This window comes from Halorubrum salipaludis, assembly GCF_002286985.1.
In the GTDB taxonomy this organism is placed as follows: domain Archaea; phylum Halobacteriota; class Halobacteria; order Halobacteriales; family Haloferacaceae; genus Halorubrum; species Halorubrum salipaludis.
In genome coordinates, this window is the sequence record NZ_NSKC01000009.1 from 55,788 (window position 1) to 166,532 (window position 110,745).

A 110,745-nucleotide genomic window follows, 5' to 3' on the forward strand; every position below is an offset into this window, starting at 1 on the left:
GCCGTGTTGATCTCGCTGGCGAGCGTCCGGATCCGGTCGAGTTCGGCGGCGCGCTGGCCCGTCCGGTACTGCTCGACCGCGTTCGCGATCCGGTTCGCGAGGACGGCGTACTGGCCGGTTCCGCTCTCCTTCTGGAGGTAGTCAGTGACGCCGGACGCGATCGCGTCGCTCGCGACCTCTTCGCTGCCCTTGCCCGTGTAGAGGATAAAGGGGAGCTCCGGTCGATCCTCGCGGACGGCCTCGAGGAACTCGATCCCGTTGTTCCCGGGCATGTCGTAGTCGGAGACCACGCAGTCGACGTCGCCGTCGCCGACGCGGTCCAGTCCCTCGCTCGCGTTCGTCGCGGTCTCGACGTCGATCCGGTCGTCCTCGCGTTCGAGGTACGTCGCGGCCAGCTCCGCGAGCTGCGGGTCGTCGTCGACGTGGAGGACGCGGATCGCGTCTGGGGACCGGCTCATGAGACGGGTGTGATCGGAGCGTGGAGAGCCACGATAAATAAGATAGGGGGCGAGCGCGTGCGCGTAGCCGACCTCGAGTCTCGCGGTCGACAGCGGGGGAGCGGCGAGTGTGGGATTCGGCGTCGAGCGTGGGATTCGGCGGCGCTCGGTGTCCCGCCGGCGATCGCCGACTCAGTCGTCCAGCGACGCGACCACCGACTCAGTCGTCCAGCGACGCGACCGCGGTGCGCTCGGCCCCGATCCGCCGGTCGAGGAAGTCGTCGAGCAGCTCCAGCGACCGGATCTTCTGGTCGATGTCGCCGGAGCCGTGGCCCTCCTCGCCGAGCTCCTCGTACTCGTAGTCGACGCCCTCCTCGAAGCCGGCGTCGTCGAGGGCGTCGCGGAGGATCCTGGCCTGCGAGACGGGCACCCGCGGGTCGTTGACGCCGTGGACGATCAGGAGCGGCGCGTCGATGTTTTCGACGTAGTTCACGGGGCTGCGCTCGCGGTAGATCGCCTCGTTCTCGTCGGGCTCCCCGAGGTTCTTCACCATGAGCTCCGTCCGGAAGTGGGGCATCGTGTTCTCGTACATGTCGAAGAGGTCGCTCACGCCGACCCACGTGATCCCGGCGGCGTACAGGTCGGGGTACTGGACCAGCTGCCAGTTCGCGGAGTACCCCCCGTAGGAGCCGCCGTACACGACGACGCGGTCCTCGTCGAGCCAGTCGTACGCGTCGAGGACGCGTTCGGCGCCGACCGCCACGTCGCCCTGCTCGGCGCCGCCCCAGTCGTCGTACAGCTCCTCGACGAACTCGCGGCCGCGCCCCGTGGAGCCGCGGTAGTTCGCCTGCAGCACGGAGTACCCGCGCGAGAGCAGGAACTGCACGCGGTAGCTGAAGCGCCTGCTGTCGTGGTGCCGCGGGCCCCCGTGGGGGTTGACGATCAGCGGCGAGGGCCGTCGCCCGGAGTCGAACAGCAGCCCCTCGATCTCGAACGTCTCGTAGGGGTCGTGGTCGACCGCGCGCGCCGGGGTCTCGGGAACCCCGTCCGACTCGAACGTCACGACCTCGGGCTCGACGAAGTCGTCCGGATCGAAGGGGCCGTACTCCGCGTCGAGCACCGTCTCCGTCGCGTCGCTCGCGAGGTCGTACGCGACCAGCTCCGGCCGCTCGCTCGACGTGGTCCGGTAGGCAAGCAGGCGGTCGTCGGACAGCCGCCCCTCCGTCACGCTGGCGACGCCGGCCGGGAAGTCGAGCTCGCGCGCCTCCCCCGTCTCGGCGTCGTAGACAATCGGGACCGTCACGGCGCCGCGCGTCCGGCTCGCGACGAAGCGGTCGCCGCCTTCGAGGAAGTGGCTCGGCGACTCCTCGAACTCGTCGCCGCCGAACCAGGTCACGTCGACCGCAGCGTCGTCGCCCGTCTCGCCGTCGACCCCCCCGGAGAGGTCGACGATCCCGCTCCGCCCGAGGTCGGTGGTGTTGTCGCTCACGAGCAGTCGGTCGCCGTCCGGGCCCCAGTCGACGGGGCGCGCCTCGGCGCCCCTCTCGCCGATCTCGAGGTTCCGGGCGTTCGAACCGTCGATGTCGGCGACGTAGACGTCGCTGTTCTCGTACGCGTCGGTCTCGTTCGTCGAGTACGCGACCCGGTCGCCCGCCGGCGAGAGGTGGCCCGACCCGGCGGCGCGCTCGTGGTCGGTGAGCTTCGTCGTCTCGCCGCTCGGCAGGTCGTGCCGGTAGAGGTTCATCTGCCCGTCGCGGTTCGAGCAGAACAGCAGCGTCTCGCCGGCCTCGCCCACGTCGAGCAGGTAGATCTGGCCGTCCATCTCGACGACCGGCTCGGTCTCGCCGTCGAGCGACATCGCCCACACGTCGTGCTGCTCGTCGCCGTCCTCGTCGCGGTGATAAAAGAGGCGGTCGCCGGCGGGGTCCCACTCGAACCCGGCGCGCACCGAACGCGGGACCTCGCCGTCGCTCAGCTGCTCGACGGACCCGTCCGCGGGATCGAGGAGGTGAAGCTCGTTGCGGCCGGTCACGTCGTAGTAGAGGGCGATCGTCTCGCCGTCCGGGGACGCCCGCGGGCTCGCGATCGTCGGGAGGGAGGCGAGCTCGCGGAGCACGTCGGCGTCGTCAGTGTCGGACATCCGATCGAAACGACGGGCGTATCGACTTCAACGTTTCCCGGCCATAGGAACGTATTTACGCTTGTGTGTAGTATTGTAACGTATGAACCAGAACGTCGGTTCGACGGACAAGCGCGTCAGGACGGCCCTCGGAGCGGTCCTCGGGATCGCCTCGCTCGCGACGCTCGGCGGGGCGGTCCCGCTGCCCGCGCTCGCCGCGCCCGTGCTCGGGATCGCCGCCCTTCTCATGCTCGGCACCGCCGCGACCGGAACCTGCGGACTCTACGCGCTGCTCGGCGTGGACACGTGTCCGGCGTCGGCGGGGGATTCGCGGTAACAGTACCGAACGGACGTCACCGATCCGTCGGGGGGAGGTCACCGATCCGTCGGGCACACCCGTCGGGGTGGGCTACAGCGCACGTGTTCCGGGGCCTCTGATCGCCGGCGGCGGCAGCGTCAAGTGCGGGTAACCGTACCGTTTCACATGAGGCGCCGAACCCACCCGAACAGCAGCGTACGGGCTCGTGACAACCGTTCCTCCGGGCTTCGATCCCTCGGGTTTCGGTCCGCCGGTCTCCGAGGTGATCGCCGGTGAGCGACGAGCCCACCGTGCTCGTGATCGGCGGCGGGGCGACCGGGGCCGGCGTTACCCGTGATCTCGCGCTCCGCGGCGTCGACGTGATCCTCGTCGATCGGGGCGGGCTCGCGGGCGGGACCTCCGGTCGCTCGCACGGGCTGCTTCACAGCGGAGCCCGATACGCCGAGAGCGACGCGGCGGGCGCCGAGGAGTGCCTGAGAGAGAACCGAACGCTCCGATCCATCGCCGGCGAGTGCGTGCGCGAGACGGGCGGGCTGTTCGTCCGGCTGTCCGACGACGATCCCGACTACTTCGAGGAAAAGTTGGCGGCCTGTGAGTCGATCGGCATCGATACCGAGCGGCTCGACGGCGGTGCGGCCCGCGAGTTAGTCCCCGGCCTCGCAGACGACGTCGCCGAGGCGTTCCGGGTGCCCGACGGCGTGATCTACCCGTCCAGGCTCGTCGCCGCGAACGCGGCCGACGCCGAGCGACACGGTGCCGCCGTGCACCCGCACGCGCCGGTCGAATCGATCGAGGTCGGTGACGGCGAGAGTCCCGGTGGCGTGACCCGCGTCCGCGTCGGCGGCGACCTCGACGCGACGCTCGAACCGGAGCACGTCGTCAACGCGACCGGGGCGTGGGCCGACCGGATCGCCGACATGGCCGGGGTCGAAGTCGGCATGGCGCCGAGCCGCGGCGTGATGGTCTCCGTCGAACACGAGGGGCTCGGCCCGGTGTTGAACCGGTGTCGCGACCCCGACGACGGCGACATCGTCGTCCCCCACGACGGCGAGGTCGTGCTCGGCACGACGAGCGTCCCCGTCGACGATCCGGACGAGTACGAGACCGCCGACTGGGAGGTCGAACGCTCGGTCGCGGAGTGCGCGGCGATGCTCCCGGCCGTCGCCGAGGCCCCGGAGGTCAGGCGGTGGTGGGGAGTCCGTCCGCTGTACGCCCCGGACGAGGCGGGGTCGGACCGGCGCGGGATCTCGCGCGGCTTCACCCTGATCGACCACGCGGACGACGGCGTCTCGAACCTCTTCAGCGTGGTCGGCGGGAAGCTCACCACCTACCGCGAGATGGCCGAGGTGACGGCCGACCGCGTCTGCGAGCGCCTCGGCGTCGACGAGCCCTGCGAGACCGCCGACGAACGGCTACCGGGAGCCGACGATCCGACGGAACTCGACGGCTTCGTCGAGCGGTACGGCGGGACGAATCCGACCGACAGCGATGTGGTCGGCGTCGGCCGATAGGGACCGGTCGCGGCCGCCGCGTTTGAGGCGCCGCGAGACGCTCTTACGCTCGTTTCTAAGAAAACTGCCCCACGATCCTCGAGCCCTATTCGTCGTCGATCAGGCCGCCGAACACGGAGGTCGCGGTGTCGGGCACGTCGAAGTCGTGGTAGTGCTCGCCCTTCTCGTTCGAGAGGATGTTGAGGGCCGCGGCGGCGCCGTCGCCGGCCGAGATGACCGCCTGCCACTCCTCGGCGCGGACCATCGCGCCGGTCGCGTAGGCGCCCTCGACGCTCGTCTCCATCGAGACGCCGACGTCGACGAGGTCGCCGTCGAACTCGCAGCCGAGCGACTCGGCGAGGTCGCGGCTCGCGCCGGTCGCCAGCACCACGTAGTCGGCCTCGTACTCGCCGGCCTCGGTGGTCACGACGAACCCGTCGCCGGACGCCTCGACCGCGGTGACCTCCTCGCCCTGCTTCCGGTCGACGCCGAAGTCGTCCGCCTGCTGGCGGGCGGTCGCGAGGAACTCGCTGCCGCCGACCGAGCCGATCCCGGGGTAGTTGAACAGGTGCGCCTTATGCATCCAGGTCTTGTCGGTGTCGAACAGGACGGCGTCGAGCCCGTTCTTGCCCGCGAACAGTCCCGCGCTGAGCCCTGCCGGTCCGCCGCCGACGATTGCTACGTCTGCCATACGCGTGTATAATAAGCGCACGTTCATAAGAGCTGGCGAAAGCGGGGATCGGCGCGTCGGCCGAGGAGTCGCGGGCACCACTCCGCCGACGTGCCCTCTCCGGCGCCCTCCGCCGGCAACTCTCCTCGGCGCCCTTTCCGGCCCTCTCCGCCGGCAACTCTCCTCGGCGCCCTTTCCGGCCCTCTCCGCCGGCCCTCTCCGCCGGCAACCCTCCGGCGGCGCTCTCTGCCGGCGTCCATCCGGCCGAAGGTATTTGCGCTCGCCGCCGGTGGTGTAGGTATGACCGCCGCCCGCGCGTCGGCCTCCCCCGGGACCGACGCGGCCAGCGCCGCCCGTGCCGTCCGCGTCCCCCGGTTCGTCCGGGCGCTCCGCCCGTGCTGTGTCGCCGTCGGCGTCCTCGTTTTCTCCCTGGCCCTCGTCGCCGCGCTGTCCGGAGTCGCCGTCGCGGCCGACGGAGGGGCCGCGGGGGCGGCTGCGGGTGCGGGAACCCACGACGCCGCGGCCGCGACGACCCCTCTCGACGACGCCAACGGAACGACTCAGGTGATCGTCCGGTTCACCCCGGTCGAGGACCCGGACGCGCTCGGCGAGCCGGACGGGAACGTCTCCGCCGCGGTCGCGGACCTCCGCGAGCACGCCGCCGCCGAGCAGGCGGCGTTCGAGGCGTTCGCCGACTCGCGCGCGGGCGTGACCGTCGAACGGGAGTTCTGGCTGGCGAACGCGATGCTCGTGACCGTCGACGCCGACGAGGTGACGGCGGCGTCGCTGCTGTCGGTCGCGAACGTCACCGACGTGCACCGGAACGTCGCGGTCGAACCGCTCCGCGCGTCGGCTCGGTCGAGCAGAACGCCGGGACCGCGGACGCCGCCGTCGCAGAACCACCGACCGCAGACGCCGCGACTCCAGATCGACGCGGAGCCGTCCGGGTCGTACACCGCCGGCCTGCGGCTCGTCGGCGCCCCGACCGCGTGGGAGCGGTTCGACACCCGTGGGGCGGGCGCCACCGTCGCGGTGATCGACACCGGCATCGACCCGGGCCACCGCGACGTCGACCTCTCGGGATGGGCCTCGTTCGACGACAACGGGACCGTCGTGAGCGACGACCTCGAGGACGCAAGCGACCCCGACGGCCACGGCACGCACGTCGCCGGAACGGTGGCCGGCGGGGACGCCTCGGGGACCCACATCGGCGTCGCGCCCGAGGCCGACCTGGTCGGACTCGACGCGTTCGGCGAGAACGACACCGCGACGTTCGCGGCCGTGATCGGCGCGATGGAGTACGCGACGACCGAGAGCGACGCCGACGTGCTCCAGCTGAGCCTCGGCTCCTCCGGGACCTTCCGCGGGTTCATCCGTCCAGTGCGCAATGCCCGCGCGACGGGTGCGGTCGTCGTCGCCGCCGCCGGCAACGAGGGCGCGAACACCTCGTCGGGACCGGCCAACGTGTACGACGCGCTCGCGGTCGGCGCGGTCGACGAGGATCGCGCCGTCGCCGCGTTCTCCAGCGGCCAGCCGATCAACGCCTCCGCGGCGTTCGAGACCTACCCGGAGGAGTGGCCGGAGCGCTACGTGGTCCCCGACGTGGCCGCGCCCGGCGTCGGCGTCGTCAGCGCCGAGGCGGGAACGAGGAACGGCTACGTCCGCAGGCAGGGGACCAGCATGGCCGCACCGCACGTGAGCGGGATCGCGGCGCTCGCTGTCGCGGCGACCGACGGCCGGGTCGACGACGCCGACCTCCAGGCCGCGATCGTCGACACCGCGGTCCATCCGACGAACGCCACGGAACCGGACGACCGGTACGGGCACGGCGTGGTCGACGCGCCGGCCGCGGTCGGGGCGGCGGTGGAAGCGACCCCGCCCGAGGCGGACTCGACGAACGAGGGGGAGACGAACGGGAGTGCCGATAGGGAGACCGGATCCGAGGACGGCGCGCCCGGCTTCGGCGGCGTCGCGGCCGTCGTCGCGATCGTCGCCGTCGCGGGACTGGCGACGCGGCGCGGCGGGCGAAGGTAAGAGGCGTCGGCGCCGAACTACGGCGTCACTCCGAAAAGTCGGACAGCGAGCCGTGACGCTCGGATTCGGAGCCGTCGCGCTCGGCGTCCGAATCGCTCTCCTGCTCGGAGTCGTCGCCGTCTCCGGAGGCGTCGCGCTCGTCGTCCGACCCCCCGTCGCCGTCCGGGCCGCCGTCGTCCCACGGATTCTCGGGGTCCACCGGCTCGACGGCGCGGTCGAGCTCCTCGGCCGAGTAGTCCGTCTCGTCGTCGAGGAGCATCGCGAGGCGCTGCCAGCGCGCGCTCTGGTCGTTCTCACCCTCCGGGCCGACGCGGGCGCCGTGGGTCTTGAAGAAGCGCGTCCCGCGGTCCCGCCGCGCGCCCTCGCCGGTGTGGCCGTCGAAGACCGCGTCGAACGGCCCCTCCGGTTCGAGGTCGCCGACGGGGAAGTCGTGGGCGGGCTCCTCGCCGCGCTCGCGGGCCTCGGCCCGGACCTCGGCGACGGCGGAGAAGTAGGCGTCGGCGTTCGAGGCCTCGCGGGTCGAGCGGGCGCGGGCGGCGGCCAGCGCGGCGTGGATCGCGCAGATCCGCCCCTTCCACTCGGCGGGCTCCCAGCGCTCGGTGGCGAGCTCCTCGTACCGCTCGATCGTGAGGGCCACGTCGCTGCCCGCGCGGAGGTCCTCGACGACGTAGAGGTTGAGTCGGTCCCAGAGGTTCCACGCGTAGCCGGAGCGGGCCAGCTCCCACGCGGCCCACGCGGCGACCTCCTCGTCGGAGCGGCGCACCGCCTTCTGGAGGAGGCTGGAGACGACGTACCGGCTGTATCCGCCGTCGGTCTCGTTGGCCTCCTTCTCCTCGCCGAAGTCGTTCTCGCCGGTCGCGTCCGGCGTCGTGTCGGTCTCCAAGCTCCCGTCCGACCCGAACGTCGCCTGTCGGTCGTCGCCGTCGCTCATACCCGTCGCTCCTGCGCCGAGCGACATAAACGCCCCGCGCCGTCGACGGCGGCGGCCGCGTCCCGAGCGCCGACACGGGCCTGCGGTACTCGGGATCACACCGCTGCTGAAAGGGAACCCTTAAGTCCGATCCAGCGGCTACGTTTCGGTAACCGCCCTTAGCTCAGCCTGGTAGAGCAGTCGACTGTAGATCGACTTGTCCCCCGTTCAATTCGGGGAGGGCGGACTGGTTTTCTCGTTGAATCGCAGTCGACCGTAGATCGACTTGTTCCTCGTCCTCGTGAGGGGAGCGAACGGTGGCTCGGAAGACGCAGCGCCGAGCGACGCGAGGCGATCGGCTTCCGGCGTTCAATTCGGGGAGTGCGGACTGGTTCTTCACACCCGCGAGCGACAGGCGTTGACCGGAGGGCGCCATTGCGATACATCACGTCTCCGTGTGGCATTAGCCACGTTCAGCTCACCTCGATCCGGTCCCACTGCCGGACACGTATCGCGGACTTCGGGCGTATCGGTCTGCAGGTCGCTCTCGATGACGCGATCGAGCGCGCGGCGCCGTACCCGACGACGCTCGATCAGGTGTGGAAGCGAGACATCCCTTCGGCCGTTAGGCAGATAGAGTTGAGGGAAAATCGCTAGGACAAGCGGCCACGTTGTCAATAATTCCTATTCCGGCTGTTGCATCTCGTGTACGTCCCAGCTGTAGTGTTCGGATTGGTGATGATCCGACCAGTCATCGACTGAATCAAATTCGTCTCCGCACTCCGGACAGGTATGCGTCTCTTGTTTCTCCTCCTTCTTTTGATCTCCCCGTTTGCGTTCCGTGCTGGAAGTTGAACTCGCGTTTAGCAAGTCCCGATTGTTCAGATAATCCGTGATTAAGGCCGGTGAAACGCCCGCTTCTTCTGCTATCTCCTCGGCGCTCCAACCCTTTTCAACATGGTATTTGCGGAGAACCCTCTTGCTGCGCCAGTTAGATATTTCGCCCATATGTCGGCCATCTCATCAATCCTTTTCAGAGTTATGTATCAGATCCGGAACCATGATCCGGCAAAGCGGGCTAGGTAAACTGACCGGTCGTATCTATCTCTCCCCCGATTCTCGCGGTGCCTCGGCCGCTCTGCGATCAGGAAAGTCGCACGATCCGTGCCGCTCACCCCTACCGCTCCGTCCACGCCGCGGCCGCCCGCAGCTCCGCGGCGACCGCCTCGATCCCGTCCGCGTCGAGCGCCCCCCGCTCAGTGACGACCTCGTCGACGAGGTCCGCCGGCGTCACGTCGAACGTCGGGTTCCGCACCTCGATCGGTGTGTCGTCGTCGTACACCGCCGACTGGTCGCCGGTCTCCGAGACGGCGCGATCGCGCGTCGCCACCTTGTCGGTCGCCGCCACGACGGTGACGGGGATCCCCTCGCGTTCCGCGGCGAGCGCCGCCGTCCGGGTCCCCGTCTTGTTCACGACGGCTCCGGTGGGCAGGACCGTGTCCGCGCCGACCACGACCCGGTCGACCGGCTCCGTGGCGAGCACGTGTGCCACGGCCGCGTCGGTGTGGACGACCACCGGGCAGTCGACCGCGTCGTCCGCGGCCAGCGACTCCGCGACGGCGACTCCCTCGCGGGCCGGCCGCGACTCGGCGACGAACACCCGGGAGGGGTCGCCGTCTCGGATCGCCGCCCCGACTGTGCCGGACCGCGAGAGCGTCAGCATCGGTCCCGAGATCCGATCGGCCGCCGAGGCGGCGGCCGCGGCGTCGGCCGCGAGCGCGCGGTCGATCGCGTCGGCGGCGGCGTCCCGAAGGGTCGGCGCGTCGACCGGCGCTCCCCCGGCCTCGTCGAGGGCGGCCGTCATCGTCCGGTTCACGCGGTTCCGGAGGACCGCCATCGACGGCCGCGCAGCGAGCAGCCGCCGGGCGAGCGCGGCGAGGGCCTCGAACTCCTCGTCGGGGGACGCGGCGGTCGACCCGCCGCCCTCGCGTTCCGCGGCGAGCGCCGCCGCCCGGTCGCGGAGGGCTTCGAGCGCCCGGACCGAGAGGTGCGAGGCGCCGTGTTCCGTGTCGGCGGCGATCTCCTCCGCAGGTGACGCCGCGGCGGAGCCCCCGTCGGAGCGGTCGGTCATCGCAACGGCCGGTCACCCCGAGGCGGGCACGGAGACGACCGCCGCCGGCGCGTCGCGGGGGACGCGTTCGGTCGTGCCGCCGAGAGGTCGGCGGCCGCGAGCGACGCCTCGCTGCCGCCCGCGGGGATCGGGGTCGTGCCGTACATGTACGCGACGATACGGCGGCGAGTTCAAAGAATCTGGGGCCGAACCGCCGAATTCGGGCGGATCCGGCGCCCCGATTCTCAGATCGAGCACTCGCACCGACAGCGTATTTACGCCCCGCCTGCTACGTCTCCGACATGACTCTCGTCGTGGTGCCGGTCCGGTTCCCGCCGTCGTCGCACTCCGAGGCGACACTGCGAGAGGCCGTCCGCGTCGCCGAGGAGCGGGACGCCGACCTCACCGTCTTCCACGTCGACCTCTATCAGAACTCGGGCGGCGTCTCCCGCAGCGACCTGAAACGCGCCGTCGAGCAGCGGATCGGCCGGCTGGACCGCGCGCGGTACGTCGTCCGCCGGGGGTTCCTCGTCGAGGAGACCATCCTCGAGGAGATCGTCGCCGAGGGGGCGGACGTGGTCGTCATCGGCTCGAAGCAGGCCGGCCGCTGGCGGCGGATGGTCCAGAAGCTCCTCTCCGATCCGGACATCGACGCGTATCTCCGCGACGAGCTCGACTGCACCGTGATCACGGTCGAGGCCGACGGCGAGACCACGACCAACGAGGCCGGCGAGGACGCCGGCGACACCGCGCCCCTACCGGAGGACAGCGCGGGCGACTGACTCGGCACGTCGAACTCTCGGCGTTCGGCGCCCGATTCCTCCCCGCTCACTCCTCGCCGGCCACCTCGTACCGACGCTCGTACTCGATGACGGTCGCGACGCGGTCGGCGATCTCCTCGCCGAACTCGCGCTGGACGAGGTAGAGGGCGAGGTCGATCCCGGAGGTCACCCCGCCCGCGGTGAGTAGGTCGCCGTCGTCGACGACCCGCGCGTCCACGACCGTCGCGCCCGACTGGCGGAGCTCGTCGATCGCGGAGGCGTGGGTGACCGCGCGCCGCCCGTCGGTGACGCCCGCCTCCGCGAGGAGCATCGCCCCGGTACACACCGCGGCGGTCCGGACGCCGGCGGCGTGGTACTCGCCGAGCGCGCGCGGCACATCCCCCTTCTGCGCCTCGGCCCACGCGCTCGCGTCCTCGTCGCGCGCGGTCCAGCCGCCGCCGGGAACGACGAGCAGGTCGGGCGCTCCCCCTCCGTTCGGGTCCGGAAGCACGCCGTCGATCCCGACGCGGGTCCCGTGGCTCGCGGTCACCCGCTCGCGCTCGTCGAGCGTGACGTACCGGACGCGGCCCGGTCGGTCGGCAGGATCGGCGTCGCCCGATTCATCCTTCTCGTCTTCCGCGGCGTAGCCGAGCGCGTAGTCGAACACCTCGTACGGCCCGATCCCGTCGAGCTCGTCGAACCCGTCGTACAGCAGAATATCGACGTTCACTGTCGGGACCGTACGCGCCAGGGCGGCATGTGCGTTTCCCCGGTGTGCTTTCCCGGAGACTCGCCCTCGACTCGCCTCCGACGTATCTCCCCGGCTCACTCCCCGGCGAACGCCTCGACGACCGTCTCGATATCGCCGGCGACGCGGTCGCGGTCGATCCGTTCGCCTCGGTAGGCTCGCTCGACGACGCCGTCCGGGTTGACGAGCAGGGTGACGACGACGTGCGTGAAGTCGTACCCCTGCAGCCGGTCGCTCTCGGTCGTGCGCTCGAACCCGATTCCGAGTCGGTCCCCCACGACGGCTTTCGCTCGCTCCCGGGTCTCCGGCCGGAGGTAGTGCCAGTTGCCCGCGTCGAGGTCGACGCCGGTCGACTCGGCGTTGTCCCGAAGCGCCGCCTCGTCGTCGCGCTCGGGGTCGAACGTGATCGGGAGGAAAAGCGTCTCATCGGTCAGCCCCGCGTCGGCGACGCGCCGCTGCACCCCGACGAGCCGCCGGAGGAGGATCCCGCACTCCGCGGGACAGGAGGTGAAGACACCGGTCACGATCGCGGTCCGCTCGACGGCCTCGCTGTCGACGGCGATCCCGGCGATCGGGTCCCGCAGTTCGAACGCCGGGAGCGGCTCGCCGTACGCGGGGTACGCGAGGTCCCCGCTGTCCGCGATCTGGTCCTCCTGCGGACCGAGCACGACGCCCTCCGGGCCGCCGCCGAACGCGGAGGTACACCCGGCAGTCGCGCCCGTCGTCGCCGCGGCGATCCCGCCGAGAAACGCTCGCCGTTGCATGCCGAAACCGACGGCTTGCGGGCGCATAACCGGTCTGGTGCGGGCGTCGAACGACTCGCCCAGCGATCCGGAGTGGACGGGTGTTTATAAGGGCGAGTAGTACGGGATCGGCGGGTGCGGCAGCGGGACCCCGAGCGTCGCGAGGCCGTGCTGGAGCGGGACGTATCCGAGTGCGACGAAGGCGACGCCCAGCGCGCGGTGGAGGCGCATCCGGGTGTCGACGCTCACGGACCCGAACACGGTCCCGAAGAGGAACAGCGCCGGCACGGTGCCGAGCCCGAGCGCGGCGAGTGCGGCGGCGCCGCCGAGCGCGTTCCCCTGCACGAATGCGTACAGGAACGCCGGGTACAACAGGGGACACGGTAAGAGCCCGTGCGCGGCGCCGAGCCCGACGATCCGCCAGTCACCGACCCACGCGTCGACGCGCGGGACGATCCGCCGGGTGACGACCCCCGAGGCGGCCTCGATCCCGGGAACCGGAATACGCCGGAGCTCCAGTCGGAGTGCGTACCGCACGCCGATCGCGATGACGACCGCACCGACGACGATGCCCGTGAGCGCGCGGACGTCGTCGGCGACCGTTGTCACCGTCCGCGCGGTGACGAACGCGAGGCTCCCCGCGAGGCCGAACAGTCCGCCGAGCGCGGCGTAACTCGCCGTTCGCCCGAAGTTGAACAGCGCGTGTTGGCGCACCTGTCGCACGGTGAGATCGTCTCGACCGCCGGCCCGCGCGGCCCGCCCTCGGCCGCCGTCACCGCCCGCGGCGTCGGCCCGCATCCGGTCGGCGTACGTCGAGACCAGTGGCCCGCACATCCCGAGGCAGTGGGCGCCCCCGAGGAGCCCGACGAGCAGGAACACGCCGAGGCTCAGCGGTTCGACGGAGTGGATCGTCCCGGTCGGCTCGCACGTCGCCGCCGGGACGGATGTCTGACGGGCCAGCGAGTCGAGGCCGCCCCCGAGTGCGCGCATGATCGATCGGTGTCCGGGGGCGACCCTAACGGATCTGGTGCGATCGACGAATGCGGCGGCGAGAAGGAGTGTCGACGACCGACGGCGACTCGGTCACTCGAACAGGCTGTCGACGGTCCGAACGAACCGGTCGACGATCCGGTCCGGGAGCGACGCCGACACCTCGTCGAGGAGCGCCGCGGTCCGCTCGGGGCGCGCGAGCGAGAGGCGCATGGGCCGCTCATCGGACTTCTCGACGATTTCGCTTTCGACCAGGTTCGAGACGTGCCACGAGACGGTGCTGCGCGCGAGGTCGAGCTCGTCCGCGAGCGCCTTCGGTCGGGTCGGTCCGTCGGCGTGCAGTCGGACGAGGATCGCCCGGGCGGTCTCTCGCCGGAGGAAGGCGAGCGCCCGCCGCTCCCACGGACCGAAGGTCGGGTCGAAGTAGTGGGCTCGCCCGCCGATCCGCTCGACAGCGACCTCACCGTCCCGGACGAGCCGGCGGAGGTGATACTGCGCCTGTCCGGTCGCGATGTCGAGGTCGCGGCTCACCCGGTTGAAGTGAACGCCCGGCGTGTCGCGGACGTGTCGGCGGACCCGGGCTCTGGTGTCCGGCATGGGTGCTCGCTGTCGGCTACCGGAGCGGCGGTTAAAACCTCCGCGCGCGTTCCCTCCGAGCGGGAGCGGTCCGGGAGTGTATTCTTGTCGCGCGCCGCACTACGACCCGACAACGTGATTCCGACTCCCGCGAGCGCGACCGTCGGCGGGTGGGGCGTAGAGGGGTCGCTACCGCTGCTCGCCGTCGTGTTCGTCGCCGGCGCCGGGACCGGGCTCCTCTTCGTGGTGAGCCTCGTCGCGTACCGCCGCCGCCGGAGCGCGCAGTACGCGCTTATCAGCGTCGCCGTCGGCGCCCTCCTCGCCCGCTCGGTCGTGGGCGCGGGCACCGTCCTCGGCGTCGTGCCGATGCCGGTCCATCACTACCTCGAACACAGCCTCGACTTCCTGATCGCCGCGCTCGTCCTCTACGCTGTGTACGCGCACGCACCGGGGTCCGTGGGCGGCGACGCGCGGTCGGAGTGACCGACGAGCGGGCGGTTCCCGCCGCCTCAGTCGGCGAGCCCGCTTCGAACGCGCTCGATCGCCGCGTCGACGCGGCGCCCGTACGCCAGCGTCGCGCCCGCGGCGAGCGCGCCGAGGAGCGTCCAGCCGACGAGCGACCCGACCGCGCGGCCCGTCGAGACGAAGCCGCCCTCCGGGGCGAAGGCGACGCCGATCACGTGTTCGAAGGTGAGCCCGCGGAACGCCCCGTTCGGCGTCAGCGCGAGCGACCCCGGGATCGACGCCGGCGACGCCCCCGCTCCGAGCGAGCGGAGCAGGAGCAGGTCGCCGCCGAGCACGCCCGCGACCAGCGCGAGGACGCCGAGCGCGACCGCGCTCCGGCGGCTCGCGGCGACCGCCGAGACCGCGGCCGCGAGCGACACGTACGCCGCGCCGAGGAGGAGGACGAACGCGAGGAACCGGAGGTACAGCAGCGGCGAGTCGATCCCGGCGTGGGTCGCGAAGATCCCCGTGTCCGGCGCGGCGGTCAGCCAGACCCCGACGCCGACCGCGGCGTACGGAACGCCGACGACGCCGACGAGCGCGACCGTCCGCGCCAGTAACACCCCCGCGACGTACTCGCCGACGCGGACCGGATACGTCCGGATCACCGCGAGCTCCCCGCTCGCGCCGTCGGCGAGCAGCGCGCGGTAGCCCAACACCACCGCGGCGAGCGGGACGAGCGCCTCCGTCGGGAGGAGCAGGTCGACAACCGCCGGCACGAACCCGGTCGCGCCCCCGCCGCCCGCCGCGAGGAGGCCGCCGACGGCGACGAGCAGTCCGGCCGCCAGCACGGCGTAGCCGGGGGTCCGGACCACCGTCGCGAGCTCGCGCCGAAACACGGTCGCGACGCCGACGAGCGGCCCCGTCATCGGTCCGACACCCCCGTGACGTGGACGTTCGGCTCCGCGTCGTCGCCCTCACCGTCTCCCTCTCCGCCGCGCTCGTCTCCGTCGCCGGGGGGCTCGTCCTCGTCTCCTGCACGCGTCCCCGGTTCCCCAGCCACGACGCGGTACAACTCCCTCGCGTCGGCGGCGTCGTGGTCGTCGAGCAGCCGGTCCAGCGGTCCCGCGGCGGCGACGCCCCCGCGACGGAGAACCGCGACGCGGTCGGCGTGCTCGTCGACGAGGTCGAGCGCGTGCGAAGCGATCACCACGGCGGTGTCGCCGTCGGCCCGCTCGGCCGCCGCGCGGAAGGCGCGCTCTCGCATCCCCGGATCGAGACCGCTCGCCGGCTCGTCGAGGGCGACGAGAGCGGGGTCGCCGAGGACCGCCTGTGCGATGCCGAGCAGGCGCCGCATGCCGCCCGAGAGCGCCTCGACGCGACGGTCGCCGGCGTCGCCGAGCCCGACCCGCTCAAGCGCCGCGTCCGGGTCGTCGCCGACGAGCCGCCCGTAGAACGCGAGCGTCTCGCGGGCGGTGAACCCCGGGCGGAACGGCACCCGCTGCGGGAGGTAGCCGATCGACTTCCCTCCGGGCCCGCCGGGCTGTCGGACCTCGCCCGCGGTCGGCTCCGTCGCGCCGACGAGCACCCGGATCAGGGTCGACTTCCCGGACCCGTTCGGGCCGACCACGGCGGTGACGCCGGGCTCGACCGCGAGCGAGACGGCGTCGAGCACCGGCACGCCGCCGTACGTCCGGGTGGCGTCCGAGAGGGCCGCGACGGGCTCGTCAGGCACCGCCGGCGCCCCCCGTCGTCGCCCTCGCCGAAGTGACGGTCGGCTCGGCGTCGACTCGCCGCGTTTCTCGCCCGATACCCCCGCTCGTCGCGTCGCGATCGCGTGCGTTCATGGCTGCGTTCTCGTCTGTGCTCCCGTCCCGCTCGTCCGGTTCCGCGCGCCAGTCGGCGTGGACCGGGCCCGCGTTCGGGGCGAGCGCGGCGTCTATCCGTTCCGGCGAGTACGGCGCGGCCGCCGGCGCCGGGTCGGTGATGCTCCCCGAGCGCGCCCCGGGCACGGTCCCCCGGAGCCGGTCGAGGAGGGCGACCGCCGGCGATTCGCGCACGGCGACGGCGGCGACGTGTCGGTGCAGGGCGCCGTCGACCGGCGAGGTCGGCCGGTACGCTCGCTCGCCGGGCTCGTGGGTCCCGAGGTTCGCCCCCTCCCAGTAGTTGCCCCGGTCGCCGTCGGCCCAGATCCGGAGCGCGCCCGCGCCGGCGGTCGCGTGTTCGGCGTTGCCGACGAAGTCGTTCGCGACGACCCGGCTCGACGGGACGACCGTGGTCGCGCGGACTCCGACCTCGTTGTTCGCGGCCACGTTGCGCTCGTACAGCGACCCCCGCGAGCTGGTCGAGAAGCCGAGCCCGTTGCCGACGAGGGTGTTGTACCCGATGTACGTCCGGGTGCCCGACGCCTGAATTCCCGCGCTGGAGTTCCGTACGTCGTTTCCGACGATCGCGTTGCCCGACGGCCGCGTCATCACCGTGATGCCGGCGAACAGCTCGTTTTCGAACGCGTTGTCGGCGAGCAGCGCGTCGCCCGTGTACATGAGGTGTGCCCCGTAGCGGTTGTCGGTGAACGTCGAGTTCCGGACGACCGAGCCGTCGGCGCGGTGGAGGTAGATCCCGTCGCGCCCGCCCTCGAACCTGCTGTCCGTCACCGTCACCCGCGACCGCATCCCCGTGATCCCCATGAAGCCGTCCTGCCACTCGTCGGCCCCGTCGACGCGGAGATCCCGAACCACCGCGTGGGAGCCCTCCCGAAGCAGCAGCCCGCTCGCGTTCGCCTCGACCGCCACGTCGTCGACGACGAGCCCCGGTGCGTCGATCGCGCGGATCCCCGCGTCACCGTGGCCGTAGCCGAGCTGGATGTTGGTGTCCCACGCCCCTCCGTCGGCCGGCCCGCCGCCCTCGCGGCCCTCGCGCGCTGCGTCCGGGTCGCGCGTCTGCCCACCGCTCCCGTCCACGGTGACCCCGGTGATCGCCACGTCCGGGGCCCGCACCGTGATCACCGACCCGTTGCCGTCGCCGCGAATCAGCGCGTCGTCGCCGGCGACCGTGACCGACTCGTTCACCGTCAGGGTCTCCTCGTACGTTCCCGGCGGGACGACCACGGTCGTGTTCGGCGGCGCGGCCGCGACCGCCGCCTCGACCGTCGGCTCGTCCTCCCCGACGACGACCGACACCGGCCTGTCGGCGCGGCGCTCGGCGGCCGCGATCCGGTCGTCGGCCGCGGCCCACCGCTCGGGGGCCATCGCGCGCACCGTCGCTGCCGAGTCCGTGTCGAACGACCGCCCTCGAACGGTCTCCCAGTCGACGACCCGTCCGCCGTGGTCGGCGACGAACGCCTCGGCGGCGCCGCGCTCGCGGAACGGGACGACCGTCTCGCCGGCCGGGCTCCGGGCCTCGCTACCGACGACGTACACCGCCTCGTCCGCCGGCGTCCACTCCCCGAGCCGCTCCGACTCGAACAGCCCGGCCCCGGTCGTCCCCGGCCGAGCGTCGTCGAACGTCTCGACGTAGGCGGCGATCGGATAGCCGAACTGGCGTTCCGTCCGGCCGTCGTCGAGCGTCGCCGCGAACGACTCGACGCCGTTGTACCCGACGACGTACTGGAGCTGCGAGTAGAAGACCTGCGTCCGCGGCACCCTCGCTGACCCGGCCATCAGCGCGTCCGTCTCGGAGGAGAGCCCGAGCTCGACGACGTCGTCGTAGGCGACCGGCGAGGGCGCGGCTGCCTCGGGGTCGGCGGCGAACGCCCCGGCCGTCGCGACGACGGCGGCGAGGAGGAGCGCGGCGAGCGCGATCCGGAGCGTGCGAGACGGATCCGCGTAGGGGTCGAAAACCGCCACGGATGGCGTTCGCTCGGCGGGGGCTTATCCGATCTGGTTCGTTCCTCGAACGACGAGATGAATCGGTCCCGAGGGCCTAAGACGGTCGTTTCGAAATGATAAGGCATGACCGAACACCAGCGGCTGTCGGCGTCACGTCGGCGCCTGCTCGCCGGGGTCGGCGCGGGACTCTCGCTCGCCGCTGCCGGCTGTCTGGGCGACGAGAGCGCGTCGATCACTCCCGTCTCGCTCGACGGCGAGCGGGCCTGCGACCAGTGCGGCATGATCATCGAGGACCATCCCGGGCCGGTCGGACAGATCCACTTCGAGGACGACGAGCCCGAGGGCGGGCGTCCGGGGCAGTTCTGCAGCAGCACCTGCACCTACACCTACCGGTTCGACGCGGAGGACGCGGAACGGACCCCGCTGGCGACGTTCCTCACCGACTACTCGCTCGTCGACCAGGAGGTGTTCGAGGAGGGCTCCGACACGATGTTCTCCTCGCACGTCGAGCGCGAGGCGTTCTCGCGGACGACCGACCTCACCGTCGTCGCGCGCAGCGAGGTCGTCGGCGCGATGGGGCCGGAGCTGATCCCGTTCAGTGAGGAAGACGACGTCGACGCGTTCGTCGACGAATACGGCGGCGAACCGATGGCTGCGGGGGACGTGGATCGGGGAACGCTGGAAGCCCTATAAGTACCCAAGCGCCGGCCGCGTATCGCTTATAAACGGATCGCCGCGAGCTCGAAGGCGTTTATAAACGGTGTCCGAGAGCGAGAGCGTGGGTCCGCGGTCTACTCCGCGGCGCCCCACTGCTCGACGCGCTTCGGCCGGTCGGAGACCGCCATCACGTCGATGTCGTCGCCGGCGTGGTCGATCGCCTCCAGGGCGGCCTTCGCGGAGGCGTGCGTCGAGAAGTAGGTGATCTCCTCCTCGACGGCGACCTCCAGCAGCTCGCGCTGGCGCGAGACGATGAGGTCGATCTCGCCGCGCCGCGCGGCCTCGATCAGGTCGGTCGCCTCGCTCAGCTCGAAGTGCTCGGCGTACCCCGCGACGAGGGCCTCGCCGGCCTCGGTGTCCGGGTCCGGGAACTCGTCGGCCGAGAGGTCGACGACGGCGGTGCCGGACTCCGGGATCGGCTTGCCGGTCGCGTCCTGCGCCTTGTCGTACGCCTTGCCGAACGAGCGGGCCGTCCCCATCACTTCGCCGGTCGACTTCATCTCCGGGCCGAGCCGCGGGTCGGAGCCCGGCAGGCGGTCGAACGGGAGGACGACCTCCTTCACGCTGCGGTGCTCCGGGATCTGCTCGTCGACGTCGAGGTCGTCGAGCGTCAGGTCGTCGGTCATCACCTTCGCCGCGAGCTTCGCGATGGGGACGCCGGTCGCCTTCGAGACGAACGGGACCGTCCGGGAGGAGCGCGGATTCGCCTCCAGCACGTACACCTCCGACTCCTCGTCGTCGCCCACGCCCGTCACCGCGAGCTGGACGTTGAGCAGGCCGACCGTGTCGAGCGCGCGGGCGATGTCCTCGGTGACCTCGCGGACCCGACCGAGCGTCTCCTCGTCGAGCGAGCGCGGTGGGATCATGCACGCGGAGTCGCCCGAGTGGACGCCCGCGCTCTCGACGTGCTCCATCACGCCGCCGAGGAGCACGTCCTCGCCGTCGGCGACGGCGTCCACGTCCAGTTCGACCGCGTCGTCGAGGAACTGGTCGACTAAGATCGGCTTGTCCGGCGACACGCGGACCGCCTCCTCGATGTACTCCTCGAGCTCCGCGTCGTTCTCGACGACGCGCATCGCGCGGCCCCCGAGGACGTAGGAGGGACGCACGAGGACGGGATAGCCGATCTCGTGGGCGAGCTCGAGCGCCTCCGCCTCGCTCGTCGCGGTGCCGCCCTCGGGCTGGGCGACGCCCATCTCGTCCATTAAGACGTTGAACCGGTCGCGGTCCTCCGCGAGATCCATCGCCTCGACGCTCGTCCCCATGATCTCGCAGTCGAGCCCGCGCCGCTGGAGCTCGGCTTCGAGCGGTTCGCCGATGTTCACTGAGGTCTGTCCCCCGAACTGGACCATCACGCCGTCGGCGCCGGTCGCCTCGGCCACGTCCGCGACCTCCTCGGCGGTTATCGGGTCGAAGAAGAGCCCGTCAGAGGTGTCGTAGTCCGTCGAGACCGTCTCCGGGTTGTTGTTGACGACGTGCGCCTCGATGCCCAGCTCGCGGAGCGCCTGGATGGCGTGGACCGAACAGTAGTCGAACTCGACCCCCTGGCCGATCCGGATCGGCCCGCCGCCGACGACGACCACGCTGTCGACGCTCTTGTCGACGACCAGCTCGCCGGCCGCGGCGTCGCCCTTCAGCGGTCCGCGCTCGAACTCCGACTGGCGGGCGGAGTAGTAGTACGGGGTCTGTGCCGCGAACTCGCCGGCGCAGGTGTCGACCTGTTTGTACGTCCGACCGGGCACGTCCGTCTCGACCGCGTCGACGTCCGTCCCGCCCCCGGCGAGCGCCGCGATCTCGGCGTTCGTGTGACCCGCGGTGGCCGCCTGCGCGAACTCGCCGTTCTGGGCGGCCTGCGCGGACTCGCTGACGCGTTCGAACCGCTCGAGGTACCACGGCTTGATGCCGGTCAGGTCCTCGATGTCCGCGACCGTGTAGCCGCGGTCGAACGCCTCGAAGATCGCGTACGGGCGATCGGGCGTGGGGCGCTCGAGGTACTCGGTCTCGAGCGTCTCGTCGTCCACGTCGACCCAGTCGACCGCCGGGTCGTACTCGGAGGAGCGAAGCGACTTCAACAGGCTCTCCTCGAAGTTCCGACCGATCGCCATCGCCTCGCCGGTCGACTTCATCGCCGTGCCGAGCTCGAAGTCCACGTCGTCGAACTTGTCGATGGGCCACCGCGGCACCTTCGTCACCACGTAGTCGATGGCGGGCTCGAAGGCGGCGGTGGTCTCGCCGGTGATCTCGTTGTCGATCTCGTGGAGCCGCTTGCCCAGGGCGACCTTCGCGGTCACGCGGGCGATCGGGTAACCGGTCGCCTTCGAGGCGAGCGCGGAGGAGCGCGAGACGCGCGGGTTCACCTCCACCACGCGGTACTCGCCGCCGGGCGTCCCGTCGTCGTGCCACGCGAACTGGATGTTACAGCCGCCTTCGATGCCCAGGTCCCGAATCACTTCGAGCGCCGCGTCGCGCATCTCCTGGTGCCCGTCGTCGGGGATCACCTGCGAGGGGGTGACAACCGTCGACTCGCCGGTGTGGATCCCCATCGGGTCGATGTTCTCCATGTTACAGATGATGATACAGGAGTCGTCGGCGTCCCGCATCACCTCGTACTCCAGCTCAACCCAGCCGGAGATCGACTCCGTGATCAGCACCTCGCTGTTCCGCGAGAGGCGGAGCCCCTTGCGGACCCGCTCGACGAGCTCCTCGAAGTCGTCGACGACGCCGGAGCCGGAGCCGCCGAGGGTGTACGTCGTCCGGGCGATGACCGGGAGGCCGCCGACCGCGTCGACCGCCTCCTGTACGCGCTCGCGGAAGTACTCCTCGTCGAAGTCGGTGACCGACTCGTCCTCGTCGAGCGAGATGGTCGTCGACTTCGGCACGGGCTGACCCAGGTCCTCCATCCGCTGGCGGAACAGGTCGCGGTCCTCCGTGGCGTAGATCGTGTCGAGGGGCGTTCCCATCACCTCGACGTCGTACTCCTCTAAGATACCCTCCTCGGCGAGCTCGGCGGTGACGTTGAGCCCCGTCTGACCCCCGAGCCCGGCGATGACGCCGTCGGGCTCCTCGATCCGGATGACCTCCGAGATCGCCTCGGGCGTGATCGGCTCGATGTACACACGGTCCGCGGTCTCCGGGTCGGTCATGATCGTCGCCGGGTTCGAGTTCACTAAGACGACGCGGGCGCCCTCCTCCTGGAGGGCGCGACACGCCTGCGCGCCGGAGTAGTCGAACTCGGCCGCCTGTCCGATCTGGATCGGTCCGCTGCCGATGAGTAGTATCGTCCGGTCCTCGCTCATTACGCGGACGGAATACGCTCATCGTAATAAGGTCGGCGATAGAATACGAATCTCGCAGCGAGTTTGCGATTTTCGCAAGGTATGTCGTCTCATGGCAGATGAGATAAGATATCACACGATCGGCCGGTTTATCGGAATGCCGGATACAGTCCACGTGCATGGATTTCGTGACGCCCCCGCCGCTCCGCGACGACCAAGCGCTCGCGATCGTGGCTCCCTCCCGACCTTCGGACGCGACGACGCTCCGGATCGGCCGTGAGCGACTCGCCTCGCTCGGCGTCGAAACGCGAGTGTTCCCGACGGCGGATCCCGACCGCGACGAGCCGGCGTCGCCCGCGGCGCGCGCGGCTGACATCGAGGACGCGTTTACCGATTCCGAGATCGGTGCCGTGATGGCGTACACCGGCGGCGACGATCAGCTCCGAGTCTTACGACACCTCGACGGCGGCGCGCTCGCGTCGAACCCGACCCGCTTTTTCGGCTACAGCGACAACGACAACCTCCGGCTGTTCCTCTGGAACCGCGGGGTCGTCAGCTACGGGCTCGGCCTCCACCCCGACCTTGTCTGCGACGCCGAGCTTCACTCGTACACCGAGCGATACCTCCGACGCGCGCTGTTCGAGGAATCGCTCGGCCGGGTCGCGCCCGCCGACGAGTGGACCGACGACTGGTTCGACTTCGAGACGCGCGAGCCTCGCGACTGGCGCGACAACCCCGGCCCGACGACGTGGGTCGGGCCCGACGCCGACCCCGACGAGCCGGTCCGCGGCCGAACGTGGGGCGGCTCCTTCGGGATCGTGAAGTGGCACCTCCAGGCGGATCGGTTCCTCCCGGACCCCGAGCGGCTCGACGGGGCCGTCCTCGCGCTGGAGACCTCGGAGGACGTGCCGCCGCCGCGCGAGGTCGGCTACACGCTCCGCGCGATGGGCGAACGCGGACTGTTGGAGCGGTTCGACGGCGTCGTTTTCGGGCGCCCGCGGACCAACGCGCCGCCGCTGGAGTGGGACCCGGATCCCGACGAGTATCCCGCCGAGCTGAAGGACATCGTCACTCGCGAGCTCGAACGGTACGCACCCGACAGCGTCGCCGGCTTCGGCTACGATTTCGGTCACACCGAACCGTCGTTTCCGCTCCCGCTCGGTGGGGTCGCGACGCTCGACCCGGCCGACGGCGCACTCCGATTCGGGTCGGAGTGAGCGCGCTCCCCCTCCGGGGGCCGCTGCGATCAGGTCTCCAGCCGGTACCGGTAGGGCCGGTCGTCGATGACCTCGACCTCGCCGCGATCCGCCCATCGGCCCAACACCGTGGCGACGCGGTGCGGGCTGTCGATCTCCTCGCACTCGCCCGCGAGCGCGAGGATCTCGCGCGCCGTCAGCGGCTCGTCGGCCTCGGCGAGCACACCGCGGATCCGGTCGTACCGGTCGTATTTCCCGGCGCTCATACGTCTTACGTACGGTCGCCGAATATATAGGGTTCAGTGAGACACGAGTCAGACAACCGTCTGACAGACGCTCCGAAGCGGTCGTTTTCGGCGGTTTGAGCCGCCGATCGAGTTGTGGTTTATAAGCGTTCGAACGCCGCGATTAGGCGTACGGGTCCTCCGCCTCCAGGTCGCGCTCGGCGCGGTACTGGTCGACGAACTCGGCCACGTCGAACTCGACCATCTCTTCTTCGAACGCCGAGAGCGCCTCGTCGTCGTCGGCGTGGCTCACGGCGTGTTCCATCAGCTCGACGACGAGCTCGACGACGACCTCGTGGAGCCGGCGGGAGTCGAAGTCGGTCACCCACGCCATCGCGTACCCCACGTCGGCGTTCTCGCTGGCGTCGTACGCGACGACGGCCTCCGGGAACTCCTCTAACACGACGCCGAGCAGGTGCGGGGTGTCGAACTCCGGCATCTCCTCGCTGGTGGTCTCGATCGCCTCGCGCAGCACCTCGACGAGGAAGTCCGGCAGGAACCGCTCCGGGGGATGCACGTCCATCACGACCGCGTGGGTCTCGCCGCAGTCGCACTCGAACTCGCGCATCCCCAGGTCCAGCTCGCCGGACGCGATCGTCTGCCCGCACGGCAGCTCCAGCGTGTTCTCGTCGCCGCCGGGGACGCGCGGCTGGGACATACCCGCCGTTGGTCGCTGTCGGGGTTAAAAGGCGCGGAACGGGACGGGAGAGCGGACGGTCGGCTAGGGCTCGCTCGCCTACTGGAACCCGATCCGGCCGCCGGTGTCGCGGAGCGACTCGCCGCCGCCGCCCTTGAACTGCTGTTCGACGTCCTCGTAGTACGCGAGGATGTCGTCGGTGATCGTGGGGCGCACCGACTCCATCGCGCGCCGGAAGTGCTTCATCTCCACCTCCTCGGCGTCGTCGTCGTCGCGCAGCGCCTCGATGGCGGCCTCGCGGGCGATCCCCTCCAAGTCGGAGCCGACGTAGCCGTCCGTGATCTCCGCGACCTCCTTGAGGCTCACGTCCGGGGCCAGCGGCGTGTCCTGCGTGTGGATGTCGAGGATCTGCTCGCGGCCCTCCTGGTCCGGCTGACCGATCATCACGAGCCGGTCGAACCGCCCGGAGCGCAGCAGCGCGGGGTCGATCATGTCCGGCCGGTTGGTGGCGCCGATCACCATCACGTCGCCCATGTCCTCGAGCCCGTCGAGCTCGGTGAGCAGCTGGTTGACGACGCGTTCGGAGACGTTGTTCCCCATCTCCTGGCCGCGCGAGGGCGCGAGGCTGTCGAGCTCGTCGAAGAAGATGATCGTCGGGCTCACCTGCCGGGCCTTCCGGAAGGTCTGCCGGATCGCCTTCTCCGACTCGCCGACCCACTTCGAGAGCAGCTGCGGCCCCCTGACCGAGATGAAGTTCGCGTTCGTCTCGTTGGCGACCGCCTTCGCCATCAGCGTCTTCCCGGTGCCGGGCGGGCCGTACAGCAGCACCCCCTTCGGCGCGTCGACGCCCATTCTGTCGAACTTCTCCGGCGAGGTGAGTGGCCACTCCACGGACTCTTGGACCTGCTGTTTGGCCCCCTCCAGCCCGCCGACGCTGTCCCACGAGATCTTCGGGAGCTCGACGAGCACCTCGCGCATCGCCGACGGCTCCACCTCGTTCAGCGCGCCCGAGAAGTCGTCGCGCTTGACGATCATCCGATCGATCAGGCTCGGCGGGACCTCCTCCTCGTCTAAGTCGATCTCGGGGAGGTACCGGCGGAGCGCCTTCATCGCGGCCTCCTTGGTGAGGCTCTCGATGTCGGCGCCGACGAACCCGTGCGTCTCGTCGGCGAGGTGGTCTAAGCTCACGTCGTCAGAGAGCGGCATCCCGCGGGTGTGGATCTGGAGGATCTCCTTGCGGCCCACCTCGTCGGGGACGCCGATCTCGATCTCGCGGTCGAACCGCCCCGGCCGGCGGAGCGCGGGGTCGACGCTGTCGACGCGGTTCGTCGCGCCGATGACGATCACCTGCCCGCGCGTCTCCAGCCCGTCCATCATCGTCAGCAGCTGGGCGACGACGCGGCGCTCGACCTCGCCGGTCACGTCCTCGCGCTTCGGCGCGATCGAGTCCAGCTCGTCGATGAAGATGATCGAGGGCGACTCCTCTTTCGCGTCCTCGAAGATCTCGCGGAGCTGCTGTTCGGACTCGCCGTAGTACTTCGAGATGATCTCGGGGCCGGCGATCGAGAAGAACGACGCCGAGGTCTCGTTGGCGACCGCCTTCGCGAGCAGGGTCTTCCCCGTGCCCGGCGGGCCGTGCAGGAGGACCCCCTGCGGCGGCTCGATCCCGAGCTTCGAGAAGATCTGCGGGTGTTTCATCGGCAGCTCGACCATCTCCCGGACGCGCTGGATCTCCGACTGGAGGCCGCCGATGTCCTCGTAGGTGATCCCGCCGCCGGTCTTCTCGAACCCGGAGATCGGCTCCTCGCGCAGCTCGACCTCGGTGTCCTCCGTGATCAGGCAGACGCCGTCGGGCTCGGTCTCGACCGCGATCAGCGGGATCGCCTGTCCGGGCGACCGCATGAACGGGTGGTTCGTCGACGACATCACGGGGACGATGTCGCGCTCGACGACCGGCCGCTTGAGGATCTGGCGTTTCACCATGCCGGCGGCGTCGGAGCCGAACTGGACCGACGCCTCCTCGGGCGGGGCCAGCACGAGCTTGTCGGCCTTCTCGGCCTCCGCCTTCCGGATCGTCACGCGCTCGCCGATGCCCACGTCGGCGTTCTGGCGGGTGAACCCGTCCACCCGCACGGTGTCCGTGTTCCAGTCCTGGCGGTCCGCGCGCCAGACCTTCGCGGCGGTGGTCTCCGCGCCCTCGATCTCGATGATGTCGCCGGGCGAGAGCTTGAGGTGCAACAGCGTGTCGGGGTCGAGTCGGGCGATGCCGCGGCCCGAGTCGTTCGGGTACGCCTTCGCCACTTCGAGTTGGACTTCGTTCATGATTCCTCGCGGGGGTTGTGCGTAACTGCACCCGGTTCGGGAATAAGCCTGTTGCCCCTGTCGGCGGCGCCGGTTCCCCCGGGAGATCCGGGCGGCGCGGCGATCTGTGTCATCATGTGGCACGGTACGGCGCCCGTATTTAAAACGCCGTCGCATGGGCGGGTTTTCGCCGTCTCCGCGGAGCGGATCTGACCGCGGACCGGCGCCCCTCAGACGATCTTCATCATCCGCGTCTCGAACTTGCCGACGCGGACGCGGACCCATCCCGCGAGCGCCGCGTCGAGGTCGGGGTCGTCGGTGTCGACCCGGAGGGCGCGCACGTCGTCGAGCTTCGCGCGCGAGGCGACGATCCGCAGGTCGCAGCGCCGGATCACCGCCGGGGACAGCTGCGGGTTCCCGCGGCCGAAGACGAACCCCTGTCCGCCGATCGGCGAGACGACGATGACGTTCTCCTCGCCCAGCGCGTCGAGGATCTCTCGCTCGGTGCCGTCCCGGACGACCACCTCCCCGTCGCGCCACACGTCGACCCCGATCGGCGACGGCTCGAAGCCCAGGGCCTCCTTGATGGCGCCGACGGTCGACCCCGGGCCGAGCACGTACGTGACGCCCTCCCCCTCGCGCTCGCAGATGTCGTCCGCGACCCCCTCGGCGAGCGACTCGACGGTCCCGCTCGCGGTCTGTTTCGACGACTGGAGGTCGTCCGCGACCGGGACGCGCGCGACCGCGCGGAGCTCCGGGTTGACCTCGCCCTCTCGGTAGGCGTCCTCGTCGATGTCCATCACCTCGCGGCGCTCGGTGCGGGAGAAGGAGGCGGCGACCTCCGCGGCGTCCTCGGGCGAGACCGCGAACACCGAGGAGTACACCTTCACGCCGGCGGGGACGCCGAGCATCGGGACCTCGGAGCCGGTCCGTTCGAGCGCCGTCGCCACGTCGGTCGCCGTGCCGTCGCCGCCGACGAACAGGACGAGGTCCACGGGCCCCGCGGCGTCGTCTCCCGCGGCGAACGCCTCGACGACCCGCGCGGTGTGCTCCGCGGTCGTCTCCGTGGGGGCGGGTGGGTCGGAACCGTCGCCCCGATCGTCGGCGGGCGGGTCGGCCTCCTCGTCCCGATCGTCGCCGAACGGGTCGACCACGCGGACCGGTTCGAAGCCCGCCTCGCGGACCAGCCGCTCGCCCATGGGGTCGGCGGCGGTCGAGACGCGCGTCTCCGGCGCGACCGCGGCGAGCCGTTCCAGCGCCCGCCGCGCTCGGTCCGGCGCCCGCGGCTCCGCGCCCCGCGCGACCGCCTCGGCCACCTTCCCGTCGGTGCCCTTGAGCCCGACGCGGCCGCCCATCCCGGCGACCGGGTTCACCGCGAATCCGACGTGCATGTCCGCTCTTTCGGCGGCCGGCCCTTAAGCGGGCCGCGTCTCGCCGCGGGAAGATCAATACTTAAGACGCCCCCAGAACAACCGCGAACCATGATCCTCGAAGCCGCCCCGACCGAGCCGCTCCCGATCGACGCGACCGCGACCGCCGTGCTCGTCGCGAGCCTCGTGGTCACCGCGGTGTGGCTCGCGTATCTTTACCGCTGATACCGCTACCGCTGATACCGCTACTCCTCCGACTCGACCAGCACCGACCGCTCCCGCACCCAGTCGGCGGCGCGCTCCGCCTCGTCGGCGGTCGCCGCCGTGATCTTCACCCGCACGCTCTCGCCGGGGTACGACCCGACGCTCACGTCAAACGCCTCCTGGAGCTCCGTGAACCGCTCTAACAGCGCGCTCTCCGGCTCGTCGACGTCGACGACGACGGTGTGGGTCGGGGTCCCCTCGAACTCCTCGGCGACCGACTCGAACATCGCCTCCATCTCCGCCGGGACGCCCGGCAGGACGTACGCCGACTCGACGACGGCGCCGGGCGCGACCCCCTCCTCGTTGGGGAGCGGCCGACAGCCGACCGGGAGGTGCGTCGTCTCGGCGACCAGGTCGTCCGCGCTGTACCCCCGCTCCGCGAGCCACGCCGCGGCCTCGTCGTTGGCGGCGAGGTCGCGCCCGAACGCGGCCGCGACCGCCTCCATCGTCACGTCGTCGTGGGTCGGCCCGAGCCCGCCGGTGACGATCACGGCGTCGTACTCGGCGTGGTACTCGTTGACGACGCGCGCGATCTCGGCGACCTCGTCCGGGACGACGGTCACCCGCCGGACCGTCACGCCGCGGTCGGCGAGCCGGCCGCAGAGCCACGTCGCGTTCGTGTTCTCGGTGTCACCGACGAGGAGCTCGTCCCCGACGGTGACGATTGCGGCGTCCATACCCGCACAAGGCGTCGCGCACTGAAAAAGGGCCCCAGTCCGGGAGGAGGGGGTCGCGGCGACCGCCGACTACTCCTCGTCGTCCTCGTACACGCCGAGCCCCAGCTGCCGGCGCCGCTCCCGGAGCTCCTCCAGCTGCCGCCGGAAGTACATCGTCCCGACGACCGCGGCGACCGCGGCGATCGCGAGGATCACCCCGAAGACGAGCAGGTCGGTCTCGCGGTACGACTGGACCACGACCGACCCGCTGGTGACCGAGTCCCACGTGATCCGGTCGCGGCCGTCGACCGTCTCGATCTCGTGGTCGCGCGGCGACACGTGCCCGACGATCGGCACGTCGGTGCTGAACCCGGGCGGGAGCGTCACCGCGTACGACCCCTCGACGTAGGTGAGCGTGGTGAACCGGCGGGGCGATCCGGACGCCGAGAGGGCCATCCGTCCGCCCTCCATGTCGTCGCCGAACCGGACCCACGTCTCGTCGGGGGTGCGCTCGATCTCTCCGCCGCGGGCGCGGAACTCGCTCCCGTCGATCACCTCGCCGTCGGGGTACTGGTACCGGAACGCGTCGAACTCGAAGGGCTGGTCGCCCGCGTAGGGGGTCTGCCGGTAGAAGCGTATCTCGTCGACGCCGGAGACGTTGTACACCACGGTGTACCGCGTCCCCGTCGAGAGGTTGACCTCGGCGTCGCGGTCGGTCGCGAAGTCGTACGCGTGGGGCGGCTCGGCGTCGAGCGTCTCGTTCGCGACCTCGCCTCCGTCGTTGACGTAGGTGAGACAGCCGGCGCTGACGGCGAGCAGCGCGACGACGGCGATCGCGAGGGCGAAACGTCGGTTCACGGGTTCAGACGACGCAGCGCATCTCGGCCGGGAGGTACGAGCCGATCGCGGCCAGCAGCCCCGGCGGGTCGGTGTCCTCGGTGCAGACGACGGACTGCTCCAACAGGCCCAGCCGCTCGACGGTGACGATGTCCTGCGCGTGGCCGGCGCGATTCACGGTCGCCCGGACCTCGCCGCGGGTCGCCGAGTTGACGTTGAGCCGGCCGTCGCCGCGCTGCCAGTCGTAGAGGCGGTCGCGCTCGGCGTCCGCCAGCCGGCTCGGCTCCGAATCGGGGTCGCCCACGTCGCCGCCGTAGACGAACCGCACGGGGAGGTGCTGGACCAGCCCGAACCGCTCGACGACCTGCTCCGGCGACCCCCTGCCGAGGCCGATCTCGTCGGCCGGAATCCGCACGTCGACGCCGGCGTCGAGGACGAAGCCGTCGTCGTCCCACGATTCGAGGGTCCCGACGTACTCCTTGCCGGCCGTCAGCCCCTCGTCGTGGGCGACGATCTCGCCCCACGTCTCCGCGAGGACGTTGCGGGCGACCGCGGCGTCCTCGCCGCTCACGTCCACCTGCACGAAGTCGTCGTCGCGGACGCCGACGTGCCAGTCGACGTCGAGCTCGCCGATGTCGTTGGCGACGAGCGAGTTCATGCCGTCGAGCGCGCGGTCGCGGGCGTCGCCCTCGACGTAGCACTTGGTTGCGAGGACGACCATTAGCCCGTCACGTCCGCGTTGAGCTCGTCACGGAGCTCCTCGACGCGCTGGCCCATCGCCTCGCGGAGCCGGTCGTTGTCCATCGACTCCAGCGGGGACCCGCACTCCGGGCACTCGAAGCCGAAGTCCATCGCCTCGCCGAACTCGAAGCGGATCGAACACACCTCACAGAGGTAGAACTCGTGGGTGCGCTCGTACTCCTCGCGCTCCTCTAACGCGTCGAGCAGGCGATACATCTCCTCTTCGAGGTTCTCCGGGATGTTGTCGTAGTGGAACGTCCAGAGGTACGTGAGCCACCCCGAGTCCTCGTCGCGCACCCGGCGGTAGGTGGCGAGGTCGTTCTCGTACAGGATGAACAGCGCGCGTCGGACGTCGTTGAGCTCCAGTCCGAGCTCCTCCGCCAGCTCCTCGTCGGTGACCTCACCGTCGGGCGGCGCGGCCGCGACCGGCATCCCCGTCGGCCCCACCAGCTCGTGGAGGTACTTCTGGATGACGGGGTCGTTCAGTAGATCCTCAAAAGCCATTACGTGAAACTGGTGGTGGAACCGGGTTAAAAGCTCCGGAAGGAGCGGTCACCGCCGTCCGCGGTCGACGCCGCCTGCGGTCGCAGACGGACGCGCCGACTCCCGACCGCGACCGCCGACCCCGATGGCCTCCGGCAAAGCTTTACCCGACGTGTGACACCACACGGTCGTATGGCACCGACCGGCAACACCGGAGCGGAAATCGACGAGTCGGCGGGGGAGGCCGCGTCGGAGGGGGAAGTCGGGCCGGACCGGTCAGTTGCGGTTGATAGGTCGGCCGCGTCCGAGCGGCCTGTCCCGTCCAGCTCTCCCGGGATCGGCGTGCGCGTCCGCCGGGCCGTCGGCGCGCTCGCGCTGCTCTCCGTCCCCGTCCTGCTCGCCGCCCTCCCGCTGGTCCCCGCCGCCGCGCTCCTCGGACCCGCCGGCCTCGACCTCGCCGGTCCGGGGGCGATCGGGGGACTCCTCGCCGCCGTCGCCGTCGGCCTCGGCGGCTCCGCCCTCCTCGGTCCGATCGTCGTCGACCGCCGGATCGCGCGGCTCCCCGAGGCCGACCTCGACGACCGCCCCGCCGACTTCGTCGCGGACCGGGTCGCGACCCTCGCGGACGAGGTGGGCGTCGACGCCCCGGCGGTGACGGTCGTGCGCGCCGACGCCGCCAACGTCGCGGTCGCGGACGGGTACCGCGGCGCCCGGCTCGTCGTCTCGACCCGCCTGCTCTCGCTGCCGAAGGCCGACCGCGACGCCGCCCTCCGGCACGCGCTCGTCCGGCTCCGGACCCGGGAGGCGCTCGTCGCGACCGCGCTGCTCCCGGCGCTCGCGGCGGTCGAGACGGTCGCGCTCCTCGCGACCCTGCTCGTCGGGCGCCGCGGCGAGCGCACGGCGGCGGACCGCCGCGTCAACCGGATCCACGGGTACGAGCCGGAGCGCGACCGGATCCCGTCGTGGGCGTACGCGGTCGCGGGCGTCGCGCTCTGGGTCCTGCTCCTGCCGGCGTGGCTCCCGACCGCCGTCGGCGACCGGCTCTACGTCGCCGGCGGGCGCCGCGACGCGGACGGGGCGGTCGCGCGGCTCGGGACGGCCGAGCGCGACGGGCTCGGCAACGCGGTCGCGTTCGCCAGCGACGCCGCGGGCGCCGCCGACTGGCCGCCCCTCCTCGACCGGCTCTCGCTCGTCTCGATGGCGGACGCCGAGACGGGCCGCGTCCGGGGGACGAGCCGACAGGAGGCGCGGACGCGGCTCGCGCGGCTCCGGTCGAAGCGGGCGCTCTGATCGCGGCGCTCCCGACCGTCGCGGTTAGGGCTGTGCCGGGACGGATATCCGGAGGACGGTTCCGCCCGTCTCGGACGAATCCACCGAGAACTCCCCGCCCGCCTTGCTCACGACCCAGTACATCAGCCAGATCCCGAGCCGGTCCGCGTGCTTCAGCGACGTCTCTCCCCGTTCGAGCACGTGGGTCTCGTGTTCCGGGATCCCCGGCCCGTCGTCTTCGATCTCGATCTCGATCCAGCCTTCCGCTCCGCGCTCGGCCCGTATCCAGACCGTCGGCTCCGGAGCGTCGTTGTGCTTGACCGCGTTCTCCACGCCCTCCTCGATCGCCGTCTGGAGGCCGACGACGCTCACTTCGAGCGGGTCGTCGTCCGGGAGCGACAGGTGGAACGCCGCGTCCGGGTACTGGTCGGTCATCTGGCTCAGCAGCTCGGACAGCCGGTCGCGGAGGCTGACCCCGGCGTCGTCCGACTCCGGGCTCGAAAGCGTGTGGTCGATCTTCCGCACCGCCTCCGCGATCCGCATCAGGTCGTCGGTCGTCTCGCCGATCACGTCGAGCGCCTTCCGCCGCTGCTCCTCGGCGGGGTCGCTCCGAAGCAGCTCGGTGTACCCCTCGATGAGGTTCATCTTGTTCCGGAGGTTGTGGTTGAGCACCCGCCCCATCACCTCCAGCCGCCGCTCGCGGATCTTCCGGTCCGTGATGTCCGTCTGGAAGCCGACGAACCGGATCACGTCGCCGTTCTCGTCCCGGATCGGCGCGACGGTGAGCCGGTTCCAGAACTTCTGGCCGCTCGCGCGGTAGTTCAGGACGTCGACGGAGACCGGTCGCTCGTCGTCGATCGCCTCGCGAATCGCCGCGGTCGTCTCCGGGTCCGTGTCCTCCCCCTGGAGGAAGCGACAGTCCTTCCCCAGGATCTCCGGTCCGTACCCGGTGAGCCGCTCGAACTCTTCGTTGACGTAGGTCAGCGGGTTGTTCCCCGTCCCCGGCTCCGCGAGCGAGATCCCGACCGGGGCCTCGTCCATCGCGCGCTCCTTCTGTCGGAGCTCCTCGACCGTGGCCGCCAGCCGCCGCTCGCGGTCGGCGAGCCTGAGGGAGGTGCGCCGCCGATCGACGAGGTTCCCGATCCGGGCTCGGAGCGCCCGCTTGCGCACCGGGAGCTCGACGACGTCGTCGACGCGGTCCCACGCGCCCTCCGTCGCCTTTCGGGCGTCACCGCCCGCGAGGAGCACGAACGGGAGGAAGGCGGGGGCCGCGCGCTCCCGGCGCGGCCCGATCGCGCTCCCGACGCGCTCGAACGCCTCGGCGTCGAGGACGCAGCAGTCGAACGCCGAGTCGAACGCCGCCGCGTCGGTCGTCGAATCGACCCGAAAGCGGTCGCCGAGCGCCTCGGCCACCAAATCGCGGTCGCGCCCCGGCCGCATGAACAGCAGGACGCGGGGGTCCTCGTCCGTGTCCGGCGGTTCGCCGGACGGGGCGTCGGAAGAGATGCCCGCGGGGCCTAGGGCCATGTCTCCTAGAAGGAGACCGCGCGGTTACTAAGAGCTACCCATTCATTAACTACCCCGGAGTCGGAAGGGACCGTATGTCAACGCCACTCACCGATCGCGCCTCGACCGGTGTCGCGGGCCTCGACGAGATCCTCTCGGGGGGGCTCGTCCCGGAGCGGAGCTACATGGTCCGCGGTCAGGCCGGCAGCGGGAAGACGATCCTGAGCTTCCACTTCCTCCAGCGGGGCGTCGACGAGGGGGAGACGGCGCTTTTCATCAACCTCGAGGAGGACGCCCGCGACCTGAAGGCGAACGCGGCGGCGCTCGGCTTCGACACCGACGCCATCGAGTTCCTCGATCTGAGCCCGAGCGCGGACGTGTTCGTCGAGGACGACTCCTACGAGGTGTTCGAGCCTTCCGAGGTCGAGCGGGAGCCGCTGACCGAGAAGATCATCGAGGGCGTGACCGCCGTCGACCCCGACCGGGTCGTCGTCGACCCGCTGACGCAGCTCCGGTTCCTGCTGTCGGACGACTACCAGTTCCGGAAGCAGGTGGTCGGGTTCATGCGCTTCCTGAAGGACCGGGAGGCGACGGTGCTTTTCACCGTTCAGAACACCGAGTCGCTGCCGACGGACGACCTCGAGTTCATCACGGACGGGACGATCCGGCTTGCCACCGCGGAGTACGGCAAGACGATCGACGTGCCGAAGTTCCGCGGGTCGGCGACCCAGGGCGGCGAGCACGCCTATCGGATCACCGCCGAGGGAATGGAGGTGTACCCGGCGTTACAGCCCGGCGCTCACGCGAGGGACGCCACGTTCGAACAGGCCTCCTCCGGCGTCCCGGAGATCGACGACCTGCTGAACGGCGGGATCGAACGGGGAACGGTCAGCATCGTGAGCGGGCCCACCGGCGTGGGGAAGACGACGCTCAGCACCCAGTTCATGAAGGCGGCGGCCGATCGCGGCGAGCGCTCCGTCATCTACCTGTTCGAGGAGAGCGAGGAGACGTTCCGCACGCGGGCGCGGTCGGTGAACATCTCGGTCGACGAGATGATCGAAGCGGGGACGCTCCGCGTCGAGGAGGTCGAGGCGTTAGAGCGGTCGCCACAGGAGTTCGCGCGGATGGTCCGGACGGAGGTCGAAGAGCGCGGCGCCGACATCGTCATGGTCGACGGGATCGCGGGCTACCGGCTGACCCTCCACGGGGAGCGCGATCAGGTGCTCCAGCAGCTCCACGCGCTCGGCCGCTACCTCAAGAACATGGGCGTGACGACGATATTCGTCGACGAGACGCGCGACATCACGGGCGAGTTCCGGGCGACGATGGAGAACGTGAGCTACCTCGCCGACAACATCGTCTTCCTGCGACACCTGGAGGTGGACGGCGAGCTCCGGAAGGCGATCGGCGTGCTGAAAAAGCGCATGAGCGACTACGAGCGGACGATCCGCGAGTTCCGGATCACCGCCGACGGGATCGCCGTCGGCGAGCCGCTGTCGGGGATGCGAGGCGTCCTCAGCGGGACGCCGGAGATGGTCGATCCGGACCGCAACCGACCGTCGGGCGGGTGGCTCGACGACGGGGAGTCGTAGCGGGGATCAGTCGGGTCGGGACGCCTCGTCGCCGTCGGCACCGTGTCCCCCGTCCCCGTCGACACCGCCTCCCTCCTCGCCGTCGTCCGCGTCGATGACCGTCTTCCCGGTCGCCTCGGGGACGACGCGGCGGTCGGCGTCCTCCCACTCGCGGTCCAGCTCCGCCCCCTCGAACAGCCGGTCGAGGAACACGGCGAGCCCGGCGACCTCGGAGTGCGGCTGGTTCGTCACGCCCACGTTGAAGTCGGCGCGCTCGTACAGCGCCCACGGCACCTTCTCGCCGCCGACGACGATCAGGAGGTCGTCGCCGCCGCGGACCGACTCGCGGACGTCTCCCTCCACGTCTTGAACGCGCTCGCCGTACATGGTGAGGTGGACGACGGTCCCCTCCCAGTTCCGGACGATCGCCTTCTGGTCGTCGCGGAGCTCGACCGCGAACGGGCCGCCGAACCGGTCGGTGATGTCCCGCACCGTCTCCGCGGACTGGCCGGCGTTGTCGGGGAATATCACCCGGTCGGCGCCGAGCGCTCGGGCCGTGAGCCCGACGTGCGTCGTCATGCGGTCGTCGCGTCCCGGCCGGTGACCGTACCGGAGGACGACGACCTCGCGCGCATCGTGCATACCGGCGATGCGCCCGCGAGCGGCGTGGTCCTTTCGATGCAGAGTCGTCGATCGCGTCCGGCTCCGGCCGCAGCCGACTCCGACCGGGCCCGGTCCTGGCCGCAACCGACTCCAACAATGACCGACCCCGACCGCGCCGACGAGTGTACTCACGACCGTGGATCGTTCTTATCAAAACCGGATCGAGGTGACCACGTAAGTGAAAGATTCATGGGGAAGGCGGTCGCCGGGTGAGGTATGACGAGCGTCAAGGAGTTCCGCGTCGACGCGCCCGCGACCGCCGACTCGCTCGGCCGCGGCCGGTTCGTCTTCACCGACGCCTACTCGGTGTTCGACTGGGGACAGATGCCGGACGCGATCCCGCGCAAGGGCGCGAGCCTCTGTGCGATGGGCGCGTTCAACTTCGAACTGCTGGAAGACGAGGGGATCCCGACCCACTACCGCGGCGTCGCGGATCCCGACACGAGTGAGATCGTCCCCCTCGCCGACGCGACCGCCCCGCCGACCGAGATGGCCATCGACCTGACGCAGGTCCCCGACCTCCCGTACGAGGGCCCCGAGGCGGGCTACGACTACGACGCCTTCCACGCCGCGGGCGGCGAGAACTACCTCGTGCCCCTCGAAGTCGTCTTCCGCAACCGCGTGCCGATCGGGTCCAGCCTCCGGCGCCGCACCGACCCCGCCGACTTCGGGCTTGACGACATCGCGGGCGCCGACGGCGACTGGCCCGACGAGCCGGTCGACCTCCCCGAGCCGGTCGTGGAGTTCTCGACGAAGTACGAGCAGCAGGACCGCTACCTGACCCGTGCGGAGGCCGACCGGATCGCGGGCGTCGCCGCGATCGACGCCCTCGAATCGCTCGCGCGCGACGTGAACCGCGTCGTCACCGAGCGCGCCGAGACGGCGGGGTTCGTCCACGAGGACGGGAAGATCGAGTGCCTGTACGTCGACGGCGAACTGCGGGTCGCCGACGTGGTCGGCACCTTCGACGAGAACCGGTTCTCCTACGGCGGGCGGGGGATCTCGAAGGAGGTCGTCCGGCAGTGGTACAAGGCGAACGACCCGGGGTGGGTCGAGGCCGTGAAAGAGGCGAAGGCGGCCGTCGCCGAGCGCGATATCGACGACTGGCGCGAGCTCTGCGAGCGCGACCCCGACCCCCTCCCCGACGAGGTCGTCGACGCGGTCTCGGAGCTGTACGCGGCCGGGACGAACGCCTACACCGACCGCGAGTGGTTCGACGTGCCCGACATCGAGGCGGCGCTGGACGCGGTCGACGACTTATAAGAGAACGCGACCGCTGACGGCGGGGAGAACCGCTTATAAGTGGTTGACTCTGGATCGACCGTGAACGCTTCCAAAGACCCAGCCGCTCGCTTATAAATACTCGACCACGAACCGGCGGTGAACACCTCCAAAGCCCCAGCCGCTCGCTTATAAGTGGTTGACTCTAGATCGACGGCGAGGACCTCCAAAGCCCCAGCCGCGAGGCGGGCAGACGCTCGCTGCGCTCCTCACTCGGTCGCTCACTCCGTTCGCTCCCTCGTTGTGGTGCTTACGTCGCCTCTGCCCGCCTCGCGGCTGCCCCTTTGAGTCCCACCCACCCGCAACCGCACAGCACCTCACGCCTCCCCAGCCTCGCGGCTCCCTTCGGTCGCCGCGTCCCTCGCGCGTGCTCCTCGCGGCCGAGGGCCGCTCGGAGGCACGCGCCGCCGCACTAGTTTATAAACGATCTGCGCTATCGCTCACCAGTGTGAACGAATCGGGCGGATACCCGCGTCACCGCCGCGCCCAGTCGAGCAGCCGCGCGTAGAAGGGGTCCGAGCCGAGCGCGTCGGCGTCGCCGACCAGCGTCAGCTGCTTTTTCGCCCGGGTGAGCGCGACGTTCATCCGGCGGTGGTCCTCGAAGATCGGACCGTCGAGGTCGCCGGTCGCCACGAGCGAGACGACGATCACCTCCTTCGAGGAGCCCTGGAAGCGGTCGACCGTGTCGACGGTGACGGGGGTCCTGCGGCCGATCTCGGCGACCTGCGCGCGGAACGGCGCGATCACGCCGATGTCGTCCGGGTCGACGCCGGCCGCGACGTAGGCGTCGACGACCTCCGCGACGCGCGCGGCCTCCCGGACGTTGCGGTTGCCGTCGCGGCTCCCGTCCGGGTCGACGAAGCTCACCCCGCCCGCGAGCCCCGCGGGGAGCTCGGCGGGGTCGACGCCGAGGTCGCGGAGCGTCTGTCCCGCCACCTCAGGGGTCGCCGGGCGGAGCGCGCCGTCGTAGAACTCCGCGGAGGCGAACGCCTGGATGCGCTGGCTCATCCGGTACTGGCGGTCGAGCATGACGCTCGCGTCGGGGTACGCCTCGATGAGCCGCTGGAACAGCGAGGTCTGTAAGTCGTTTTCGGCGCGGACGACCGGCGGGAGCTGCTCGTGGTCGCCCACGAGCACGAACCGGTCCGCGCGGTTGATCGCGGCGTGGGTGCCCGGCTCAGTGAGCTGCGAGGCCTCGTCGACCAGCGCCACGTCGAACTCGCACTCGCGGAGGACGCGGGAGCCGCAGGCCGCGGTGGTGGCGGCGACGACCGGCGCGTCCCGCAACTCGGCGGCCTTCGCGTTCGGGTCGCCGCGCTGGACGAGCCGCACGTCCTGCATGTCGCCGCGGACGCCGGTCTCGCTGCCGACGCGGAGCACGTCGTCGAAGCCCTGATCCCGGAGGGCCTCGAGGGCGTTGTCGACCGCCCGGTTCGTGAACGCCGAGAGCAACACCCGGTTCCCCTCGGCGACCAGCGCGCGGATCGTCCGGGCGATGGTGTACGTCTTCCCGGTGCCCGGCGGGCCGTGGATCAGCGCGCAGTCCTCGGCGTCGACGGCGAGCTCCACGGCCTCGTTCTGCGCCTCGTTGTTGCCGATGTAGGCGTCCGGGGCGTCCGGGTCGTCGCTCCCCGGCGCTCCCGCGGGGCGTTCGCTCTCCGCCCGGAACTCGGGCTCCCGACGCCCGAACAGCACGTCCTTGCGCCGTTCGCTCCCCTTCAGGATCGCGTCGTGGAGCGCGGTGAGCGAGCGGTCGACGGAGATCTCCGAGGGGTACACGTCGAGTCGCCGGAGCTCGACCGGCTCGTCGGTCTCGACGACGACCTCGTCGCCGTCGAGCGCGGTGATGCGACCGAGCTCGCCGTGACCGGTGACGGGTTCGCCGTCGCTCGCGAGCGCCACGTCGCCCTCGCGGAGCTTGGAGACGGCGTCGTCCGGCTTGCGCGCCCGGAGCTCCCACCGGGCGTCGCCGATCTCGGTCTGCGAGACGGGTTCGAGGTCGATGAGCGCGCGGTCGTCCGCGGCGCGCTCCTCGGGGGTCTGCTCCCACAGCTTCCGGTACTCGGCGTGGGTCTCGCGGCGCTCCTCCTCTAAGGCGACGTAGAACCGGTCGAAGTAGTCGCGCTCCTCGTCGGGGACCGGCGTGCCGACCGACCCCGCCTTCGACTCCTGGTCGAGGCGGCCGGAGACGACCATGCAGGTGTCCTGCTCGAAGCAGTACTCGCACTTGGCGTCGGCCTCGTACCCCGTCGGGACGGTCGGGCGCTCCCCGGAGCCGTCGAGCGCGCGCCACTCCATCGCGGCGAGGGCGTTGCGCTCGCGGACGACGAACTCCAGTAACCCCCGGCCCACGGAGAACTCCTTGGCCGGCGCGAGGTCGCCGGACTCCTCGTTGCGGTCCAGGGCGGTGTTCTTCGTGTACAGCAGGGTTCCGATGTCGGGGTCGACGCCGCGCTCCTCTAACATGAGCGCGTAGCAGGCCGCCTGGATCTTGTCGTGGAAGCGCGGCTCCCGCTTCGTGTTCTTCCCGGTCTTCAGCTCGACGGGGGTCCCGCGCCGGAGGGCGTCGGCCCGGCCCTTCAGGCCGAACGTCGGCGAGATGAGGGTGAACTCCGACCGCCACGTGTCCTCGTCGGTCAGGGTCCCCTGCGAGAGCCACCCCTCGATCGCGGCCGCGTTCCGGCGCACCTCGTCGGCGACCTCCTCGGGCTCGTACCCGAGCAGGCCGAGTTCGAGGCCCGCCTCTTCGACGCGGTCAGCGACCGACGCCTCCAGCTCCATCCCGCGGAGCAGGTCGCCGAACACCTCGTGGACGACGGTCCCCTTGACGACGGGGTAGTTGAGCGGGATCCCGGAGAGCTTGTTCAGGTAGTACATCCGCGGGCACTGCACCCACGACCGGATCCCGGTCACGTCGACGAGGAAGTCGGGCTCGAGCACGACCCACGAGTCGCCGGTGGTGGCGTACCCCGTCTCGCCGCCGAACTCGTCCTCCTCGGCGTCGGTGACCAGCAGCTCCATCCCCGGCTCGGCGTGCTCGGCGGTCTCGGTCCACTTCCCCCACAGCGTCACGTCGACCGCGTCGCCCGCGCCGCGGTCGGGCCGGATCCGGATCTCGCGGAGCTCGCGGTCCCCGTACGACGTCGACACCGTCCGCGCCTCCCCGACGGAGAGGATCGGCCCCCGAACGTTCACGGCCGTCATCGGCGGCGGTCTCGAAAAACGCTGTCGGTGGGAGCGGTCGCGGGCCGCGTCGGGGCTCCGCGCGCCCGGCCGCTTCGCGCTCGGCCCCCGTGAGGTCGGTCCCCCGCGGTCCCCGCGCGGTCCGCCGCCACCGACACGCTCATGCGGTCGCCTCCGCTACCTACGACCGACATGCGCGTGCGAGACTGGGACGACATCCTCGCCGACGTCGCGAGCGACTCGACCGACCCCGACGGGTGGCGCGCGGTCGCCGGGTCCAGGCGCGAGGGCCTCGGCGAGGACCTCTACTTCGGCCACCCGAGCGTCGGCGTCTACCACCTCAAGACGTACGCGAAGAACCCCCGCGACCTCCGCGGCGTAGGCGCGAAGATCGCCCGCAGCGTCGACGACGAGCTCGACCCCCTGCTCCCGGACGAGGAATCGGCCGGCCGGTTCGCGGTGCAGTCGGCGCCGGAGGACGAGGACGAGGCGGAGGACATGGCGACCCGGCTCCGAGAGACCTTGAAGGTCCACGCGGAGGCGCCGACCGACCCCGACCACCTCTTCGAAGACGTGATGGAGGCGGTCGACTCGCCCGCGTTCGGCCCGATGGACTACGAGTTCGACGGGCGCCCGGACGAGCTCGACGATCTCTCGGACACCTTCGAGGAGGCCGAGGAGCTCCTCTCCGCCGAGCTCGAGGACCTGATCGACGACGACGACGTGGACCGCGGCTTCCACTGATCCCGTCTGCCGGCTCCGTCGGTCGTTTTGCAGACGCGGGACAGGAATCAGCGGACCGCGAAACGCGTCTCCGTGATCGATAGCGGGAGTGAGTGTTGCAGATCGGTAGCGGCGAGACGGTATTTAAACAGCCAAGAGCGACGACGATCGCTTATAAATGACGACGCGGTGGCGCGCGCCTCCGAACGGCCGCCACCGGTGGCCGTGAGGAGCGCGTGCGAGGGAGTCGCTGGCGCCTTATAAGGCGCCAGCGACGAGGCTGGGGAGGCGTGAGGCTGCGGTCGGGTGGGACTCAAAGGGGCAGTCGCGAGGGCGAAGCACGGCGACGGAAGCACCGCAGGAACGAGCAACGCGAGTGACGAGGAGCGCAGCGAGCGTAAGCTCCCCTCGCGGCTGGGGCTTTGGAGGTCTTCACCGCAGACACATCGATCACTTATAAACACTCGTCAGCACCACCACAATCCGACTTATAAACAACCGAACAGCCAGTTTGCGAGACTTACTCCCGATCTCAATCAGGGATCGCGGTGGCGAGCCGTTTCGGGCGCGTTCTCGTCCGGAAAAATCGGATCGCACGAGGGCGGAAAAACGGGGTGTCGTCCGGTCGGACTGCCGTCGAGTCGCGTCGTTAGCTCCGCGTGAAGCGGTACTCGACCGTGCCCAGGCCGGGGAGACTGACGCGACCGACCGCCTCGCGGTCGACGTGCCGAGCGAGCGAGCGCGCGAGGACCGCGAGCGCGACGACGCCCGTCAGAAGGGCGAGCGAGACGAGGGGGAAGGCGGCCACGAAGACCGCGAGACCGATGAGCGCGAGGAACGCGAACGAGGCGCGAACGCTGCCGTCGGGCGAAACGTTGGGCCCCGGCGACCGACCGCCGGCCGAGAGTCCGTGTTTCATTGGTTGCATATCGATCCGTACGATACCGGGGCGTAAAAACCTTTCATATTGCAAATATGTTTTGAGAAGAGTTCACACGGGACATTCCAATAGACGGTCTAAAACGGTTGTTAATGCGGTGTAACTGTTACCATGTTATTCGTTCGTACACCCATCACATATCTAGCAACTACCGCCGAATTCGGCGTGACGCCCCGAACGGTGCGACTGCCGCCGACGCGGGGGCCGATCCTCCCGGTCGACGCCCGCACCCGTACTTTTATTCCGACACGAACCGTTGTGCAGATACGAACAGCCCATGTCAACGATAGACGAGACCCCGTCCGCACGAACGGAGACGGTCGCGACGGCGGAGCGCCGCCGCGTCGTCGCCGGACTCGCCGACGGAACGGTCGAGACGGTCGCTGACCTACAGGTCCGCGGCCGTGCCGACGAGATCGCCGCCGAGCTCCGCGAGAGCCACCTCCCGGCCCTCGAGGAGGCCGGGTACATCGAGTGGGACCGGGAGGAGGGGACGATCGAGCCCGGGCCGAACTTCGAGGAGGCGGCCGAACACGTCGCCGACCTCCCGGACCCGGACGAGGGAGTCGCCGACGACTGAGTCCGGCAGCGCCCGGACCGGCCTCCGAGCCTCGTGGAGCGCGCCCGAGACGTTTATACGCCGCGGCGGGCGAGCCCAGACATCGCATGGCCGAGCCGATACTGAAGTGGGCCGGCGGGAAGCGGCAGCTCCTCGACGAGCTGTACGCCCGGTTTCCGTCGGCGTACGGCCGCTACCACGAGCCGTTCCTCGGCGGCGGCGCCGTGTTCTTCGACCTCGAACCGCCGGACGCGACGGTGAACGACGCGAACCCGCGGCTGGTGAACTTCTACGAGCGGGTCCGCGACGACCCCGAGGCGCTGATCGAGCGGCTGGAGTCGTTCGACGACCCCGGCGCCGACCCGGACCCGGACCTCCCGTACGCCGAGGAGACGGCCCGCGGTCGCGCCGTGGAGAGCTACTACTACCAGCAGCGCGCGCGGTTCAACAGGCGCCCGTACGAGGGGGAGTTCGACCCGCTGGAGGAGGCCGCGCTCCTCCTGTACCTCAACCGCACCTGCTACAACGGGCTCTACCGCGAGAATGCCGACGGCGGGTTCAACGTCCCCGTCGGCCGGTACGCGAACCCGGACTGGGTCCAGTGCGACCGGATCCGGCGGGCGAGCGACGCGCTCGCGGACGCGACGGTCCGGAACGGCGACTTCGGGTACGTCCTCGACGCCGCGGAGCCGGGGGATCTGGTCTACTTTGATCCCCCCTACGAGCCGATGAGCGCGACCGCGAGCTTCAACGAGTACAGCGCCGAGGGGTTCGACCGCGAGGACCAGCGCCGGCTGCTCGACGTCGCCGCCGAGCTCGACGAGGCGGGCGCGTGGGTCGTCCTCTCGAACAGCGGCGTGATGTACGAGCCGTACGCGGACGCGGGGTTCCGCGTCGAACTCGAGGGCGCGACCCGTGCGATCAACAGCGACGCGGGGAACCGCGACGAGGTCGACGAGATCGTCGCGACCAACGTCCCGCCGGCGGAGCGCCGCGAGGCCGGACAACGCGACCTCGCGGAGTTCTGAGGCGGGGAATTTCCGCACCGGCGACGCGGCTCGGGACCGACCGCAGAGGGCGGGCTTTTTGCCCTCCCCCGCCGACGACTCCGGTATGACCGATCTCGACATCGACCTCGTCCTCGTGTCTGTGGACGGCAGCGAGGAGTCCCACGAGGCGGTCGACTACGCGATCGCGCTCGCCGCCGAGTACGGCGCGAGCGTCCACGCCCTGTACGTGCTCGACGAGGACGTGGTCCGCGCGATCGACCACGGCGTGGTCGACGAGAGCGACGTGGCCGACGACACCGAGGCGTTCACCGACTCCGTGGCCCGGCGCGCGGAGGCCGCGGGCGTCCCCCACAGCAACTCCATCGCCTACGGGTTCTCCACGAAAGTGAAGACGGTTCATCCGGGCAGCGTCGTCCTCGACACCGCGGAGGAGCTCGACTCGGACTTCGTCGTCGTCCCGCGCGAGCCCGTCTCCGGCGACCCCGGCGAGGTGCTCGGGAAGGCCGCCGAGTACGTCCTCCTGTACGCCAGCCAGCCCGTGCTGTCCGTCTGATGGCCGGCGGCCTCCCCTTCCTCCCGGCGGGAACGACGATCCCCCCGGCCCCGTACCTCGTCGGCGTCCTCCTCGCGGCCGGGGCCGTCGCGGTCGCGCTCCGCCGGCGGCGCCCGCGGGTCACCGGCCGGCGCGTCCTCGCGCTCGCCCCGTGGATGGCGCTCGGCTCGGCGGTGCACGTCCTCTACGTCGTCGACGCGCTCCCGCCCCTGCTCTCCCCGCTCGCCGGCTCGCCGACCGTCTACCTCACGGTGGGGACGCTGGCGGGCGCGGCGTGGCTCGCCGCCGACGCCGTCCGCCCGGACCGGGTGTCGGAGAGCCTCGCGCTCGCCGGCGCGCTCTGCCTCGCCCCGGTGGTCGCGGTCGCGGTATCGACCGGACTCTCGTCAGAGGGCGCCCGCTGGTCGACGATCGCGCTCGCGCTCACGGTCCCGATTACGGGCGCCGTCTGGGTCGCCCTGACGCGGCTCCGGCCCGAGGCCGCGGTCACCGGCGGCGTCGGCGCCCTCGCCGTCTTCGGCCACGCGCTCGACGGCGTCTCGACCGCGGTGGGGACGGCCCAGCTCGGCTTCGGCGAGCGCACGCCCGTCTCCCGGATCCTGCTGGAGCTCGGCGGCCTCCCGTCGCTCCCGGTCCTCGGCGAAGGGTGGCTGTTCCTGCTCGTGAAGCTCGCGGTCGCGAGCGCCGTCGTCTGGCTGTTCGCCGAGTACGTCCGCGAGACGCCCGCGGAGGGCTACCTCCTGCTCGGGTTCGTGGCCGCCGTCGGGCTCGGTCCCGCGGCCCACAACCTGCTGCTGTTCGCGATCGCCGGGTGACAGCCGACGAGTCACAGAACCGCGAGCGCAAACGCGGCGGTGACGCCAGCCAGTATGACCGCCTGTACGACCGAGCTGGCGAGGGCACCGATCACCGCGTAGATCGACTGTCGGACGGCATCGCGCGGCTCGCCGGCGTTCTCGTAGAGCCCCGCGAGAAAGACGGTGCCGCCCAGGCCGACGACGAAACCGATCGGACCGATCACGAACAGCAACCCGATCCCCGCCAGCGTCCCGACGACGACGGTCCGCGTCGAGGCGCCGCCGAGTTTCCCGGAGACGAGTCCAGACAACAGCTCCGCCGCGGAGGCCAAAAGCGAGGCGAGAACGAGCGCGAGTAGGACCGCGAGGCCCGGCTCGGTGAAGCCGGTGGTGTACGCGTAGCCGAGGACGGTCAGCGCCGCGAGGCCGCCGCTCGGCACGAAGGGGACGAACGAGCTGGCCGTCCACACGACCAGCAACACGATCGCTATTCCGGCGGCGGAGACGGCCATGCCGGGGGTTCGTCACGCGAGTTCAAAACGGTTCACTCCGGACGAGTCCGTCATCGGTCGCCGTGGCCGTTCACGGCCGGCGGTCTCAGTCCTCTTCCTCGACGACTTCCGGGTCTTCGATGGCCGACTGCAGCGAGTCGAGCCCGTTGACCCACTCGGAGACGAGCCCGTACTCTAAGTCCTCGACGAGGTCGATGTCGAGGGCCTCGCCGTCGATGATCCGGGTGCCGGCCTGCACGACGTAGCCGAGCGCCGCGTCGAGGTCGTCCTCGGCCTCGGCGTCGGCGGCCGCGCGCACGAACTCGCTCACGTCGCCGTCGACGACGCCGCCCACGACGTACTCCTCGGCCGCGTAGAAGACGGGGACGAGCGAGGTCTGGACGCCGTCGATCAGCATGACCTTGTCCTCGTCGTCGAACGCCACGTCGGCGAGCACGATGTCGCGCACGGTGTGGATCTCCTCGACCGCGCGGTCCTCGTCGATGCGCCCGTCGTCGAGCGCCGCGAGCACCTTCACGATCGCGATCGCGGCGTCGTCCTGCAGGTTTAAGAGGAGCCGCGCGGAGTCCTCGTTTTCGGGGTCTAAATCCTCCTCTTCGAGCCTGTCGAGCCAGTTCTGCCACCGTTCGTCGGTATAGAACGTCTCCACGGCGTCGTCGTCGGTCATGTCCCGTACGTCGCCCGGACTACTCAAATGCCTTTCCTATCGATCGTCGCGAGAGAGGGCGTCTCACCCGCTCGACGGCGGGATTCGGGCGTCGCGTTCAGGCGTCGCGCTCAGGGCACACTCGGGTCGCGCTCAGGCGTCCCGATCCAGCGTCGCCTCGGTGTCGATCCCGTAGACCGCGCGGGGGGTCTCGACGTGAGCGGTGCGGACCGCGTCGTCGTATCCCTTCTCCAGCAGCCAGCGGACGCGGCGGGGGACCGTCTTCGGGCCGAGCACCATCCCCGGCTTCTCGGGGTCGTCGACGAAGTCGGTCTCCATCAGGAACGGCTCCCCCGCCTCCGCCGCGCGCTCCAGCCGGTCCTTCTCGCTCATCACGCTCGGGGTCGGCCCCGCGAGCCGCCCCTCGGCGTAGTGTTTCACGACGTTCGCCGGATCGAGCCCGGACTCCTCGGCGACCGCCGCGAGGTCGGTCAGGTCCTCGCTCGCCTCGGTGTGCAGCTGGACGGCGCACTCCAAGGCGGCGCCCAGCTCGAACGCGCGCCGCGTCACGGCGTTCGAGGCGTCCCAGACCGCGTCGCTCACGTCGTAGTGCGGGCGCCCCGACTTCAGCGCGAGCGCGTCGCCGTCGGCGACGAACTCGCTCGCGACCTCGAGGCCTCCCTGCATCAGGTCGCGGGCGTCCGCCGGCGCGAAGTCGCGCTCGTCGACGAGCCGACTGATAAGGCCGGGATGGACGCCGAGCACCGGCCACGCGCGCCCCGGAAGGATCTCGTTCGCGGCCGCGACCGCGTCGAGCGTCTCCTCGAAGACGGGCCGGAAGTCGGCCGGCTCCTCGGGCTCGACGCCGAGGTGCCACGACGGCTTGTTCACCACGAGCAGGTGGGTGCCGCCGAGCCGGACGAAGTCCTCGACCGCGTCGATCCCGCGGCCGTGACGCGGATCGAGGTGGAGGTGGTTGTCGAGCACCGGCGTGTCGAGGTCGTCGGTCATGGCTGAGCGAGGGGCCGGGCGACGCTTATAAACAACGACTGCGGGCGTCGCCACCGCCGTCAGCGTTCAGCCGCCGTCGGGCGCGCGGTACAGGAGGTCGTACTGGTGTGCGACGTAGGTGAGCTCCCGGTCGCGCAGCTGCCCGCGCCGGGACGCGAGCCAGTCGTCGCCGCGGTCGACGTCGGCGTCTGCGATCGCGTCGGCGACGAAATCGAGGATCCGTTCGAGGAAGTACGACTCGTCGGCGGGGTAGTCGCCGCCCCGGGGGCGGACGACCCAGTCGGAGCTCGCCATCGCGAGGAGCGTCCCCGCCCGCCGCCGACACAGGTCAGCGAGGTGCCGCCCGGCGCGAACGTCCCGGCCGGGTCGGGCGTCGATGGCCGCGTGGTACGCGCGTTCGACCGCGCGGTCGGCCGGATGGTCCGGCTGAAAGATGCTCCCGCCGTCGAAGGTTATCGGGAGGTACGCGAGCCCGCCGGGCCGGAGCGCCGACTCGGCGGCGTCGATCAGCGCCTCGGGATCAACGAGGTCGGCGAACGCCTGCGCGACGACGAGGTCCGCCCCCGACTCAGCGCGGAGCGCCGCGACCGCGTCGCCCGTCTCGAAGGCGGCGGTCAGGTCGCTCGCGGAGACCGTTCCGTCGGCGGCTCGCGCGTCGTACCCCCGGCGACGCAGTTCTCGGGGCCGCACGGTCCGGGCGAACGCGACGACGCCGGGGTCGCTATCGACGCCGCGGTACGTCGCGGCGTCGACGCCCCACGCGAGCAGCGTCGGAACGGTGACGCCGGTCCCGCAGCCCGCCTCGACGACGCGCGGCGCCTCGGGAAGCGCGGCGAGCAGCCGGTCGCGCACCCGCGGCGAGCGGGCGCGCTCGTCGACCGACCGCTTGGCCTCCAGGTACCGCGTCGCCGCGTGGTTCATCCGTCGAGCGCGCGCCGGTGGCCGGCCCACGCAACATCGTCCTCCCAGATGCGGACGACCAGGGTCTCCGGGTTCGGCTCGGGTATCGCGTCGGCGACCCGATCGCCGAACAGCCTCGCGAAGTGCTCGACGCTCGGGTTGAGCCCCTCGAACTCCGGGAGGTCGTTCAACAGCGCGTCGCGATACCGCCCCTCCAGATCGTCTAAGATCGACTCGACGGCGTCGATGTCCACGAGATAGCCGTACTCGTCGAGCTCCGGCCCCCCGAAACGGAGTTCCGCGGTGAACCGGTGGCTGTGGACCTCCCCCTCGGGCGGTTCCGGATCCGGAACCGTGAGGTAGTGCTGTGCGACGAACGCTCGGGTGACGGTCAGTCGGTACGGATGCTGGAAGTCTGTCATTGTGGGTGTGTCCCGGCTCGCGGCCGGGAGCGGTCTCGGTTCGATGCCGGTCAGTCGTAGGTGAGCAGCACCTGCAGGGGGTCGCCGGTCCGCTCGTGGAGCAGTCGGTAGGCCGACTCGGCCTCGTCGAAGGGGACGCGGTGAGTCACGAGCGAGTCGAGGTCGAGGTCGGCGAGCCGCGACAGCGCGGTGTCCATCCGGCGGTCCTTCGTCCACCGGCCGCGGGTCTCCGGGGCCAGCGTGCTGACCTGGCTCGATTCGACGGCGATGCGGCCGCGGTGGAAGTGCGTTCCCAGGCCGACCGTCGCCTCCTTCTCGCCGTACCACGACCCGACGACGACGCGCCCGTCGTACCCCGCGGTACCGATCGCCGCATCGAGCGTCGACGGGCGTCCGGAGAGCTCGTACACGAGGTCCGCCCCGCCGGGATCGGGCCAGTCGGTGACGAGGTCGTCGACCTCGTCCGGCCCGACCGCGCGGTCCGCGCCAAGGTCGACGGCGCGCTCGCGGCGCGCGCCGACGGGGTCGACGGCGACGAGCCGGTCCAGCGGGAACGACGACAGGACCCCGACGGTGCAGAGCCCGATGACGCCGGCGCCGAAGACGACGACGCGCTCGCCGATCCGCGGGCGGCCGTCGAGGACGAGCGAGGTCGCCGTCTCGACCGAGGGGGCCATGGCCATCGCCTCGGAGCTCACCTCGTTCGGAACGGGAACGAGCGCGTCCGTCGCCGTCGCGAACCGCGACTCGTGGGGGTTGAACGCGAAGACGGTGCGGTCGAGCCACTCGTCGCCGACGGCGTCCCCGGCGGCGATCACGTCGCCGACGGCCGCGTACCCGTACTTTACCGGATACGAGAGGTCGCTGTCGAGCGCGTCGAGCGTCTCGTCGGCCGGGACGTCGGTCGGTGCCTCGCCGCGGTAGATGAGCAGTTCGGTGCCCGAACTGATCGCCGAGACCCGCGTCTCCACGACGACCTCGTCGGCCGACGGTTCGACGGGCTCCCGGCGTCGGTCCACGGTCTGCGGCCCGGTGAAGTACAGCGACGTTCGGTTCATCAGTCGTCGGCGCTCACCCCGTCGGGCCCCTGGACGCGCGTCCCCGTCTCTCGGCAGCGTTCCAGGGCCTCCTTGGCGCGGTGACCCGCCTCGTGGGCCGTTTCCCCCCGACCGACCCCGACCTGCAACTCGATCCCGGCCGCCTCGCGGACCCGCGAGACGGCGCGGTCGAAGGCGGTCGCGTCCAGGTCGGGACAGACGGCGATCACGTTGTCGCCGCCGACGAAGTGAGCGACGCTGTCGTGCGCGTCGCGCAGGTGGGTCGCGAGCTCCAGCGTCGCCCGCCGGACCGCGAGCGTCGCGTCGACGGCGTTCTCGCGGTCCGTGAGCGACCCGGTCGCGTCGATCACGTCGAAGTGCGCCACGGTCACCCCCTCGCCGGCGTCCGCGACGGCGGCCGCCTCGCCCGTCGCGAACGCCTCGCGCCGGTCGGCCGACTGCGCGCTCCCGGCCGCCTGGAGCCGATCGCTCGCGATGCCGAGCGCCGCGACCGGGGTGGTCGCGCGCCCCACGGCGACGCTGACCGTCACCGGATACCGGTTCCGGACGCGCCGCTGGAACCGGCGGTGGCTCCCCGCGTCGCGTCCGTTCGTCACGGCGATCATGTTGTCGAAGCGGTTGTAGAACGCGTAGCCGTCCCGCTCGCCGACGAACGAGGCGAAGTCGGCGTACAGGTCGGCCTGAAGCGACTGGAGGTCGGTCTCCCGGCGAACGCTCGGCGTGACCGTCCACGGGCCGTACTCGTCGATCTGGACGAGCGCCATTTGTATCGCGTCTGTCACTGAATACGTTTCATGAGGGTTACTGCCACATTACTGTTCGGGCCGTTCGCGCGGGACTCACCCGCCGTCGTCTCCCGCCGACAGGCGGCCCGAGACGACGAGGTAGTCGCGCGCGAACACCGCGAGCGACGGGGCGAGGACGACGGCCGCGAGCGCCCGCACGGTCGCGACCGGCAGGACCGGCGCGAGGGCGACCGAGATGAACGCCATCTGGACGCCCGCCAGCGGGCGGCGGACCGCGCTCGACGGGAGGTCGTACACCGGCCGTCCGCGGGCGCGACGGTAGCCGCGTCCGGCCTTGAACAGGTAGCGAGCGGCCGACAGCGACAGGTACCAGACCGGGAGGCGGCCCCAGACGACGGCGACGACCGGCGCGACCAGGAACCCGAGCGTGTCGACGGCCATGTCGAGCTTCGCCCCGAGGACCGTCGTGCGGCCGCGCCGCCGCGCGATGGCGCCGTCCGCGAGGTCCAACAGGCAACCGGTCCCGTAACAGAGGGCGGGCAGCCAAACCACCCGGCCCGCCGGCTCGACGGCCGCGAACCCCGCGACCGCCGCGAACAGCCCGCCGCGGGCGACCGTCACGGCGTTCGCGAGGCCGAGCGTGGCGTACCTCCGCGGCCGTTCGCCCTCGGTCCCCGACCCTTCCTCGCTCGTCCCCGACCCTTCCTCGCTCGTCCCCGACCCCTCCTCGCTTGCCCTCGACCCCTCCTCGCTCGTCCCCGTCGTCGGGTCGCGACGGTTCGCGTCGAGGTGGCGCCGGCAGAACCAGACGACGAACCCGCCGGCCGCGGCGGTCGGGACCGCCCACTGGACCGCGGCGCTGCCGGGGAGTCCGGGCAGCCGCGGCAGGGCGGGGGACGCGTCGAGGGCGACGCCGAGGGCGGTCAGCGCCGCCGCCAGCGCGAGGGCGCCGCCGCGCCACTGTCGGCGGAGCCGCGGCGACCGCGCGCCGGTCATCGCTCGAAGTCGGGGTCGGCCAGCGTCGCGACGCGCTCGCGGTCCACCGCCGAGAGCTCGACCCGCGCCGCCCCCAAGTTCTCGACGATGTGCTCGGGGTCGTTGCTCGACGGGATCGGGACGACCCCGCGCTCGACCTGCCAGGCGAGCGCGACCTGCGCCGGGGCGGCGTCGCGGTCGGCGGCGATCTCGCGCAGGACCGGTTCGTCGAGGAGTCCCGGCGCCGAGAGCGGGGAGTGCGCCACGACGCGGATCCCCCGCTCGTGACACCACTCGACGAGCTCCCGCCGGGGCAGGTACGGGTGCGACTCGACCTGGACGACCGCCGGGAGGACGTCGGCCGTCGCCGCGATGCGTTCGAGCCGGTCGACGCCGACGTTGCAGACGCCGATCGTCCGCGCGAGGCCGCGCTCGTAGACGCGCTCCAGCCGCGCCCACGTCTCCGTCAGGGACGCGTCGACCGTCGCCGGCTCGCCGTCGTCGCCCGTGGGGAACGTCAGCGCCTCCTGCTCCGCCGGCGGTCGGTCGGCCAGGTCCCGCAGCGGCCCTTGGTACTCCCAGGCCGTCGGCCAGTGGAGCATGTAGCAGTCGAGGGCGTCGACGCCGAGGGCCTCGAGGGTCCCCTCGCAGGCCTCCGCCACGTGTTCGTGGTTCGTGTTCCAGACCTTGCTCACGAGGAACAGCCCCTCGCGGTCCGGGCTTCCGGGCGCGTCGAGCAGGTCGCCGATGCGCCCCTCGTTGCCGTACAGCTCGGCGGCGTCCAGCAGTCGGTACCCCGCGTCCAGCGCGGTCGCGATCGAGTCGACGCGGTCGACGTACTCGCCGTCGCGATACCGGGAGCAACCGAACCCCACGGGCGGGAGCCTGACCGCCGCCCCGCGGGACGCGCCGTCTCCCGCCCCGCCGGCGGTCCCTCCGCGACCGGTCTTCCGCCCGTCGCGGTGGGGTCGGACCGGCGGCGGAGACAGGTCGGGCGCGGGGACCCCGTGCGCGTCGACGGCCACGGGGGCGCCGTCCGCGGCCGCCGACTCGACGGCGTTGCAGACGGCGACGACGTGCGCCGACCGCCGCGCGCTCTCGACCGGCCGGCGGCCGGACGCCACGGCGGCCGCGACGCGCGCCGGTCCGTCGACGTACCGCCGCTCCCGCCGCGGGGCCGGGTGCGGCGCGTCGACGTAGTCGCGGCCGTTACCTCCCACTCTCACGGTGTCGGCGTCGGCCGCGAGCGCGCCGCTGTCCGCGAGGTAGATCGACCCGTCGTCGCCGTGGAGTTCGAGGCTGTTGAACTCGCGGCTCCGGTGGGGCGCGTACAGGCTCGCTGTGAGGCGGACCGTCGGCCCGCTCCGGAATTCCAGCGTGGCTTCGACGTGGCTGTCCCGTTCGGGCGTCTCGGTCTCCCGGTCGGGCCAGGGGGCGAACCCGTCCGCGACCCGGACGCGTTCGATCGGCCCGAACCAGGAGACGAGGCAGTTCAGGGGGTAGACAGCGCCGTCGTACAGCGGCCCGACCGCCAGAAACGACTCCGGGTCGTCGTGCCACTCCGTGACCCTGCCGACGTGCGCGTGCGCGTAACCGAGACGGACCGGTCCGAGCCGCTCGTCTCCGAGCAGCCAACGGACGTGACGCTGCGCGTCGCAGCGGTGGTTGATCGGCGCACAGGCCAGCGCCAGCCCGCGGCGCTCGGCGGTCGCGACGAGGTCGGCGGCCCGCTCGGCGTCGAGCGCCAGCGGCTTCTCGCTGAAGACGTGCCTGTCGGCCCGAAGCGCCCGTCGACTCACCGACGCGTGGGAGCCGTGGCTCGTCAGGTTGACGACGAGCGGCGCCCCGACGTCGGCGAGCATCGCGTCGAGGTCCGCGTAGGCCGCCGCGTCGTGACGGTTCGCGAGGTCGCGTGCCCGGTCGACGTCCAGGTCACACACCGCCGTCAGTTCGAGCCGCGACCCGTCGATCCCAGACGCGTATCGGCGTGCGACCGAACCGGCGCCGACGAATGCGCATTCCATTGGCGGACCTTCGGCTAGACCCACAAAAGCGTACGGGAGCTGTTAACACGAGGTAGCTCCAACCCCGCTCCATGGCTCGCGTGGCGGTGTTGCACAACACGCTCGACTTTCAGGGCGGCGCCGACGCCGTCTGCCTCGCGACCTGCGAGGCGCTCGCGTCCGCTCACGACGTGACGCTCGTCACCGCCTCGGAGACGGAGCCCGCGGCCCTGGCCGACCGGTTCGGGTACGATCTCGACGGCGTGACCGTCCGCGTGCCGCCCGGCGGGCGGGCGGTCGCCCGGGCGCTGTCGGCCGCGGCCCCTCGGGTCGGACCCCAACTGGCGGCCCGGAGCGCCTTTCTGCAGCGCTCGTTCGAGCGGATCGCCGACCGGTTCGACGCCGCGGTCAGCACCGCGAACGAACTCGACCTCTCGGTGCCATCGGTCCAGTACGTCCACTACCCGCAGTTCCGGCTCGGTCGGCTCCCCGACGGTGACCCCGGTCGCCTCGACCGGCTCTGGAGCCGCCTGTCCGCGCCGTCGGACGCCGCGCTCGCGGGTCCGGACGTGACGCTGCTCGCGAACTCCGCGTGGACCGCGGCCGTCGTCGACCGCCTCTACGGGACGCGCCCCGCGGTCGTCCACCCGCCCGTCGACCCCATCGAGTGCGGAACGCCGTGGGGCGACCGCGAGAACGGGATCGTCACGGTCGGCCGCCTGGCGCCCGACAAGCGGCTGCTCGACGCGATCCGCATCGTCGACGGGGTCCGCGAGCGCGGTCAGCGCGTCCACCTCCACGTGGTCGGGTCGGCGCCGCGGGCCTACCGCGACTACGCCGCCCGGATCGCGGCCGCGGCCGCCGAACGGCCGTACGTCACCGTCGAGCGAGACGTCGACCGCGACCGGCTGGAGACGCTCCTGTGTACCCATCGCTACGGGCTCAACACGAAACCGAGAGAGCACTTCGGAATGTCCGTCGCCGAGTACGTCGCGGCGGGGATGGTCGCGTTCGCCCCCGACAGCGGCGGCCAGCGCGAGGTGCTCGACGAGCGCGAGGACCGGCTGTTCGGGTCCGTCTCCGAGGCCGCGGACCTCGTGAGCGAGGCGGTCGGGGAGGCCGACCCGCCGTCGGCGGCCCGCGACCGCTTCGCCCGCGAGCGCTTCGGCGCGGCGCTCCGCGACGCCGTGGACCGGACCGTAGATTGAAGAGACGCGTGTCCTATTGATAGCCATGTCAACTAATAACGCACCGCAAGCTCGCGTCGACGCCGGATCGCTGTCGTCGCTACAGCTGGTCGGAGTGGTGTTGGCGGCGATCTCCGGAGTGTTGCACCTCTACCTGGCCGCGCTCTTCGTCCCGAGCCCGATGGGCCTGTCGTTCGTCGTCGCCGGGGTCGGATTCCTGGCCGGCTGCGCGGCGGTCGTCGCGGACTACCGGCGCCCACTCGTGTACCTCCTCGGGATCCCCTTCACGCTGGGACAGGTCGTCGCCTGGTACGTCGTCAACGCGCCCGACTTCTCGGTGCTCGGGTACGTCGACAAGGCCGCACAGGTCGGTCTGATCGCGGTGCTCGTGGTGCTCTACCGGCGCGAGTCCTGACTGCGTCGGGCGGGGAGGCGAGTTTCGCCCTACCGGTCGGCGTCGTCCCGGTCCGAGTTCGGCTCGGACCGTCGGGGCGACGGGGCCCACAGCTCCCGGATCGGGCGGTCCGAGCGAACCGCTCGCAAGAGGACCACGCCGGCGAGCGCCCAGAAGAGGCACTCGAGGACGAACGACGGGGACCAGAGGTAGTGGACGGTGAACTCGCCCGGCGGCATCGCGAGCGGGTCCGGCGGGACGACGAGGGGCCAGCCCAGGAACAGCGCGTCGCCGGGACGACCGTTGAGGACGACGTGGAGGGCGTCGAGGAACAAGTGCGATCCCCACCCGACGGCGACCGCCCGTCCGGCCGGGGACGCGAGCGCGAGCGCGACCGCCACCGGCGCGAGCAACGCCGTGTGCCCCACCGTGTGATACAGGTCGGCGACGCCGGACAGGGCCAGCGGTTTGTCGACGACGTCCGGGAGGGCGGCGCCGACGACGAGCCACGGAACCGAGAGCCGCGACCACCGGCCGAGGAGCGCCGCGGCGGCGAGGTGCGTCGGGAAGTACATGGCGGACCGTACGGTCACGGCGCTCATCCGTGTTCCGCCGGACCCCGCCGGCGGTTCGTCCTCAATGACGCGCGCGGCGACTGCTGCGGTACGGAGGCTACGGTACGGAGTCGCCGGCGCGGCCGTCCTCGCCGTCGTCACTGTCCCGACCGGTGACCTTCCGGACGCACGAGGAGCCGAAGGGGCCGAGCTCGCCGGCGTCGAGTCTCACGAAGTGACCGGTCGCAATCGCCGTCCCGCAGCGGCGGCACTCGAACGACCCCTCGCGCCGGACCACCTGACTCTCGTAGTTCACGTACGTGCCGCCGCGTTGGACACGGAGCCGGGCGTTCTCCCGCTCGATGACGCCGCGCTTCTCGGCGGCGTCCAAAATGTCGCGGGTGAGCGAGGGGCTCGTCGTCACCGTCTCGATCCGGTCGATCGCGTCCGGCAGCGCCAGCTCCTCGTGTTCGAGGTGGGCCAACAGCTCGACGCCGAGCTCCAGCTTCTCCTCGCGCGAGGCCGGCTCGTTCACGTCCGGCGGAACGGCGCGGACCGTCTTAAGTGGATTTGTTGGAATTCGCCGGAAAAATGCGTTCAGGGGCCGAACCCGCAGCGCTCTGAGGGTTTCGACGGGGCCGCGGAGGACGAATGCCACACCGCGAGGCCGTCCGCCGGTGATCGACGGTCTCAGTCGGCACCCACGAACGCCATTCCCTCTCGGACGGCCTCCCGCTGACCGAGAAGCGTGACGTGGTCTCCGTGTTCGATGACGGTGTCCGCGCTCGGCACTTCGACCGTTTCGTGTTCGCTGTCGCTGAGGACGGCGATCAGACAGGAATCGGGGAGCAGCGGACCGACCTCGCGGACGGTCTTCCCGATGAGCTCCTCGTTCGTGACCTCGACCTGTTGCACGTCGCCGGCCTGCCCGATATCGGTCATCCAGCGGGCGAGGTCCGGCCGCTCGATCTGGTTATCGAGAGCCCAAGCGGCCGACATCGCGGGCGAGATCGTGCTTACACCCAGGTCTTCGAACGCGTCGACGTTATCGGTGTTGTTCGCCTTCGCGAGGACCGTTTCGACGTCGAACTTCGCCTTCGAGAGCTGTGCGACGAGCAGGTTCGCGTCGTCGTCGCCGGTGGCGGCAACGACGATCTTGGCGTTCCCGGCCCCGGCCTTTCGTAACACCTCCGTGTCCGTTCCGTCGCCGATCACGGTGGCGAAGCCGGCGTTTCGGAGCGATTCGATAGTCGCCTCATCTTCCTCGATAATGACGACGTTTTCGCCGCGGTCTTCGAGGCGCTCGGCGAGCGCGCGGCCCACCTGTCCGCCTCCGACGATGATGACTCTCATGGGTATCACGTTGAGGTATTGCGCGATGTAGCGCGCCAGACCGCCCTGTACGAGGGCCGTAACGAAGATGACCAGAAACACCGTCCCGATCAACAGGTCCGCTTGCTGTGCCAGCCCGGGATCGTTGAGCTCCGTTGCGGCCGTCCTGAGCTCGGTGGCGAAGAGCGTCGCGACCGACGCCGGGATGATCCCGCGCGGACCGATGGCGCTGATGAACAGCCGTTCGGAGACCGTGAATCGGTCGCCGATGGTCGAGATGAACACGAGGAGCGGTCGGATCACCACCGCGATCGCGACGACCACGCCGAACCCCGCGAACCCGACCTCGAATATCGCCTCCGGGGGGAGCTGGGCGGCGAGCGCGATGAACACGAACGACAGGACGAGCAGCGTGATGTCGCCCTTGAAGTCGGTGATGTCGTCTTTGTACGGAACGTCCAGATTCCCGAGGGCTAACCCGGCAGTGGCGGCGGCCGCGACGCCGGCCTCGCTCGCCAGCTGATTCGCTCCCGCGTACGCGACCAGCGCCCCGGCGAGCACGAGCAGCCGCGCGTTCCGCGGTGCCGATCCGGGCGAGAGATCGACGTACCGAAGCAGGTAGTAGAGGAGTCCCGCGACGAGGAGGCCGACGAGCAGCCCCTCGCCGAGCCGGAGGGAGAACCCCTGGACCAGCCCCTCGCCGGCGACGGTCGGATTCACGGCCTCGAAGAGGACGACCGCCATGATCGCCGCCGTCACGTCGTTGACGATCCCCTCGGTCTCGAGGACGGCCGCGACCCGGTCCCTGACCGGGACGACCTCGAGGATCGGGGAGATGACCGTCGGTCCGGTGGCGACGAGCAGCGCGCCGATCACGAACGAGAGCTCCCACGGGAGGCCCTCAAGGAGGCGGACGGCCACCGCAGTCCCGACCAACGCGATGGCGGCGCCGACGGTGACGAGCCGGACCGCCGCACGCGGCGCCTTCCGAACGCGCTCCAAGTTGAGGTGGAACGCGCCCTCGAAGACGATGATCGCGACCGCGAGCCCGACGATCGCCGGGAGCGAGTCGCCGAAGCTCTCGCTCGTCACGAGTCCGAGCCCCGGCCGGCCGATAACCACGCCGACGAGCAGGAAGAAGATGATACTCGGGACTTGAAGCCGGGCCGCGAGGACCTGGGCGAGCACGCCGAGCCCGATGATCCCCGCGACTAACGGGATCAGAAGCTCCTGTGCCACAGTGAGTTCCCCGTGTTGCCATTCAAATAGCGGTGGGATATAAGCTAGTTGGTGGGTCGTGCCGTCACCGCCCCGCGCTCTCGATGCGCCGGTGGCGGTCGGTCTGAACTGGTTCGACGGCCCCCTCGATCGGACCGGAAAGGCCCGACGCGCTGACTCCCGGAGCCGCAGCGGAGCGACCCTCGCCATGTAGTAAGACAGTTACCACGGCGGACGCTGGTGGGCGTATGGACGTACTCGATGTCGCGGCGCGGGCGAACGCGACCGGGCCGGTGTGCGACGCGTGCCTCGGCCGGCTCGTCGCCGACCGGAGCTTCGGGCTGTCGAACGCCGAGCGCGGGTCGTCGCTGCGCGTCGCGCTCGCGCTCCGCGACGACGAGGACCACGAGCCGGTTGACACCGAGGACTGCTGGGTCTGCGAGGGGCGCTGCACCGAGTTCGACGAGTGGGCCGAGCGCGCCGCCGAGGCGGTCGAAGGCGTCGAGTTCGCCACCTACAACGTCGGCACCCGCCCGCCGCCGCTGATCGAGGAGAACGAGGCCCTGCTCCGCGAGGAGGCCGGGCTCGACGACGAGGCGGGCGAGCCGTTCAAGTCGGAGTTCAACCGCGAGGTCGGCAAGCGGGTCGGGCGGCTCACCGGGGCTGAGGTCTCCTTCGACCGCCCGGACGTGCAGTTCACGATCGACCTGGCCGAGGACGCGATCGACGCGAAGGTGAACTCGACGTTCGTCTACGGCCGGTATCGGAAGCTGGAACGCGACATCCCCCAGACCGAGTGGCCCTGCCGGGAGTGTAAGGGCTCGGGGCGGCAGGGCGCCGACCCCTGCGACCACTGCGGCGGCTCCGGCTACCTCTACGACGACAGCGTCGAGGAGTACACAGCCCCCGTCGTCGAGGACGTGATGGACGGCACGGAGGCGACGTTCCACGGCGCGGGCCGCGAGGACGTGGACGCGCTCATGCTCGGCACGGGGCGCCCGTTCGTGGTCGAGGTCGAGGAGCCGCGCCGCCGCCGGGTCGACACCGACCGCCTGCAGAGCGACATCAACGCCTTCGCGGACGGCGCCGTCGAGGTCGAGGGGCTCCGGCTCGCGACCTACGACATGGTCGAGCGCGTGAAGGAACACGACGCCGCGAAGCGGTACCGCGCGCAGGTACAATTCGACGCCGACGTGGACGCCGACGCGCTCGCGGCCGCGGTCGAGGAGCTGGAGGGCACCACCGTCGAGCAGTACACCCCGAACCGCGTCGACCACCGGCGCGCGAGCATGACGCGCGAGCGCGACGTGTACGAGGCGACCGCCGAGCTCGACGACCCGCGCCACGCGACCGTCGAGATCCACGGGGCGGGGGGGCTCTACATCAAGGAGCTGATCTCCGGCGACGAGGGGCGGACGGAGCCGAGCCTCGCGGGCCTGCTCGGCGTCGGCGCCGAGGTCACCGCGCTCGACGTGGTCGCCGTCGAGGGCGAGGACGAGCCGTTCGAGCGCGACGAGTTCTTCCGCGACTGAGACGCCGCGCTCCGGACCAACGGGATTTATCAGACGCACGTCTGACGGTAAGGCATGAACGGGAGCGACGCCGACGGTGGGGGCGGGGGCGGCGGAGCGGCGGACCCGGGGATCGACGGGCAGCCAAGTTCGGGGGACGCGGGCGCCGAGAGCGCGGCGGTCGACGCCGCGGTCGGCGAGCCGATCGTCGAGCCGGCGGTGGCGGAGGCGCTCACGGCGGCGCCCGCCGCGGCCGACGCGACGCTCGAAGGGGCTGACCGGGCGGCGCGTCCCGACCGCGTCTCCTCGATCCTCGTCGCCGTCGGGCCGGGGCCGCACTCGGGGGCGACCGTCGACGTGGCGCGGGGGATCGCGGACGCGACGGACGCGTGGCTCGAGCTCTTCCACGTCGTCCCGTCCGACGCGGCACTCGCTGACGGTCAGGCGCGAACCGAAGGAACCGACGGGAGCGACGAGACCGACGCCACAGAGGGCGACGCGGACGGGTCCGAGCCCGGAGCCGGCGACAGCGACGACTACGCCGCGACCGGCGAGCGGCTGCTCGACGCCGCCCGCGACCGGCTCGGCGGGTTCGACCGGGTCGACCGCTGGCTCGTCGAGGACCGGTCGGCCGCGGGCGCGATCGTCGAGCAGTCGCCGTACTACGACCTCGTCGTCGTCGGCGCTCCCACCACCGGGACCGTCGGGCGCTTCGTGTTCGGGTCGACCACCGACACCGTGGTCGACGACGCCGAGGTCCCCGTGGTCGTCGTCGAGGGGGACGGAGAGACCGCCCTCGACGGCGCGTAGACCACGGGTAGACGGCGACAGACGGGCGGGTAGACGGCGACAGACGGGCGGATAGAAGCGGGCAAGCGGCGGCGGAATCGGAGGGCGGGTCGGCGCGACCTCTCCTCCTATTCCCTCACTCCGTTTTTAAGCGAGATATAAGGAATATAAAACAGTAAAGTGGCTATGTCACGGACCCTCAGGTATGGCTGACGACGCGATCGACGACGTGGACAGGGCGATCCTGTACGCGTTACAGGAGGACGCCCGGAACACCTCGTCCGGAGACATCGCGAAGCGAACCGGCACGTCGGACAGCACCGTCCGCAAGCGCATCCAGCGCCTCGAGTCCGACGGGGTGATCAAGGGGTACAGCGCCGAGGTGGACTACCAGCAGTCGGGGTACCCGCTCCGAATGTTACTCTACTGCACCGCCTCGATACCCGAGCGCGGCGACATGCTCCCGGCGATCCTCGAGATCGACGGCGTCATCTCGGTCCAAGAGCTGGTCACCGGCGAACAGAACCTCCTCGTGACGGCGGTCGGCGAGTCGGACGACGACATCACGCCCGTCGCACAGGAGCTCCTCGACATGGGGCTCACCGTCGCCGACGAGGTCCTCGTCCGGAGCCACGAGACGACGCCGTTCGGCGGATTCGACGCCGAGACCGAGTCCTAGGCGGCAGTTCTTCCGGGGGGGTTTCCCACGTCGATCGCGATCGCACACCCGACGGACACTCGTTCGTACGCCCGACAGTCGCTCGTACCGGCGCGATCGGGGCCGACCGCGGTTTCCCCGGAAACCGAAGCGATTCCGCGGACGACGGCGACTCCGGAAACGACGGCGAGAGGGTCCGAACCGGCTCGCGAGCCGAGGTCTTGTCACTCCGTCCCAACCAACTATAATGTTTTATAATGTTCGTTATATTCGGATATTCGAACGATTTGTGAACACAAGTAGATTTAATAGGCAATCTGTTCTTTGCTGGTGTGAAGACGACCGGAACCGGTTCGACGCGCTCGCGTCGAGTGCCGGACGCGGTCGAACGGACTGAACGATGGCAGGAAACTCCTCGAAACCGACGGTCGGAGCGCTCCCGGACGCGGCGACGGACTCGTCGCTCGTGCCCGCCGCACTCACGTGGCTCGTGTGGTCGCTGTTCGCCGCGAGCGTCGCGGCCCTCGTCGCGCGAGTCCGACTCGGGTTCGCTCCGGAGCTGCCCGGCGTGTTCGCCGTCGACGGCCTAACCGTCCTGATGTGGGTCGTCGTCTCCTTCTTCGGGGGGATCGTCCTCAGCTACTCCCGCCGCTACATGGCGGGGAGCGCCCACGAGACGGGGTTCTTCCTCGCCGTGTTCGGGTTCGCGGCGACCGTGATGACGCTCGTCGCGGCCGACCACCTCGCCCTGTTCGGGCTCCTGTGGCTGACGATGGGGCTCGTCATGGCGAAGCTGATCGGCGTCGTCGACGGGTGGAAACAGGCGCGGGCGGCCGCGGCGGTCGCCCGGCGGTACTTCCTCGCGAGCGGCGCGCTCCTCGGCGTCGCGCTGGCGGCCCTCTGGTGGGCGACCGGCGCGACGACGGTCTCGGGGGTCGCCGCGAGCGCCGACGCGCTCGGCGGCCCGGCGTGGCTCGTCGCCGCCGTCGCGCTCGTGCTCGCGGCGATGATCCAGTCCGCCCTGGTCCCGTTCCACGGCTGGCTGCTCTCCTCGATGACCGCCCCCACGCCGGCGTCCGCGCTGATGCACGCCGGGTTCGTCAACGCGGGCGGCGTCCTCCTGCTCCGCTTCGCGCCGGTCGTCACGGTCGACGCCGGCCTCATGCTCGGAATCGTCGCGGTCGGCGCGGCCAGCGCGCTGCTCGGGAAGCTCCTCAAGACTGTCCGCCCGGACGTCAAAAGCAAGTTGGCCTGCTCGACGGTGGGGCAGATGGGCTTCATGATCATGCAGGCCGGGCTCGGCTTCTTCGGCGCCGCGATCACCCACCTGATCCTGCACGGGTTCTACAAGGCCTACCACTTCCTCGGCGCGGGCGGCGAGGTCGAGCGGAAGGCTCCCGGAAAGGCGGCGGGCCACGAGACGACCCCCGTCGGCGTCGCCGTGACGCTGGCGACCGGACTGGCGGGCGGCGCGACCTTCGTCCTGCTGACCGGGAAGGGAACGAGCGTCGACGCCGGGCTCCTGCTCGCCCTGTTCGTGACGTTCACGACGCTCCACGCGGCGCGCGGCGCGGTCCGGAACGCGTCGCTCCCGGCGTCGGTCCGCTACGGAGCGGTCCCCCTCGTGTTCCTCCCGGCCATCGCCGTGTACGCGCTCGTCTACGAGGCGGTCTCGGCGGTCCTGTACGGGCTTCCGGTCGTCACGGCCCCGACCGAACTGACCGCGCTCCACGTCCTCGTCGCCGCCGCCTTCCTCGTCGCGTACGCCGCGATCGAGGCGGGCGTCCACGAGCGCAGCCGGCGGCTCTACGTCGCGCTCCTGAACGGGAGCCAGCCGTCGCCCGACACCCTGCTGACGAACACCGCGGAGTACGACGACGGAGGCGTCCAATGAGCACCCAACCCACCATCGAAGACGACATCGAAGACGGTATCGAGGCCGCGGCGAAGACGGTCGGCTCGGTCTGGCCGATCCACTCGTTCGTGACCGCCAACCCACTCTCGGGGTTCGAGGACGTGCCGTTCGGCGAGGCGGTGACGCAGGCCGCCGACCTCCTCGGCGGGCGCGGCTACCCGAGCCGCGAGACGTTCCGGGCGGCGCTCGACGACGGGCGGATCGACCGCGAGACGCTCGAAGCGGAGCTCGCCGACCGCGGCTACGAGGCCGACCCGGAGGCGCTGCTCGACCGCCTGGACGGCGCCGTCGACTCGGAGCCGCCGAACGACGAGTCGGCGGCTGGAGGCGACGGGTCGGCGGCCGCGGACGCCGAGGCCGAGCGGGTCGACCGCGTGCTGACGAAGTGGCTGTCGGCCTTCCTCGACGAGGGACACGCCAAGTGGTCGATGCCGAACCGCGACGAGGGGTTCTACGCCGCCTTCCGCGGGGTGGCCGCGCACGACAGCGAGGTCCCCGACGGCGTCGCCGAGTCGCTCCCCGAGACGCCGATCGAGGCCATCGAGGAAGTCCTAGAGCCGTACCCGGAGAGCCAGTGGGTCCCGATCTTCGAGGAGCAGCTGGCCGCGCTCCCCGGGTGGACCGGCTTCGTCAAGCAGCGCGTCGACGACGAGGGGCCGTGGCAGTCGACCCACCCGATCACGCTGGCGGACTACCTCGCGGTCCGCCTCGCGCTCCTCGACGGGTTCGACGCCGACATCGAGCCGTCGGTCGGCCCCGGGACCGCAGACCCGGACCCGGCCGACGAGATCGCCGAGGCGTTCCTGAGCGCGTGGGAGTCGAGCTACCGGGCCGCGGTCGTCGACCGCGTCGCCGACGAGAGCCGGGAGCTGGCCGAGGGCGATGACTCCGGTCGCCCCGACGCCCAGCTGGTGTTCTGTATCGACACCCGCTCGGAGGTGATCCGCCGCCACATCGAGGCGGAGGGCGCGTACGAGACCCACGGCTACGCCGGCTTCTTCGGCGTCCCGATGGAGTACCGGGGGTACGACGCGGCGATCCCGGTCGACGCCTGCCCGCCCATCGTCGACGCGCAGCACCGCATCAGCGAAGTCCCGACCGACGGGGAGACGCGTGAGCGTCACGACCGGTGGTCGGGGATCCGCGAGGCCGCGGGCGAGGTCGTCAAAGCGCTGAAGACGAACCCGGCCAGCGCCTTCGGCTTCGTCGAGAACGCCGGGAGCGGCTACGGGCTGGCCCTCGCGGCCCGCACGCTCGTGCCCAAGCGTGTCCGCGACCTGTTCGGCGCGGCCGACGACGCCGTGCCGGACGGACACGAGTTCTGCGAGCCGATCGTCCAGCACCAGCACACCCACGCCGACGGGCTTCCGGTGGGGCTGACCCGCGAGGAGAAGGTCGAGTACGCCGCGACCGCCTTCGAGCTGATGGGCTGGACGGAGTTCGGCCGGCTCGTCGTGTTCACCGGCCACGCGAGCGAGACGGCGAACAACCCCTACGACTCCAGCCTCGACTGCGGCGCGTGCGCCGGCAGCCCCGGCGGGCCGAACGCCCGCGTCCTGGCCGAGATCTGCGCCGACCCCGACGTGAAGGCGGCGCTGCGCGAGCGCGGCTTCGATCTGCCCGACGACACCGTCTTCCTCGCCGGCGAGCACAACACGACGACCGACGAGATCGAGCTGTACGGCGACGTGCCCGAGAGCCACGCGGACGACCTCGAACGGCTGCGCGCCGACCTCGCCGCGGCCCGCGACAACGCGACCGCCGAGCGCGTGGGGGGCGACCCGTCGGAGAGCGTCGACGAGGCCGAGCGCCGCGCGGGCGACTGGGCCGAGACGCGCCCCGAGTGGGGGCTGGCCGGGAACGCCGGCTTCGTCGTCGGCCCCCGCGGGCTGACGAGCGACCTCGACCTCGACGGCCGCGCCTTCCTCCACTCGTACGACTGGTCGACCGACCCCGACGGCGACGCGCTCGAGGCGATCCTCGCGGGACCGATGGTCGTCACGCAGTGGATCAACGCCCAGTACTACTTCTCGACCGTCGACAACGCGGTCTACGGGAGCGGGTCGAAGACGACCCAGAACCCCGTCGGCAACGTCGGCGTCTACCAGGGGAACGGCGGCGACCTGATGACCGGGCTCCCGCTCCAGTCGCTGATGGCGGCCGACGACGAGCCGTACCACCAGCCGCTCCGCCTCTCGACGGTGGTCCACGCGCCGGTCGAGCGCGTCACCGACGCCCTGGCCGACCACGAGGAGGTCACGCGGCTGCTGGACAACGACTGGCTCTCGCTGACGGTCGTCGACCCGACGCAGGACCACCGCGCGTTCGAGTACGAGCGCGACCTGGCGTGGCGGCCCCTCTCCGAGCCGTCCGCGGCCGAACCGGAGCAGCCGGAGCAACCTACCGCCCCCGAGCCGACGCCAGCGACGGCGGACGACTGACCCGCCCGCTCGGCTCGCTCGCTTTCCGCGTCGCGTGCCACCGGTTCGCAGTCCGGCGACAGCGTTATACCGATGTACATACTTGTACATCACAACGCGAAACACTACATCGGTGTACACAATGAATATCAACGACACGGTCGAGCACGTGACGGACGGGGCGGACCTGACGGTCGACGAGGCGCGCGAGGCCGCGCGGCTCGTCTTCGAGGAGGCGACCGAGGCGCAGATCGGGGCGCTGCTCGCCGCGCTCCGGGCGAAGGGGGAGACGGAGGCGGAGATCGCGGGGTTCGCGCAGGGGATGCGCGACGCCGCGCGCACGATCGACCCCGACCGCGAGCCGCTCGTCGACACCTGCGGCACCGGCGGCGACGACTACGACACGATCAACGTCTCGACGACGGCCGCGATCGTCGCGGCGGGCGCGGGCGTCCCCATCGCCAAGCACGGCAACTACTCGGTGTCCTCCTCCTCGGGGAGCGCCGACGTGCTGGAGGTCGCGGGCGCCGACGTGGAGGCCGAGCCGCCGGCGGTCGAGGAGGCGATCGAGCGAGACGGGATCGGCTTCATGCTCGCGCCCGTCTTCCACCCAGCGATGAAGGCCGTCATCGGCCCGCGCAAGGAGCTCGGGATGCGGACGATCTTCAACGTGCTCGGTCCCCTGACGAACCCCGCCGGCGCCGACGCGCAGGTGCTCGGCGTGTACGACCCGGAGCTGGTCCCCACGATCGCGCGGTCGCTCGCGCACATGCCCGTCGAGCGGGCCCTCGTCGTCCACGGCGCGGGGATGGACGAGATCGGGATTCACGACGAGACGGTCGCCGCCGAGGTCGACGGCGACGAGGTGCGGGAGTTCACGATCGCGCCCGAGGACCTGGGCCTCGACCGCGCCCCGATCGAGGACGTCGCGGGCGGGACGCCCGAGGAGAACGCGGCCGACCTGCGGGGGATCGTCGACGGCTCCGTGACGGGCCCCAAACGAGACCTCATCCTCGCGAACGCCGGGGCGGCGATCTACGTCGCCGGCGAGGCCGACTCGCTCGAAGCGGGCGTCGAGCGCGCGGCCGAGGCGATCGACTCCGGCGCGGCGGCGGCGAAGTTCGCCGCGCTGTGCGGGGAAGGGGAGGCGGTAACCTCGACGACCCCCGCCCCGGAGGACGACGACTGATGGCCCGGGTGAAGATCTGCGGGCTGACCGACGGCGCCGACCTGCGGGCCGCGGTCGACGCCGGCGCCGATGCGGTGGGCGTCATCTCCGAGGTGCCGGTGGACTCGCCCCGCGAGGTGGACCCGGCGACGGCGGCGGAGCTGCTCGCCGACGTGCCGCCGTTCGTCACCGCGACGCTCGTCACGATGCCCGAGTCGGCCGAGCGCGCGGTCGAGCTCCTGCGAATGGTCACGCCGGACGCCGTCCAGCTCCACGGCGAGTGGACGCCGGACGAGATCCGGTACATCCGCGCGGAGACGGAGCGGAAGGTGCTGCTCGCGGTCGACGCCGACGACCCGGGGCGCGCCGAGGAGTTCGACCGGGTCGCCGACGCGCTCGTGATCGACTCGACCGACGAGTCCGGCGCGGGCGGGACCGGCGAGACTCACGACTGGGGGCGGGCCGGCGACCTCGCCGACCGGCTCACCTCGCCGGTGGTCCTCGCCGGCGGACTCACGGCCGACACCGTCGCCGAGGCGGTCCGCGTCGCCGACCCGTTCGCGGTCGACGTGGCATCCGGCGTCGAGCTGTCGGACGGGCGGAAAGACCACAACGCGGTGGCCCGCTTCGTGGCGAACGCGGGCCGGGAGATGGAGCTGGCATGAGCGACCGCGACGCCGCCGGCGACGAGCGGGAGGAGGGCCCCGCCCTCGACCGCTCGAAGGCCGAGTTCGTCGACCTCGCGGCCGACGCCGAGAGGCCGGTCGTCGTCCGCGCGTCCGCCTCGCTCGACGCCGACGTGACTCCCCTCGCGGCGTACGCGACGCTGGTCGGCGAGGGCCCGTACGGGTTCCTCTTGGAGTCCGGTGAGAAGGTCGCCTCCAGCGACCCCGACGGGGCGTTCACCGCCGACGGCGACGCCGACAAACACGCGCGCTACTCGTTCGTCGGCTACGACCCCGAGGCGATCGTCTCGGTCCACCCGGACCGGACCGACGTGACCGAGCTGGGGCCGGCGGCGGCGTTCCTCGACGATCCTGACGGCGGCCTCGATCCCGACGCCGGCGACGCGATCGACCGGATCCGGGCCGCCTTCCCGGACGTGAGCCTGCGCGGCTTCCCGGACACCGACCGACAGATCCTCTCGGGCGGGTTCGTCGGCTTCCTCGCGTACGAGGCCGTCTACGACCTCTGGCTGGAGGAGGTCGGCGTCGACCGCCCCGAGACCGAATTCCCGGACGCCGAGTTCGCGCTGACGACCCGCACGGTCGTCTTCGACGACAAGGAGGGGACCGTCGAGCTCGTCTTCACCCCGGTCGTCGGGGTCAACGACGACCCCGGGGCCGTCTACGACGACCTCGTTGACGAGGCGGAGCGGGTGAGCGCCGAGCTCCGGAGCGCCGCGCCGCCGGAGCCGGACGGGATCCGCGTGGACGACGAGTCCGCCGACCCCCGGGAAGAGTACGAGGACGCGGTCCGGACGGCCAAACGGCACGTCCTCGACGGCGACATCTACCAGAGCGTTATCTCGCGGAGCCGCGAGCTCCGCGGCGAGGTCGACTCGCTCGGGCTGTACGCGGCCTTACGCGAGGTGAACCCCTCGCCGTACATGTACGTCCTGCGCCACGACGACCGCAGCATCGTCGGCGCGAGCCCGGAGACGCTGGTGTCGGTGCGGGGCGACCGGGTGGTGTCGAACCCGATCGCGGGCACCTGTCCCCGCGGGACGAGCCCGGTCGAGGACCGCCGGCTCGCGGGCGAGATGCTCGCCGATCCGAAGGAGCGCGCCGAGCACACCATGCTCGTCGACCTCGCGCGCAACGACGTGCGGCGCGTCTCGGAGCCCGGCTCCGTGCGCGTCGAGGAGTTCATGAACGTGCTAAAGTACAGCCACGTCCAGCACATCGAGTCGACCGTCACCGGGACGCTTTCGGGCGACGCCGACGCCTTCGACGCGACGCGCGCGACGTTCCCCGCGGGCACGCTCACGGGCGCGCCGAAGGTGCGCGCGATGGAGATCATCGAGGACTTAGAGACGACGCCGCGGGAGGCGTACGGCGGCGGCGTCGGCTACTACGCGTGGACCGGCGACGCCGACTTCGCCATCGTGATCCGGACCGCGACGCTCGACGAGTCGCCGCCGGGCGCGAGCGATCCGGACGAGACCGCGGTCACCGTCCGGGCCGGCGCCGGGCTCGTCGCCGACTCCGACCCGGCCGCCGAGTACGAGGAAACCGAACAGAAGATGGACGGCGTGTTGACCGCGATCGACCGGATCCGGGAGGACGGAGCGGACGAGGGGACCGACGGCTCCGGCGCCGCCCCCGCGGACGACCCCCTCCCCGCCGGCACGGAGGTCGACGAATGAGGGTCGTCGTCGTCGACAACTTCGACTCGTTCACGTACAACCTCGTCGAGTACGTCTCCGATCAGCCGCTCGACGGCGAGGAAGCGCCGATCGACGTGGAGGTGTTCAAGAACACCGCGTCGCTCGCGGCGATCCGGGACGCGGACCCGGACGCGGTCCTGATCAGCCCCGGCCCCGGTCACCCCAAGAACGAGCGCGACGTGGGCGTGACGGTGCCGGTGTTGCGCGACCTCGCTCCCGAGGTGCCGACGCTCGGCGTCTGTCTCGGGCTGGAAGCGGCCGTGTACGAGTACGGCGGGACCGTCGGCCACGCGCCGGAGCCGATCCACGGCAAGGCGTTCCCCGTCGAGCACGACGGCGAGGGGGTGTTCGCCGGGCTCGATCAGGGGTTCCGCGCCGGGCGCTACCACTCGCTGGCCGCCACCGAGGTCCCCGATGAGTTCGACGTGACCGCCACCACGGACCACGAGGGCGAGGAGATCGTGATGGGGATCCGCCACCGCGAGCACCCGATCGAGGCGGTGCAGTTCCACCCCGAGAGCGTGCTGACCGCGGCGGGCCACGACGTGATCCGGAACTTCCTCGCGTCGGTTTAAGGGGGTCGCGACCTCCCTCTTGCCGCCGTCATTCGGCGTCGTCCGGCGTCGCGTCGGCGTCGCCTGGATCCGCGTCGGCGTCGTCCGATTCCCCGCCGCCCTCTTCGTCTTCCACGCCCCGCCCCGCGAGCCCCACGAGATGACCGATCTCGGGGAGGATGATCTCGTCGGCGCCGAGCCGGACCGCGTTCTCGGAGCCGGGCAGACAGAAGACGGGGGTGGCGGAGACGACGCCCGCGGTCGCCCGCGAGCCGATCGTGCGCGTCCCGATCTCCTCGTGAGAGAGCCGACGGAACAGCTCGCCGAAGCCGGGGAGCGTCTTGGAGAACAACCCCTTCACGGCCTCGGGAGTCACGTCGTCCGGCGTCACTCCCGTTCCGCCGGTGGTCACGACCGCGTCCGTGTCCTTGCGACGTGCGAGCCGGTCGACGGTCCCCTGCACGCTGTCGTACTCGTCGGGGACCAGCTCGCGGACGGCGACCTCGTGGCCCGCCTCCTCGAACGCCGAGACGAGGTACTCGCCGGACGGGTCGTCGTCCAGCGACCGCGAGGACGACACCGTCACGACCCCGATCGCGACGGTGTCGGCGTCGTGGTGGTGGTGATCGTGGCCGTCAGTGTGGCCGTGGTCGTGGGCGTCCTCCTCGCTGTGGCCGTGTGCGTCCTCCTCGCTGTGGCCGTGTGCGTCCTCCTCGCCGTGGTCGTGGGCGTCGCTCATGGCTCCACGTATCCCGTCGACCGTGAAAACACCTCCCCGACGGTCGCCCGATCCGCGGCCGGCGGACGCTCCCTCAGGGCCAGTCGTCGCGTGAGGCCTCTTCGGCGGCCTCCGCCTCCGGCGAGTCGGTCGCGAGCGTCCAGCCCGCGGCCTCGGCCGCGTTCTCGACCTGGAGGAACTCCCAGCCGGTCGCCTCGGCGAGCGCCTCGTCCTCCTCGTCGACGCCGACGAACACGTGTCGCTCGGTGTCGAACTGCTGGGCGATGTTCTCCAAGCTCTCCTCGACGCCGCGCGGCCCCGAGAAGAAGTCCTGCCGCACCCGGTGTTTGCGGGTGAAGTTCGTGACGACGTATGTCGGCTTCTCGCTGACGACGCCGACGTACTCGGTCCACTGTCGGGCGTTGTTGAACACGGCGTTGGGGTCCGCTAGGGCCTTCAACGCCTCCAGCTCGAACGCCAGCGTCATGTCGGTAGATCCGCCACTGTCCATGGATCGGTGTTCTCGCGGCGGGCGAAAACAACTTCGCTTCCGGGGCCGCCGCCGACCGCCCGATCGCAACCGGTAGCGACCGGCTCAGCGCGCGCGGACCTCGTAGTAGTCGGTGAACTTCACCACGTCGCCGTCGTCCAGATCGTCGGCCTCCGGCGCCGTCTGCGGTCGCCCCGCGAGCTCGCGGACGGTCGCCTGCGCCTCCTCGTCGAGCTCGTCGTAGTGACGGACCCGCGTGTCGGACGGGATCAGTCCGGTACGTCGGAGCCGCATGCTCCTGTTCGTCTCTCGGAGTGACATACGGTAACATACACCATTGTTCGTGAAAAACCTGTCGCCGGTGCAGTGTGGTACACGCGGGAGCGATTCCGAATCGGGAACCGGCAGAAAGGAGCCTCGGAACGCGGTCCGGACCGGGCGGTAGCGGGGCGGGCCGTTGGAAGTCGGCTACTGCTGTTCCGTCGCGGCCGCGAGGTCGTCGACGGAGAAGCCGGGCTCCATCAGGAGGTCCTCCTGGCCGGTCACGTCGCGGCCCTCGCGCATCAGCTGTTTGAACGCCGACTGCGGCGAGAGGTCGCCGATGAGCACGCCGCCGACGACCTTGCCGTCCTTGAGGGCGACGCGGCGCCACTCGCCCTCGGCCGTGGTCGCCTCGACTGAATCGTCGCCGAGCGTCGGGTGACCGAACGAGAGGAACGGGAAGTCGAAGTGGGTGATCGAGTACGAGGAGACCCACTCGAACTCGTCGCTGCCGTAGTCGAGCATGTTGCGGGCGGCGATCGTCCCCTGTTCCTTGGCGGAGCCCCACGAGCCGTTCTTCGCCCGCTCGCCGAGGATGAGGTCGTTGAACGTGGTGATGTCCCCCGCGGCGTACACGTTGTCGACGTTGGTGCGCATGAACTCGTCGACGACGATGCCGTCCTCGGTCTCGATCGGCGTGTCCTCGACGAGCTCGGTGTTGAAGTTGAGGCCGATGGCGACGCCCGCGAAGTCGCACTCGTAGCGCTCGCCGTTCGGGTCGACCGCGGCCTCGACGTGGCCGTCGTCGTCGACCTCGAAGCGGTCGACGCCGGAGTCGAAGACGGGCTCGACGCCGCGCTCGCGCATCGCCTCGTGCATGATCTCCGCGCCCTCCTCGGAGAGGGCGTAGCGCCACCAGTTGTCGCCGCGCATCAGGTATTTCGCCTCGACGTCCTGCGCGCCGCAGATGGCCGCGAAGTCGATGCCGAGCAGGCCGGCGCCGACGATGACCGCCCGTTCGGCGTCCTCGACGCTCTCCTTGATGTTGCGTGCGTCCTGGAACGTCCAGAAGTGGTGGATCCCCTCGGCGTCGGCGTTGCCGACCGGGAGCTGCTGCGGGGTGCCGCCGACCGCGAGCAGGAGGGAGTCGTACTCGAACGTCTCGCCCTCGTGGGTGTGGACCGCGTCGTTCTCCACGTCGATGTCGACGACGACCGTGTTGAGCCGGAGGTCGACGTCGTGGTCGTCGTACCACGATTCCTGATGGATCGAGATCGGGGCCTCGGGGAGCTTCCCCTTCGCGTACTCCTTGATCAGGATCCGGTTGTAGAGGGACTCACCCTCGTCCGTGAGAACCGTGATCTCGGCGTCGGGGGCTTCCTCGCGGAGCGTCTCGGCCGCGGACGCGCCCGCGATACCGTCACCGATGATCACGTACGAATCGCTCATACGCGGGCGTTCGGATTCATGGTTAATGTGGGTTGTCATCCGCGTCTGGAACCGTGCTAATCTCCCGCAAAGACGGCTCGACGAGGGGATCGACGGCCCCGCGAGCGCGGAAGCGATCGACGACCGAACCGTCGACGCGGCGTCGACGTCGACGAACCGCTCGACTGGCGTCCCGACCCCGCCTAGCGGTCGCCGCTCCCTCGGTCGGCCCCGAAGACATTTACCCCGCCCGGGGAACCCGCGACCATGAACAGGCGAACGGCCCTCTCCGCCCTCGCGGTGGGCGGGTTCGCCGGACTCCCGGGGTGTCTCGGCGACAGTTCCCCCGACGGGACGGACGCGGAACCGGACGCGAACGGATCGGATCCCGAAGGGGACCCGGAAGCCGAGGCGAAGAACGACGAGTCGGAGACGGAGGGCGACGGATCGGAACCCGACTCACACGAACTGAACCGCGAGGTCGACGTCGACGGCGTCGAGGACGGCTCCCGTTCGCAGTTCCAGTGGGGGCCGACCCACGTCGCGCGGCGCGACGAGGCCGGACCGACCGACGACGTCGAGGTGTTCTGGCGCCAGACGGGAATCTGGGGGGAACACTCGCAGCCGGTCGTCTCCGGCGACCAAGCGTACGTCAGCTTCGACGGCACGCTGCTCCGGCTCGATCTCGCGACGGGCGAGGTGGAGTGGTCGACGGACCTCGGCCACGCCGCGTCGTCGTCTCCGGCGGTCCGCGACGGAACCGCCTACCTCACGGTGTGGAACGGCATGCCGGGAGTCGATCGCGGGCTGGCGGCCGTCGACATCGAGAGCGGCGAAGTGGCGTGGCGGCGACTGACCGACGCCGACGTGACGACCTCGCCGGTCGCGACCGACGACGGAGTGTTCGTGGGAGGCGGCCCCGACAACGGAACGGTCGCGGCGTTCGACCACGACGGGACCGAGCGGTGGCGACACGAACTCGCCGACTACGCCTCGACGCCCGCCATCGCCGACGGGACCGTCGTCTACGGCGCGGGCGACCCGCGCGTCGTCGCCTACGACGCCGCCTCGGGCGAGGAACTGTGGGCGAGGAGAGTCGTCGGCGACGCGACCGCACCCCCGACCGTGGCTGACGGTCGGGTCCTGATCGGTACGCGGGCCGGGAAGCTGTGGGCGCTCGACATCGAGGACGGGGCCGTGGACTGGACCGCCGACCTCCCCGGTCCGGTCCGCCGATCCGTCGCCGTCGCAGACGACCGCGCCGTCGTCCCGACCGAGGACGGACTCGCCGCCGTCGGCGACGACGGCGACCGACTGTGGACCGTCGGCTGGATCGAGTACGCGACCGCACCGGTCATCGGGGGGGACTTCGCGTACCTCGGACACGACCGGGCTGTCCGAGCGATCGCCCTTGACGACGGGACGGAGCAGCGATCGTACCCGACTCGCAGACGCGAGGACGGCGACGTCTTCCACGAGGGCTTCGAGGCGCCGCCGACCCTCGTCGGCGACGTCCTCCTCGCGGCAACCGAGGCCGGCGACGTGTACGCGTTCGGCGAGGCGTGAGTCCGGCGTCGCCCTCGTCCGTCGGAGACGCGAAACGGGCGGCGGTCAGCCGCGTTTCGAACGCGTTCGGCGCCACACATTCAAGGCCGTCCCGGCCCAACCGGGGGCATGAAGATCCGGCAGAACATCCGTCACTGGGCCGCCAAGAAGGCGTTGACGACGCCGGTCGTCGGCGACGTGGCGAACGACAAGCTCGTCGACCTGCACACGAGCATCTTCCTCAACAAGGCCGACGAGGACCGCCGCGAGGAGCGTCGCGCCCACCTCGACAGCTTCTTCGACGCGACGATGGACACCTACGTCGCCGCCTTGGAGGCCGGCTTCCCGGAGGCGGAGGCCCGCGAGATCACCCACGTTCAGGCCAACTTCGACTTCTTCAACCACGGCTGGACCGAGATGATGGAGATCCCCGGCGACGAGCTGGAGCCGCACTACCGGCGCTACGAGTCCTTCTTCGCCGACCACGGGATCACGATCGACGATCCGCTCGGCGAGTTCCGACCGGCCGAGGGGATCGTCGACGCCCCCGAGACGCCCGAGAAGCTGGAGACGGCGGAGTACGAGAACGCGCTGGCCGGCTTCGCGGACGACGTGTACGTCGAGACCGACGACGGGGAGACGGTCGTCGGCGGCGACCTGGAGGAGCCGGAGGAGGTCGATCCGTCCGCCGCGCCCGGGCTCGACGACGACGAGGCGAGCGCCTGACCGGGAGCCGTCGGTCGGTCCAGCCCCGCCCACGTTTATACGTCGGCGGGGTAATTGGCCGACATGAACCGCGGGCAATCGTTTCTCCTCCTCCTCATCGGCTCGGTCGCGCTCCTGACGCTCTTCGTCATCAGCCCGTTCGTCGAGTACGTCATCGCCTCCGCGATCCTCGCGTACGTCCTCTACCCGTTCCACGTACGGCTCTCGCGGCGGTTCCGCCGGGCGCTCGCCGGGCGATTCCGCGAGTCCCTGTCGCGACGGTTGGGGAACATGTTGTCCGCGCTCCTGCTGATCGTCTCGTCGATCGTCGCCGTCATCCTGCCGCTCGCGTACATCTCGTGGGTGTTCGTCCGCGACCTCACGGAGATCGCGCGGGGGAACACCGACATCGACGTCGCGGCCATCGAGGCGGAGATCGCGGCGCTCACCGGCGAGCAGATCGAGGTCGGCGAGGTCCTCGCGGCCGTCGGACAGCTGCTCGCCAACACGCTGTTCGGCGGGGTCGGCGGGATCGTCACCACCGCGCTCCGCGCGTCGGTCGGGCTCTCGCTGGCGCTGTTTTTAGTCTACTACACCCTGCTCGACGGACCGGCGTTCGTGCGGTGGCTCCGCCTGACGAGCCCGCTCCCGTCGAACGTCACCGCGGACCTCGTCGACCGCGTCGACGCGATGACCCGCGGGGTCGTGATCGGTCACATCGTCGTGGCGCTGTTACAGGCGCTCGTCGCGGGGATCGGCCTCTGGGCGGCCGGGATCCCGAACGCCGTCTTCTGGACGTTCGTGATGGCGGTGCTGGCGCTGCTGCCGCTGATCGGGGCGTTCTTCGTCTGGGGGCCCGCGGCGGCGTACCTCGTCGCCGTCGATCAGGTGGCCGCGGGGGTGTTCCTCGCGCTGTACGGCGTGTTCGTCATCGCGATGGTGGACAACTACGCGCGCCCGATCGTCATCGACCAGCAGGCCCACCTGAACCCGGCGGTGATCCTGCTCGGCGTGTTCGGCGGGATCTACTCGGTCGGGTTCACCGGGCTGTTCGTCGGCCCGATCGTCATCGGAGTCCTCGCGGCGACGCTGGAGACGTTCCGAGAGGACTACGACGTGATCTAGCCGCGCGGAGCGCTCCGCTCCGGTCGCACGGGGTCCCGTTGCGCTGAACCGGTCGCACGGGGTCCCGTTGCGCTGAACCGGTCGCACGGGGTCCCGTTGCGCTGAACCGGTCGCACGAGGTCGTTTTAACTCGGTCGCGCGCGTATAGTACTCACATGTCCACCTCCGCTGTTCCGCGCCTCCCCGACCGCCGCGGCGCCCTGCTCGTCGTCGCCGCCGCGGTCGCGGTCAACCTGATCGGCGCGCTCGGCGTCCCCTTCACCGCCACCGAGAGCGCGTGGTTCGCCGGGCTCGACCTGCCCGCCTACTACCCGCCGAACTGGGCGTTCGGCGTCGTCTGGCCGATCCTCTACGCGCTCATCGGCGCCGCGGCCGCGCTCGTCTACCTCGGGGGGCGTGAGGGGGACGGTCCCGGCGGCGGGCCCACGAGGGTCGCCCGCGACGCCCGGATCGGGCTCGCGCTGTTCGCCGTCCAGCTCGCCGTCAACGTCGCGTGGTCGCCGGTCTTCTGGGGGCTCGAACGCGCCGACCTCGGGCTCGTCGTCCTCGGGCTCCTGCTCCCGCTCGTCGTCGCGACGATCGCCGCGTTCGACCGGGTCGACCGGCGGGCGGCCCTCCTGCTCGTCCCCTACCTCGCGTGGGTCTGCTTCGCGACCGCCCTCAACTACGGGATCTGGACGCTGAACTGACGGGCCGCTACTCCTCGCCGGTCCCGTCCGCCTCGCCGTCCCCGAGCCGCGCCGCGATGAACTCCCGTTCCACCGGGTCGAGGTCGCGGTCGCCGTCGCGGAAGGCGCGCAGGCCCGCCCGGTACCGGTCGCCGACCGGCTCGCCCTCTTCGCCGGTTTCGGCTCCCGCGGCCGGCTCGGCCGCGGGGCGTTCGAGCTCCAGCTCGGCGATCCCGGTCCGATCGCCGGTGTACGCGAAGCCGCACTTATGCAGCGCCGCGTAGGCGAACGGGTTGTTGACCGCGATCTTCACCCGGTCGTACCCGTCGGCCGCGAGCCGCGCGACGGTCCGGTCGATCAGCCGCGGGCCGAGCCCCTCGCCCCGGCGCGCGACGTGGACGGTGACGTACCGGAGCCGACAGCAGTCCGGATCGGTCCGGTCCGGCGAGAAGGAGACCGCCGCGACCACGTCGTCGTCGAACGCGCTCGCCTCGACGGTCGGCGGGAGGGGCTCGTCCGGCTCCCACTCCGGCACCGCGGGCGAGCCGTCCGGGGTTCGCAACACCGCCTTGCCCGGCGCGCCGACGACGAACTTGCCGGCGTAGGCGAACGCCCGGTAGTCGAGCCGGAGCGTCGCCCCCGAGTCCGGACCGCCGAGGAACGCGTACTCCATGCCGACCGGTACGGCTCGCCGACCTAAATGAACGAGGGGTCGACGCGACCGGTTTTTAAGACCTTCCGCGACCGAGCGCACCCATGCACGGCCTCGGCGACGTTCGCTTCTTCGACCGGATCGCCCCCCTGTACGACCGGGTCATGCCGCCGGCCGACGGCGAAGCGCTGGCCGCAGGCCTCGCCCACGCGACGCGTCCGATCGACCGACTGCTCGACGTGGGCGGCGGATCCGGGCGCGCCGCGGCCGCCCTCGCCGGCCCCGAGATAACCGTCGTCGACGCCTCGGTCGGCATGTTGACCCGCGCCCGAGAGCACCGCGACCGCGCCGCGATCGCCGGGGACGCGGGACGGCTCCCGTTCCGCGACGGATCGGTCGACGCGGCGACGGTTGTCGACGCGTTTCACCACCTGCCGGACCAGCGAGCCGCGATCGAAGAGGCGGCGCGCGTGATCGCCCCCGGCGGCGCGCTCGTGGTCCGAGAGTTCGATCCGGCGCACCCCCTCGGCCGGGCCCTCGTCGCGAGCGAGCACGCGGTCGGGATGGCGTCGCGGTTCCGGACGCCGGGCGACCTCGCCGACGCGCTCGCCGACGCGGGGTTCGACCCTCGGATCGTCGACCGCGGGTTCGCCTACACGGTCGTCGGCGTCCGAGAGTAGGTACCCGTTCGCGGGCGTACCGGTCCCGGACGAAACCGACCGCCTGCGGGGCCCTCTCGGATCTCGCAAGTCTGTCCGGTGACGGGGACGCCGACGGACCGGTCGTCGGAGCCGACGGTAACACGGTCCTCGACTGACAGGGTTATCGGGGGCGCCCCGCAAGTCGCGATCGATGGACGACGGATCTACGCGGACATCCAGGCGATCGGTGTTGGCTTCGGCAGGCGCTGCGCTCGCGGCGACGGCCGGCTGTCTCGGGTCGAGCGACGGCGACGGCGAACAGCCGGCGGCGTACACGACCCCCGCGGCCGCCGAGTTCGACGCGGTCGTCGACAGCCAGTGGCTCGAATCGAACCTCGACGACGTGCGCCTGCTCGACGTCCGCGACGAGGAGGCGTTCGGCGAGGGCCGGATCCCCGGCGCGCACCACTTCTCCAACTCGGAGATGTTCGACACGTACGCGGAGGAGACCCCGGACGGCTTCGAGGCCGACCCCGAGGCGATCGCGTGGACGCTCTCGCAGGCCGGGATCGAGGCGGACGACGACGTGGTGGTGTACGGCGCGGAGTCGAACCTCTGGGAGACGTACGCCATCTACACGCTCAACGCGCTCGGCCACGAGGGGCAGGTCAGCCTGCTCGACGGCGGGTTCACGGTCTGGGACGCGGCCGGCGGCGAGACGGTCTCGGAGGCGCCCGAGGCGCAGGAGGCCACCTACGAGGCCGACCTCGACGCCAGCGTGGTGGCGACCCGGGAGTTCGTCGCCGACAACGTCGACGAGGACGGCGCCGCGGTCCCGATCCTCGACATGCGCTCGCCGGCGGAGTACTGGGGCGAAGACGAGCGCGGCGACCTCGACCGGTTCGGCCACGTCACCGGCGCGACGAACCTCAACTTCGTCCAGAGCATCGACGACGAGGCCGGGCGGCTCCGGTCGCCCGAGGAGTTAGAGACCCTGTGGCTGGACGACGCCGGCCTCTCGGCCGACGAGACGGCGGTCGCCTACTGCCAGACCGCGATCCGCGCGTCGGTCGGCTGGTTCGTCCTCGACCAGTTCGGCTTCGACGACGTGCGCAACTACGAGGGGAGCTGGGCCGACTGGGGAACCCTCTCCGAGGACGACGGCTACTACTACACCACCGGCGAGGACACCGGAACGGTCGTCGACACGTTCGCGTGAGGCGGCTCGATCGGCGGCGCTGAGGCGCCCTGCTCTGCCGGAACGAACCGAACCGCACGGCGAAGGACGCCTCTTGATCGACGGCGGGAGTAGGTGAATCATTTCGGAGGGTCGGTTGTTTATAAGTCGGATTATGATGGTGCTGGCGGGTTTTTATAAGCGATCGACGATGCTGCGGTGAACAGCTTCAAAGCCCCAGTCGCGAGGACTCGCGCGGCTTGGTGCGCTCCTCGTCACTCGCGTTGCTCGTTCCTGCGGTGCTTCCGTCGCCGTGCTTCGCCCTCGCGACTGCCCCTTTGAGTCCCACCCGACCGCAGCCTCACGCCTCCCCAGCCTCGTCGGCCGGCGCTTATAAGCGCCGGCCGACTCCCTCGCGCGTGCTCCTCGGCCGCAAAGCGGCCTCGGAGGCACACGCCACCGCTCCGTTTTTATAAGTAGTCGTCGACGCCGCTCACGGCTGTTGAAATACCGTCTCGCCACTACCCATCTGCAACACTCACTCCCGCAGTCCATCGGCCCGTTCGGTATTCGGTTAGGGAACACCGAGCCGCTCCTCCCCGTTCCGTGGAATTCGACGGGCGGTCTACTCGATCTCTCGGATCACGCGCGCCGGGTTCCCGCCGACGACGACCCGGTCCGGCACGTCCTTCGTGACGACCGCACCCGAGGCGATCACCGCGCCGTCGCCGACCGCCACTCCCGGGTTGAGAACGGCTCGCCCCCCGATCCAGACGTCGTCGCCGACGGTCACCGGCTCGGCGCGCTCCACCCCCGTCGCGCGCTCGTCGGGGTCGATCGGGTGCGTCGGCGTGTAGACGTGGACGCCGGGCCCGAGCAGACATCGGTCGCCGAAGGTTATCGGGTTCGTGTCGAGGAACACGCAGCCGTAGTTCGCGAAGAACCCGTCGCCGACGGCGACGTTGTAGCCGTAGTCACACCGGAACGGGGGCTCGACGACGGGGTCGTCGCCGACCGCGTCGAACAGCTCCCGGAGCAGCGCCTCGCGGTGCGCCGACTCCGCCTCGCTCGTCGCGTTGTACCGCCGAGCGAGGTCGCGGGCGCGCTCCCGGTCGGCGACCAGCTCGGGGGCGTTCGGATCGTAGGGCTCCCCGGCGAGCATCCGCTCCGTCTCGGTGGGCATACCCGACCGAGCGTGCCCCGTCGGATAGCCGTTTCCGTCGGGCTCGGCGTCTCCTCCTCACTTAAACTGCCGTCACCCACGCCCGGTAGTCCTCGTCGAGCCCGTACACCTCCCGGAACGCGCGCTCGACGAACCCCGCGACGCGGTTCGCGTCCGAGCGGGCGGTGACGACGGCGTTCGTCCCCTCCGCCTCCTCCGGGCTTACCAGCTCGTCGATCCGGAACTCCGGGAACTCGCCGAGCAGGTCCTTAAGGCGGTCCAGTTCGTCGTCGGTGCAGTCGAGTATCAGCTCCGTGCCAGCGAGCTGGATCCACGGCGGCACCTCCCCGCCCTCCGTGGTGTCGCTGTCAGGGTCGACGTCGACGGTCATCACCTCGCTCGACCGGGCGCGGTGGGCGGCGGCCGCGTCGGCGAACAGCTTCAACCGCTCTCCCTCGGTCGCGGCGTCGAATCTGGTCATGCCCGCACGTCCGCGCCGCCGGTTCTTAAAAAGCCTCACCGCGAGTCCGCCGCTTCTTAAAAGGCCTACTCCCGCTCCGTCTCCGCCAGCACGTCCTCGGCGATCGACAGGGTCCGCTCCGCCTCACGGACGCGGTCGTCGATGCGCTCCTCCGCCAGCAGCGCCAGCTCGGCGTCGTCGAGCGCGTCGCGCACCGCGGCCGCGCGGCGGAGCCGCTCGTACGCCTCGTCGCGCGCGAGATCGCGGATCGACCGGAGCGACGCCACCGTCTCGTCGTCGGCGACCCGCGAGACCAGGGGGATCAGCTCGTCGATCTCGTAGGCCAGCTCGTCGCCCTCGGCCGGCGGCCAGTCGAGCGTCAGCGGCTCGGCGTCCAGCCGCTCGACGTAGGTGCGGTGGACCGCGACCGCGGTCCGGAGCGCGCCGGGGTCGTCGACGTAGTGCTCCAGCTTCGAGTTCGAGTAGTCGGCGTACTCCAGCAGGGTCGGCAGGGGCTCCTCGCCCGCGTCGTACTCCTCGACGTACTCGCGGAGGTCGGTCGGCGGCACGTCCGCGTCGACGAACGGGGTGCCGTCGGCGCGGTCGAGGAATGAGAACACGTCTCGGGCCGACGCCGATTTATAAAAGGAGTCGAACGCCTCGCGGACCGCGTCGTTGTACGACGCGATCGGTTTCCGGAGCCGGGCCACGTCGGCGTCGAGGTCGGCGTCCGCCATGTCGGCGACCTCGCGGAGTTCGTCGAGCCGGGCGTCGAGCGCCTTTTTCGCCTCCCGCGCGGCCTTGCGCGCAGCCCGGTAGTCGTCGAGGGCCTCGTCGCGGTCGGCGAGCAGGTCGACGTACTCGCCGGCCGGCTCCAGCGCCTCGCGGGCGGCCGCGAAGTCGCTCTCCGAGAGCCGGCGCTTGTCGACCGCCTCCTCCGCGTCGGCGAACGCGTCGGCCGCGAGCGCGTCGTCGTCGGCGTCGACCGCGTCCCCGAACTCCCCGCGGAACTGGACGTACGAGCCGAAGTCGCCGGTGCCGACCGCGTCCTCCTCATACCGGTCGAGCACGCGGTGCGCCCGGCGGTACGCGTCGGCGGCGGCCTCGATCCGGTCCCGCCCGAGGTCGGCGATCCGCCCCTCGATCCGGGCGAGCTCGTCGTAGCGCTCGCGGAGCGTCGCGGCCGCCTCGCCCGCCGCGCGGACGGTGTCGGGGTCGGCCGCGCCGGTCGTCGCCCCCGCGCCGCTCATTCAGTACACCTCGTCAGGGTCGAAGACGCGCTCGCCGACGTGTTCGCCGTCGATCGTCCGGTGGAAACACGAGCGGTGGCCCGTGTGACACGCGCCCACGTTCTGGTCGACGAGGTACAGCAGGGTGTCGGCGTCGCAGTCGACCCGCACCTCGCGGATCTGTTGGGTGTGTCCGGAGGAGCCGCCCTTGTGCCACAGCTCGTCGCGCGACCGCGAGTAGTAGTGCGCCTCGCCGGTCTCGCGGGTGCGTTCGAGGGCCTCCGGCGAGACGTACGCGAGCATCAGCACCTCGCCCGAGTCGGCGTCCTGCGCGACCGCCGGGACGAGCCCGTCGTCGCCGAAGTCGACCTCGATCTCCCCCGCTCCCGCGTCGGCGTCGGTCATGTCTCGCCGGACGCGCGGGGCTCGAATAGGCCTTTTGTCTGTCCCCCTACCCCCGACGCAACACCAGCGCGTCGCCGTCGGCGTACGCGTCGGCCCGCCGGTCGACGACCGCGAACCCCAGCTCCTCGTACAGCGACAGCGCGGCGTCGTTGTCGGGGTGCGCCTGGAGCGTCACGGCGCCACCCGCGTCGGCGATGACGGCCGAGAGCAGCCCGCGAGCCCGTCCCTCCCGGCGGTAGTCGGGATCGACGACGAGCTCGGCGAGGTGGACGCCGGGGCGGTTCGGGGCGTCGACCGGCAGCAGGTAGCCGACCGCCCGGCCGTCGGCGACGCTGACCAGGGCCGACCCGACCGCGAGCCCGTACTCCAGTAAGTCCGGGTTGGGCTGTCGGAGGTGGTCCTGTAGCTCCCGGATCCGGGCGGCGTCGGCCGGGCGGGCAGCGCGGACTCTGGGATCCGAGGCGGGGGGGTTCTCCGCGGTCGGCCGGTCCTCGCCGCCCGTCATCTCACGCGCCCACCCCGAGCGCGACGGCGGCGGCGACCGCGACGGTCGCCCCCGACAGCGTCGCGAGGAAGTTCACCGCCTGATTGCCGATCCGCTCGCCCTCGATCAGCGCGCCGAGGAGGCTGTCGACGGTCATCCCCGCGACCCCCGCGAGGACGACGATCCCGCCGCCGGCGACCGCGTCGCCGACCGGCATCCCGACCGCGGCGAGACCGGCGACGAGCAGCGCGCCCGCGAGCCCGGCGAGTTCGCCCTGCCACGTCACCGCGCCGTCGGTCCCCGGCTCGACGCGTCGCAGGGTGGTCACCAGCCGGGGCCCGTCGAAGAGCCCGCCGATCTCGGAGGAGAGCGTGTCGGCCATCGCGGTCGCGGTCGCGCCCGCGAACGCGAAGCCGAAGAGCGCGCCCGGCACGCCGACGTGAGCGGTCGCCGCGTAGCCCACGACGGCGACGAGCGCGACCGCGGAGTTCGCCAGCACGTTTCCGGTGCCGCGGGCGCCCTCGTTCTCTTGGGCGACGCCGCGGTCCGCCTTCTCGTCGAAGCGGTACTTCGACGCTAACCCGCCGATCGCGTAAAACGAGATGAGCGTGGCGAACCAGCCGACACCGCCGAGGACGACGGCCAGCAGCGCGGACAACACCCCGGTCAGCATGCCGGGAACGGAGGCCGTCCCGAGCGCGAACGAGACGTAGCCGAGTGCGCCGGTCACCGCCAGCCCGAAGGCGACGAGCGGGACGGTGACCGTCGGCTCCACCGCGACGAACCCCCAGACGGCGAACGCGACGAGGATGACCGTGATGTGCGCGTCCCGGTCGAACACGAGCGACCTGACGAGCGCCGCCCCGAGCGCGGCCACGGCCGCGAGGAAGGCGATTTCCGGGAGGCCGTCGACGAGCACCGACCCGTCGGTCTGGAGCAGCACGCCGACCTGTCCGGCGAGGGCGCCGAGCGTCCCGCCGGCGACGTACCCGGCGACGAGGGAGAACTCGTCGGCGGAGCGCTCGGCGACCACCGCGCGGCCGAGGCGACCGCCGCCGACCGCGAGGGTCGCCGCGGCGAACGCCTCGTACGGGAGCGGCGCGCGGGGGAGGGAGGCGAACAGCGCGAGGCCGGCGGCCGCGAGCGCGAACGCGACGAAGCCGTAGAGGCGCTCCTCCTCGCGGTCGCCGGGCAGGGCGAGCGTCTCGAACCACACGCCGTCGCGGACCCCGAAGAAGGCGAGGCCGGCGACCGCGAGGAACGGCACGGCGGCGGCGTCGCCGAGCGCCGGCGCGAGGACGGCGACGGCAGCCACCGCGGCGAAGACACTCGCCCGTCGAAGCCTCCGTATCACACCGTCGGGTACCCGGGACGCGCACTTAACGGTCCCGACACCGCCCCGTCGCCGTCGCCGGAGTACGCTCTCTCCGTCTGGCGATCACGAGGGTGGCGCCGCCGAGCGCCGGATCGCCGGCTCCGGGGTTCAGTAGCGGTACTCGTTGAACTGGACCGCGTGCCCCTCGATCACGCGGACGGCCGCTTCTGGGTCCTCCTCGTCGTCGGCCGTCCGATCCTCGTGTGAGGCAACCTCTCTCATGTCCGTGAGGTAGACGTTGTCGTTGATAAGTGTTGTCCACGTCGTGAAAGTGATCGTCCGACGTATCGGCGTCGAAAGCGGCGCAGAGACGGGATCGCCGATTGGGTCGTCAACCGATGACGCGGTCGATGTCGCCGAGGTCGTCGAGGACATAGTCCGGCGACACCCCCGCGTCCGCGACCGCGGCCTCGTCGGTGACGCCGGACAGCACGAGCGCGGTGGTCATCCCGGCCCGCTCGCCGAGGGCGATGTCGGTGTCGAGGCGGTCGCCGACGACGAGACACTCCTCGGGCGGGTACGGCAGCCGCTCGCGGACCATCTCGATCGCCGTGTCCGAGGGCTTCCCGAGCACCGCGTCGGGCTCGCGCTCGGCGACCCCCGCGATCGCGTTGATCACGGCGCCGGACCCCGGCACGTCGCGCTCGGGGGCCGGGATGACCACGTCGGGATCGGTGCCGATGAAGGGGATGTCGCGCTCTAGCGCCCACAGCGCGGTACAGAGGTCGTCGTAGTGGAACTCGGGGTCGATCGACGCGACGAGCGCGTCCGCAGCGTCGACGTCGTCGGTCGTCGCGAGCCCGGCCGCCTCGAACTGGTCGACCAGCCCCGGGTCGCCGATACACAGCAGCTCGTCGGCCGCGTGGCGCTCGCGCAGGTACCGCGTGGTCACGGTCCCGGCGGTGAACACCCGGTCCGCGTCGACCTCGTAGCCCGCGGCGCCGAGTCGGTCGACGTACGCGGGCGGGGCCTTCGTCGGGTTGTTCGAGACGAACAGCGTCTCGATCCCGGCCTCGCGGAGCCGGCGGTAGCCCGCCGGCGCGTCCGGGATGGGATCGTCGCCTCGCACGACCGTGCCGTCCACGTCGAGGACGGCGCCGCTGAACTCCATGGACCGGATCGGGGCGCCACCGCCGTAGGGATTGCGGCGCCCGGGGGATTCGCTCCGGGACGCCGTCCGCAGTTCGAGCCCCTCGTTTCACATTCGGGACCAGTTCCAGCTTCGGGATAACGGAAGCGTAAAGCGGGGTCGCTCCCAACCGACGGTCACTGTGACGACGACTCAGGTGACGCTGGTCCAGATCGACAACTACGGGCCGTGGACGGTGACGCCGGAGCCCCGCCGGGAGATGGACCTCCAGGCGCTCCAGTCGCGGCTCTTCGCCGATATCGCCCAGTTCATGGGTCCGCGGGACGCCTACGTCTTCTCCACCCGGTACGACAACATGATCGCCGTGACGAACGGGCTCGACGGCGCGGCCCACGCGGCGCTCCAGGAGTCGATCGGGAACCGCTACCCCGTGAGCGTCAGTCTCGGGACGGGCGTCGCCGAGCGACCGATCGACGCCCTGGAGGCCGCGAACCGCCTGCTCCAGACCGAGGGGAGCGCCCAGGACGAGGACCGGACCGAGGTGCTCGCCGGCGACTACCTCACCGAGACCGACCCGTCCGACCTCCAGATCGCCCACTTCGACGTGGTGAACGTGACCGGGAAGTACACCGACCGCCTCAACGAGTTCGACACGTTCCTGAACGTCGAGCGCGCCTACGGCTCGCTGACGCGGTACCTCCGCGAGACCCACGGCGCCCTCTCGTTTTTTGTCGGCGGCGACAACGTCGTCGCCGTCTGTCCGGACCTCCCCGAGCGGGCCTTCGCCGACGCGGTCGCGCACGTGGCCGACGACGCCGACATCGAACTGCAGGTCGGCGTCGGTCGCGGCGCCTCCGCCCACGAGGCCGGCTTCGCCGCCAAACACGCGCTCGAGGCCTGCCGCGACGGCGGGACGAGCGTCGAGTTCTCCGGCGTCCCGGTTCTCGGCGACTGATCGCCGGATCCGCGGCGGTGTTCGGTCCCGTTCTCTCCGCCCCTCCCGTCTCTCCGCGTGTTCCCCTCCGCCACCCGTTATCAGATCTGAAGATTAGGCTGTGACGTTTTTATAGGGGCGGTCGGAACGCTCAGCCAACATGTCCGATGACATAGTGTTCGTCTGCACGGCGGACGGCTGCGACGAGGGGCCGTGGGAGGGGTCTCACGACGCGATGGCGCACTGCGCCGAGCACCCGGACCACGGGTACACCGGGCGGCCGCGCGCCGAAGTCGATGAGGTCATCCCCGCGACGGCGACGCGGAAGCGCGACAACCGGAACTTACAGCACAAGGGTCACCCGAAGGGCGCGCTTGCGCAGGACGACTGACCGCGCCCGGGATCGGACCGCCTCCGAGGTCCGCGTTCTCGGCCGGGAGACCCGCGTTCTCGGCCGGAAGTGGCTTCCGGTGATCGGTGTCTCGCGGCTCCGCGACGCCTGACGGCGTCCTCGCGTCCCGCCTCGAGCGTCGATATCGCGGTTCTCACCGTCTCCGCTCTCCTCGACTGCCGTTCTCACCGTCTCCGCTCTCCTCGACTGCCGTTCTCTCCGACTGCGCCCTCTTCGACTGCGCCCTCTCCGACTGCGACCACCCTAGCGCCCCGTTCGCCGTTTCCCCTTCAGGCCTCGTCGAAGAGACCGAGGTCCTCCGCGACGAGGTCCGCCAGCTGGTCTTTCAGCGCGGGGTCGACCTCCGCGATCTCCTCTCCGTCGTGTTTCCCGTCGTTGTGCTTGGCGAGCGCGTCCGCCACGTCGGACAGCGGGACGCTGGTCTCCGTCTCGCACTCGGTGCACACGATCGGGACGGACGGTTCGTCGGTGGACATTGTCCGGGTAGTCGCGGGTCGCCGGTATATGCCTTCGGGAGCGCGGACCCGACGGGCCCGTCGTCCCCGTCGCCATCGCGGATCGAACTCCCGAGAGTTCCGGAGCCCGCGTCCGGTCCGAACCGCCAGCGTCACCCGTTTCGGAGCGCTATCGGTCCCCATGCGTGTCCTCGTGACCGGGGCGGCCGGCGGCATCGGAAGCGGCGTCGTGCGAACGCTCGCGGCCGCCGGCCACGACGTGATCGGGATCGACCGCGACGCCGCGGGGCTGGCCGACCTCCCCGGGGCCGCGGAGACCCACGCGCTCGACCTCCGTGACGGGGACGCGGTCGAGGCGCTCCTCGCCGACCGCGAGCTGGACCGCGTCGTCTCCTGCGTCGGCGGGTACGAGATCGCGGCGGTCGAGGACACCACCCTCGACTCCTTCCGTCGCCAGCTCGACGCGAACCTGACCGCGGTCCACACCGTCGTCCGGGCCGCCCTCCCGTCGATCCGGGAGCGCGGCGGGCGGATCGTCGTGGTCGGGTCGATGGTCGGCTCGACCGCGCTGCCCTACCACGGCGCCTACAGCGCGGCGAAGGCCGGGCTGCGCGGGTACGCCGACGCGCTCCGCCGCGAGGCCGAGCCCCGGGGCGCGACCGTCGCCTTCGTCGAGCCGGGGCCGGTCCCGACCGGGTTCAACGAGCGCGCGGCGGCGGGGCTCGCGGAGCGAAACGCTGACGCCGATCCCGACGGGCCCTACGCCGACGCGTACCGGGCGTTCGAGGGGTACTCGCCCGCCGCCACCGACGTGGAAACCGTGGTCGAGCGCGTCGTCGTCGCGGCCACGACGGACCGGCCGCGGGCGGTCTACCGAGTGAGCCGGCGCGCGCGCTGGCTGCCGCGGCTGGCGGCGATACTCCCCGACCGGCTGTACGACCGCCTGGTCCGCGCCGGGCTGCCGGACGGGGTGCTCGGACGGCTCATCGACCGATAGCGTCCCCGCCGCTCTCGTCGGCAGCGGCGTCGCCGCCCGCGCCCTCGCCGCCTCCCCCTCCGTTCGCCGCCGCGTGGAACTCCTCCGGCGTGTCGTCGATCCGCTCGAACTCCCCGAAGTCGCGCTCGTGGTGGCGGATCGTCTGCTCGACGATCCACGCGCTGTAGCGCTCGGAGAATTCCCACTCTCCTTCGTCGTCGTCGACCGCGAACCGCTCGTCGGTGGCGAGCGCGGCGTACAGGTGGTAGAAGCCGAGCACCACGTCGCCGAAGTCCTTCGCCTCGCCGCCGATCGCCCGGCGCTTCTCGGCGAGCTCCTCGCGGCCCGCGTCGGTGAGCGCGAAGTACTTGCGGTCGGGCTCGTCGGCGCGCTCGACGCGCTCGGCGACGCCCTCCTCCTCGAACTTGTAGAGGATCGGGTAGACCGAGCCGTACGAGGGCTCCCAGTGCCCGCCGCTTATCTCGGTGATCTCGCCGAGCAGCTCGTACCCGTACCGGGGTCGCTCGTCGAGCAGCTCCAACACGAGATACGAGATCAGGCCTTTCGGCGGGCCGCTTTTCCGCATCGTTTCTACGTTTCTGAGTCGTCGTGAAAGGGTTTCGGTCGCGGCGACGACTCGCAAACCCCTAAGTCCCGGCGACCCAAGCCGCCGTATGGTCGAGGCACCACAGACCGAGGAGGGGTGGTTCGCGCTGCACGACTTCCGGTCCATCGACTGGGACGCGTGGCGCGAGGCCCCGGAGCGAGAGCGTGAACGGGCGATCGAGGAGGGGAAGCGCTTCCTGCGGCACCGGGAGCAGGTCGCCGACGCCGAGGCGGGCGACTCCGGGCTGTTCTCCGTGCTCGGGCACAAGGCGGACCTGCTGTTCGTCCACTTCCGCCCCGCGCTCGACGACCTGTCGTCGATCGAGCGCCGATTCGAGGACACCGCGCTCGCGCGGTTCACGGAGCGGACGACCTCCTACGTCTCCGTCACCGAGGTCTCCGGCTACGTCTCCGACGAGTACTTCGAGGACCCCGAATCGGTCGACGCGGGCCTCAAGCGCTACATCGAGGGGAAGCTGACGCCGGAGATTCCGGACGACGAGTACGTCTGCTTCTACCCGATGAGCAAGCGCCGCGGCGAGGAGTACAACTGGTACGACCTCTCGTTCGAGGACCGCGCCGACCTCATGGCCGGCCACGGCGAGGTCGGGAAGGAGTACGCCGGCAAGATCAAGCAGGTGATCGCCTCCTCCGTCGGCTTCGAGGACCACGAGTGGGGCGTCACCCTGTTCGGCTCGGACCCGACGGACATCAAGGACATCGTCTACGAGATGCGGTTCGACCCCGCCTCCTCGCGGTACGGCGAGTTCGGCGAGTTCTACATCGGTCGGCGGTTCCCGCCCGCGGATCTCGGCCCGTACCTCGCAGGCGAGACGGTGCCGACGGGCGGCGCGGACGAGGCCCACCACGGCAAAGGCCACGGTCACGCCCACGGCGAGGGCGGTCACGATCACGCCCACGGCGACGACGGCCACGGTCGCGGCGAGGGCCACGACCGCGCCGGCTCCGGCGGCGGCCCCGCGCACGGGGACCACCCCCACGGCGAGGGGGAGTCGAGCGGCGAGGGCGATCACCCGCACGCGGGCGAGGGGGAGGGCCACGGCGGAGATGACGGTGAGGACGGCGACGCAGACGCCGCCGCCGACATCCGCGGCGAGCTCGCCGACCTCGACATCTACGCCGGCAAGCCCAGCGGCGAGGACGTGTACGCGACCGTGCTCTACAGCGAGGCCGACGTGGAGGAGCTGTTCGACGAGGTCGAGGGGCTCCGCGGTAACTTCGACCACTACGGGACCCACGTGAAGACGGCGGTGTACGAGGGGCGCGCCACCGACCGCGCCGCGGTCGTCTCCATCTGGGACACCGCCTCCGCCGCCGAGACCGCGGCCGGCTTCCTCTCGGAGCTGCCGGACATCGTCGCCCGCGCCGGCGAGGAGTCCGGATTCGGCACGATGGGGATGTTCTACACCGTCAAGCCGGAGCATCAGGAGGACTTCACCGACACGTTCGACGACGTGGGCGAGATCCTCGGGGAGATGGACGGCCACGTCGAGACGGACCTGATGGTGAACGTCGAAGACGAGAACGACATGTTCATCGCGAGCCAGTGGCACGCGAAGGAGGACGCGATGGCCTTCTTCGGCTCCGAGGAGTTCCGCGAGACGGTCCAGTGGGGCCGCGAGGTGCTCGCCGACCGACCGCGGCACGTCTTCCTGGCCTGAGACCCCTCCGATCGCGGGGCCGCTAACCGCCGATCGGCGGTCGGCGGCTCACTCGAAGTTCCATTCCGTCTCCACCGACGGCGGCGACGCCAGCGTCTGATACACGACGCAGTACTTCTCGGTGTACTTTCGTAGCGCGTCTCTGGTCCCCTCGTCGAGGTCGCCGTCGACGGCGACCTCGAGTCTGATGTCTTGGAACCCGACCGGCACGTCGTCGTCGACGCCCATCGTCCCCCGGAGGTCGAGGTCGCCGCTCGCCTCCACGGAGATGTCGGCGTCGCTCCCGAAGCTGTCCGCGACGGCCTGCGCGGTCAGCTGCGCGCAGGCCGCCAGCGCGCCCAGGAGTAGGTCGCCGGAGCAGGCGCCGCCGCCCGGCCCGCCCGCCCCCTCGTGGAGCTCCGCCTCGTAGATCGCCCGGCCGATGTCCACGCTACACGACCGGGCGTCGCCCTCCGTCTCGCCGGTCGCGCTCAGCGTGATCTGTGCCGCCTCCGGGTTCGTCTCGTACTCCGCTTTCAACGGCTCCTGCTCCTCCTGTATGTCACTCTCTCCCATGCTTCTTCCCCTCTCCGGGGCCACCGGAATAACCGTTTCCGTCGCACCCGTCCCCGCGTGACCGCCGGGTTTTAGGTGGGGTCTGGGCCAATGGGCGTCCATGTTCGACACGATCGTGGTCGCGACCGACGGCTCCGACAGCGTCCGCCGGGCCGTCGACGTCGCGGTCGACGTCGCCGCGCGGTTCGACGCCGAGGTCCACGCCGTCTACGTCGTCGACAGCGGCGAGGTCGAGTCCACGCCCGACGAGGTCCGCGACGACCTCCGCGACGCGCTCGACGACCGCGGCGAGGACGCGCTCGACGAGGTGACCGACGCCGCGGCCGAGCGCGATCCGACCCTCGACATCACGGCCGAGGTCCGGGAGGGTCGCCCGGCCCCCGAGATCGCCGGGTACGCTCGGGAGGTCGACGCCGACGTGGTCGCGATGGGGACCCGCGGGCGACACGGCGAGAACCGGTTCCTCATCGGCTCGGTGGCGGAGCGGGTCGTCCGGACCTGCCCGATCCCCGTGCTCACCGTCCGCCAGCTCACCGACGAGGACCCGCGGCGGACGACGATCTGAGCGGGGATCTGAACGGGGCCGTCGCGCGGCGGCGGGCCAAGGCGGGCGGCAACGCGTTGGCCCACCTGAGACCGTTCGACCGCCTGAGACCGTTCGACCGCCCGAGACCGTTCGACCGCCCGAGAACGGCGGAGTTTTCCCGCTCCCGCCCGGCGCGACGGTATGGACGACGAACTCATCGACGAGGCGGACATCCCCCGCTCGCGGTACACGCGGCTGCCCGGCAAGGGCTTCTTCTACCCGGACTCGCTGGACGAGGAGCGCGCGGAGCGACGCGCGAAGGAGGCGATCGAGGGCAGCGAGGCGGTCGTCATCGCCGACGCCGACGCCGACGGGCTCGCCTGCGCGGCGATGATCCGGGAGGCGTACGACGCCGCCCTCGACGCCGCTGACTTCGAGGCGGCCATCGCGGCGCGACTCGATGACGGGGAAGAGGACGGCGAGGAAGCCGGCGACGCCCACGGCGAGACCGAAGCCGACGATTCCGACGACCCCGACCCGACCGAGGACGCCCACGCGCAGTCGCCCGTCGGGCTGGTCGCCGCCGGGCCGTACTCCATCGACACGTCGCTCGAACGCGTGCTCGCGTACGCCGACGATGACGTGGATCTCTTCGTCTGTGACCTCTGTCCCGACGACTACGAGTGGATCGCGGAGCCGCTGGAGGCGCTCGCGGAGTCGACCGCCTCGATCCGGTGGTTCGACCACCACCAGTGGGACGAGTCGACCGCCGCGGCGGTCCGCGACCTCGGCGTCGACCTCGTGGTCGGCGAGTCCGACGAGGAGTGCACCGCCGACGTGGCGCTCCGGTCGCTCGACCACGAGTTCGACGACCGGTGGACCGAGCTGGCGGCCGTGACCCGCGACCACGACCTCTGGATCAAGGAGGACCCGCGCTCCGACGACCTGGCCGACTACTCCTACTGGGCCGGAAGCGAGGAGTACGCGGCGATCGTGGGCGCGCACGGCGCCGACCTCCCCGAGACGGTCCGGGAGTTCGTCGCCGAGCGGCGCGTCGAGAAGGAGGCCCGGATCGACGCCGCCGTCGACCGCGCGGTCACCCACGAGGTCGGCGAGTGGACCGTCGCGGTGACGTACGGGCGGTGCTCGCAGAACGAGGTCGCGGAGGCGCTCCGGGGCGAGGGCGCCGACGCCGCGGTGATCGTCAAGCCCGCCGGCTCGGCGTCGATCCGCGGCTCCGAGGACTTCCGGCACGCCCACGAGGTCGCCGGGAAGGTGAACGGGGGCGGCCACCCGCAGGCGGCCGGCTGCAAGCCCGACATCTACGACGACATGCTCGACTACGCGCAGCACTGGACGACCGAGGGGCAGGCCTGCAAGCGGGTCATCCTCGCGGCGTTCGAGGCGGTCGCGGAGGCGGAGGCGGAGGGCGACGAGGGCGACGAGGACGACGAGTAACCGCAGATCGGAGTCCGCGACCCGACGAACGGCGAACCTTCATACCGGTCGGCGACGATCCTCCCACCCATGACCGACATCCTCGTCGCCGGTGAGACGCTCGTCGACATGCTTCCCGGGGCGGGCGAGACGCTGCGCGACGTGGACGGGTTCACGCACCGACCGGGCGGCGCCCCGGCCACCGTCGCGGTCGGACTCTCGCGGCTCGGTGTACCCCCGCGATTCTGGACTCGGCTCGGCGACGACCCCTTCGGTGACTTCCTGCGGGAGACGCTCGACGAGGCGGGCGTCCCGGGCGGGTTCTCTCGACGCGTCGAGGGGAACACCACCCTCGCGGTGGTCTCCCCGCCGGACGCAGACGGTCGGCGCTTCCGCTTTTACGGCTCGCGGGACGCCACCTTCGGGTTCGAGCCCGACGCGGTCCCGACCGACGCGCTGGTGTCCGTCTCGTGGGTCCACCTCGGCGGCGTCGCCCTGACGCACCCCGCGGGCCGGAGAGCCATGCGGACGCTGGCGGCCGCGGCCGCCGAGCGCGGGTGCACCGTCTCATTCGACGTGAACTACCGCCCCGATCTGGTTCCGGAAGGGGAGCGCGACGCGGTGATGGAGGCGATCCGCGACGTACTCGCGGACGCCGACGTGGCGTTCGCCAGCGACGAGGACGCGGCGGCGGCCGGTCTCTCCCCGCACGAGGGCGACGCGCTGGCTCGGGACCTGGTGGAGTTCGGACCGCACACGGCGGTCGTCACGCTCGGCGCCGCGGGCGCGGTCGCGGCGAGCTCGGAGGCGGCGCCGTGGGGTGAGGCGGCCGCGCGCCATGGGGGGTTCCCGGTCGAGGCGGTCGACGCCACCGGCGCGGGCGATGCGTTCACCGCCGGGCTCATAACCCGGCTCGCCGCGAGTGCTGGCGACGCCGGCGACGCGGATGACCCGCCAGACCTCGACGACGCGCTCGCGTTCGCCAACGCGACCGCCGCGCTCTCGGTGCAGGGCTACGGAGGAATGACGGCGCTCCCCGACCGCGAGGCCGTCGAAGCCTTCCTCGCGGAACGAGAGTAACCACCGTGGGGCGCCGCCGGCGGCGAACCGACCGCCGAGAGCCGCGCGCTTTATCTCCCGGCCGCCGCACGCGTCGGTATGGAGCGCTCCGAGTACGTGCGACGACTCGACGACCGGCTGGATACGGCCGCGTACGCCGACGTCGACGCCAGCGCGAACGGACTGCAGGTGGGGTCGGACGAGGGGGAGATCGAGCGCGTCGCCTTCGCGGTCGACGCCGCGGACGCGACGATCGAGGCCGCGGCCGACGCGGGCGCCGACGCCCTCGTCGTCCACCACGGGATCTCGTGGGGCGGGATCGAGCGGGTCACGGGCCGGACCTACGACCGGGTCGAGGCGCTCGCCGAGCGCGACATCGCCCTGTACGTCTCGCACCTCCCGCTCGACGGCCACCCCGACCTCGGCAACGCCGCCGGCGTCGCGGAAGAAATCGGCCTCGGCGACCGGGCGCCGTTCGGCGAGATCGGGCCGGTCACGATCGGGACGATCGGCGAGACGGAGTCGCCGCGGTCGGCGGCGTCGATCCGCGAGACGCTCGACGGGTTCGAGGGCCAGCCGGGCGGCGAGGGCGACGGCGAGGACGAAAGCGGAGCGTCCCCGACGCGAGTCGTCGACTTCGGGCCCGACGAGATCGAGCGCGTCGCGGTCGTCACCGGCTCCGGGACCGACTGGCTCGACGAGGCGGTCGAGGCGGGCGCCGACGCGCTGGTCACCGGCGAGGGGAAGGGACGCGTGTACCACGACGCGCGCGAGGCCGGGATCACGGTGTTCCTCGCGGGCCATTACGCGACCGAGACGTTCGGCGTCCGGTCGCTGCAGGCGCTGACCGAGGAGTGGGGGCTGGAGACGACGTACGTGAGTCACCCGACCGGACTGTAGCGCGGCGGTCGGCCCGTCGGCTCGCCCCCGAACGCAACCCTTACCGCCCGCGTCCCCGCACTCCGGGTATGCGCGATCACTTCGAGATCCGGGACCACGACGCCGCCGGGCGGATCGGGCGGCTGGAGGTCCCCCGCGCCGGGGTGACCGTCGAGACGCCGGCGCTCCTGCCGGTCGTCAATCCCAACGTCCTCACGATCGAGCCGCGGCGGCTCGCCGAGGAGTTCGGCGCGGAGATGCTGATCACCAACTCCTACATTATCCGGAGCACCGACCGGATCCGCGACCGCGTGCTCGAGGAGGGGCTCCACGACTTCCTCGGGTTCGACGGCGCGATCATGACCGACTCCGGCTCCTTCCAGCTGGCCGAGTACGGCGACATCGACGTGACCACCGAGGAGATCATCGAGTTCCAGCGGCAGATCGGGACCGACGTGGCCACGCCGGTCGACGTGCCGACGCCACCCGACGTCGACCGCGAGCGCGCGGAGCGCGAGCTGGAGACGACGCGGCAGGCCCTCGCCGACGCCGAGGCCGCGGAGACGGGCGACATGCTCGTCAACGCCCCCGTGCAGGGGTCGACGTTCCCGGACCTCCGCGAGGAGGCGGGGCGCCACGCGAGCGCGACCGACCTGGACGTGTTCCCGGTCGGCGCGATGGTCCCCCTGCTCAACTCCTACCGCTACGCCGAGGTCGTCGAGGCGGTGCGGGCGGCCAAGCGCGGGCTCGACCCGGACGCCCCGGTCCACCTGTTCGGCGCCGGCCACCCGATGATGCTCGCGCTGGCGGTCGCCGCCGGTTGCGACCTGTTCGACTCGGCCGCCTACGCGCTGATGGCGCGCGACGGCCGGTACCTGACGGTCTCGGGGACGGAACACCTCGAAGAGATGGAGTACTTCCCCTGCTCGTGTCCCGTCTGCGCCGAGCACACGCCCGCGGAGCTGCGGGAGCTGGACGGGGGCGGCGGAAGCGCCGACACCGACGACGACCGGACCGCGGAGCAGCTCCTCGCCGAGCACAACCTCCACGTCACCTTCGAGGAGCTGCGGCGCGTGAAGGCCGCGATCCGCTCCGGGAACCTCCTCCAGCTCGTCGACCGCCGCGCCCGGGGCCACCCCGCGATGCTCGACGGGCTCCGGACCCTCCTCGACCACGCCGACGAGTTAGAGGAGACCGACCCCGTCTCGAAGGACGCGTTCTTCTACACCTCCCACGAGTCCGCCCGCCGTCCCGAGGTCCGGCGGCACCACGACCGGCTCTCGCGGCTCGCGGTCCCCGACCGGATCCTCCTCACCGAGTCGGACGCGCCCTCCGACCACGACTACGACGCGGTGTGGCGCGTGAAACCCCCGTTCGGCCCCTTCCCGCGGGCACTCTCCGAGACCTACCCGCTCACCGCGGAGGTCCCCGAGCGCGTCGACGGCGCGGCGCAGGTGGCGGCCGCCGAGGGCGTCGCGAGTCTCGCCGACGCCAACCCCGACGCGGAGATCGTCCTCGGCCACGACGACTGGGCGCCGCGCGCGGTCGACGCGGTGCCGGACCGCGTCGAGACGGAGAACCTGCGGCACCTCGGTCGCTGAGGGTCCCGGCATCCGCCCGCGCGCTCGCCGGTCAGGGGTCGGCCGGCCCCATCCGCTCCGAGTAGTCCCACGAGTGGAGTCGCTCGGGCTCGATCCGCACCCGGACCTCCTCGCGGTCCGGCCGGAGGAGCCGGTCCCCCGTCGGGTTGTCGACGCCGCCGAGATAGCGCTCCAACAGCGCGCGGAGCAGCTCCTGGTCCGCGTCCGGCGTCACCGTCGCGCGCCCCCGTCCCCGGACTCCCTTATAAGGGGGATCGTTCGTCGACACCTCGAAGGAGACGTGATCGTCGTGCGCGAGGAAGTCGGCGAGGTCGGCGCTCGCGCTCGTCGCGCAGTTGACCGCGCCGTCCCACGAGAACCACAGCGAGACGATCCACGGGGCGTCGCTCGGCGTGCGACAGCCGACGCGGACCGGAATCTGCGCTCCGTCGAGGAACTCGTCGACGCGCTCCCGGTCCCAGGGGCCGGTGATGTCCATACGAGTCGTAGGGGCGTCTCCGCCTAAACAGTAGGTGCCGACGGAGCCGGGCCACGGTCGCGGACTCGGGTCTCTTAAACTACTACAGACGCGGCACCGATCGATAGCGGGAGTGAGTGTTGCAGATTAGTGGATGCGAGAGGATATTTAAAAGAACCGTGAGCGACGGCGACGATCGCTTATAAATGACGACGCGGTGGCGCGTGCCTGCGAGCGGCCGACAGGCCGCGAGCAGCACCGCGCGAGGGAGTCGCTGGCGCCTTATAAGGCGCCAGCGACGAGGCTGGGGAGGCGTGAGGCTGGGGAGACGTGAGGCTGGGGCTTTGGAGGCCTTCACCACAGACACGTCGATCACGTATAAACAGCCGCTAGCGACACCACAATCCGACTTATAAACAACCGATCAGCCAATTTGCCATACGTACTCCCGGTATCGATCAAAAGCGGATCTGTTTCGGTGCCAGCTACGAGGCGGTCAAGCCGCCGGGATCCCGATCGTCACCGCCGTCCCGGTGTCGTCGCCTGCGCCCTCCCCGTCCGCCCGCGTCGTCTCGATCGAGAGCCACCCGTCGAACGCGTCCGCGGTCGCCCGGACGATCCAGAGCCCGAGCCCGCTCGCGTGCTCCAGTTGGGTCTCCGGGTCCCGACCCGTGATCACGCGGCTCTCGTCCTCGTGGATCCCGGGCCCGTCGTCGGCGACGGTGATCGCCACGTCGCCGTCGACCTCGCGGGCCGACAGGTCGACCACGCTCGCGCCGTGTTCCGGCGCGTTGGTCGCGAGCTCCTCGACCGCGGTCGCGAGCCGGTCGTCGGCCAGCGCCGCGCAGGGCTCGACGTCGACGTCGACGGTCTCGGCGCCGGCCTCGCGGGCGGCCGCGGCGGCGTCCTCGATCAGCGGCTCGACCGGGACCGACTCGCGCTCGTCCGGGCGGCGCTCGAAGGCCGCCTGCAGTCGCTTGGCGTCCTCCGCGAGCCCGCCGATCACCGCGGCGCTCTCCGCCACCGCCTCGGCCGAATTGCGGAGCTCGGGGTCGTCGACGCCCTCGGCGATGAGCGAGGCGTGGCCGCCGAGCACCGTCGTCTCGTTGCGGAGGTTGTGGCGGATCATCCGGTTCAGCACGGAGACGCGGCGCTGCTCCTTGGCGAGCTGCTGTGCGCGCACCCGTCGGGCGTCGTAGACGCCGATGATGACGTGCGCGACCGCGCCGATCGCGAGCACCTTCGCGACCGTGAAGGTGGGCGCGATCATCGGCGATCCGAGCTGCGCCTGATACCGGATAATACCGAGCATAATGGCGCCGAGAACGACGATCCCGAACAGGCTCCAGACGGCGATACGGACCGCGTTCCGCGTCGTGAACGTGCTGCGGTACAGGAGTCCGCCGACGATCACCAGCGCGACCGACAGGACGGTCCCCAGCACCGACAGGGCGATCCCGATCGGCGGTTCGCCGCCCGAGACGAGCGGGGTCACGTTCGGGATCAGGAGGACGAATCCCGACAGCGAGACGAACAGGGCGGCGGCCGCGCGAGCGACGCCGCCGTCCGGCTCCTCGGAGACGTGGTCCGGATCGATCACGCCGAGCGCCGCCAGCAGTTCCCGTACTCGTCCCCCTCCGGCGTCCCGCGTGTCGTACCGTCCTGCCATCCCGTCCGGGAATGACGGTCCGAAATAAAACGCTTCGCACGCGAGTATCGGCGGTGAGTCTCGGACCGGTCGAACGAGGAGCACTCCCTCTCCACGACTCCTCCGCGCGACCGCGGAACACAAGAGAATTGACCGTCCCCCCGCGAGAGGGAGTATGACCGAGTACTTCGAGGTCCACGAGCGCGACGGCGCCGCCCGGCTCGGTGAGCTCCGGCTCGCCGACCCCGTGACGACGCCGGCGCTCGCGGACCCGTTCCTGGCGGATGCCGGCAGCCTCTGGGCCGGCGACCGAGCGGTCCCCGACGGCGACGCGGCCGAGCTCACCGTCCTGCCCCACCGGGCGTTCCCCGCGGGCACCCGCGAGGAGGTCCGCGAGTCGTTCGCGGTCGATCACCCGGATGTCGACTACCCCGCCGCCGCGGTCGTCGACAGCGAGAGCGCCCGCGACGTGGGCGCCGACGCGTACGTCCTCGCGGACGCCTCCGGGTTCGTCGGCCACGGCGAGGCGTTCCGCGACGCGGTCGTGGCGGCGAAGGAGGCTCTGCCGGCCGACACCGCCCTCACGCTCTCCGGGGTCGCCACGCCCCGGAACGTCGCCACCCTCGCGTACGCCGGCGTCGACCTCGTCGACGCCACGCTCGCGCGGACGAAGGGGACGCAGGGAATGTATCTCACCGCCGACGCCGAGCACTTCCTCGAAGACCTCGACGAGCTGCCGTGCGCCTGTCCCGCCTGCGCGGGGCCCCGCGAGGAGTTCGACCGGGCCGACTGCGCCGAGCACAACGTCAACGCGCTCCGCGCCGAGCTCCGGCGGGTCCGCGAGCGGATCCGGGCGGGTCGCCTGCGCGATTACATCGAGGGGCAGAGCCGCCACGAGCAGTGGCTCACGGCCGCGTTCCGCGAGTTCGACGACCAGTGGGGGTACCTGGAGGAGCGGACGCCGCTCATGCGCGACGCCGAGGTGACCGCGGCGACCGCGGAGACGCTCGACCGCGTCGAGATCCGGCGGTTCGCCGACCGCGTCACGAGCCGGTACCGGAACCGCTTCGCCGACCAGCCGCTCGTGCTCGTGCCCTGCTCGGCGACGAAGCCGTACAGCGACTCCCAGAGCCACCGCCAGTTCCACGACGCGATCCAGTGGCGGGGCCACACCGTCTCGATGACCTCGCCGATCGGCGTGGTGCCCCAGGAGCTGGAGACGACCTATCCCGCGCAACACTACGACGCCGTCGTCACCGGCGACTGGAGCGAAGACGAGATCGAGTTCGTCGCCGAGGTGCTCCGCCGATATCTGGAGCGCAACGACTACTCCCGCGTCGTCGCGCACGTCCCAGACCACGGCTACCGCGAGATCTGCGAGCGCGTCGAGCGCGACCCCGCGATCGACGTCTCCTTCGAGTACACCTGCGTCGGCCATCCGACGAGCGACGAGTCGCTGGGCGAGCTGAACGCCGCTCTCCAGGGCGAGCCCGCCTACAGCAAGCGGGAGCGCGAGCACAACACGGTCCGGGCGCTCGCCGACTACCTGCTCGGCGACGGCGCCGGCGACGACCTGTTCGGCGGGCCGGGCGAGGCCGACATCCGGACCACCGGCCGGTACCCCAAGCTCCAGGTGTGGGGCGACGACCCCGACGCCGGGCGCGAGGGCGAGCCGGGCGAACAGCTCGCGACGATGGTGCCGCAGTACGGCACCCTCTCGTTTACCATCGAGGGCGCGCGCCGGTGGGTCGCGAGCGACGCCCCGACCAAGCGCGTCGAGATCGACCGGTTCGTCCCGCACGGCTCCGTCTTGGCGCCCGGCGTCGTCGACGCGGACGACGACATCCGCGTGGGCGACGAGGTCGTCATCGAGGGGCCGAAGGCGTTCGCGGTCGGCCGCGCCGAGATGTCCGGCCCCGAGATGGTCGACTCGACGCGCGGCGTCGCCAGCGAGGTCCGGCACGTCGACGAGAAGTAGGGACGCGAACGGCGCACACTACTTATAAACAGAGTCGCGGTGGCGCGTGCCTCTGAGCGCCCATCGGGCGCGAAGAGCACGCGCGAGGGAGTCGCTGGCTCCCGGAGCGAAGCGGAGGGTGCCAGCGACGAGGCTGGGGTGGTGTGAGGTGCGGTTGCGGTGCGGAGCGGGTGGGACTCAAAGGGGCAACCGGGAGGTCGGCAGAGGCGACGTAAGCACCGCAACGAGTGAGCGGAGCGAACGAGTGAGGAGCGCAGCGAGCGTCTGCCGACCTCCCGGTTGGGGCTTTGGAGGTCTCGTCCGAGCTGTCAGTGACACCGATCACGTACGGCCGAGCGGCTGGTGCATTGGCGGTGTTCATCGCCGATCCCTCAGTAACGACTGATAAGTGATCGACCGCGTACAACCGCCGGATCAGTAGCTTCAAAACCGCGCCGGACGGATCCGCGCACATGGCGCTCGAAAAGGACGTGGACTGTCCCTCGTGCGGAGAGGCCCAGTCGTTCTACCGGACCGCGGCGATGACGCTCCACCTCGGCGAGAAGACGAAGTGGCGCTGCCCCGAGTGCGGGTACGGCTACGTCGAGATCAACGGGATCGACACGCTGCCGGCCTGACTCGGTGCCGGCCTGACTCGGTACCGGCCTGACGCACTGACGCCGACCGCCAACCGACCGCCCGTCCCCGTTTGCTCCGCTTTCTCCCCGCCGCTCAGTCGTCGCCCACCACGTCGGCCTCCAGCGCGCCCACGCCCTCGACCTCCGCGCGGACCGTGTCGCCGGGCTCGATCACGCCCGCGCCGGGGGTCCCCGTCGAGATGAGGTCGCCGCGCTCTAACGTCATCACGCGCGAGTGGACGCCGACGAGCTCCTCGGGCGGGAACAGCATCCGGTCGACGGTGTTCTCCGAGACCGTCTCGCCGTTGATCACGGTCCGGACCGTGGTGCCCGCGAGCCGGTCGACGCTCACCGGCGCCGACACCCACGGCCCGACGACGAGGAACGTGTCGTAGCTCTTCGCCCGGGTGAGAAAGCGCGGGTTGCGCTGGAGCACGTCCTCGGCGGTCATGTCGATGACCGGGACGACCCCGGCGACCACGTCGCCGAACTCGTCCTCGCCGACGTCGGTGCAGGTCCGACCGATCACGACCCCCAGTTCAGCCTCCGCCGTGACGCGGGCCGTCTCCTCGGTCGGCGGGAGCCGGATCGGGCCGCCGGGCGCGGTCAGCGCCGTCGCCGGCTTCATGAAGCTCGCGGGCTCCGCGGGCCGGGTCTCCTCGAGGTCCGCCGCGTGGTCGGCGTAGTTGAGCCCGATCCCCCAGAGCTTCCCCGGGTCGAACGGGACGCCGAACGAGAGCCGATCCGCCGGCGTCCGCGAGGCCGGGAGGTCGTCGAGCGACGGGAGTGCCCCCGCTCCGGAAGCGTCGCCGCCGCCCCCGCCCCCGCCGCCCCCGCCGACCGCGGCAGCGAGCGCGTCGTCGACCCCGTCGAGCCCGGCCGACGCGAGCGGGACGAACCCGTCCTCGTCGCCGAGCAGCGGTCGGCCCTCGGCGGTCCGCGCGAGGCGGACCGTCCCTGCGTCCCCCGACTGCGGTGCCTCGTCAGCCATCACTCCTCGCGGTCCGTCCAGAAGTCGAAGCCGCGGCCGGGCGCGAACACGTCGAGGCCGACCGCGCGCTCGTCGGTCCGGTTCTCGACGCGGTGCGACTCCCACGCGTCGAGGTGCACCGAGTCGTACCGCTCTAACACGGCGGTGTCGTCCTCGGTGTGGACGACGAGCTCGCCCTCCAGACAGAGGCAGACCTGCTCGTTCTCGTGGTCGTGCATCGGCGAGGAGTGGCCCGCCGGCTTCTCGAACCACTCGAAGGTGAACCGGTCGCTGCCCGCCAGCGCGGCGCGCCCCCACCCGTCTTCCGGCTCGTAGGTCTCCGCGTCGTCGAACGGAACGTGTTCCATGGGCGTCCGTGGACGCCCCGTGTCAAATCGGTTCGGGTCGCGGGGGGATTGGGTTCCCGCCGATCCGAAGCCGCCTACGCGACGGCGCCGAGCAGCTCGATCAACAGGGTCAGCGACGCGACCGACGCGACCGTCGTGACGAACACGTTCAGCGAGGCGAACCCGGCGTCGCCGCCGAGCTCGGTCGCGAACACGTACGTCGACACCGCGGTCGGCGTCCCGAGCATGACGACGCCCGCGGTGAACGTCGCGGCGTTGACGCCGAGCAGCGCGAGGACGCCCCACGCGATGGCGGGCATACACCCCACCTTGAGCGCGACCACCGAGGCGGTCGCTCGGCGGTCGATCGTCGAGGAGTCGATCTGCAGGGTGGCGCCGACGCAGAGCAGCGCGAGCGGGAGCGCCAGCGACCCGACCAGATCGAGGCCGGTCGCGGCCGCGGCCGGCACGCCGAGCTCGAACCCGCCGATCGCCATGCCGGCGACGAGCGCGATGAGCACGGGGTTGCCCGCGAGCGACGTGAGGTGCCGCCCGAGCGCGCCCTCGGCGCTCGTCCCGTTCATCGACACCAGCAGGATCACCGTCAGCGGCACCTGCACCAGCGCGCCGATCCCGAGGATGACGCTCGCGATCGCGGTCACCTCGGCGTCGAACGTCGCCGCGACGAGCGGGACGCCGAGGTAGCCCAGGTTCGAGTGGTACGACTGGACGACGGCGACGCTGCGGCGCCCGCTCGGCGACCGGTGCCGGTGGACGAGCGACGCGACGAGCGCGGTCCCGAGGAGCGTGGCGAGCACGCCCACGAACAGCTCCCACGAGACCACGTCGCCGATCGACTGGTCGTAGGTCGCGACGAACACCAGCGCCGGGAGCGCGACGTAGTACGCCGTCTGGTTCAAACGCTCCGTGCGGTCCGCGTCGAGGACGCCGACCCGCCGGAGTCCCGTCCCCGCGAGCAGCAGCGCGAGCAGCCCCGTGAGCCGGACGAGAACCTCCATCTACGCGGACCGAGACGATCCCATCGGTTGACGGTTGCGAAAGCGGATTGACGGGGACGGCGGCCCGGCTAGAGGTTCGAACTGCCGCCGCCGCCGTCGATGACGATCGCCTGCCCGTTCACGTACCCGGAGCGCGGCGAGGAGAGGAACGCGACGGTGTTGCCCAGCTCGATCGGGTCGCCGATGCGGTCGAGGGGGTTGTCGACCCAGTCGGCGAGCCCCTCCTCGTAGGAGTCGTACTCGCCGCGCTCGATCGCCTGGTTGACCAGGTCCCGGATCCGGCTCGTCTCGTGGGGGCCGGGGAGCACCGCGTTCGCGCGCACGTCCGGGCCGAGCTCCTTCGAGAGCGTCTTCTCTAACCCGACGACGCTCATCCGCACCGAGTTCGAGAGCACCAGCCCGTCGATCGCCTCCTTCACCGACCGTGAGGTGATGGTGACGATCGTGCCGCCGTCGCCGTCGGCGAGGGGCTCCGCGCACTTCCGCGCCAGCCGGACGACGCTCATCACGAGCAGCTCGTAGGCCGCCTCCCAGTCCTCGTCGTCGGTCTCGAGGAACGCGCCAGACGGCGGCCCGCCGGCCGACGTGACGAGGTGGTCGAGCCGGCCGAACTCGTCGAGCGTCGTCTCGACGAGGGTGTCGAGGTCGTCCGGATCGGTGATGTCGCCCTCGACCGCGACGACGCGGGCGTCGCCGGCGGCCTCCGCTTCCAGCTCTTCCTTCGCCTCCGCGAGGCTGTCGCCGTCGCGGCCGTTGATGACCACGTTCGCGCCCTCGCGGACGAGCGCCTGCGCGGACGCGAAGCCGAGGCCGCTGCTCGATGCCGTCGTCAGCGCGACGTTCCCCTCGATGTCGAGATCCATACGCGCCGAGACGAGACGCCGCGGCTTAACCGTTGGCGACGCGGCGGACGTCGCCGGCGGCGGTTTCGTCGGTGGACCGAGGCGTCCGTCCCCGCCGGGAGGCTCATAACCCGTCCGCCCGAGTCGGGGGACATGGACCCGACACGACGACCGGCCGCGAGGACGATCCGACGACCGACCTCGGAGGTGCCCTCCCGTGGTCGGTGAGGCGCGCGACCCCGAGGGCGACGCGGGGCCGCTCGACGGCGTCACCGTGCTCGACGCCTCACGGGTGCTCGTGGGGCCGTTCTGCACCATGCAGCTCGGCGACCTCGGCGCCGAGGTGATCAAGGTCGAGCGCCCGGGCGAGGGCGACCAGACGCGGACCTGGCGCCCGCCCGCGTTCGGCGAGGACGAGGGCGACGGCGAGGGCGCGCAGAGCGCCTACTACGCCAGCGTCAACCGGAACAAGCGCTCCGTCGAGCTGAACCTCGCGAGCGAATCTGGGCGCGAGGTCTTCCGTGACCTCGCGCGGGAGGCCGACGTGCTCGTCGAGAACTTCCGGGTCGGCAAGATGGCCGAGTGGGACCTCGACTACCCGGACCTCGCCGAAGAGAACCCCGAGCTGATCTACTGCGGGCTCTCCGGGTACGGCGAGTGGGGGCCGGACCGCGACGAGCCCGCCTACGACATCGTGATGCAGGCCCGCGGCGGCTTCATGTCGATCACGGGCGTCGAGGGGGGTGCGCCGGTCAGGATCGGCGTCGCGCTCGCCGACATCGGCGCCGGGATGTACGCGACGCAGGCGATCCTCGCGGCCCTCCTCGAACGGGAGCTCGGCGACGGGACCGGCCAGAAGATCGACGTGAGCTTGCTCGACGGGCAGGCCGCGTGGACCAGCTACATGGCGGCGAACTACTTCGCGAGCGGCGAGCCGCCGGGGCGGATGGGGAGCAAACACCCGAACATCGCCCCGTACCAGGCGTTCGAGACGCGGGACGGGTACGTAGTCGTCGCCTGCGCGTCCGACGCGTTCTGGCCCCGGCTCTGCGAGGCGCTCGACCGCCCCGACCTGCTGGCCGACGAACGGTTCGAGACCAACGAGCAGCGCGTGCGCAACCGGGACGCCCTCGACCCCGAGCTCGACGCGTCGTTCGCGGAGCTCGCGACGGCGGAGGCGCTCGACCGGCTCGACGAGCACGGCGTCCCCGCGAGCCGCGTCCGCGACATGGCCGAGGTGTTCGACGACCCGCAGCTGGCCGCGCGGGACATGGTCGACGAGTTCGACCACCCGACCGCCGGCCCGATGCGGGTGCCGGGCTCGCCGATGCACTTCTCGCGGACGTCGACGACGGCCCGGCGGCACCCGCCCTCGCTCGGCGAGCACACGGAGGCGGTGCTCAGGGAGTACGGGTACGGCGACGGCGACCTCACCGAGCTGAAAAATATGGGTGCGATCCCCGAGTAGTCCCGCGGAGGTTCGTCCCGGCGAGTCGGGGTCCCGTGATGCCCATCGGCTCCCCGAACCGCCTCCGCGAGCGCGTGATCGGGTGGATCCGTCTCGCCGATCAGTCGTCGGCTACTCCGTCTCGCCGATCAGTCGTCGTCTTCGGCGGTGATCGGGTCGCTCTCGTCTTCGGTGAAGCCGGCCGACTCCTCCTGCCGCTGCCGGGCCTCGGGGTCGAACTCGGCCTCGATGTCCTGGTACCGCGGGACGAAGGAGAGCTCGTGGTGGCTCTCGGTCTCATGGCCGATGTACCGCTCCTCGAGGTCGAACTGCGCCTCCTCGTCGTTCTCCGCGATGTTCTCGAAGTCCTCGTAGGCGGCGTGCGCGCCCGAGTGGAGCCCGTACAGCGTGATGAAGATGTACTGGTAGCCCAGGTCCCCCAGCTCCTGGAAGGTGAGCGGGTCCTCCTCGGCGCCCCACTCGAACGAGGAGGAGTAGTTGAACGCGAGGTCAAGGTCGGGGTGGGTCTCGTGGATCGTCTCGGCGTACTCGACCGCGTCCTCGCGGGACGGGTCGGGCATCTCCGGCCAGACGAGGTCGACGCCGGCGTCGGCGTAGATCCGGCCGCGTTCGAGGTGCTCCTCCCAGTCGCCGTTGGCGGAGCCGTACGCGTCGGTGCGGGCGATGATGACGGTGTCCTCGCTCTGCTTGGCGTCGACCGCGGCCTCGAAGCGCGAGCGGGCCTGCTCGCGAGAGACGATCTGCTTGCCCGCGATGTGGCCGCACCGCTTCGGCGAGGTCTGGTCCTCGATGTGGATCGCCGCGACGCCGGCCTTCTCGTACTCGCGGACCGCGCGGCGGACGTTGTGGACCCCGCCGTAGCCGGTGTCGCAGTCGGCGACGACCGGGAGGTTCGTCGCCTCGACCATGCGCTTGGCGTTCTCGACCATCTCGCTCATCGTGACCATCTCCAGATCGGGGAAGCCGAACTGGCCGAGGACGGTCGAGTAGCCGCTCATGTAGGCCGCGTCGAGCCCGGCCATCTCCGCGAGGCGGGCGTCGAGCGCGTGGTAGATCCCGGGCGCGAACGTGTAGTCCTGCTCCTCGAACAGCTCGCGGAGCCGCCGGCCGGCCGGGTTGTCGATATCTCTCGTGAAGACGTCGTCGTCGAGTTCGTTGGGATGCATCGTTGTCACTCCGTGGTCGCGTCGTCGCATCGGTCACTCCGCTCGGTCCGTCCGGTCGCGCGCCGCGTGAACGTCGTCGGGTCCGGGCGCGGGCCGCGTCCCGTCCCGGCCATCGGGACGGCGCTCATCGCGACCCCCCGTCGGTCCGCGGGCGACGCGTCGGTCGCAGGTCGGGGACCAGCGGGGCGTCCCGCTCGCCGTCGGTCGGCGGCGGGCTCGGGCGGCGCGGGGTCTCGCTCGCGGTCGACCCCTCGGTCGTCGGACGTGTCGTCGGGACGATCGGCGCGCCCGCCTCTTCGGTGCTCGGCGTGCGCCCGGGGATCGTCCGGGGAGAAGGATCGGCGTCGCGTCGATCGGTCGGGGTCGGATCCGTCGGCGTCCGGTCCGTGGCCGTTCGGTCGGTCGTCGTCCGATCGGTCGCCGTTCGGTCGGTCGTCGTCCGGTTCGTCGGGTCGTCGGTGGGTGTGGTGTCGTCAGGTGTCGTCATCGGGTTGTGTGGGCGGTTGCGGCAGTCGTCTGGTGATCGTGCTGTCGGCGGGTCGGGCTGCTGCGTGTCCGCGTACGGATACTGTCATTGCACTCGGTAGGTGCGAGGGGATGGTAATAAACATAATGATTGATAATGATAATATTCGTTAATGTGTAATACCTGTTTAAATGTATCTTGCTAACAACTGCCAAAGGATGCCGGAGCTCCGGAACCGATCCGGCGGCGTCCGGATCGATCCCTTATAATCCGTTCCGCCTCGATCGGTCGGTATCGTGAACGAGCGAGACGCGCTCCGGGCGCTCGCGGCCGACCTCCCGCACGCGGGCGACGACGCCGCCGTCGTGGGCGACACCGTGATCACGACCGACATGCTCCACGAGCGGACCGACTTCCCGCCCGGGACGACGCGGTACACCGCCGGGTGGCGCGCGGTCGGCGCGTCGCTCTCGGACGTGGCCGCGATGGGGGCGCGAGCGACTGCGGCGGTCGCCGTCTACGCCGACGCCGCCTTCGACGAGGAGAAGCTCGATCGGTTCGTCGCCGGCGCGGTCGACGTCTGCGAGGCGGTCGACGCCGAGTACGTCGGCGGCGACCTCGACACCCACGACGAGTTCACCACGGCCTCGACCGCGGTCGGCGACGCGACCGACGCGGGCGTCGTCACGCGGTCCGGCGCGCGACCCGGCGACGCGCTCTGCGTCACCGGCGAGTGGGGCCGGTCCGCGGCCGCGCTCCGCCTGTTTAAAAGAGAGACCGACGAGGCCGGCGATGGGGAGGCCGTCGAGCGCGCCAACGACCTGTTCCGGTTCACGCCCCGCGTCGCCGACGGGCTGACGCTCGCGGACCGCGCGACCGCGATGATGGACTCCTCGGACGGGCTCGCGCGCTCGCTTCACCAGCTCGCGGAGGCGAGCGAGGTCGGCTTCGCGCTCGATCCCGAGCGGCTCCCGGTCCACCCCGCCGTCGACGCGGTCGCCGAGGGACCGGCCGACCGCTTCGAGCTGGCCGCCCACTTCGGCGAGGACTTCGAGCTCGTCTGCGCCGTCCCCGAAGAAGCGATCGAGCCCGCCCGCGAGGCGTGTCCGGGCGGGCTGACCCGCGTGGGCCGGGTCGTCGACGCCGGGGACGGGGTCACCGCCGACGGCGAGCCGCTTCCGGACCGCGGGTACACGCACGGGTCGGAGTGATCGGCCCGGCGTAGCGGAACCGACTCAGTAGTGCCAGGGGTAGTCGCGGAACTCCGGCTCCCGCTTCTCCAAGAACGCGTCGCGGCCCTCCTGGGCCTCGTCGGTCATGTACGCCAGGCGGGTCGCCTCGCCCGCGAACACCTGCTGGCCGACCATCCCGTCGTCGGTCATGTTGAACGCGTACTTCAGCATGCGCATCGCGGTCGGCGACTTCTTCGTCATCTCGTCGGCCCACTCCAGCGCGACCTCCTCCAGGTCCTCGTGCGGGATCGCCTCGTTGACCATCCCCATGTCCGCGGCCTCCTCGGCGGAGTAGGTCTTCCCGCGGAAGAACACCTCGCGGGCCTTCTTCTGGCCGATCTGTTTGGCCAGGTACGCGGAGCCGAACCCGCCGTCGAAGGAGGCCACGTCCGGGTCGGTCTGGAGGAACTTTCCGTGCTCCTCGCTGGCGAGCGTGAGGTCGCAGACCACGTGCAGGGAGTGGCCGCCGCCGACCGCCCAGCCGGGGACGACCGCGACGACGGGCTTGGGCATAAAGCGGATCAGCCGCTGGACCTCGAGGATGTGGAGCCGGCCCGCGCGCGCCTCCTTGACCAGCGGGTCGTCCTCGTCGCCCGCCTCGTCGTCGTCGCGGTACTCGTAGCCGGAGCCGCCGCGCACCGACTGGTCGCCGCCGGAGCAGAACGCCCAGCCGCCGTCATCAGGAGAGGGACCGTTGCCCGTGAGCAGCACGCAGCCCACGTCCGCCTGCTTGCGCGCGTGGTCGAGCGCGGCGTACAGCTCGTCGACGATCCCCGGCCGGAACGCGTTCCGGACCTCGGGACGGTCGAACGCGATCCGGACGGCCGGCACGTCGACGCCGCGGTGATAGGTGATGTCGTCGAACTCGTCGGTGACCGGCTCCCACGCGTCGGGGTCGAAGATCTCCGAGACCATACGCGCGTGTTGGCGGGCGGCCTCATAAACGACGGCGGGTCGGGGGCGCCGGTAGGGGGGAAAGACCGGGTCGTCGCCTACTCCGACTCGTCGGCGTCGTCGACGGCGTCGGCCAGCTCGTCGATGTGCGTCCGGAGCACCGAAACCGTCGCGTCGGCGTCCGCGTACCCCTGGTCGTAGCTGTCCAGCGGGGACTCGGTCTCGTCGAGGAAGCGTTCGACCGCGGACTCGATCGTCTCGTCGCTCATGGCCGTCGGTTCGACTGCCGTCGGGTTATATCCCTCGCCGCGCCGGCGACCGCATCGGACCGATCGCGACGCCCCGTCAGCGACGCCGCAGTGCGTAGGTCGCGTAGCCGACGGCGACGAGGAGGCCCGCGGACAGCAGGCTCCCGAACACCGCGGGCGAGGTCACGACGAACTCGCCGAACGGGTCGGTCAGCGCGAGCACGCCGACGATGAGCGCGACGGAGATGAGGATCCCCACCGCGCCGAACGCCTTGAACGCCGCGTCGAGGTCCAGCCCGCGCGATCCGGATCCGGTCGAATGGCTCATACCTTCTCGTAGGCGCTCCGCATATATATGGACAGGCGCCGTTCCCACAGCGAGAGAACGCGACGGCGGCCACTCAATCCGGGGCGAATCGCGTCAGAGTACCTCACGGCGTCGCGTTCGGATATCGCTATCGCCCTTGATAATCTCTGCGTAGCCGTTTTATCCCCGATCCGTCGAGCGCAGACAATGACGCATAAGCGATCGACGACGCTCCCCCGGCGGCGGCTCGTCGCCGGGCTCGGCGCCGCCGCAGTCGGCGGGCTGGCCGGGTGTCTGGGTGGCGATCCGAGAGACGATTCGGCCTCGACCGGAGACGAAACGAACGCGGCGACGACGAAGAACGGGTCGGCGATCGGCGACGCGGACGACGCCAGCGCGACGGTCGGAATGGTGTACGCGCTCGGCGGGCTCGACGACCGGTCGTTCAACGACGCGGCGAACAGGGGGATCCAGCGCGCACGCCTCGACCACGACGTCGCGTTCGCGAACGAGGAACCCACCGCGGCTCCGGAGTTCCAGACCACGCAGGCGGCGCTGTCGGCGTCGACCGACCCCGACTACGACCTGATCTGCTGCGTCGGCTTCCTGCAGGCGGAGGGGCTCACGGCGGTCGCGGGCGAGTACCCGGACCAGCGGTACGCGATCGTCGACTCCGTCGTCGACCGGGAGAACGTGGCGAGCTACGTGTTCCGCGAGCACGAGGGGTCGTTTCAGGCCGGTCACCTCGCCGGACTGGTGACGAGCCGCGACGTGTCGGTCGGGGCGGGCTCGACGCTCCCCGACGAGCGAACGGTCGGCTTCGTCGGCGGGGTCGAGTCGGACCTCGTCCGCAAGTTCGAGGCGGGCTACCGCGCCGGCGTCGACCACGCGGCCGTCGACGCCTCGGTCCTCGGCGCGTACGTCGGCGCCTTCGACGACCCCGAGAGCGGGTACGCCGCCGCCGCGGAGATGTACGAGCAGGGCGCCGACGTG

At 71.2% G+C, this 110,745-nt stretch carries 111 protein-coding genes and 1 tRNA gene (2 of these 112 running past the window's edge); 47 read left to right on the forward strand and 65 right to left on the reverse strand.

The window, feature by feature from the left end; genetic code table 11:
• Positions 1-458, reverse strand: the 5' portion of a protein-coding gene (locus CK500_RS13375; RefSeq protein WP_095637725.1) for a GAF domain-containing protein. The gene continues 2,398 nt to the left of window position 1, outside the view; only the first 458 of its 2,856 coding nucleotides appear in the window; its start codon is at positions 456-458; its stop codon lies off the left edge, out of view.
• A 199-nt stretch (positions 459-657) separates the two neighbouring features.
• On the reverse strand, positions 658-2,577 hold the full coding sequence (locus CK500_RS13380; RefSeq protein WP_095637726.1) for a S9 family peptidase: 1,920 nt from the start codon (positions 2,575-2,577) through the stop codon (positions 658-660).
• Between the two features lie 82 nt (positions 2,578-2,659).
• On the opposite strand from CK500_RS13380, the gene CK500_RS13385 reads away from it, so the two are divergent.
• Positions 2,660-2,893 (forward strand): YgaP family membrane protein, encoded by a 234-nt coding sequence (locus CK500_RS13385; protein WP_095637727.1) that lies wholly within the window; start codon positions 2,660-2,662, stop codon positions 2,891-2,893.
• Positions 2,894-3,147: 254 nt separating this feature from the next.
• Positions 3,148-4,386 carry an FAD-dependent oxidoreductase gene (locus CK500_RS13390; RefSeq protein WP_095637728.1) on the forward strand — a complete coding sequence of 413 codons (1,239 nt, stop codon included), beginning with the start codon at positions 3,148-3,150 and terminating at the stop codon, positions 4,384-4,386.
• Between the two features lie 85 nt (positions 4,387-4,471).
• Here the strand turns inward: CK500_RS13390 and CK500_RS13395 are convergent, their stop codons facing one another.
• Positions 4,472-5,056, reverse strand: coding sequence for an NAD(P)/FAD-dependent oxidoreductase (locus CK500_RS13395; RefSeq protein ID WP_095637729.1), 585 nt, complete (start codon positions 5,054-5,056; stop codon positions 4,472-4,474).
• 279 nt (positions 5,057-5,335) lie between these two features.
• Between CK500_RS13395 and CK500_RS13400 the strand changes: the two genes are divergently transcribed.
• Positions 5,336-7,069: a S8 family serine peptidase gene (locus CK500_RS13400; RefSeq protein WP_095637730.1), complete on the forward strand. Its 1,734-nt coding sequence runs from the start codon at positions 5,336-5,338 to the stop codon at positions 7,067-7,069.
• Between the two features lie 25 nt (positions 7,070-7,094).
• Here CK500_RS13400 and CK500_RS13405 read toward each other — a convergent pair whose 3' ends face one another.
• Positions 7,095-8,000, reverse strand: a complete 906-nt coding sequence (locus CK500_RS13405; RefSeq protein ID WP_095637731.1) for a hypothetical protein — start codon at positions 7,998-8,000, stop codon at positions 7,095-7,097.
• A gap of 152 nt (positions 8,001-8,152) precedes the next feature.
• Between CK500_RS13405 and CK500_RS13410 the strand changes: the two genes are divergently transcribed.
• Positions 8,153-8,226: transfer RNA gene (locus CK500_RS13410), tRNA-Tyr, on the forward strand.
• 437 nt (positions 8,227-8,663) lie between these two features.
• Here the strand turns inward: CK500_RS13410 and CK500_RS16910 are convergent.
• Positions 8,664-8,987 (reverse strand): helix-turn-helix domain-containing protein, encoded by a 324-nt coding sequence (locus CK500_RS16910; protein ID WP_144049559.1) that lies wholly within the window; start codon positions 8,985-8,987, stop codon positions 8,664-8,666.
• Between the two features lie 169 nt (positions 8,988-9,156).
• Positions 9,157-10,110 (reverse strand): translation initiation factor eIF-2B, encoded by a 954-nt coding sequence (locus tag CK500_RS13415; protein WP_095637732.1) that lies wholly within the window; start codon positions 10,108-10,110, stop codon positions 9,157-9,159.
• A 281-nt stretch (positions 10,111-10,391) separates the two neighbouring features.
• Between CK500_RS13415 and CK500_RS13420 the strand changes: the two genes are divergently transcribed.
• Positions 10,392-10,871, forward strand: a complete 480-nt coding sequence (locus CK500_RS13420) for a universal stress protein (protein WP_095637733.1) — start codon at positions 10,392-10,394, stop codon at positions 10,869-10,871.
• 46 nt (positions 10,872-10,917) lie between these two features.
• Here the strand turns inward: CK500_RS13420 and CK500_RS13425 are convergent, their stop codons facing one another.
• The 4 genes from CK500_RS13425 to CK500_RS13440 all read right to left on the reverse strand — a co-directional run bounded on the left by CK500_RS13425 (position 10,918) and on the right by CK500_RS13440 (position 13,928).
• Positions 10,918-11,580 carry a DJ-1/PfpI family protein gene (locus CK500_RS13425; RefSeq protein ID WP_095637734.1) on the reverse strand — a complete coding sequence of 221 codons (663 nt, stop codon included), beginning with the start codon at positions 11,578-11,580 and terminating at the stop codon, positions 10,918-10,920.
• A gap of 95 nt (positions 11,581-11,675) precedes the next feature.
• Positions 11,676-12,362 (reverse strand): SCO family protein, encoded by a 687-nt coding sequence (locus CK500_RS13430; protein WP_095637735.1) that lies wholly within the window; start codon positions 12,360-12,362, stop codon positions 11,676-11,678.
• A gap of 84 nt (positions 12,363-12,446) precedes the next feature.
• Entirely contained in the window at positions 12,447-13,331 is an 885-nt protein-coding gene (locus CK500_RS13435) for a sulfite exporter TauE/SafE family protein (RefSeq protein WP_095637736.1), read from the reverse strand.
• A gap of 93 nt (positions 13,332-13,424) precedes the next feature.
• Positions 13,425-13,928, reverse strand: a complete 504-nt coding sequence (locus CK500_RS13440) for a winged helix-turn-helix transcriptional regulator (RefSeq protein ID WP_095637737.1) — start codon at positions 13,926-13,928, stop codon at positions 13,425-13,427.
• 114 nt (positions 13,929-14,042) lie between these two features.
• Here CK500_RS13440 and CK500_RS13445 point away from each other — a divergent pair, with 114 nt between their 5' ends.
• Positions 14,043-14,390, forward strand: coding sequence for a DUF7471 family protein (locus tag CK500_RS13445; RefSeq protein WP_095637738.1), 348 nt, complete (start codon positions 14,043-14,045; stop codon positions 14,388-14,390).
• 26 nt (positions 14,391-14,416) lie between these two features.
• On the opposite strand, the gene CK500_RS13450 is transcribed toward CK500_RS13445, so the two are convergent.
• The 3 genes from CK500_RS13450 to CK500_RS13460 are packed head-to-tail and all read right to left on the reverse strand — an operon-like array spanning position 14,417 to position 18,196.
• Positions 14,417-15,280, reverse strand: a complete 864-nt coding sequence (locus tag CK500_RS13450) for a copper ABC transporter permease (protein ID WP_095637739.1) — start codon at positions 15,278-15,280, stop codon at positions 14,417-14,419.
• Complete coding sequence (locus CK500_RS13455) at positions 15,277-16,086, reverse strand: ABC transporter ATP-binding protein (protein ID WP_095637740.1); 810 nt, start codon at positions 16,084-16,086, stop codon at positions 15,277-15,279. The genes CK500_RS13450 and CK500_RS13455 overlap by 4 nt, the downstream gene beginning before the upstream one ends.
• On the reverse strand, positions 16,079-18,196 hold the full coding sequence (locus tag CK500_RS13460; protein WP_095637741.1) for a NosD domain-containing protein: 2,118 nt from the start codon (positions 18,194-18,196) through the stop codon (positions 16,079-16,081). The genes CK500_RS13455 and CK500_RS13460 overlap by 8 nt, the downstream gene beginning before the upstream one ends.
• 105 nt (positions 18,197-18,301) lie before the next feature.
• Between CK500_RS13460 and CK500_RS13465 the strand changes: the two genes are divergently transcribed.
• On the forward strand, positions 18,302-18,871 hold the full coding sequence (locus CK500_RS13465) for a nitrous oxide reductase accessory protein NosL (protein ID WP_095637742.1): 570 nt from the start codon (positions 18,302-18,304) through the stop codon (positions 18,869-18,871).
• Positions 18,872-18,969: 98 nt separating this feature from the next.
• Here the strand turns inward: CK500_RS13465 and carB are convergent, their stop codons facing one another.
• Complete coding sequence (gene carB, locus CK500_RS13470) at positions 18,970-22,191, reverse strand: carbamoyl-phosphate synthase large subunit (protein WP_095637743.1); 3,222 nt, start codon at positions 22,189-22,191, stop codon at positions 18,970-18,972.
• Between the two features lie 158 nt (positions 22,192-22,349).
• Here carB and CK500_RS13475 point away from each other — a divergent pair, with 158 nt between their 5' ends.
• Positions 22,350-23,387, forward strand: coding sequence for a S66 family peptidase (locus CK500_RS13475; RefSeq protein ID WP_095637744.1), 1,038 nt, complete (start codon positions 22,350-22,352; stop codon positions 23,385-23,387).
• Positions 23,388-23,416: 29 nt separating this feature from the next.
• Here CK500_RS13475 and CK500_RS13480 read toward each other — a convergent pair whose 3' ends face one another.
• From CK500_RS13480 to CK500_RS13515, 8 genes are all read right to left on the reverse strand, one after another.
• Entirely contained in the window at positions 23,417-23,632 is a 216-nt protein-coding gene (locus tag CK500_RS13480; protein WP_095637745.1) for a hypothetical protein, read from the reverse strand.
• A gap of 142 nt (positions 23,633-23,774) precedes the next feature.
• Positions 23,775-24,308, reverse strand: a complete 534-nt coding sequence (locus CK500_RS13485; protein ID WP_095637746.1) for a DUF5815 family protein — start codon at positions 24,306-24,308, stop codon at positions 23,775-23,777.
• Between the two features lie 78 nt (positions 24,309-24,386).
• Positions 24,387-26,609 (reverse strand): CDC48 family AAA ATPase, encoded by a 2,223-nt coding sequence (locus CK500_RS13490; protein WP_095637747.1) that lies wholly within the window; start codon positions 26,607-26,609, stop codon positions 24,387-24,389.
• Between the two features lie 209 nt (positions 26,610-26,818).
• Positions 26,819-27,979 carry an ATP-NAD kinase family protein gene (locus CK500_RS13495; RefSeq protein WP_095637748.1) on the reverse strand — a complete coding sequence of 387 codons (1,161 nt, stop codon included), beginning with the start codon at positions 27,977-27,979 and terminating at the stop codon, positions 26,819-26,821.
• Positions 27,980-28,203: 224 nt separating this feature from the next.
• Complete coding sequence (locus CK500_RS13500) at positions 28,204-28,899, reverse strand: competence/damage-inducible protein A (protein WP_095637749.1); 696 nt, start codon at positions 28,897-28,899, stop codon at positions 28,204-28,206.
• A 69-nt stretch (positions 28,900-28,968) separates the two neighbouring features.
• Positions 28,969-29,736: a DUF5803 family protein gene (locus CK500_RS13505; protein ID WP_095637750.1), complete on the reverse strand. Its 768-nt coding sequence runs from the start codon at positions 29,734-29,736 to the stop codon at positions 28,969-28,971.
• 4 nt (positions 29,737-29,740) lie between these two features.
• The gene (locus CK500_RS13510; protein WP_095637751.1) at positions 29,741-30,436 is read right to left on the reverse strand and encodes a DUF2110 family protein; all 696 of its coding nucleotides are present in this window, start codon (positions 30,434-30,436) and stop codon (positions 29,741-29,743) included.
• Positions 30,436-30,960, reverse strand: coding sequence for a transcription factor (locus tag CK500_RS13515; protein ID WP_095637752.1), 525 nt, complete (start codon positions 30,958-30,960; stop codon positions 30,436-30,438). The genes CK500_RS13510 and CK500_RS13515 overlap by 1 nt, the downstream gene beginning before the upstream one ends.
• A 171-nt stretch (positions 30,961-31,131) precedes the next feature.
• Between CK500_RS13515 and CK500_RS13520 the strand changes: the two genes are divergently transcribed.
• Positions 31,132-32,229, forward strand: a complete 1,098-nt coding sequence (locus tag CK500_RS13520; RefSeq protein ID WP_233139188.1) for a hypothetical protein — start codon at positions 31,132-31,134, stop codon at positions 32,227-32,229.
• A 24-nt stretch (positions 32,230-32,253) separates the two neighbouring features.
• Here CK500_RS13520 and CK500_RS13525 read toward each other — a convergent pair whose 3' ends face one another.
• Positions 32,254-33,735: a PAS domain-containing protein gene (locus tag CK500_RS13525; RefSeq protein WP_095637753.1), complete on the reverse strand. Its 1,482-nt coding sequence runs from the start codon at positions 33,733-33,735 to the stop codon at positions 32,254-32,256.
• A 74-nt stretch (positions 33,736-33,809) separates the two neighbouring features.
• Here CK500_RS13525 and CK500_RS13530 point away from each other — a divergent pair, with 74 nt between their 5' ends.
• Entirely contained in the window at positions 33,810-35,306 is a 1,497-nt protein-coding gene (locus CK500_RS13530; RefSeq protein WP_095637754.1) for an ATPase domain-containing protein, read from the forward strand.
• Between the two features lie 6 nt (positions 35,307-35,312).
• On the opposite strand, the gene CK500_RS13535 is transcribed toward CK500_RS13530, so the two are convergent.
• Complete coding sequence (locus CK500_RS13535) at positions 35,313-35,927, reverse strand: tRNA (cytidine(56)-2'-O)-methyltransferase (RefSeq protein ID WP_095637755.1); 615 nt, start codon at positions 35,925-35,927, stop codon at positions 35,313-35,315.
• A gap of 237 nt (positions 35,928-36,164) precedes the next feature.
• Here CK500_RS13535 and CK500_RS13540 point away from each other — a divergent pair, with 237 nt between their 5' ends.
• Positions 36,165-37,211, forward strand: a complete 1,047-nt coding sequence (locus CK500_RS13540; protein ID WP_095637756.1) for a phosphoribosylaminoimidazolesuccinocarboxamide synthase — start codon at positions 36,165-36,167, stop codon at positions 37,209-37,211.
• A 492-nt stretch (positions 37,212-37,703) separates the two neighbouring features.
• Here CK500_RS13540 and CK500_RS13550 read toward each other — a convergent pair whose 3' ends face one another.
• Complete coding sequence (locus CK500_RS13550; protein WP_095637896.1) at positions 37,704-40,424, reverse strand: AAA domain-containing protein; 2,721 nt, start codon at positions 40,422-40,424, stop codon at positions 37,704-37,706.
• A gap of 180 nt (positions 40,425-40,604) precedes the next feature.
• Here CK500_RS13550 and CK500_RS13555 point away from each other — a divergent pair, with 180 nt between their 5' ends.
• Positions 40,605-41,156, forward strand: a complete 552-nt coding sequence (locus tag CK500_RS13555; RefSeq protein ID WP_095637758.1) for a hypothetical protein — start codon at positions 40,605-40,607, stop codon at positions 41,154-41,156.
• Between the two features lie 628 nt (positions 41,157-41,784).
• Here the strand turns inward: CK500_RS13555 and CK500_RS13560 are convergent.
• Positions 41,785-42,054: a hypothetical protein gene (locus CK500_RS13560; protein WP_095637759.1), complete on the reverse strand. Its 270-nt coding sequence runs from the start codon at positions 42,052-42,054 to the stop codon at positions 41,785-41,787.
• Between the two features lie 298 nt (positions 42,055-42,352).
• Here CK500_RS13560 and CK500_RS13565 point away from each other — a divergent pair, with 298 nt between their 5' ends.
• The 4 genes from CK500_RS13565 (at position 42,353) to CK500_RS13580 (ending at position 45,012) form a co-directional block, all read left to right on the forward strand.
• On the forward strand, positions 42,353-42,655 hold the full coding sequence (locus CK500_RS13565; RefSeq protein ID WP_095637760.1) for a DUF7344 domain-containing protein: 303 nt from the start codon (positions 42,353-42,355) through the stop codon (positions 42,653-42,655).
• 86 nt (positions 42,656-42,741) lie between these two features.
• Positions 42,742-43,662 carry a DNA adenine methylase gene (locus tag CK500_RS13570; RefSeq protein WP_095637761.1) on the forward strand — a complete coding sequence of 307 codons (921 nt, stop codon included), beginning with the start codon at positions 42,742-42,744 and terminating at the stop codon, positions 43,660-43,662.
• Between the two features lie 85 nt (positions 43,663-43,747).
• Positions 43,748-44,197 (forward strand): universal stress protein, encoded by a 450-nt coding sequence (locus CK500_RS13575; RefSeq protein WP_095637762.1) that lies wholly within the window; start codon positions 43,748-43,750, stop codon positions 44,195-44,197.
• Complete coding sequence (locus CK500_RS13580; protein WP_095637763.1) at positions 44,197-45,012, forward strand: DUF63 family protein; 816 nt, start codon at positions 44,197-44,199, stop codon at positions 45,010-45,012. The genes CK500_RS13575 and CK500_RS13580 overlap by 1 nt, the downstream gene beginning before the upstream one ends.
• Positions 45,013-45,023: 11 nt before the next feature.
• Here the strand turns inward: CK500_RS13580 and CK500_RS13585 are convergent, their stop codons facing one another.
• The 9 genes from CK500_RS13585 to CK500_RS13625 all read right to left on the reverse strand — a co-directional run bounded on the left by CK500_RS13585 (position 45,024) and on the right by CK500_RS13625 (position 53,288).
• Positions 45,024-45,506 carry a DUF456 domain-containing protein gene (locus CK500_RS13585; RefSeq protein WP_095637764.1) on the reverse strand — a complete coding sequence of 161 codons (483 nt, stop codon included), beginning with the start codon at positions 45,504-45,506 and terminating at the stop codon, positions 45,024-45,026.
• 85 nt (positions 45,507-45,591) lie between these two features.
• Positions 45,592-46,173: a DUF2150 family protein gene (locus tag CK500_RS13590; protein WP_095637765.1), complete on the reverse strand. Its 582-nt coding sequence runs from the start codon at positions 46,171-46,173 to the stop codon at positions 45,592-45,594.
• A gap of 132 nt (positions 46,174-46,305) precedes the next feature.
• Positions 46,306-47,163 (reverse strand): TatD family hydrolase, encoded by an 858-nt coding sequence (locus tag CK500_RS13595; RefSeq protein WP_095637766.1) that lies wholly within the window; start codon positions 47,161-47,163, stop codon positions 46,306-46,308.
• A 66-nt stretch (positions 47,164-47,229) separates the two neighbouring features.
• Positions 47,230-48,084, reverse strand: coding sequence for a class I SAM-dependent methyltransferase (locus tag CK500_RS13600; RefSeq protein ID WP_095637767.1), 855 nt, complete (start codon positions 48,082-48,084; stop codon positions 47,230-47,232).
• Complete coding sequence (locus CK500_RS13605) at positions 48,081-48,485, reverse strand: 6-pyruvoyl trahydropterin synthase family protein (RefSeq protein WP_095637768.1); 405 nt, start codon at positions 48,483-48,485, stop codon at positions 48,081-48,083. The genes CK500_RS13600 and CK500_RS13605 overlap by 4 nt, the downstream gene beginning before the upstream one ends.
• A gap of 50 nt (positions 48,486-48,535) precedes the next feature.
• Positions 48,536-49,543 (reverse strand): zinc-dependent alcohol dehydrogenase, encoded by a 1,008-nt coding sequence (locus tag CK500_RS13610; protein WP_095637769.1) that lies wholly within the window; start codon positions 49,541-49,543, stop codon positions 48,536-48,538.
• Positions 49,543-50,307, reverse strand: coding sequence for a GTP cyclohydrolase IIa (locus tag CK500_RS13615; RefSeq protein ID WP_233139195.1), 765 nt, complete (start codon positions 50,305-50,307; stop codon positions 49,543-49,545). The genes CK500_RS13610 and CK500_RS13615 overlap by 1 nt, the downstream gene beginning before the upstream one ends.
• Positions 50,308-50,382: 75 nt before the next feature.
• Positions 50,383-51,285: a CDP-alcohol phosphatidyltransferase family protein gene (locus CK500_RS13620; protein ID WP_095637771.1), complete on the reverse strand. Its 903-nt coding sequence runs from the start codon at positions 51,283-51,285 to the stop codon at positions 50,383-50,385.
• Positions 51,282-53,288 carry an aldo/keto reductase gene (locus CK500_RS13625; protein ID WP_095637772.1) on the reverse strand — a complete coding sequence of 669 codons (2,007 nt, stop codon included), beginning with the start codon at positions 53,286-53,288 and terminating at the stop codon, positions 51,282-51,284. The genes CK500_RS13620 and CK500_RS13625 overlap by 4 nt, the downstream gene beginning before the upstream one ends.
• A gap of 71 nt (positions 53,289-53,359) precedes the next feature.
• Here CK500_RS13625 and CK500_RS13630 point away from each other — a divergent pair, with 71 nt between their 5' ends.
• Positions 53,360-54,475: a glycosyltransferase family 4 protein gene (locus tag CK500_RS13630; RefSeq protein ID WP_095637773.1), complete on the forward strand. Its 1,116-nt coding sequence runs from the start codon at positions 53,360-53,362 to the stop codon at positions 54,473-54,475.
• A gap of 25 nt (positions 54,476-54,500) precedes the next feature.
• Positions 54,501-54,869, forward strand: coding sequence for a DUF7475 family protein (locus CK500_RS13635; protein WP_095637774.1), 369 nt, complete (start codon positions 54,501-54,503; stop codon positions 54,867-54,869).
• 29 nt (positions 54,870-54,898) lie between these two features.
• On the opposite strand, the gene CK500_RS13640 is transcribed toward CK500_RS13635, so the two are convergent.
• From CK500_RS13640 to CK500_RS13650, 3 genes are all read right to left on the reverse strand, one after another.
• The gene (locus CK500_RS13640) at positions 54,899-55,423 is read right to left on the reverse strand and encodes a metal-dependent hydrolase (protein WP_095637775.1); all 525 of its coding nucleotides are present in this window, start codon (positions 55,421-55,423) and stop codon (positions 54,899-54,901) included.
• A 97-nt stretch (positions 55,424-55,520) separates the two neighbouring features.
• Complete coding sequence (locus tag CK500_RS13645) at positions 55,521-55,937, reverse strand: DUF5830 family protein (RefSeq protein WP_095637776.1); 417 nt, start codon at positions 55,935-55,937, stop codon at positions 55,521-55,523.
• Between the two features lie 155 nt (positions 55,938-56,092).
• Positions 56,093-57,973: a cation:proton antiporter domain-containing protein gene (locus CK500_RS13650; RefSeq protein ID WP_095637777.1), complete on the reverse strand. Its 1,881-nt coding sequence runs from the start codon at positions 57,971-57,973 to the stop codon at positions 56,093-56,095.
• A 227-nt stretch (positions 57,974-58,200) separates the two neighbouring features.
• Between CK500_RS13650 and CK500_RS13655 the strand changes: the two genes are divergently transcribed.
• The 9 genes from CK500_RS13655 (at position 58,201) to trpG (ending at position 69,377) form a co-directional block, all read left to right on the forward strand.
• Entirely contained in the window at positions 58,201-59,484 is a 1,284-nt protein-coding gene (locus tag CK500_RS13655) for a tRNA pseudouridine(54/55) synthase Pus10 (RefSeq protein ID WP_095637778.1), read from the forward strand.
• A gap of 54 nt (positions 59,485-59,538) precedes the next feature.
• Positions 59,539-60,273 (forward strand): universal stress protein, encoded by a 735-nt coding sequence (locus CK500_RS13660; protein WP_095637779.1) that lies wholly within the window; start codon positions 59,539-59,541, stop codon positions 60,271-60,273.
• Between the two features lie 184 nt (positions 60,274-60,457).
• Complete coding sequence (locus CK500_RS13665; protein ID WP_095637780.1) at positions 60,458-60,931, forward strand: Lrp/AsnC family transcriptional regulator; 474 nt, start codon at positions 60,458-60,460, stop codon at positions 60,929-60,931.
• A gap of 379 nt (positions 60,932-61,310) precedes the next feature.
• A complete protein-coding gene (locus CK500_RS13670) occupies positions 61,311-62,804 on the forward strand; it encodes a proton-conducting transporter transmembrane domain-containing protein (RefSeq protein WP_095637781.1) in 1,494 nt (497 codons plus the stop codon).
• Positions 62,801-65,266, forward strand: coding sequence for a DUF2309 domain-containing protein (locus tag CK500_RS13675; protein WP_095637782.1), 2,466 nt, complete (start codon positions 62,801-62,803; stop codon positions 65,264-65,266). Before CK500_RS13670 ends, CK500_RS13675 begins: the two co-directional genes overlap by 4 nt.
• Before the next feature lie 121 nt (positions 65,267-65,387).
• A complete protein-coding gene (gene trpD, locus CK500_RS13680; protein WP_095637783.1) occupies positions 65,388-66,434 on the forward strand; it encodes an anthranilate phosphoribosyltransferase in 1,047 nt (348 codons plus the stop codon).
• Positions 66,434-67,078 carry a phosphoribosylanthranilate isomerase gene (locus CK500_RS13685; RefSeq protein WP_095637784.1) on the forward strand — a complete coding sequence of 215 codons (645 nt, stop codon included), beginning with the start codon at positions 66,434-66,436 and terminating at the stop codon, positions 67,076-67,078. Before trpD ends, CK500_RS13685 begins: the two co-directional genes overlap by 1 nt.
• Positions 67,075-68,781, forward strand: coding sequence for an anthranilate synthase component I (gene trpE / locus CK500_RS13690; protein WP_095637785.1), 1,707 nt, complete (start codon positions 67,075-67,077; stop codon positions 68,779-68,781). The genes CK500_RS13685 and trpE overlap by 4 nt, the downstream gene beginning before the upstream one ends.
• Positions 68,778-69,377, forward strand: a complete 600-nt coding sequence (gene trpG, locus CK500_RS13695; protein WP_095637786.1) for an anthranilate synthase component II — start codon at positions 68,778-68,780, stop codon at positions 69,375-69,377. Before trpE ends, trpG begins: the two co-directional genes overlap by 4 nt.
• A 28-nt stretch (positions 69,378-69,405) precedes the next feature.
• On the opposite strand, the gene CK500_RS13700 is transcribed toward trpG, so the two are convergent.
• From CK500_RS13700 to CK500_RS13715, 4 genes are all read right to left on the reverse strand, one after another.
• Positions 69,406-70,095, reverse strand: a complete 690-nt coding sequence (locus CK500_RS13700; RefSeq protein ID WP_095637787.1) for a MogA/MoaB family molybdenum cofactor biosynthesis protein — start codon at positions 70,093-70,095, stop codon at positions 69,406-69,408.
• Between the two features lie 73 nt (positions 70,096-70,168).
• Positions 70,169-70,585 (reverse strand): DUF7124 domain-containing protein, encoded by a 417-nt coding sequence (locus tag CK500_RS13705; RefSeq protein WP_095637788.1) that lies wholly within the window; start codon positions 70,583-70,585, stop codon positions 70,169-70,171.
• A gap of 84 nt (positions 70,586-70,669) precedes the next feature.
• Positions 70,670-70,885, reverse strand: coding sequence for a hypothetical protein (locus CK500_RS13710; protein WP_233139197.1), 216 nt, complete (start codon positions 70,883-70,885; stop codon positions 70,670-70,672).
• 147 nt (positions 70,886-71,032) lie between these two features.
• The gene (locus CK500_RS13715; RefSeq protein WP_095637789.1) at positions 71,033-72,274 is read right to left on the reverse strand and encodes an NAD(P)/FAD-dependent oxidoreductase; all 1,242 of its coding nucleotides are present in this window, start codon (positions 72,272-72,274) and stop codon (positions 71,033-71,035) included.
• Between the two features lie 246 nt (positions 72,275-72,520).
• On the opposite strand from CK500_RS13715, the gene CK500_RS13720 reads away from it, so the two are divergent.
• The 4 genes from CK500_RS13720 (at position 72,521) to CK500_RS13735 (ending at position 76,317) form a co-directional block, all read left to right on the forward strand.
• Complete coding sequence (locus CK500_RS13720; protein ID WP_095637790.1) at positions 72,521-73,819, forward strand: outer membrane protein assembly factor BamB family protein; 1,299 nt, start codon at positions 72,521-72,523, stop codon at positions 73,817-73,819.
• Positions 73,820-73,927: 108 nt separating this feature from the next.
• Positions 73,928-74,524 (forward strand): DUF6149 family protein, encoded by a 597-nt coding sequence (locus CK500_RS13725; RefSeq protein ID WP_095637791.1) that lies wholly within the window; start codon positions 73,928-73,930, stop codon positions 74,522-74,524.
• Between the two features lie 63 nt (positions 74,525-74,587).
• Complete coding sequence (locus CK500_RS13730) at positions 74,588-75,628, forward strand: AI-2E family transporter (RefSeq protein ID WP_095637792.1); 1,041 nt, start codon at positions 74,588-74,590, stop codon at positions 75,626-75,628.
• Between the two features lie 155 nt (positions 75,629-75,783).
• Positions 75,784-76,317: a TspO/MBR family protein gene (locus tag CK500_RS13735; RefSeq protein WP_095637793.1), complete on the forward strand. Its 534-nt coding sequence runs from the start codon at positions 75,784-75,786 to the stop codon at positions 76,315-76,317.
• A gap of 7 nt (positions 76,318-76,324) precedes the next feature.
• On the opposite strand, the gene CK500_RS13740 is transcribed toward CK500_RS13735, so the two are convergent.
• Positions 76,325-76,969: a GNAT family N-acetyltransferase gene (locus CK500_RS13740; RefSeq protein WP_095637794.1), complete on the reverse strand. Its 645-nt coding sequence runs from the start codon at positions 76,967-76,969 to the stop codon at positions 76,325-76,327.
• A gap of 83 nt (positions 76,970-77,052) precedes the next feature.
• Between CK500_RS13740 and CK500_RS13745 the strand changes: the two genes are divergently transcribed.
• Positions 77,053-77,628 carry a class I SAM-dependent methyltransferase gene (locus CK500_RS13745; protein WP_095637795.1) on the forward strand — a complete coding sequence of 192 codons (576 nt, stop codon included), beginning with the start codon at positions 77,053-77,055 and terminating at the stop codon, positions 77,626-77,628.
• A gap of 172 nt (positions 77,629-77,800) precedes the next feature.
• Entirely contained in the window at positions 77,801-78,808 is a 1,008-nt protein-coding gene (locus CK500_RS13750) for a sulfurtransferase (protein ID WP_198951570.1), read from the forward strand.
• A gap of 583 nt (positions 78,809-79,391) precedes the next feature.
• On the opposite strand, the gene CK500_RS13755 is transcribed toward CK500_RS13750, so the two are convergent.
• The 7 genes from CK500_RS13755 to CK500_RS13785 all read right to left on the reverse strand — a co-directional run bounded on the left by CK500_RS13755 (position 79,392) and on the right by CK500_RS13785 (position 84,992).
• Positions 79,392-79,949, reverse strand: a complete 558-nt coding sequence (locus tag CK500_RS13755) for a sugar O-acetyltransferase (protein ID WP_095637797.1) — start codon at positions 79,947-79,949, stop codon at positions 79,392-79,394.
• Positions 79,950-80,010: 61 nt separating this feature from the next.
• Positions 80,011-80,409, reverse strand: coding sequence for a hypothetical protein (locus tag CK500_RS13760; protein ID WP_095637798.1), 399 nt, complete (start codon positions 80,407-80,409; stop codon positions 80,011-80,013).
• Positions 80,410-80,474: 65 nt separating this feature from the next.
• Positions 80,475-81,638: a DUF7118 family protein gene (locus CK500_RS13765; protein WP_095637799.1), complete on the reverse strand. Its 1,164-nt coding sequence runs from the start codon at positions 81,636-81,638 to the stop codon at positions 80,475-80,477.
• A complete protein-coding gene (hisI, locus tag CK500_RS13770; RefSeq protein ID WP_095637800.1) occupies positions 81,639-82,022 on the reverse strand; it encodes a phosphoribosyl-AMP cyclohydrolase in 384 nt (127 codons plus the stop codon).
• Positions 82,023-82,068: 46 nt separating this feature from the next.
• Positions 82,069-82,527, reverse strand: coding sequence for a GNAT family N-acetyltransferase (locus tag CK500_RS13775; RefSeq protein ID WP_095637801.1), 459 nt, complete (start codon positions 82,525-82,527; stop codon positions 82,069-82,071).
• Position 82,528: 1 nt separating this feature from the next.
• The gene (locus tag CK500_RS13780; RefSeq protein WP_198951571.1) at positions 82,529-83,860 is read right to left on the reverse strand and encodes a DUF92 domain-containing protein; all 1,332 of its coding nucleotides are present in this window, start codon (positions 83,858-83,860) and stop codon (positions 82,529-82,531) included.
• 352 nt (positions 83,861-84,212) lie between these two features.
• Entirely contained in the window at positions 84,213-84,992 is a 780-nt protein-coding gene (locus CK500_RS13785; RefSeq protein ID WP_095637802.1) for an HAD-IIA family hydrolase, read from the reverse strand.
• A gap of 160 nt (positions 84,993-85,152) precedes the next feature.
• Between CK500_RS13785 and CK500_RS13790 the strand changes: the two genes are divergently transcribed.
• Entirely contained in the window at positions 85,153-85,926 is a 774-nt protein-coding gene (locus CK500_RS13790) for a GTP cyclohydrolase III (RefSeq protein ID WP_095637803.1), read from the forward strand.
• 139 nt (positions 85,927-86,065) lie between these two features.
• A complete protein-coding gene (locus CK500_RS13795; RefSeq protein WP_095637804.1) occupies positions 86,066-86,296 on the forward strand; it encodes a hypothetical protein in 231 nt (76 codons plus the stop codon).
• 290 nt (positions 86,297-86,586) lie between these two features.
• Here CK500_RS13795 and CK500_RS13800 read toward each other — a convergent pair whose 3' ends face one another.
• Positions 86,587-86,793, reverse strand: coding sequence for a hypothetical protein (locus tag CK500_RS13800; RefSeq protein ID WP_095637805.1), 207 nt, complete (start codon positions 86,791-86,793; stop codon positions 86,587-86,589).
• A gap of 160 nt (positions 86,794-86,953) precedes the next feature.
• Between CK500_RS13800 and CK500_RS13805 the strand changes: the two genes are divergently transcribed.
• The gene (locus CK500_RS13805) at positions 86,954-87,769 is read left to right on the forward strand and encodes an SDR family NAD(P)-dependent oxidoreductase (RefSeq protein ID WP_198951572.1); all 816 of its coding nucleotides are present in this window, start codon (positions 86,954-86,956) and stop codon (positions 87,767-87,769) included.
• Here CK500_RS13805 and CK500_RS13810 read toward each other — a convergent pair.
• Positions 87,756-88,334 carry a PadR family transcriptional regulator gene (locus CK500_RS13810; RefSeq protein WP_095637806.1) on the reverse strand — a complete coding sequence of 193 codons (579 nt, stop codon included), beginning with the start codon at positions 88,332-88,334 and terminating at the stop codon, positions 87,756-87,758. The two genes, CK500_RS13805 and CK500_RS13810, sit on opposite strands and share 14 nt — an antisense overlap.
• A gap of 88 nt (positions 88,335-88,422) precedes the next feature.
• Between CK500_RS13810 and CK500_RS13815 the strand changes: the two genes are divergently transcribed.
• Positions 88,423-90,036, forward strand: coding sequence for a heme-binding protein (locus CK500_RS13815; RefSeq protein ID WP_095637807.1), 1,614 nt, complete (start codon positions 88,423-88,425; stop codon positions 90,034-90,036).
• Positions 90,037-90,084: 48 nt separating this feature from the next.
• Here CK500_RS13815 and CK500_RS13820 read toward each other — a convergent pair whose 3' ends face one another.
• A complete protein-coding gene (locus tag CK500_RS13820; RefSeq protein WP_095637808.1) occupies positions 90,085-90,591 on the reverse strand; it encodes an OsmC family protein in 507 nt (168 codons plus the stop codon).
• A 100-nt stretch (positions 90,592-90,691) separates the two neighbouring features.
• On the opposite strand from CK500_RS13820, the gene CK500_RS13825 reads away from it, so the two are divergent.
• The 5 genes from CK500_RS13825 (at position 90,692) to tgtA (ending at position 96,093) form a co-directional block, all read left to right on the forward strand.
• Positions 90,692-91,156, forward strand: coding sequence for a universal stress protein (locus CK500_RS13825; protein ID WP_095637809.1), 465 nt, complete (start codon positions 90,692-90,694; stop codon positions 91,154-91,156).
• Positions 91,157-91,318: 162 nt separating this feature from the next.
• On the forward strand, positions 91,319-92,575 hold the full coding sequence (locus CK500_RS13830; protein ID WP_095637810.1) for a DHH family phosphoesterase: 1,257 nt from the start codon (positions 91,319-91,321) through the stop codon (positions 92,573-92,575).
• A 69-nt stretch (positions 92,576-92,644) separates the two neighbouring features.
• A complete protein-coding gene (locus CK500_RS13835; protein WP_095637811.1) occupies positions 92,645-93,634 on the forward strand; it encodes a carbohydrate kinase family protein in 990 nt (329 codons plus the stop codon).
• Between the two features lie 78 nt (positions 93,635-93,712).
• Positions 93,713-94,513 carry a Nif3-like dinuclear metal center hexameric protein gene (locus CK500_RS13840; protein WP_095637812.1) on the forward strand — a complete coding sequence of 267 codons (801 nt, stop codon included), beginning with the start codon at positions 93,713-93,715 and terminating at the stop codon, positions 94,511-94,513.
• 68 nt (positions 94,514-94,581) lie between these two features.
• Positions 94,582-96,093: a tRNA guanosine(15) transglycosylase TgtA gene (tgtA, locus tag CK500_RS13845; RefSeq protein WP_095637813.1), complete on the forward strand. Its 1,512-nt coding sequence runs from the start codon at positions 94,582-94,584 to the stop codon at positions 96,091-96,093.
• A 31-nt stretch (positions 96,094-96,124) separates the two neighbouring features.
• Here tgtA and CK500_RS13850 read toward each other — a convergent pair whose 3' ends face one another.
• Both CK500_RS13850 and CK500_RS13855 read right to left on the reverse strand, forming a co-directional pair.
• Positions 96,125-96,571, reverse strand: coding sequence for a pyridoxamine 5'-phosphate oxidase family protein (locus tag CK500_RS13850; RefSeq protein ID WP_095637814.1), 447 nt, complete (start codon positions 96,569-96,571; stop codon positions 96,125-96,127).
• Positions 96,572-97,046: 475 nt separating this feature from the next.
• The gene (locus CK500_RS13855) at positions 97,047-98,219 is read right to left on the reverse strand and encodes a sensor histidine kinase (RefSeq protein WP_095637815.1); all 1,173 of its coding nucleotides are present in this window, start codon (positions 98,217-98,219) and stop codon (positions 97,047-97,049) included.
• A 154-nt stretch (positions 98,220-98,373) separates the two neighbouring features.
• Between CK500_RS13855 and arcS the strand changes: the two genes are divergently transcribed.
• The gene (gene arcS, locus CK500_RS13860) at positions 98,374-100,176 is read left to right on the forward strand and encodes an archaeosine synthase subunit alpha (protein ID WP_095637816.1); all 1,803 of its coding nucleotides are present in this window, start codon (positions 98,374-98,376) and stop codon (positions 100,174-100,176) included.
• A gap of 452 nt (positions 100,177-100,628) precedes the next feature.
• Positions 100,629-100,793, forward strand: coding sequence for a DUF7838 family putative zinc beta-ribbon protein (locus CK500_RS17460; RefSeq protein ID WP_170938246.1), 165 nt, complete (start codon positions 100,629-100,631; stop codon positions 100,791-100,793).
• A 94-nt stretch (positions 100,794-100,887) separates the two neighbouring features.
• On the opposite strand, the gene CK500_RS13865 is transcribed toward CK500_RS17460, so the two are convergent.
• The 4 genes from CK500_RS13865 to CK500_RS13880 form a co-directional block, all read right to left on the reverse strand.
• The gene (locus CK500_RS13865; protein WP_095637817.1) at positions 100,888-101,784 is read right to left on the reverse strand and encodes a fumarylacetoacetate hydrolase family protein; all 897 of its coding nucleotides are present in this window, start codon (positions 101,782-101,784) and stop codon (positions 100,888-100,890) included.
• Positions 101,784-102,131 (reverse strand): cupin domain-containing protein, encoded by a 348-nt coding sequence (locus CK500_RS13870; RefSeq protein ID WP_095637818.1) that lies wholly within the window; start codon positions 102,129-102,131, stop codon positions 101,784-101,786. The genes CK500_RS13865 and CK500_RS13870 overlap by 1 nt, the downstream gene beginning before the upstream one ends.
• 74 nt (positions 102,132-102,205) lie before the next feature.
• Complete coding sequence (locus tag CK500_RS13875) at positions 102,206-103,129, reverse strand: AEC family transporter (RefSeq protein ID WP_095637819.1); 924 nt, start codon at positions 103,127-103,129, stop codon at positions 102,206-102,208.
• 68 nt (positions 103,130-103,197) lie between these two features.
• On the reverse strand, positions 103,198-103,992 hold the full coding sequence (locus tag CK500_RS13880; protein ID WP_095637820.1) for an SDR family oxidoreductase: 795 nt from the start codon (positions 103,990-103,992) through the stop codon (positions 103,198-103,200).
• 196 nt (positions 103,993-104,188) lie between these two features.
• Here CK500_RS13880 and CK500_RS13885 point away from each other — a divergent pair, with 196 nt between their 5' ends.
• Positions 104,189-105,439: a CaiB/BaiF CoA transferase family protein gene (locus CK500_RS13885; protein ID WP_095637821.1), complete on the forward strand. Its 1,251-nt coding sequence runs from the start codon at positions 104,189-104,191 to the stop codon at positions 105,437-105,439.
• A gap of 128 nt (positions 105,440-105,567) precedes the next feature.
• Here the strand turns inward: CK500_RS13885 and aceA are convergent, their stop codons facing one another.
• Genes aceA through CK500_RS13895 form a run of 3 tightly spaced genes read right to left on the reverse strand, consistent with a single transcriptional unit; the run spans position 105,568 to position 107,092 of the window.
• On the reverse strand, positions 105,568-106,605 hold the full coding sequence (gene aceA, locus CK500_RS13890; RefSeq protein ID WP_095637822.1) for an isocitrate lyase: 1,038 nt from the start codon (positions 106,603-106,605) through the stop codon (positions 105,568-105,570).
• Between the two features lie 5 nt (positions 106,606-106,610).
• A complete protein-coding gene (locus CK500_RS17745) occupies positions 106,611-106,733 on the reverse strand; it encodes a hypothetical protein (RefSeq protein WP_269843959.1) in 123 nt (40 codons plus the stop codon).
• Entirely contained in the window at positions 106,730-107,092 is a 363-nt protein-coding gene (locus CK500_RS13895) for a hypothetical protein (RefSeq protein WP_095637823.1), read from the reverse strand. The genes CK500_RS17745 and CK500_RS13895 overlap by 4 nt, the downstream gene beginning before the upstream one ends.
• 275 nt (positions 107,093-107,367) lie before the next feature.
• Here CK500_RS13895 and thiL point away from each other — a divergent pair, with 275 nt between their 5' ends.
• Positions 107,368-108,282, forward strand: a complete 915-nt coding sequence (gene thiL, locus CK500_RS13900) for a thiamine-phosphate kinase (RefSeq protein ID WP_095637824.1) — start codon at positions 107,368-107,370, stop codon at positions 108,280-108,282.
• Between the two features lie 24 nt (positions 108,283-108,306).
• Here the strand turns inward: thiL and CK500_RS13905 are convergent, their stop codons facing one another.
• The 3 genes from CK500_RS13905 to CK500_RS13910 form a co-directional block, all read right to left on the reverse strand.
• Entirely contained in the window at positions 108,307-109,218 is a 912-nt protein-coding gene (locus CK500_RS13905) for a 1,4-dihydroxy-2-naphthoyl-CoA synthase (RefSeq protein WP_095637825.1), read from the reverse strand.
• A gap of 77 nt (positions 109,219-109,295) precedes the next feature.
• A complete protein-coding gene (locus CK500_RS17465) occupies positions 109,296-109,466 on the reverse strand; it encodes a hypothetical protein (RefSeq protein WP_198951573.1) in 171 nt (56 codons plus the stop codon).
• Positions 109,467-109,542: 76 nt separating this feature from the next.
• Positions 109,543-109,773 (reverse strand): hypothetical protein, encoded by a 231-nt coding sequence (locus CK500_RS13910; RefSeq protein WP_095637826.1) that lies wholly within the window; start codon positions 109,771-109,773, stop codon positions 109,543-109,545.
• A 186-nt stretch (positions 109,774-109,959) separates the two neighbouring features.
• On the opposite strand from CK500_RS13910, the gene CK500_RS13915 reads away from it, so the two are divergent.
• Positions 109,960-110,745, forward strand: partial view of a BMP family lipoprotein gene (locus CK500_RS13915; RefSeq protein ID WP_095637827.1) — the 5' portion only. It continues 372 nt past the right edge of the window; the window shows 786 of its 1,158 coding nt (coding positions 1-786); it begins with the start codon at positions 109,960-109,962; its stop codon lies beyond the right edge, outside the window.

Bases quoted from the DNA above. Each gene is read 5' to 3' on its own strand.
- CK500_RS13870 (WP_095637818.1), bottom strand. From the start codon at position 102,131: ATGGAACACGTTCCGTTCGACGACGCGGAGACCTACGAGCCGGAAGAC.
- CK500_RS13600 (WP_095637767.1), bottom strand. From the start codon at position 48,084: ATGAACCACGCGGCGACGCGGTACCTGGAGGCCAAGCGGTCGGTCGAC.
- CK500_RS13880 (WP_095637820.1), bottom strand. From the start codon at position 103,992: ATGGATCTCGACATCGAGGGGAACGTCGCGCTGACGACGGCATCGAGC.
- arcS (WP_095637816.1), top strand. From the start codon at position 98,374: ATGACCGAGTACTTCGAGGTCCACGAGCGCGACGGCGCCGCCCGGCTC.
- CK500_RS13660 (WP_095637779.1), top strand. From the start codon at position 59,539: ATGAACGGGAGCGACGCCGACGGTGGGGGCGGGGGCGGCGGAGCGGCG.
- CK500_RS13590 (WP_095637765.1), bottom strand. From the start codon at position 46,173: ATGACCGACGACGACGCCGTGGAGACGTTCTATACCGACGAACGGTGG.
- CK500_RS13640 (WP_095637775.1), bottom strand. From the start codon at position 55,423: ATGTACTTCCCGACGCACCTCGCCGCCGCGGCGCTCCTCGGCCGGTGG.
- CK500_RS16910 (WP_144049559.1), bottom strand. From the start codon at position 8,987: ATGGGCGAAATATCTAACTGGCGCAGCAAGAGGGTTCTCCGCAAATAC.
- CK500_RS13830 (WP_095637810.1), top strand. From the start codon at position 91,319: ATGGACGACGAACTCATCGACGAGGCGGACATCCCCCGCTCGCGGTAC.
- CK500_RS13710 (WP_233139197.1), bottom strand. From the start codon at position 70,885: ATGTCACTCCGAGAGACGAACAGGAGCATGCGGCTCCGACGTACCGGA.
- CK500_RS13630 (WP_095637773.1), top strand. From the start codon at position 53,360: ATGGCTCGCGTGGCGGTGTTGCACAACACGCTCGACTTTCAGGGCGGC.
- CK500_RS13475 (WP_095637744.1), top strand. From the start codon at position 22,350: ATGGATTTCGTGACGCCCCCGCCGCTCCGCGACGACCAAGCGCTCGCG.
- CK500_RS13895 (WP_095637823.1), bottom strand. From the start codon at position 107,092: ATGACGACACCTGACGACACCACACCCACCGACGACCCGACGAACCGG.
- CK500_RS13700 (WP_095637787.1), bottom strand. From the start codon at position 70,095: ATGAGCGACGCCCACGACCACGGCGAGGAGGACGCACACGGCCACAGC.
- CK500_RS17460 (WP_170938246.1), top strand. From the start codon at position 100,629: ATGGCGCTCGAAAAGGACGTGGACTGTCCCTCGTGCGGAGAGGCCCAG.
- CK500_RS13570 (WP_095637761.1), top strand. From the start codon at position 42,742: ATGGCCGAGCCGATACTGAAGTGGGCCGGCGGGAAGCGGCAGCTCCTC.
- CK500_RS17745 (WP_269843959.1), bottom strand. From the start codon at position 106,733: ATGAGCGCCGTCCCGATGGCCGGGACGGGACGCGGCCCGCGCCCGGAC.
- CK500_RS13385 (WP_095637727.1), top strand. From the start codon at position 2,660: ATGAACCAGAACGTCGGTTCGACGGACAAGCGCGTCAGGACGGCCCTC.
- CK500_RS13580 (WP_095637763.1), top strand. From the start codon at position 44,197: ATGGCCGGCGGCCTCCCCTTCCTCCCGGCGGGAACGACGATCCCCCCG.
- CK500_RS13520 (WP_233139188.1), top strand. From the start codon at position 31,132: ATGGCACCGACCGGCAACACCGGAGCGGAAATCGACGAGTCGGCGGGG.
- CK500_RS13835 (WP_095637811.1), top strand. From the start codon at position 92,645: ATGACCGACATCCTCGTCGCCGGTGAGACGCTCGTCGACATGCTTCCC.
- CK500_RS13465 (WP_095637742.1), top strand. From the start codon at position 18,302: ATGACCGAACACCAGCGGCTGTCGGCGTCACGTCGGCGCCTGCTCGCC.
- CK500_RS13480 (WP_095637745.1), bottom strand. From the start codon at position 23,632: ATGAGCGCCGGGAAATACGACCGGTACGACCGGATCCGCGGTGTGCTC.
- CK500_RS13415 (WP_095637732.1), bottom strand. From the start codon at position 10,110: ATGACCGACCGCTCCGACGGGGGCTCCGCCGCGGCGTCACCTGCGGAG.
- CK500_RS13705 (WP_095637788.1), bottom strand. From the start codon at position 70,585: ATGGACAGTGGCGGATCTACCGACATGACGCTGGCGTTCGAGCTGGAG.
- CK500_RS13405 (WP_095637731.1), bottom strand. From the start codon at position 8,000: ATGAGCGACGGCGACGACCGACAGGCGACGTTCGGGTCGGACGGGAGC.
- CK500_RS13665 (WP_095637780.1), top strand. From the start codon at position 60,458: ATGGCTGACGACGCGATCGACGACGTGGACAGGGCGATCCTGTACGCG.
- CK500_RS13530 (WP_095637754.1), top strand. From the start codon at position 33,810: ATGTCAACGCCACTCACCGATCGCGCCTCGACCGGTGTCGCGGGCCTC.
- CK500_RS13670 (WP_095637781.1), top strand. From the start codon at position 61,311: ATGGCAGGAAACTCCTCGAAACCGACGGTCGGAGCGCTCCCGGACGCG.
- aceA (WP_095637822.1), bottom strand. From the start codon at position 106,605: ATGCATCCCAACGAACTCGACGACGACGTCTTCACGAGAGATATCGAC.
- CK500_RS13760 (WP_095637798.1), bottom strand. From the start codon at position 80,409: ATGACCAGATTCGACGCCGCGACCGAGGGAGAGCGGTTGAAGCTGTTC.
- CK500_RS13585 (WP_095637764.1), bottom strand. From the start codon at position 45,506: ATGGCCGTCTCCGCCGCCGGAATAGCGATCGTGTTGCTGGTCGTGTGG.
- CK500_RS13500 (WP_095637749.1), bottom strand. From the start codon at position 28,899: ATGGACGCCGCAATCGTCACCGTCGGGGACGAGCTCCTCGTCGGTGAC.
- CK500_RS13785 (WP_095637802.1), bottom strand. From the start codon at position 84,992: ATGGAGTTCAGCGGCGCCGTCCTCGACGTGGACGGCACGGTCGTGCGA.
- CK500_RS13565 (WP_095637760.1), top strand. From the start codon at position 42,353: ATGTCAACGATAGACGAGACCCCGTCCGCACGAACGGAGACGGTCGCG.
- CK500_RS13605 (WP_095637768.1), bottom strand. From the start codon at position 48,485: ATGACAGACTTCCAGCATCCGTACCGACTGACCGTCACCCGAGCGTTC.
- CK500_RS13435 (WP_095637736.1), bottom strand. From the start codon at position 13,331: ATGCGCGCACTCGGGGGCGGCCTCGACTCGCTGGCCCGTCAGACATCC.
- CK500_RS13855 (WP_095637815.1), bottom strand. From the start codon at position 98,219: ATGGCAGGACGGTACGACACGCGGGACGCCGGAGGGGGACGAGTACGG.
- CK500_RS13725 (WP_095637791.1), top strand. From the start codon at position 73,928: ATGAAGATCCGGCAGAACATCCGTCACTGGGCCGCCAAGAAGGCGTTG.
- CK500_RS13865 (WP_095637817.1), bottom strand. From the start codon at position 101,784: ATGGCTGACGAGGCACCGCAGTCGGGGGACGCAGGGACGGTCCGCCTC.
- CK500_RS13820 (WP_095637808.1), bottom strand. From the start codon at position 90,591: ATGGGAGAGAGTGACATACAGGAGGAGCAGGAGCCGTTGAAAGCGGAG.
- CK500_RS13540 (WP_095637756.1), top strand. From the start codon at position 36,165: ATGACGAGCGTCAAGGAGTTCCGCGTCGACGCGCCCGCGACCGCCGAC.
- CK500_RS13515 (WP_095637752.1), bottom strand. From the start codon at position 30,960: ATGGCTTTTGAGGATCTACTGAACGACCCCGTCATCCAGAAGTACCTC.
- CK500_RS13525 (WP_095637753.1), bottom strand. From the start codon at position 33,735: ATGGCCCTAGGCCCCGCGGGCATCTCTTCCGACGCCCCGTCCGGCGAA.
- CK500_RS13755 (WP_095637797.1), bottom strand. From the start codon at position 79,949: ATGCCCACCGAGACGGAGCGGATGCTCGCCGGGGAGCCCTACGATCCG.
- CK500_RS13485 (WP_095637746.1), bottom strand. From the start codon at position 24,308: ATGTCCCAGCCGCGCGTCCCCGGCGGCGACGAGAACACGCTGGAGCTG.
- CK500_RS13750 (WP_198951570.1), top strand. From the start codon at position 77,801: ATGGACGACGGATCTACGCGGACATCCAGGCGATCGGTGTTGGCTTCG.
- CK500_RS13715 (WP_095637789.1), bottom strand. From the start codon at position 72,274: ATGAGCGATTCGTACGTGATCATCGGTGACGGTATCGCGGGCGCGTCC.
- CK500_RS13740 (WP_095637794.1), bottom strand. From the start codon at position 76,969: ATGGAGTACGCGTTCCTCGGCGGTCCGGACTCGGGGGCGACGCTCCGG.
- CK500_RS13635 (WP_095637774.1), top strand. From the start codon at position 54,501: ATGTCAACTAATAACGCACCGCAAGCTCGCGTCGACGCCGGATCGCTG.
- CK500_RS13535 (WP_095637755.1), bottom strand. From the start codon at position 35,927: ATGCACGATGCGCGCGAGGTCGTCGTCCTCCGGTACGGTCACCGGCCG.
- CK500_RS13615 (WP_233139195.1), bottom strand. From the start codon at position 50,307: ATGGCGCTCGTCCAGATCGACGAGTACGGCCCGTGGACGGTCACGCCG.
- CK500_RS13730 (WP_095637792.1), top strand. From the start codon at position 74,588: ATGAACCGCGGGCAATCGTTTCTCCTCCTCCTCATCGGCTCGGTCGCG.
- carB (WP_095637743.1), bottom strand. From the start codon at position 22,191: ATGAGCGAGGACCGGACGATACTACTCATCGGCAGCGGACCGATCCAG.
- CK500_RS13810 (WP_095637806.1), bottom strand. From the start codon at position 88,334: ATGCGGAAAAGCGGCCCGCCGAAAGGCCTGATCTCGTATCTCGTGTTG.
- tgtA (WP_095637813.1), top strand. From the start codon at position 94,582: ATGCGCGATCACTTCGAGATCCGGGACCACGACGCCGCCGGGCGGATC.
- CK500_RS13395 (WP_095637729.1), bottom strand. From the start codon at position 5,056: ATGGCAGACGTAGCAATCGTCGGCGGCGGACCGGCAGGGCTCAGCGCG.
- trpD (WP_095637783.1), top strand. From the start codon at position 65,388: ATGAATATCAACGACACGGTCGAGCACGTGACGGACGGGGCGGACCTG.
- CK500_RS13875 (WP_095637819.1), bottom strand. From the start codon at position 103,129: ATGGAGGTTCTCGTCCGGCTCACGGGGCTGCTCGCGCTGCTGCTCGCG.
- CK500_RS13620 (WP_095637771.1), bottom strand. From the start codon at position 51,285: ATGACCGGCGCGCGGTCGCCGCGGCTCCGCCGACAGTGGCGCGGCGGC.
- CK500_RS13800 (WP_095637805.1), bottom strand. From the start codon at position 86,793: ATGTCCACCGACGAACCGTCCGTCCCGATCGTGTGCACCGAGTGCGAG.
- CK500_RS13805 (WP_198951572.1), top strand. From the start codon at position 86,954: ATGCGTGTCCTCGTGACCGGGGCGGCCGGCGGCATCGGAAGCGGCGTC.
- CK500_RS13610 (WP_095637769.1), bottom strand. From the start codon at position 49,543: ATGAACCGAACGTCGCTGTACTTCACCGGGCCGCAGACCGTGGACCGA.
- CK500_RS13495 (WP_095637748.1), bottom strand. From the start codon at position 27,979: ATGCACGTCGGATTCGCGGTGAACCCGGTCGCCGGGATGGGCGGCCGC.
- CK500_RS13655 (WP_095637778.1), top strand. From the start codon at position 58,201: ATGGACGTACTCGATGTCGCGGCGCGGGCGAACGCGACCGGGCCGGTG.
- CK500_RS13595 (WP_095637766.1), bottom strand. From the start codon at position 47,163: ATGACCGACGACCTCGACACGCCGGTGCTCGACAACCACCTCCACCTC.
- CK500_RS13625 (WP_095637772.1), bottom strand. From the start codon at position 53,288: ATGGAATGCGCATTCGTCGGCGCCGGTTCGGTCGCACGCCGATACGCG.
- CK500_RS13575 (WP_095637762.1), top strand. From the start codon at position 43,748: ATGACCGATCTCGACATCGACCTCGTCCTCGTGTCTGTGGACGGCAGC.
- CK500_RS13765 (WP_095637799.1), bottom strand. From the start codon at position 81,638: ATGAGCGGCGCGGGGGCGACGACCGGCGCGGCCGACCCCGACACCGTC.
- trpG (WP_095637786.1), top strand. From the start codon at position 68,778: ATGAGGGTCGTCGTCGTCGACAACTTCGACTCGTTCACGTACAACCTC.
- CK500_RS13440 (WP_095637737.1), bottom strand. From the start codon at position 13,928: ATGCCGGACACCAGAGCCCGGGTCCGCCGACACGTCCGCGACACGCCG.
- CK500_RS13720 (WP_095637790.1), top strand. From the start codon at position 72,521: ATGAACAGGCGAACGGCCCTCTCCGCCCTCGCGGTGGGCGGGTTCGCC.
- CK500_RS13775 (WP_095637801.1), bottom strand. From the start codon at position 82,527: ATGACGGGCGGCGAGGACCGGCCGACCGCGGAGAACCCCCCCGCCTCG.
- CK500_RS13380 (WP_095637726.1), bottom strand. From the start codon at position 2,577: ATGTCCGACACTGACGACGCCGACGTGCTCCGCGAGCTCGCCTCCCTC.
- CK500_RS13685 (WP_095637784.1), top strand. From the start codon at position 66,434: ATGGCCCGGGTGAAGATCTGCGGGCTGACCGACGGCGCCGACCTGCGG.
- CK500_RS13675 (WP_095637782.1), top strand. From the start codon at position 62,801: ATGAGCACCCAACCCACCATCGAAGACGACATCGAAGACGGTATCGAG.
- CK500_RS13420 (WP_095637733.1), top strand. From the start codon at position 10,392: ATGACTCTCGTCGTGGTGCCGGTCCGGTTCCCGCCGTCGTCGCACTCC.
- CK500_RS13490 (WP_095637747.1), bottom strand. From the start codon at position 26,609: ATGAACGAAGTCCAACTCGAAGTGGCGAAGGCGTACCCGAACGACTCG.
- hisI (WP_095637800.1), bottom strand. From the start codon at position 82,022: ATGACCGACGCCGACGCGGGAGCGGGGGAGATCGAGGTCGACTTCGGC.
- trpE (WP_095637785.1), top strand. From the start codon at position 67,075: ATGAGCGACCGCGACGCCGCCGGCGACGAGCGGGAGGAGGGCCCCGCC.
- CK500_RS13555 (WP_095637758.1), top strand. From the start codon at position 40,605: ATGCGCGTGCGAGACTGGGACGACATCCTCGCCGACGTCGCGAGCGAC.
- CK500_RS13560 (WP_095637759.1), bottom strand. From the start codon at position 42,054: ATGAAACACGGACTCTCGGCCGGCGGTCGGTCGCCGGGGCCCAACGTT.
- CK500_RS13735 (WP_095637793.1), top strand. From the start codon at position 75,784: ATGTCCACCTCCGCTGTTCCGCGCCTCCCCGACCGCCGCGGCGCCCTG.
- CK500_RS13510 (WP_095637751.1), bottom strand. From the start codon at position 30,436: ATGGTCGTCCTCGCAACCAAGTGCTACGTCGAGGGCGACGCCCGCGAC.
- CK500_RS13840 (WP_095637812.1), top strand. From the start codon at position 93,713: ATGGAGCGCTCCGAGTACGTGCGACGACTCGACGACCGGCTGGATACG.
- CK500_RS13745 (WP_095637795.1), top strand. From the start codon at position 77,053: ATGCACGGCCTCGGCGACGTTCGCTTCTTCGACCGGATCGCCCCCCTG.
- CK500_RS17465 (WP_198951573.1), bottom strand. From the start codon at position 109,466: ATGAGCGACGAGACGATCGAGTCCGCGGTCGAACGCTTCCTCGACGAG.
- CK500_RS13450 (WP_095637739.1), bottom strand. From the start codon at position 15,280: ATGACGGGGCCGCTCGTCGGCGTCGCGACCGTGTTTCGGCGCGAGCTC.
- CK500_RS13815 (WP_095637807.1), top strand. From the start codon at position 88,423: ATGGTCGAGGCACCACAGACCGAGGAGGGGTGGTTCGCGCTGCACGAC.
- CK500_RS13400 (WP_095637730.1), top strand. From the start codon at position 5,336: ATGACCGCCGCCCGCGCGTCGGCCTCCCCCGGGACCGACGCGGCCAGC.
- CK500_RS13850 (WP_095637814.1), bottom strand. From the start codon at position 96,571: ATGGACATCACCGGCCCCTGGGACCGGGAGCGCGTCGACGAGTTCCTC.
- CK500_RS13910 (WP_095637826.1), bottom strand. From the start codon at position 109,773: ATGAGCCATTCGACCGGATCCGGATCGCGCGGGCTGGACCTCGACGCG.
- CK500_RS13430 (WP_095637735.1), bottom strand. From the start codon at position 12,362: ATGCAACGGCGAGCGTTTCTCGGCGGGATCGCCGCGGCGACGACGGGC.
- CK500_RS13905 (WP_095637825.1), bottom strand. From the start codon at position 109,218: ATGGTCTCGGAGATCTTCGACCCCGACGCGTGGGAGCCGGTCACCGAC.
- CK500_RS13795 (WP_095637804.1), top strand. From the start codon at position 86,066: ATGTCCGATGACATAGTGTTCGTCTGCACGGCGGACGGCTGCGACGAG.
- CK500_RS13825 (WP_095637809.1), top strand. From the start codon at position 90,692: ATGTTCGACACGATCGTGGTCGCGACCGACGGCTCCGACAGCGTCCGC.